This window comes from Microvirga sp. KLBC 81 (genome assembly GCF_003075415.1).
Lineage (GTDB): Bacteria > Pseudomonadota > Alphaproteobacteria > Rhizobiales > Beijerinckiaceae > Microvirga.
The window spans coordinates 1-115,343 of the sequence record NZ_QDAH01000003.1; the positions used below are offsets into that span (position 1 = coordinate 1).

The 115,343-nt window shown below is 58.3% G+C and carries 100 protein-coding genes, 1 tRNA gene and 1 pseudogene (1 of these 102 running past the window's edge); 58 read left to right on the forward strand and 44 right to left on the reverse strand.

What is annotated here, in order from left to right; genetic code table 11:
- The first annotated feature begins 441 nt into the window (after positions 1-441).
- On the forward strand, positions 442-1,218 hold the full coding sequence (locus tag DC522_RS02800; protein ID WP_116527191.1) for a hypothetical protein: 777 nt from the start codon (positions 442-444) through the stop codon (positions 1,216-1,218).
- 52 nt (positions 1,219-1,270) lie between these two features.
- Here DC522_RS02800 and DC522_RS02805 read toward each other — a convergent pair whose 3' ends face one another.
- The 3 genes from DC522_RS02805 to DC522_RS02815 are packed head-to-tail and all read right to left on the reverse strand — an operon-like array spanning position 1,271 to position 2,991.
- Complete coding sequence (locus DC522_RS02805; protein ID WP_116527192.1) at positions 1,271-2,122, reverse strand: lytic transglycosylase domain-containing protein; 852 nt, start codon at positions 2,120-2,122, stop codon at positions 1,271-1,273.
- Positions 2,123-2,170: 48 nt separating this feature from the next.
- Positions 2,171-2,638, reverse strand: coding sequence for a DUF6644 family protein (locus DC522_RS02810; protein ID WP_116527193.1), 468 nt, complete (start codon positions 2,636-2,638; stop codon positions 2,171-2,173).
- Entirely contained in the window at positions 2,638-2,991 is a 354-nt protein-coding gene (locus DC522_RS02815) for a DUF6152 family protein (RefSeq protein ID WP_116527194.1), read from the reverse strand. Before DC522_RS02815 ends, DC522_RS02810 begins: the two co-directional genes overlap by 1 nt.
- Before the next feature lie 203 nt (positions 2,992-3,194).
- Between DC522_RS02815 and DC522_RS02820 the strand changes: the two genes are divergently transcribed.
- Entirely contained in the window at positions 3,195-3,491 is a 297-nt protein-coding gene (locus DC522_RS02820) for an HlyU family transcriptional regulator (RefSeq protein WP_116527195.1), read from the forward strand.
- Between the two features lie 312 nt (positions 3,492-3,803).
- Here the strand turns inward: DC522_RS02820 and DC522_RS02830 are convergent, their stop codons facing one another.
- From DC522_RS02830 to DC522_RS02840, 3 genes are read right to left on the reverse strand one after another with little or no spacing between them, the layout of a single operon-like run.
- The gene (locus DC522_RS02830; RefSeq protein ID WP_116527196.1) at positions 3,804-4,685 is read right to left on the reverse strand and encodes a YihY/virulence factor BrkB family protein; all 882 of its coding nucleotides are present in this window, start codon (positions 4,683-4,685) and stop codon (positions 3,804-3,806) included.
- Between the two features lie 60 nt (positions 4,686-4,745).
- Positions 4,746-6,539 carry a hypothetical protein gene (locus DC522_RS02835; RefSeq protein ID WP_116527197.1) on the reverse strand — a complete coding sequence of 598 codons (1,794 nt, stop codon included), beginning with the start codon at positions 6,537-6,539 and terminating at the stop codon, positions 4,746-4,748.
- Between the two features lie 10 nt (positions 6,540-6,549).
- Complete coding sequence (locus DC522_RS02840) at positions 6,550-7,614, reverse strand: NAD(P)-dependent alcohol dehydrogenase (RefSeq protein WP_116527198.1); 1,065 nt, start codon at positions 7,612-7,614, stop codon at positions 6,550-6,552.
- A 541-nt stretch (positions 7,615-8,155) separates the two neighbouring features.
- On the opposite strand from DC522_RS02840, the gene DC522_RS02845 reads away from it, so the two are divergent.
- The 7 genes from DC522_RS02845 (at position 8,156) to DC522_RS02875 (ending at position 16,082) form a co-directional block, all read left to right on the forward strand.
- The gene (locus DC522_RS02845; RefSeq protein WP_116527199.1) at positions 8,156-10,102 is read left to right on the forward strand and encodes a PrkA family serine protein kinase; all 1,947 of its coding nucleotides are present in this window, start codon (positions 8,156-8,158) and stop codon (positions 10,100-10,102) included.
- Between the two features lie 29 nt (positions 10,103-10,131).
- Positions 10,132-11,430 carry a YeaH/YhbH family protein gene (locus DC522_RS02850; protein WP_116527200.1) on the forward strand — a complete coding sequence of 433 codons (1,299 nt, stop codon included), beginning with the start codon at positions 10,132-10,134 and terminating at the stop codon, positions 11,428-11,430.
- Positions 11,427-12,971, forward strand: a complete 1,545-nt coding sequence (locus tag DC522_RS02855) for a SpoVR family protein (protein WP_116527201.1) — start codon at positions 11,427-11,429, stop codon at positions 12,969-12,971. Before DC522_RS02850 ends, DC522_RS02855 begins: the two co-directional genes overlap by 4 nt.
- Before the next feature lie 97 nt (positions 12,972-13,068).
- Positions 13,069-13,530, forward strand: a complete 462-nt coding sequence (locus tag DC522_RS02860) for a hypothetical protein (RefSeq protein ID WP_205769478.1) — start codon at positions 13,069-13,071, stop codon at positions 13,528-13,530.
- 80 nt (positions 13,531-13,610) lie between these two features.
- Positions 13,611-13,904: a hypothetical protein gene (locus tag DC522_RS02865; RefSeq protein ID WP_116527396.1), complete on the forward strand. Its 294-nt coding sequence runs from the start codon at positions 13,611-13,613 to the stop codon at positions 13,902-13,904.
- A 196-nt stretch (positions 13,905-14,100) separates the two neighbouring features.
- Entirely contained in the window at positions 14,101-15,054 is a 954-nt protein-coding gene (locus tag DC522_RS02870; protein WP_116527397.1) for a zinc-binding dehydrogenase, read from the forward strand.
- Positions 15,054-16,082 (forward strand): Gfo/Idh/MocA family protein, encoded by a 1,029-nt coding sequence (locus DC522_RS02875; protein WP_116527202.1) that lies wholly within the window; start codon positions 15,054-15,056, stop codon positions 16,080-16,082. Before DC522_RS02870 ends, DC522_RS02875 begins: the two co-directional genes overlap by 1 nt.
- A gap of 102 nt (positions 16,083-16,184) precedes the next feature.
- Here DC522_RS02875 and DC522_RS02880 read toward each other — a convergent pair whose 3' ends face one another.
- The 6 genes from DC522_RS02880 to DC522_RS02905 are packed head-to-tail and all read right to left on the reverse strand — an operon-like array spanning position 16,185 to position 21,524.
- Positions 16,185-17,114, reverse strand: coding sequence for a beta-xylosidase (locus tag DC522_RS02880; RefSeq protein WP_116527203.1), 930 nt, complete (start codon positions 17,112-17,114; stop codon positions 16,185-16,187).
- A complete protein-coding gene (locus tag DC522_RS02885; protein WP_116527204.1) occupies positions 17,111-17,884 on the reverse strand; it encodes a TIGR04290 family methyltransferase in 774 nt (257 codons plus the stop codon). Before DC522_RS02885 ends, DC522_RS02880 begins: the two co-directional genes overlap by 4 nt.
- Before the next feature lie 8 nt (positions 17,885-17,892).
- A complete protein-coding gene (locus DC522_RS02890; RefSeq protein WP_116527205.1) occupies positions 17,893-18,705 on the reverse strand; it encodes a nucleotidyltransferase family protein in 813 nt (270 codons plus the stop codon).
- Between the two features lie 2 nt (positions 18,706-18,707).
- Positions 18,708-19,817 carry a glycosyltransferase gene (locus tag DC522_RS02895; protein WP_116527206.1) on the reverse strand — a complete coding sequence of 370 codons (1,110 nt, stop codon included), beginning with the start codon at positions 19,815-19,817 and terminating at the stop codon, positions 18,708-18,710.
- On the reverse strand, positions 19,814-20,422 hold the full coding sequence (locus DC522_RS02900; RefSeq protein ID WP_116527207.1) for a histidine phosphatase family protein: 609 nt from the start codon (positions 20,420-20,422) through the stop codon (positions 19,814-19,816). Before DC522_RS02900 ends, DC522_RS02895 begins: the two co-directional genes overlap by 4 nt.
- A gap of 13 nt (positions 20,423-20,435) precedes the next feature.
- Complete coding sequence (locus tag DC522_RS02905) at positions 20,436-21,524, reverse strand: inositol-3-phosphate synthase (protein ID WP_116527208.1); 1,089 nt, start codon at positions 21,522-21,524, stop codon at positions 20,436-20,438.
- Between the two features lie 425 nt (positions 21,525-21,949).
- Between DC522_RS02905 and DC522_RS02910 the strand changes: the two genes are divergently transcribed.
- The 7 genes from DC522_RS02910 to DC522_RS02940 all read left to right on the forward strand — a co-directional run bounded on the left by DC522_RS02910 (position 21,950) and on the right by DC522_RS02940 (position 29,839).
- Positions 21,950-23,062, forward strand: a complete 1,113-nt coding sequence (locus DC522_RS02910; RefSeq protein WP_116527209.1) for an NAD(P)-dependent oxidoreductase — start codon at positions 21,950-21,952, stop codon at positions 23,060-23,062.
- Positions 23,059-24,177 carry an SDR family NAD(P)-dependent oxidoreductase gene (locus DC522_RS02915; protein WP_116527210.1) on the forward strand — a complete coding sequence of 373 codons (1,119 nt, stop codon included), beginning with the start codon at positions 23,059-23,061 and terminating at the stop codon, positions 24,175-24,177. Before DC522_RS02910 ends, DC522_RS02915 begins: the two co-directional genes overlap by 4 nt.
- Before the next feature lie 69 nt (positions 24,178-24,246).
- Positions 24,247-25,383: a glycosyltransferase family 4 protein gene (locus DC522_RS02920; protein WP_205769480.1), complete on the forward strand. Its 1,137-nt coding sequence runs from the start codon at positions 24,247-24,249 to the stop codon at positions 25,381-25,383.
- On the forward strand, positions 25,380-26,492 hold the full coding sequence (locus tag DC522_RS02925) for a glycosyltransferase (protein WP_116527211.1): 1,113 nt from the start codon (positions 25,380-25,382) through the stop codon (positions 26,490-26,492). The genes DC522_RS02920 and DC522_RS02925 overlap by 4 nt, the downstream gene beginning before the upstream one ends.
- Positions 26,489-27,583 carry a glycosyltransferase gene (locus DC522_RS02930; RefSeq protein WP_116527212.1) on the forward strand — a complete coding sequence of 365 codons (1,095 nt, stop codon included), beginning with the start codon at positions 26,489-26,491 and terminating at the stop codon, positions 27,581-27,583. The genes DC522_RS02925 and DC522_RS02930 overlap by 4 nt, the downstream gene beginning before the upstream one ends.
- Entirely contained in the window at positions 27,580-28,689 is a 1,110-nt protein-coding gene (locus DC522_RS02935) for a glycosyltransferase (RefSeq protein ID WP_205769482.1), read from the forward strand. Before DC522_RS02930 ends, DC522_RS02935 begins: the two co-directional genes overlap by 4 nt.
- A gap of 115 nt (positions 28,690-28,804) precedes the next feature.
- On the forward strand, positions 28,805-29,839 hold the full coding sequence (locus DC522_RS02940) for a UDP-glucuronic acid decarboxylase family protein (protein WP_116527213.1): 1,035 nt from the start codon (positions 28,805-28,807) through the stop codon (positions 29,837-29,839).
- A gap of 160 nt (positions 29,840-29,999) precedes the next feature.
- Here the strand turns inward: DC522_RS02940 and DC522_RS02945 are convergent, their stop codons facing one another.
- Positions 30,000-31,181, reverse strand: coding sequence for a YihY/virulence factor BrkB family protein (locus DC522_RS02945; protein WP_116527214.1), 1,182 nt, complete (start codon positions 31,179-31,181; stop codon positions 30,000-30,002).
- Positions 31,182-31,357: 176 nt separating this feature from the next.
- Here DC522_RS02945 and DC522_RS02950 point away from each other — a divergent pair, with 176 nt between their 5' ends.
- The gene (locus DC522_RS02950) at positions 31,358-32,524 is read left to right on the forward strand and encodes a glycosyltransferase family 87 protein (RefSeq protein WP_165820031.1); all 1,167 of its coding nucleotides are present in this window, start codon (positions 31,358-31,360) and stop codon (positions 32,522-32,524) included.
- A gap of 5 nt (positions 32,525-32,529) precedes the next feature.
- On the opposite strand, the gene DC522_RS02955 is transcribed toward DC522_RS02950, so the two are convergent.
- From DC522_RS02955 to DC522_RS03010, 12 genes are all read right to left on the reverse strand, one after another.
- Complete coding sequence (locus DC522_RS02955; RefSeq protein ID WP_116527215.1) at positions 32,530-34,158, reverse strand: hypothetical protein; 1,629 nt, start codon at positions 34,156-34,158, stop codon at positions 32,530-32,532.
- Between the two features lie 50 nt (positions 34,159-34,208).
- On the reverse strand, positions 34,209-35,780 hold the full coding sequence (locus DC522_RS02960; protein ID WP_116527216.1) for a hypothetical protein: 1,572 nt from the start codon (positions 35,778-35,780) through the stop codon (positions 34,209-34,211).
- Positions 35,777-37,393, reverse strand: coding sequence for a hypothetical protein (locus DC522_RS02965; RefSeq protein WP_116527217.1), 1,617 nt, complete (start codon positions 37,391-37,393; stop codon positions 35,777-35,779). Before DC522_RS02965 ends, DC522_RS02960 begins: the two co-directional genes overlap by 4 nt.
- A gap of 222 nt (positions 37,394-37,615) precedes the next feature.
- On the reverse strand, positions 37,616-38,359 hold the full coding sequence (locus DC522_RS02970) for an SDR family oxidoreductase (RefSeq protein ID WP_116527218.1): 744 nt from the start codon (positions 38,357-38,359) through the stop codon (positions 37,616-37,618).
- A complete protein-coding gene (locus tag DC522_RS02975) occupies positions 38,359-39,690 on the reverse strand; it encodes an FAD-dependent oxidoreductase (RefSeq protein ID WP_371678819.1) in 1,332 nt (443 codons plus the stop codon). The genes DC522_RS02970 and DC522_RS02975 overlap by 1 nt, the downstream gene beginning before the upstream one ends.
- Positions 39,690-40,082, reverse strand: coding sequence for a GtrA family protein (locus tag DC522_RS02980; RefSeq protein ID WP_245443929.1), 393 nt, complete (start codon positions 40,080-40,082; stop codon positions 39,690-39,692). Before DC522_RS02980 ends, DC522_RS02975 begins: the two co-directional genes overlap by 1 nt.
- A 78-nt stretch (positions 40,083-40,160) precedes the next feature.
- Positions 40,161-41,603 carry a UbiA family prenyltransferase gene (locus tag DC522_RS02985; protein ID WP_116527220.1) on the reverse strand — a complete coding sequence of 481 codons (1,443 nt, stop codon included), beginning with the start codon at positions 41,601-41,603 and terminating at the stop codon, positions 40,161-40,163.
- Between the two features lie 570 nt (positions 41,604-42,173).
- The gene (locus DC522_RS02990) at positions 42,174-42,560 is read right to left on the reverse strand and encodes an acyl-CoA thioesterase (protein ID WP_245443931.1); all 387 of its coding nucleotides are present in this window, start codon (positions 42,558-42,560) and stop codon (positions 42,174-42,176) included.
- A gap of 108 nt (positions 42,561-42,668) precedes the next feature.
- Positions 42,669-43,538 carry an amidohydrolase family protein gene (locus DC522_RS02995; RefSeq protein ID WP_371678750.1) on the reverse strand — a complete coding sequence of 290 codons (870 nt, stop codon included), beginning with the start codon at positions 43,536-43,538 and terminating at the stop codon, positions 42,669-42,671.
- The gene (locus tag DC522_RS03000; RefSeq protein WP_116527222.1) at positions 43,535-44,671 is read right to left on the reverse strand and encodes a mandelate racemase/muconate lactonizing enzyme family protein; all 1,137 of its coding nucleotides are present in this window, start codon (positions 44,669-44,671) and stop codon (positions 43,535-43,537) included. Before DC522_RS03000 ends, DC522_RS02995 begins: the two co-directional genes overlap by 4 nt.
- Entirely contained in the window at positions 44,668-45,573 is a 906-nt protein-coding gene (gene kdgD, locus DC522_RS03005; protein ID WP_116527223.1) for a 5-dehydro-4-deoxyglucarate dehydratase, read from the reverse strand. Before kdgD ends, DC522_RS03000 begins: the two co-directional genes overlap by 4 nt.
- 88 nt (positions 45,574-45,661) lie before the next feature.
- Positions 45,662-46,384 (reverse strand): FadR/GntR family transcriptional regulator, encoded by a 723-nt coding sequence (locus DC522_RS03010; RefSeq protein WP_116527224.1) that lies wholly within the window; start codon positions 46,382-46,384, stop codon positions 45,662-45,664.
- Between the two features lie 285 nt (positions 46,385-46,669).
- Here DC522_RS03010 and DC522_RS03015 point away from each other — a divergent pair, with 285 nt between their 5' ends.
- The 4 genes from DC522_RS03015 to DC522_RS03030 all read left to right on the forward strand — a co-directional run bounded on the left by DC522_RS03015 (position 46,670) and on the right by DC522_RS03030 (position 50,509).
- Entirely contained in the window at positions 46,670-47,473 is an 804-nt protein-coding gene (locus DC522_RS03015) for an NAD(P)-dependent oxidoreductase (RefSeq protein WP_116527403.1), read from the forward strand.
- Positions 47,474-47,631: 158 nt separating this feature from the next.
- Positions 47,632-48,612, forward strand: coding sequence for a TRAP transporter substrate-binding protein (locus DC522_RS03020; RefSeq protein WP_116527225.1), 981 nt, complete (start codon positions 47,632-47,634; stop codon positions 48,610-48,612).
- A 72-nt stretch (positions 48,613-48,684) separates the two neighbouring features.
- Positions 48,685-49,224 carry a TRAP transporter small permease gene (locus tag DC522_RS03025; RefSeq protein ID WP_116527226.1) on the forward strand — a complete coding sequence of 180 codons (540 nt, stop codon included), beginning with the start codon at positions 48,685-48,687 and terminating at the stop codon, positions 49,222-49,224.
- 4 nt (positions 49,225-49,228) lie between these two features.
- Positions 49,229-50,509, forward strand: a complete 1,281-nt coding sequence (locus tag DC522_RS03030) for a TRAP transporter large permease (RefSeq protein ID WP_116527227.1) — start codon at positions 49,229-49,231, stop codon at positions 50,507-50,509.
- Between the two features lie 159 nt (positions 50,510-50,668).
- Here DC522_RS03030 and DC522_RS03035 read toward each other — a convergent pair whose 3' ends face one another.
- From DC522_RS03035 to DC522_RS03060, 6 genes are all read right to left on the reverse strand, one after another.
- Entirely contained in the window at positions 50,669-50,986 is a 318-nt protein-coding gene (locus DC522_RS03035) for an NAD(P)-binding domain-containing protein (protein ID WP_116527228.1), read from the reverse strand.
- 34 nt (positions 50,987-51,020) lie between these two features.
- On the reverse strand, positions 51,021-51,713 hold the full coding sequence (locus DC522_RS03040) for a 4-carboxy-4-hydroxy-2-oxoadipate aldolase/oxaloacetate decarboxylase (protein ID WP_116527229.1): 693 nt from the start codon (positions 51,711-51,713) through the stop codon (positions 51,021-51,023).
- The gene (locus DC522_RS03045) at positions 51,710-52,432 is read right to left on the reverse strand and encodes a PIG-L deacetylase family protein (RefSeq protein WP_116527230.1); all 723 of its coding nucleotides are present in this window, start codon (positions 52,430-52,432) and stop codon (positions 51,710-51,712) included. The genes DC522_RS03040 and DC522_RS03045 overlap by 4 nt, the downstream gene beginning before the upstream one ends.
- Before the next feature lie 47 nt (positions 52,433-52,479).
- Complete coding sequence (locus DC522_RS03050; RefSeq protein WP_116527231.1) at positions 52,480-53,568, reverse strand: 4-oxalomesaconate tautomerase; 1,089 nt, start codon at positions 53,566-53,568, stop codon at positions 52,480-52,482.
- Between the two features lie 167 nt (positions 53,569-53,735).
- A complete protein-coding gene (locus DC522_RS03055) occupies positions 53,736-53,900 on the reverse strand; it encodes a hypothetical protein (RefSeq protein WP_165820032.1) in 165 nt (54 codons plus the stop codon).
- Positions 53,901-53,905: 5 nt separating this feature from the next.
- Positions 53,906-54,622: a LysR family transcriptional regulator gene (locus DC522_RS03060; RefSeq protein ID WP_116527233.1), complete on the reverse strand. Its 717-nt coding sequence runs from the start codon at positions 54,620-54,622 to the stop codon at positions 53,906-53,908.
- Positions 54,623-54,799: 177 nt separating this feature from the next.
- On the opposite strand from DC522_RS03060, the gene DC522_RS03065 reads away from it, so the two are divergent.
- From DC522_RS03065 to DC522_RS03140, 16 genes and pseudogenes are all read left to right on the forward strand, one after another.
- A complete protein-coding gene (locus tag DC522_RS03065) occupies positions 54,800-55,816 on the forward strand; it encodes a tripartite tricarboxylate transporter substrate binding protein (RefSeq protein WP_116527234.1) in 1,017 nt (338 codons plus the stop codon).
- Between the two features lie 166 nt (positions 55,817-55,982).
- On the forward strand, positions 55,983-57,146 hold the full coding sequence (locus tag DC522_RS03070; protein WP_116527235.1) for an ABC transporter substrate-binding protein: 1,164 nt from the start codon (positions 55,983-55,985) through the stop codon (positions 57,144-57,146).
- A 66-nt stretch (positions 57,147-57,212) separates the two neighbouring features.
- Entirely contained in the window at positions 57,213-58,067 is an 855-nt protein-coding gene (locus DC522_RS03075) for a branched-chain amino acid ABC transporter permease (protein WP_116527404.1), read from the forward strand.
- A 19-nt stretch (positions 58,068-58,086) separates the two neighbouring features.
- Complete coding sequence (locus DC522_RS03080; RefSeq protein WP_116527236.1) at positions 58,087-59,121, forward strand: branched-chain amino acid ABC transporter permease; 1,035 nt, start codon at positions 58,087-58,089, stop codon at positions 59,119-59,121.
- 1 nt (position 59,122) lies between these two features.
- The gene (locus tag DC522_RS03085) at positions 59,123-59,875 is read left to right on the forward strand and encodes an ABC transporter ATP-binding protein (RefSeq protein WP_116527237.1); all 753 of its coding nucleotides are present in this window, start codon (positions 59,123-59,125) and stop codon (positions 59,873-59,875) included.
- Positions 59,868-60,602: an ABC transporter ATP-binding protein gene (locus DC522_RS03090; RefSeq protein ID WP_116527238.1), complete on the forward strand. Its 735-nt coding sequence runs from the start codon at positions 59,868-59,870 to the stop codon at positions 60,600-60,602. Before DC522_RS03085 ends, DC522_RS03090 begins: the two co-directional genes overlap by 8 nt.
- Positions 60,603-60,627: 25 nt before the next feature.
- Entirely contained in the window at positions 60,628-61,728 is a 1,101-nt protein-coding gene (locus tag DC522_RS03095; RefSeq protein ID WP_116527239.1) for a 5-methyltetrahydropteroyltriglutamate--homocysteine S-methyltransferase, read from the forward strand.
- 410 nt (positions 61,729-62,138) lie between these two features.
- Positions 62,139-64,046, forward strand: coding sequence for a heavy metal translocating P-type ATPase (locus tag DC522_RS03100; RefSeq protein WP_116527240.1), 1,908 nt, complete (start codon positions 62,139-62,141; stop codon positions 64,044-64,046).
- A 58-nt stretch (positions 64,047-64,104) separates the two neighbouring features.
- Positions 64,105-64,704: an ABC transporter substrate-binding protein gene (locus DC522_RS03105; RefSeq protein WP_245443933.1), complete on the forward strand. Its 600-nt coding sequence runs from the start codon at positions 64,105-64,107 to the stop codon at positions 64,702-64,704.
- A gap of 63 nt (positions 64,705-64,767) precedes the next feature.
- A complete protein-coding gene (locus tag DC522_RS03110) occupies positions 64,768-64,992 on the forward strand; it encodes a hypothetical protein (protein ID WP_116527242.1) in 225 nt (74 codons plus the stop codon).
- Positions 64,993-65,574: 582 nt separating this feature from the next.
- Positions 65,575-66,777, forward strand: a complete 1,203-nt coding sequence (locus tag DC522_RS03120) for a hypothetical protein (RefSeq protein ID WP_116527244.1) — start codon at positions 65,575-65,577, stop codon at positions 66,775-66,777.
- Between the two features lie 332 nt (positions 66,778-67,109).
- Positions 67,110-67,322 carry a hypothetical protein gene (locus DC522_RS34585; protein ID WP_165820033.1) on the forward strand — a complete coding sequence of 71 codons (213 nt, stop codon included), beginning with the start codon at positions 67,110-67,112 and terminating at the stop codon, positions 67,320-67,322.
- Positions 67,323-70,467: 3,145 nt separating this feature from the next.
- Positions 70,468-70,998: pseudogene (locus tag DC522_RS35745) on the forward strand (transposase); the annotation flags it as partial.
- Positions 70,999-71,597: 599 nt separating this feature from the next.
- Positions 71,598-72,539, forward strand: coding sequence for a hypothetical protein (locus DC522_RS03130; RefSeq protein WP_116527245.1), 942 nt, complete (start codon positions 71,598-71,600; stop codon positions 72,537-72,539).
- Positions 72,520-73,818 (forward strand): phospholipase D family protein, encoded by a 1,299-nt coding sequence (locus DC522_RS03135; protein ID WP_116527246.1) that lies wholly within the window; start codon positions 72,520-72,522, stop codon positions 73,816-73,818. Before DC522_RS03130 ends, DC522_RS03135 begins: the two co-directional genes overlap by 20 nt.
- Positions 73,806-75,317 (forward strand): phospholipase D-like domain-containing protein, encoded by a 1,512-nt coding sequence (locus DC522_RS03140; protein WP_116527247.1) that lies wholly within the window; start codon positions 73,806-73,808, stop codon positions 75,315-75,317. The genes DC522_RS03135 and DC522_RS03140 overlap by 13 nt, the downstream gene beginning before the upstream one ends.
- 331 nt (positions 75,318-75,648) lie before the next feature.
- Here DC522_RS03140 and DC522_RS03145 read toward each other — a convergent pair whose 3' ends face one another.
- Positions 75,649-76,677: a DUF1906 domain-containing protein gene (locus DC522_RS03145; RefSeq protein WP_116527248.1), complete on the reverse strand. Its 1,029-nt coding sequence runs from the start codon at positions 76,675-76,677 to the stop codon at positions 75,649-75,651.
- Positions 76,678-77,807: 1,130 nt separating this feature from the next.
- Between DC522_RS03145 and DC522_RS03150 the strand changes: the two genes are divergently transcribed.
- Entirely contained in the window at positions 77,808-78,227 is a 420-nt protein-coding gene (locus tag DC522_RS03150) for a transposase (RefSeq protein ID WP_116527249.1), read from the forward strand.
- Between the two features lie 293 nt (positions 78,228-78,520).
- On the opposite strand, the gene DC522_RS34225 is transcribed toward DC522_RS03150, so the two are convergent.
- Positions 78,521-79,048, reverse strand: a complete 528-nt coding sequence (locus DC522_RS34225; RefSeq protein ID WP_133239218.1) for a hypothetical protein — start codon at positions 79,046-79,048, stop codon at positions 78,521-78,523.
- Between the two features lie 1,063 nt (positions 79,049-80,111).
- Positions 80,112-81,017, reverse strand: coding sequence for a hypothetical protein (locus DC522_RS34230; protein WP_133239219.1), 906 nt, complete (start codon positions 81,015-81,017; stop codon positions 80,112-80,114).
- Positions 81,018-83,570: 2,553 nt separating this feature from the next.
- Here DC522_RS34230 and DC522_RS03165 point away from each other — a divergent pair.
- From DC522_RS03165 to DC522_RS03200, 5 genes are all read left to right on the forward strand, one after another.
- Positions 83,571-83,999: a hypothetical protein gene (locus DC522_RS03165; protein WP_116527252.1), complete on the forward strand. Its 429-nt coding sequence runs from the start codon at positions 83,571-83,573 to the stop codon at positions 83,997-83,999.
- Between the two features lie 530 nt (positions 84,000-84,529).
- Positions 84,530-85,492, forward strand: a complete 963-nt coding sequence (locus DC522_RS03175; RefSeq protein WP_116527254.1) for a hypothetical protein — start codon at positions 84,530-84,532, stop codon at positions 85,490-85,492.
- A gap of 129 nt (positions 85,493-85,621) precedes the next feature.
- Complete coding sequence (locus tag DC522_RS03180) at positions 85,622-86,911, forward strand: DUF429 domain-containing protein (protein ID WP_116527255.1); 1,290 nt, start codon at positions 85,622-85,624, stop codon at positions 86,909-86,911.
- 698 nt (positions 86,912-87,609) lie between these two features.
- A complete protein-coding gene (locus tag DC522_RS03190; RefSeq protein ID WP_116527257.1) occupies positions 87,610-87,861 on the forward strand; it encodes a hypothetical protein in 252 nt (83 codons plus the stop codon).
- A 1,608-nt stretch (positions 87,862-89,469) separates the two neighbouring features.
- A complete protein-coding gene (locus DC522_RS03200; RefSeq protein WP_133239220.1) occupies positions 89,470-89,727 on the forward strand; it encodes a hypothetical protein in 258 nt (85 codons plus the stop codon).
- A 25-nt stretch (positions 89,728-89,752) separates the two neighbouring features.
- Here DC522_RS03200 and DC522_RS03205 read toward each other — a convergent pair whose 3' ends face one another.
- Positions 89,753-90,076 (reverse strand): phage terminase small subunit P27 family, encoded by a 324-nt coding sequence (locus tag DC522_RS03205; RefSeq protein ID WP_256369831.1) that lies wholly within the window; start codon positions 90,074-90,076, stop codon positions 89,753-89,755.
- Positions 90,077-90,380: 304 nt separating this feature from the next.
- On the opposite strand from DC522_RS03205, the gene DC522_RS03210 reads away from it, so the two are divergent.
- The 3 genes from DC522_RS03210 to DC522_RS03220 all read left to right on the forward strand — a co-directional run bounded on the left by DC522_RS03210 (position 90,381) and on the right by DC522_RS03220 (position 93,135).
- A complete protein-coding gene (locus DC522_RS03210; RefSeq protein WP_165820034.1) occupies positions 90,381-91,043 on the forward strand; it encodes a GntR family transcriptional regulator in 663 nt (220 codons plus the stop codon).
- Positions 91,044-91,095: 52 nt separating this feature from the next.
- Positions 91,096-91,956 carry an oxaloacetate decarboxylase gene (locus DC522_RS03215; protein ID WP_116527262.1) on the forward strand — a complete coding sequence of 287 codons (861 nt, stop codon included), beginning with the start codon at positions 91,096-91,098 and terminating at the stop codon, positions 91,954-91,956.
- A 90-nt stretch (positions 91,957-92,046) separates the two neighbouring features.
- Positions 92,047-93,135 carry a TRAP transporter substrate-binding protein gene (locus DC522_RS03220; protein ID WP_116527263.1) on the forward strand — a complete coding sequence of 363 codons (1,089 nt, stop codon included), beginning with the start codon at positions 92,047-92,049 and terminating at the stop codon, positions 93,133-93,135.
- Positions 93,136-93,435: 300 nt separating this feature from the next.
- On the opposite strand, the gene DC522_RS03225 is transcribed toward DC522_RS03220, so the two are convergent.
- From DC522_RS03225 to DC522_RS03245, 5 genes are all read right to left on the reverse strand, one after another.
- Entirely contained in the window at positions 93,436-93,930 is a 495-nt protein-coding gene (locus tag DC522_RS03225; protein ID WP_116527264.1) for a phage terminase small subunit P27 family, read from the reverse strand.
- Between the two features lie 10 nt (positions 93,931-93,940).
- Positions 93,941-94,165, reverse strand: coding sequence for a hypothetical protein (locus DC522_RS03230; RefSeq protein WP_116527265.1), 225 nt, complete (start codon positions 94,163-94,165; stop codon positions 93,941-93,943).
- Positions 94,165-95,532, reverse strand: a complete 1,368-nt coding sequence (locus DC522_RS03235) for a site-specific DNA-methyltransferase (protein ID WP_116527266.1) — start codon at positions 95,530-95,532, stop codon at positions 94,165-94,167. Before DC522_RS03235 ends, DC522_RS03230 begins: the two co-directional genes overlap by 1 nt.
- 431 nt (positions 95,533-95,963) lie before the next feature.
- Positions 95,964-97,136, reverse strand: coding sequence for a virulence-associated E family protein (locus tag DC522_RS03240; RefSeq protein WP_245443934.1), 1,173 nt, complete (start codon positions 97,134-97,136; stop codon positions 95,964-95,966).
- Between the two features lie 139 nt (positions 97,137-97,275).
- Complete coding sequence (locus DC522_RS03245) at positions 97,276-97,497, reverse strand: AlpA family transcriptional regulator (protein WP_116527268.1); 222 nt, start codon at positions 97,495-97,497, stop codon at positions 97,276-97,278.
- A 1,275-nt stretch (positions 97,498-98,772) separates the two neighbouring features.
- Here DC522_RS03245 and DC522_RS03255 point away from each other — a divergent pair.
- The 8 genes from DC522_RS03255 (at position 98,773) to DC522_RS03295 (ending at position 109,475) form a co-directional block, all read left to right on the forward strand.
- Positions 98,773-99,216 (forward strand): DUF2924 domain-containing protein, encoded by a 444-nt coding sequence (locus DC522_RS03255; RefSeq protein ID WP_116527270.1) that lies wholly within the window; start codon positions 98,773-98,775, stop codon positions 99,214-99,216.
- Positions 99,216-100,532 (forward strand): recombinase family protein, encoded by a 1,317-nt coding sequence (locus DC522_RS03260; RefSeq protein ID WP_116527271.1) that lies wholly within the window; start codon positions 99,216-99,218, stop codon positions 100,530-100,532. Before DC522_RS03255 ends, DC522_RS03260 begins: the two co-directional genes overlap by 1 nt.
- Positions 100,529-100,939, forward strand: coding sequence for a hypothetical protein (locus tag DC522_RS03265; RefSeq protein WP_116527272.1), 411 nt, complete (start codon positions 100,529-100,531; stop codon positions 100,937-100,939). The genes DC522_RS03260 and DC522_RS03265 overlap by 4 nt, the downstream gene beginning before the upstream one ends.
- A gap of 944 nt (positions 100,940-101,883) precedes the next feature.
- Positions 101,884-103,911, forward strand: a complete 2,028-nt coding sequence (locus DC522_RS03270) for a DUF2075 domain-containing protein (protein ID WP_165820035.1) — start codon at positions 101,884-101,886, stop codon at positions 103,909-103,911.
- A 267-nt stretch (positions 103,912-104,178) separates the two neighbouring features.
- A complete protein-coding gene (locus DC522_RS34590; protein WP_165820036.1) occupies positions 104,179-106,476 on the forward strand; it encodes an AAA family ATPase in 2,298 nt (765 codons plus the stop codon).
- Positions 106,473-107,594, forward strand: coding sequence for a hypothetical protein (locus tag DC522_RS03280; protein ID WP_116527274.1), 1,122 nt, complete (start codon positions 106,473-106,475; stop codon positions 107,592-107,594). Before DC522_RS34590 ends, DC522_RS03280 begins: the two co-directional genes overlap by 4 nt.
- 467 nt (positions 107,595-108,061) lie before the next feature.
- A complete protein-coding gene (locus DC522_RS03285) occupies positions 108,062-108,538 on the forward strand; it encodes a thermonuclease family protein (RefSeq protein ID WP_116527406.1) in 477 nt (158 codons plus the stop codon).
- A 487-nt stretch (positions 108,539-109,025) separates the two neighbouring features.
- Positions 109,026-109,475: a hypothetical protein gene (locus DC522_RS03295; RefSeq protein ID WP_116527276.1), complete on the forward strand. Its 450-nt coding sequence runs from the start codon at positions 109,026-109,028 to the stop codon at positions 109,473-109,475.
- A gap of 75 nt (positions 109,476-109,550) precedes the next feature.
- On the opposite strand, the gene DC522_RS03300 is transcribed toward DC522_RS03295, so the two are convergent.
- Both DC522_RS03300 and DC522_RS03305 read right to left on the reverse strand, forming a co-directional pair.
- Entirely contained in the window at positions 109,551-110,099 is a 549-nt protein-coding gene (locus DC522_RS03300) for a DNA-3-methyladenine glycosylase (protein WP_116527277.1), read from the reverse strand.
- Positions 110,100-110,445: 346 nt separating this feature from the next.
- A tRNA-Ser gene (locus tag DC522_RS03305) sits at positions 110,446-110,535 on the reverse strand.
- A gap of 202 nt (positions 110,536-110,737) precedes the next feature.
- On the opposite strand from DC522_RS03305, the gene DC522_RS03310 reads away from it, so the two are divergent.
- Positions 110,738-111,058, forward strand: coding sequence for a PetM family of cytochrome b6f complex subunit 7 (locus DC522_RS03310; protein WP_133239221.1), 321 nt, complete (start codon positions 110,738-110,740; stop codon positions 111,056-111,058).
- Positions 111,059-111,142: 84 nt separating this feature from the next.
- Complete coding sequence (msrA, locus tag DC522_RS03315) at positions 111,143-111,802, forward strand: peptide-methionine (S)-S-oxide reductase MsrA (RefSeq protein WP_116527279.1); 660 nt, start codon at positions 111,143-111,145, stop codon at positions 111,800-111,802.
- A 40-nt stretch (positions 111,803-111,842) separates the two neighbouring features.
- Here the strand turns inward: msrA and mepA are convergent, their stop codons facing one another.
- Positions 111,843-112,754: a penicillin-insensitive murein endopeptidase gene (gene mepA / locus DC522_RS03320; RefSeq protein WP_116527280.1), complete on the reverse strand. Its 912-nt coding sequence runs from the start codon at positions 112,752-112,754 to the stop codon at positions 111,843-111,845.
- Between the two features lie 116 nt (positions 112,755-112,870).
- Positions 112,871-114,034, reverse strand: a complete 1,164-nt coding sequence (locus DC522_RS03325; protein ID WP_116527281.1) for an SDR family oxidoreductase — start codon at positions 114,032-114,034, stop codon at positions 112,871-112,873.
- 192 nt (positions 114,035-114,226) lie between these two features.
- Here DC522_RS03325 and DC522_RS03330 point away from each other — a divergent pair, with 192 nt between their 5' ends.
- Both DC522_RS03330 and DC522_RS35355 read left to right on the forward strand, forming a co-directional pair.
- Entirely contained in the window at positions 114,227-114,637 is a 411-nt protein-coding gene (locus DC522_RS03330) for a PRC-barrel domain-containing protein (RefSeq protein ID WP_116527407.1), read from the forward strand.
- A gap of 142 nt (positions 114,638-114,779) precedes the next feature.
- A protein-coding gene (locus DC522_RS35355) for a hypothetical protein (protein WP_205769485.1) crosses the window boundary here: on the forward strand, positions 114,780-115,343 show its 5' portion. It continues 132 nt past the right edge of the window; only the first 564 of its 696 coding nucleotides appear in the window; it begins with the start codon at positions 114,780-114,782; the stop codon falls past the right edge of the window.

Here is a 115,343-nt window from a genome sequence, read left to right on the forward strand (position 1 = left end):
CGCATGAAGCCGAGTTCGGAGTGCGAGCCGTGGACCTTCGGCCTCCGCGCTCTCATGAGCAATTTGGCATCGCGTGGGCTGCTGAAGGCTCACTAATCTCCTTGTTGAGGGACGCATGTTGAGAGACACATGGGCTCGGCAGCCCATGTGTCTCTCAGCAATGAATATCGTTTCGGTGCTGATACGAATTAACTCCGTTTGCAAATCACTAAGAGCTTCCTGGTTATTCCATTGAAGTTTGCCTTGGGAACGCCATCATAAGCACTCACTGAGTATTGCTGGCTCAGAAGAACCAAGCTGCCTAGCGCCGGAATGTTGTTGTGTGTCGAGCCATGCTTGCTCAGCATGGTTGACATAAACCGCAACTCTATTCCGTTGAGTGTAGGCGCAGCGAGTTTTAAAGCCAGCAAGTATTCTGCGCATTGTATCAGAGAGCTTAAAATGGTCGCTTACAGACGTTATCTCATTGCCTCGTCTCTTGCTCGCTTGATAAGAAAAGAGAGAGGTGGCAACCGCGTCACGGAAGGCCATTTCCCCAATCAGGCTGACCGAAGCTCTTTCGTGATCGTGGATGGCGATAAAGGAAGCCTCGTCCTGGTGCATGCAGGCGCCAACGGACCTGTCGAGGAACGCACGGATGTGCCGCGCGCCCATGCGGAGGCGCTGCTCGATGTGACGCCGGGCAAGCTCGATTACCTGCTCACGCATCTGACGGTCGGTACCCGTGACATTCAGATCGCCCGCTTCGTTACGCCAGGTCCTCTCGACATGATCTCAGTGTCGTTCGAGAGCGAGGAAGAGGCTCGGGATTTCCGTCCCCTGTCCTGGTTCGGCCCCGACGTCACGGCGGAGGAGACCTATCAGAACCGTGCGATTGCGCTCAACGGCCCACCACAGGTGCCGGAAGTTCCGCTCTCGAACGCTGCGCTCAACAGCCTGCTCGACACGCTTGAGAACCGCTACAGCACGGGCCGTTCCTATGCGCCCCAGCAGCAGATGAGAAACCCTGCCGAGGTCGAGCTCGTGCAAAGTGGCGCAGCCTCGGGTGCCTCCGAGAGAGCCGCTCCCGCTGCACAAGGCAGATCGCAAGCGCAGCCGACTCCGGCGGTGTCGACCGATGTCGAAGTTGCTGAGGACGAGAACAATGATCTCAATCTCAGCATCGAAGACAATGTCATTCGCGAGCTGGCACGCTCTCTGCGGCCTCAGCGGCGATGAGATTTCCAAAAAGCCTGGATTGCACGATCCAGGCTTTTTCTTTAGCTCGTCTTTAGCTCGGCAAGACGATGCAATTGCCGCCGAGAGAGCGAATTTTTTGACAGAGACCTTCTGCGCTCTTGCGCGATTCCGCAGGAGCACGCACCCGATAGAAAGTTCTCGTGCCGCGATAGCGCAAGCGTGTTCCAATGATCATGGGGCGTAAATCCTTCAGCACGGAAGCGTAGGTCTGACTCGCGCGCTTGTATGAAGACAGCGCCAAGGCTTTCGAGAAATTGCCGGCCAGCTGAACGCCCCAGGGTGCGAACGGGGCTTCGATATCGCTGCCGCGTCCGGGCTGACGCAGAGCCGCGACGATCTGCCGGCAGCTTTCCGGCTCAGGCTTTATCTGATCGTGTTCGTTTGCCCTCTCGGCGCTCTTCAAGTCATCTGCCCAGTCTTCTGCCGCACGTCCTGTGATGGCGGCGACATAGTTTCTCGTCTCCTCGGGCAAGTCCCCGCGCCCTGCAAGCCACGACGATACCCGGGCCGGCCCACCGTTATAGGCTGCAGCCGCCAAACCGAGATTGCCGAATTGATTCGACAGATCGGCAATCAGTTCTGCGGCTTTAGGAATCGCCTGCTCAGGATCGAACGGATCCATCAGACCGCGCTCCTTTGCGGTTCCCGGCATGAACTGCGCCACCCCCTGTGCGCCTGCGGGGCTTACCACGCTCGTGCGGAATGAACTTTCCTGCCAGATGAGCTTCGTCAGGAAGTCACGTGGAATATCCTGCCTCTGCGCCGCTCCTTCGATAAGACGACACAATGCTTGCTCGACTGTTTCTCCGGATGCTCCTTGAGAAGCTGAAGCCGGAGCGCAAAGCAGGAAGAATCCGCAAAACAGTGCCGGCCAGATGCGCATGGGGACCTGAAATGAAGGGACGTTACAAACAGCGAGGGAAGAGTAGGGCTAAAGATAGGCGATCATTCGTCCAGCCAAGAGGACGACGATCCATGCGATCAGGGAGACGAGAGCATAGACGCGAGCCTCCGGAGGCAGAGCATCTGCGCGTAGGGTGGCGTTGAAACGGGTATGAAAGAGAATGACGTTGGCAAACCCTACGGCGATGAAGACGAGTTTGGTGTAGAAAGCCGGGTTCACTCCAAGGGCTCGTGCTTCGACGGCCAGGAGAAGAATTCCCGAAGGAATCTGTATTGCGAGCCCTGCCGCCGCGAGAGGAATGGCATAACGGCCGACCTGCCGCGCGTTCTTTCCGTGCTCGGCCAGGACCTTCAGGTCGAAGACGGCAATGCCTCCCACGAGGAAGGCCGCTCCGAGGACATGGAATAGGTTCGCCAACGTGTAAAGCCAAGCCGAATGACGTCCGGCATGGCCCAGCCAGGACGATTCCAGAGCGGCGAGCATGTCGAGATACATTAGCGGAGTTCGAATGTCTTGCCGCCGACGGTGATCCTCTCCGCCCTCATTTCGTTCTGGATCCGTGTTGAAGGATACCCTTCAACGGTTACCTGCGTGCCCGGTTTGATCATGTCTGGTTCCAGGCCGCGGGCGCCCATGCGGAAGGGAGGAGCGAGAACGGCTTCCCAATTCCTAGTGGCATGGGTCACGACGATCATCACATGAGGATTCTGCCAATCCGCTCGCTGGACAGCGCTGGTAATGAAGAACGGCTTGGATGCGTCGTAGCTGCCCCAGCCGTGGTGAGCAAAGGCAATGCCACCGGTCAGCAATGTGCCGGACAAAGATAGGACGAACAGAGGATGCTTCATGGTGAGATCCCTGTACCTGATCCAGGCTCCTTTGAGCCTTTCTGCACATCAAGGTTCACGCGAAGAGCGTCCTCGTCAAGGCGCACAGCCTGATTTCCCGCTTGGATCAGTGACTTGTGATCAAATGCAACAGGGTTGACCCTCCGGGCATCTCCAAGGATATGCTGACCCCTGACGAATCATAATTCTAATCCGGTGACGCCATGGCCTCATTCTTCAACGACCTTTGGAACCGCTTCACGGGAGGCGAAGCCCGCGGCGTCACTGAACCTGCGGCGGAGGCCGTGGAGTACAAGGGCTTTCGGATCAGGCCTGCGCCTTACCAGTCCAAAGGGCAGTATCAAACGGCAGGTATCATCGAGAAAGACTCCGACACGGGCCTGAAGGAGCATCGCTTCGTGCGCGCCGAGACGCATGCGAGCAAACCGGATGCAGAAGCCTTCGCCATTGTTAAGGGCAAACAGATTATCGACGAGCAGGGCGAGCGCATCTTTGACTGATTGCGAAGAGCCTTTCGGAATTCGCCTTTTCCCTTTCTTGCCCCCTGCATCAGGTAAGCTCTTTCGCCGTATCCGAACGAGGCTGCGAAGCCGAAGCAGGTGCTGACGGATGATGGAAGCGCCGGCTGCAGAATTTGGGTAAGAACGGCGACAAGATCGACGAGACCGTCTGGGGCAGTGGACGAGTTCCGTGAAGAACTACAAAGCCTCGGCCGAGGAGGTTTTGGACGGAATGCGCAACGCCCCGACGACCTTAGCAACGCGTCAGGCGGCCGAATAGAACGGATGAGTTCGGGCAAAGGCGGGCCGGGTTCACCGCCCCGCTTCTGCTTCACGGGCTTTTTCGCTCACGCCACTTCGGCTCCCTCGGCTTTCGGCATAGGCCTTCGTGAACTCCGCGCCGAACAGCAGGATCAGGGCGGAATAATAGATCCAGAGCAGAATCGTGATGATGGAGGCGGCGGCGCCGTAGCTTGAGGCGACGTTGCTCTTGCCGAGATAATACCCGATCAGGAACTTGCCGATCGTGAACAGGAGGCCCGTAACCAGCGAGCCGGTCCAGACATCGCCCCAGTTGATATCCACATTCGGCAGCACCTTGAAGATCATGGCAAACAGAAGAACAGCAATCGCAAAAGCGACGAGGCTGTTGAGGAAGCGCAGGATCGCCGTCGCACCGGAGAAGTTGGGTTCGATGTAAGCACCTACGGCAGACAGCCCGGCATCGATGATGAGCGAGACAAGCAGAAGGAATCCTATCCCCAGCACAAGGGCGAGACTGATAATCCGTGTCCGCAGGAAGTTGAGGAGGCCCGAACCTTCCGGCGGCTCGGCTTTCCAGACGATATTGAGACTGTCCTGCAACTCGACGACGGCGCCGGTGACCAGCAGCAGGAAAGTGGTGATGCCGATTGTCGTGCCGATGATACCCGAGCCCACATTGCTGGCGCTGGCGATCATGGTCTCAAGGGCGGAGGCCTCGTCCGTGCCGATCAGGCTGCCGAGTTCGGAGACAATGGCACCCTGCGCCGCCTCCCGACCGAAAGCCAGCCCTGCGACAGCGATGGCTGCAAGCAGCATGGGCGCCAGGGAGAAGACGGTGAAGAAGGCGATCGAGGCGCCGAGGCTCATGGCGCGATCGTTCCACCATCCTTCGAACGCGGCCCTGAGAAGTCGCCCTGTTTCGGAAAACATGCCTGCGCCGTTCCTCTCCGCCGATAGGGCAGGCGAGGTATCAATGAACTGCCTTGGCCGTTAACTGGCAGGAACTCTGTCTTGTTCCTCGTTGAAGCCAAGCCGGTCCGGATGCTCAAGCTGGTTTCGCAGCAAGAGGCCATATCGCTCGACAGCAAGGCGCAGGCGGTTCTCTTCTTCATTGCCTTTGAGGGCATCAGCCGCCATCGCGTGAGCGCCGATCTGAAAGGCGAGATAGCAGGGCACAAGGAAAGAGTGAAGGGCAGGGGAAACGGGATGGCCGCTCTCTTCCTCAACGATGGTGCAAAGGAGATCAATGTCTTGAGCCGACAGGCTGAACTCGACAGCGGCTCCGGCAATATCCCATGTGATGTCCTGACAGCCGACAAGGTCATGGGTCGCACAATGATCCAGGGCATCGGTCTTGATCAGCTGATCGCCGATCACGAGCCACTCCCAAGGTTGCATGCGGTTATCGGTGAAGACACGACGGACATGTCGGCTGAGACCATCGACCCTCGGTAAGGCCTGATCAAGGGTGGATGCCGTCTGCTCCCCTAGGGCCTGTCTCGTGTTGTAGTGAGCCATCTCGCGAAGCTCGGCCAGAGATGAACCCTGATGCGGCTCGGCTGGAAAGTGGCGCGCCCGGAAGCCGAGATAGGCGCCGATCTGCCTCACCAGCTTATCTCGTTCGACAGGCTGCTGGTCGAGTGAGAGTGCATCGCCATGCCAGCGTTCCACGAGAAATCCATGGCGGTAGCCTGCGACCTCCGGCGTGAAGCCTGCATGATGGAGCTGCTGGGCGATCCTGTATTTCCGAGATCCGCTCTCACCGAGACCGGCAAATTTGACCAGCCATGTCGCGTCCTCCGTCCGCGCCAGAAACTTTCGCCGCTCCTGCTGAATATTCGCGGCGGGCCACCAGTCGCGCTCTCCGTACCGCAAGGCACGCCATGAACCGCCAGAAATGTCCTCGAGCCCATTTTGCAGAGCTCCGGTAAGGCTTTCCACCCAGCGGGGGAGGGCGCGGCTTTCATCACTGAGAAGAAGCTCGTCCATACTGACGAAGTGGCGCGAAACGCTGCTCCATCGCTCGCGATGGTGTGGACTGGCCTGCGGTCCCGGAGGCCCGGCATGACTTGGGAAGAAGTGGATGCGCTCGCGAGCGACGCCGGCGCCTTCCAGCCAATCTGCAACCGCACCAAAGGAGCTGCCGGACAGGCCAGGGCCCTCATCGACGATGGCAAATGCAGCAGCCGCATCTCGGGTCAGCATCGCGGTCACTGCAGGATCGACCTTCACCTCGCGGCGGAACGGGTGACCCATGGGGCGAACCGTGAAAGCGGGAGAAGCGGTGATGGCCGCGGCGACAATGGCACTCAAGCCTGCGCCGATGCTGCGGATGCCGATCACCCTAGTGTTCGAGCCGAGGCCCGAACGGCGGGCGGCTTCCACGTAGCTCTCAGGATAAAGCGCATAGAAAGCGTAGCCTTCCGCCCTCTTGGTGCGAATCGTCTGGTCAGGATCGAAGCTCAGTAGCTTGTTCCGGAAAGACACAGGCAAAGAGGCTCGGGAAAAGCCGCTCTGCCAGGATCGTAAGATGGCCTGTGCCAGAAGCGACAGGCATTCCATTCCGCTGACGTGAACGGGGGAGAGGGCATCGAGCCCGCGCATCCGGGAGTCAGTATCAATGAGCCCCTGAACAAGTTCGCTCGTGCCGATGAAGGCCGAGACGAGGGCTGCATGCCGTTCGCTTCCCGGCGGCAATGCGTCCATCTCCCTGAGATGGTTCGCGATTGCCGTCTGCCTCTCGCCAACCGTCTCGACGCACTCCACGTCACCATAAACCAGCATGAGAAGCCCGTTATGCCGCCGCCTCCTGCTTCAACGAGGCCATATCGATCACGAAGCGGTATTTGACATCGCTCTTGAGCATCCGCTCGTAGGCTTGGTTGATGTTCTGGATCGGGATCATCTCGATCTCGGCGGTGATGCCGTGCTGTGCACAGAAATCGAGCATCTCCTGAGTCTCGGCGATGCCACCGATGAGGGAGCCTGCGATCTGCCGCCGCTTCATGATGAGGTTGAAGACCGTTGTTGCGGGGTGCGGCTCGGCGGGAGCGCCGACCAGCACCATGGCACCATCGCGGCCCAGCAGCACGAGATAGGAATCGAGATCGTGGGGGGCTGCGACCGTGTCGAGAATGAAGTTGAAGCTGTTGCGGTGGGCTGCCATGGCTTCTTTGTCTTTTGAGATCACGACTTCGTGCGCACCCAGCGCCAGAGCATCTTCTCTCTTGTTGGGCGACGTGGTGAAGAGCACCACATGTGCACCCATGGCGCGGGCGAGCTTGACGGCCATATGGCCAAGACCGCCCAAGCCTACGACGCCGACCTTCTGGCCAGGCTGAACCCGCCAGCGGCGGAGCGGAGAATAGGTGGTGATGCCGGCGCAGAGAAGCGGAGCGGCGGCGGCAGGATCGAGACCGTCCGGAATGCGCAGGACGAAGCTCTCGTCCACCACGATCACATCGGAATAGCCGCCATAGGTGTTGGCGCCTGTGCCCTGCTCGGGCCCGTTATATGTGCCGGTGAAGCCAACTTCGCAGTATTGCTCCAGGCCCTCGCGGCAGCTGCTGCAGGCCCGGCAGGAATCCACCATGCAGCCGACACCGACCAGGTCGCCGACCTTGAATTTTTGCACGCCGTCTCCGACTCGTGTGACGCGACCCACGATTTCGTGACCTGGAAGGCTGGGAAAAAGCGTGCCGCCCCATTCCTCACGGACGGTGTGCAGATCGGAGTGGCAGACCCCACAGTAGAGAATCTCGATCTGAACGTCGCTTTCCCGCGGCTCGCGACGTTCGAAGCTGAAGGGAGCGAGCGGGGTCGTGGCGTCCTGGGCGGCGTAGCCAAAAGCTTTGATCACGGGACTCTCCGTTGCAGGGATAATAGGTGTGGCACGACTGCGGATATCAGCCTTCTGCTGGAGCAAACGATAGGTTAGGCGGGGTCGGCGTCAATGCATGTTGACTCCACCATGACATGTCTCCTTCCAAGCGTATCACAGGGCAGCAATATAACAATATATCATCAAAAAATATTCGCCTGCTTCTGGTTTTCGCTGCCTGACGAACTAACTGACAAAGAGAAGATTTGATGCGCTGTGAAAGAGCCGCAGCCTGAATTGGGATGCCGGCGAAGTGGTCCATCAGAATTCGGTGGTTGAGAGAAACTTTAACTTGCCGATCCAGCAGCAATCCGCGAGGCTAGTCGGGAAAGACGGCTCGCTATCTCGATACAGACGCTCCGCTGCAGATCCAGGCTTCATGATCGCATCGCGAAGGCCGCAATGGAAAAGGGGAAAGCTGCCATAGGCACGTTCTGACGCATCATCGCACGGCATGGTCTGGGCAACCTTAGCGGTGCAAAGTCGTTATCTCTGAGAGGGATCTGATTTCGGTGGCACCATGCATCATTCCGACGACCTGTTCTCGAGTTTCCTGAAGTCCTACGAAACCCGCCGTGAGGCGGAGATGTCCCTTGCGGAATACCTGGAAGGGTGCCGCGACAATCCCATGATGTATGCCAGCGCTCCCGAGCGCATCCTGGCAGCGATCGGTGAACCGCAGCTTGTCGATACCTCCAAGGACGCACGTCTCGGCCGCATCTTCATGAACCGAACGATCCGCGTCTATCCAGCCTTCTCCGAATTCTACGGTATGGAAGAGACGATCGAGATGATCGTGAGCTTCTTCCGGCATGCGGCTCAAGGGCTGGAGGAGCGCAAGCAGATCCTCTACCTCCTCGGCCCCGTCGGTGGCGGCAAATCCTCCCTCGCCGAGCGTCTCAAGGCGCTCATGGAGGTGCATCCTATCTACGTGCTGAAAGCCGGTGACGAGATCAGCCCCGTCTTCGAGAGTCCGCTTGGCCTGTTCGACTCGGAGCAGATGGGTCCGGTGCTCGAGGAGCGCTACGGGATTCCGAGGCGGCGCTTGACCAATCTGCTCAGCCCCTGGGCGATCAAGCGGCTCGACGAGTTCCGCGGCGATATCACAAAATTCCGTGTGGCGAAGATCAACCCCTCACGGTTGCGCCAGATCGCAATTGCCAAGACGGAGCCTGGCGACGAGAACAACCAGGACATTTCTTCCCTCGTCGGCAAGGTGGATATCCGTAAGCTGGAGACGCTCTCGCAGGCCGATCCGGACGCCTACAGCTATTCCGGCGGTCTCAATCGCGCCAACCAGGGCATTCTCGAATTCGTCGAGATGTTCAAGGCGCCGATCAAGATGCTCCATCCTCTCCTGACGGCGACGCAGGAAGGAAATTATGTCGGCACCGAGAATATCGGCTCCATTCCGTTCAGCGGCATCATTCTCGCCCACTCCAACGAAGCCGAGTGGCAGAGCTTCAAGTCGAACAAGAACAACGAGGCCTTCATTGATCGCATTTATGTGATCAAGGTGCCGTACTGCCTGCGGGTGACCGAGGAGCAGAAGATCTACGAGAAGCTGATCCGAGGCTCCGAGCTGGCGACTGCGCCCTGTGCTCCGGCCACGCTCGAGATGCTGGCCCGATTCTCGGTGCTTTCGCGGCTGCGCCCGCACGAAAATTCGAACTTCTACTCGAAGATGCGGGTCTATGACGGCGAGAGCTTGCGAGAGGTCGATCCCAGGGCACGCAGCCTGCAGGAATACAGGGATGCTGCCGGCGTCGACGAGGGCATGGACGGGATCTCCACCCGCTTTGCCTTCAAGGTGCTGTCCGCGACCTTCAATCACGACACCATCGAGGTGGGGGCCGACCCGGTGCACCTCATGTATGTGCTCGAACAATCGCTGCGTCGCGAGCAACTGCCGCAGGATGTGGAGCGCCGATATCTCGAGTTCATCAAGGGCGAGCTCGCGCCCCGCTACGCCGATTTCATCGGTCACGAGATCCAGAAGGCCTATCTCGAATCCTACCACGACTACGGCCAGAACCTCTTCGACCGTTACGTGGCCTATGCGGATGCCTGGATCGAAGATCAGGACTTCAAGGATCCGGATACCGGCCAGCTCCTCAACCGTGAACTCCTCAACCAGGAGCTCACGAAGATCGAGAAGCCGGCGGGCATCGCGAACCCGAAGGACTTCCGCAACGAGGTCGTGAAGTTCTCGCTGCGAGCCCGAGCCAGCAATCACGGGCGCAATCCCTCGTGGACAAGTTATGAGAAGATCCGCGACGTCATCGAGCGCCGCATGTTCTCTCAGGTCGAGGAACTGCTGCCCGTCATCAGCTTCGGCTCCAAGAAGGACAGCGAAACCGAGAAGAAGCACGGCGAGTTCGTGCAGCGGATGATGGAGCGGGGTTATACCGAGCGGCAGGTGCGGCGCTTGGTGGAATGGTACATGCGCGTGAAGCAGGCGGGCTGACAGAAAGCGGAGGCGGAGCAGGCGTTCCAATGTACATCATCGACAGACGCCTCAATCCAGGCGGCAAGAGTCTTGCCAATCGCCAACGCTTTCTTCGCCGTGCCAAAGCACAGATCCAGCGAGCCGTGCGCCAGACGGCCGGTGACCGTGACATCACCGATCTCGAGAGGGGCGGAGAGGTCTCTATTCCGGCCGATGGCGTGCGCGAGCCCAGCTTCCGTCGGTCCGGTGAGGGGGGCGTGCATGACCACATCCTTCCCGGCAACAAGCGCTTCATCGAGGGTGACACGATCGACAGGCCTCCGGGTGGAGGCGGCGGAGGATCCTCTGCCGGGACAAGCGGCGAAGGAGAGGATGACTTCCGCTTTGCCTTGAGCCGCGAAGAGTTCCTCGACCTCTTCCTGGAGGATTTGGAACTGCCCGATCTCGCCAAGCGTCGCCTTGCGACGGTAGAGGTGCAGGGCATGCGCCGCGCAGGCTATTCTGTCACCGGGTCGCCGATCAATCTTGCGCTCCTGCGCTCCATGCGCAATGCCATGTCCCGCCGCATTGCCATGCGCCGACCAAAATCCAGCGAGTTGTCGAAACTCGAAGAGGAAATCGAACTTCTTGAAAAGGAGGGCGAGAGCGAGAAGCTCGTGGAGCTCCGGCAGAAGCTTGAGAAACTGAGACTTCGGACGCGGAAGTTTCCGTATATCGATCCGTTCGATCTACGGTATCGCCGCTTCGAGCCGGTCTCGCGGCCGGTGGCTCAGGCTGTCATGTTCTGTCTCATGGACGTGTCCGGCTCCATGACCGAGCACATGAAGGACCTCGCCAAGCGCTTCTACATGCTGCTCTACATCTTCCTGACCCGGCGCTACAAGCATGTGGAGATCGTCTTCATCCGCCATACCCACGAGGCGAAGGAGGTGGACGAGGACACCTTCTTCCACAGCCCGGAAACAGGCGGCACAGTGGTCTCGTCGGCGCTGCGCGAGATGCAGCGGATCGTGGCCGAGCGCTACCCGCCGGAGAACTGGAACATCTATGCAGCGCAGGCCTCCGACGGCGACAACTCGCCCAATGACGGGGCAACGAGTGCATCCCTGCTGCGGGATGTGATCCTGCCGGCCTGCCAGTACTACGCCTATCTCGAGGTCGGCAGCGACCATGACCGGATGCAGGCGGGGTTCATCAACCACAAGACGGCCCTGTGGCAGACCTACGAGACGCTGCAGGAGGATGGCGCCAACATCGCCATGCGCAAGGTCAACCACCGGCGCGAAATCTATCCCGTCTTCCGTGAGCTGTTCCGGCGTCGCGATGCTGAGGCAAGGGTGCCATGAGCCTGATCGACGAAGACACCCTGCTGTTCCATGGCGCCGATTGGGACTTTGGCGCTATCCAGCGTGTCTACGATGCCATCGAGCAGATCGCCGTCGGTGAGATGGGGCTCGATGTCTATCCCAACCAGATCGAGGTGATCACGGCCGAGCAGATGCTCGATGCCTATGCCTCCATCGGGATGCCGCTGTTTTACAAGCACTGGTCCTTCGGCAAGCGCTTTGCCACCCATGAGGCTGGCTACAGGCAGGGGCTCATGGGTCTCGCCTATGAGATCGTGATCAACTCGAACCCGTGCATCTCCTACATCATGGAGGAGAACACGGCGACGATGCAGACGCTGGTGATCGCCCACGCGGCCTTCGGCCATAACCACTTCTTCAAGAACAACTATCTCTTCAAGGAATGGACGGACGCGGACGGCATCCTCGATTACCTGGAGTTCGCCAAGAGTTACATTGCCCGCTGTGAGGAGCGCTACGGCCAGAGTGCCGTTGAGAAGGTGCTCGACGCGGCCCACGCGCTCATGTCGCACGGCGTTCACCGATATCCGCGCAAGAAGCGGCCGGATCTGCGCTCCGAGGAACGGCGCGAGCGGGAGCGCCAGATCCACCAGGAACAGACCTTCAATGATCTATGGCGCACCGTCCCGTCCAAGGGAGGCGCTGCCAAGCCCGCTCTCAGCGACGACCGCCGGCGCGCTCTGCTGGAGCTGCCGCAGGAGAACATCCTGTACTTTCTGGAGAAATCCGCGCCGCGCCTCCAGCCGTGGCAGCGCGAGATCCTGCGCATCGTCCGCCAGATCGCGCAATATTTCTATCCCCAGCGCCAAACCAAGGTGATGAACGAGGGATGCGCCACTTACTGTCACTATCGTATTATGACCCGGCTGCACGAGACGCGGCAGATCAGTGACGGCGCCTTCCTGGAATTTCTGCAGTCGCATACCAATGTCACGCGGCAGCCGGAATATGATGACCCGCATTATGGGGGTATCAATCCTTATGCCCTCGGCTTCGGGATGATGCAGGATATCGAGCGCATCTGCACACAGCCGACAGCCGAGGACCGGCAGTGGTTTCCAGATATCGCAGGATGCGACGACACGATGGGCGTCCTGCGCGACGTCTGGGCGAACTACCGGGACGAGAGCTTCATCTCACAGTTCTTGAGCCCGCACCTGATGCGGCAATGGCGCATGTTCCATTTGGTGGACGATCCGGACAGGCCGGAACTGGTGATCGAAGCGATCCACGACGAGCGCGGTTATCGGCGTCTGCGCCGCTCGCTCTCGCACCAATACGATGTGGGTTGGAGCGACCCGGACATCCAAGTGGTCGATGTCGATCTCACGGGCGATCGCCGCCTCATTCTCCATCACAATGTCCTCAACCGCACTCTGCTTCACAAGGACGATGCGCAGCGCGTCCTACAGATGATCGCGAACCTTTGGGGCTACGACGTGGTGCTCAAGGAGGTCGAGGCAACGACGGGAGCCATCTTCCAGGAGCATGTGGCTCATCCTCATGAGACGCTTTTTTGACCGGTGTTGACGTAAAAAAGCCTATGACTCATTTCATCATCACTCTTCCAGGGCTAGGCCTTGGCTTCAGGGCCGGCTCCCATTGCGGAGAACACCGATGGAACACAAGCCTGTAGAGACACTGCGTGGCGTTGCTGAGGTACATGAGTTCAAGCAAGGTTTCCTGTCCCGGCGCGAGCGTCTTGAGCGTTGGGCCGAATTGTTGGAGCGTCAGCCAAAACGGCGGCTGCGCTCATTGGGCGAGATCGAGTTTACGCCCGAGGAAAAACGACCCGAACTGAGATCGGACGAATCCCCCATCACGGTTGCATACGAAGACCCTATCCTCCGTGCGGATGGTCTCAAGGGTGACAGGCTGGGCGACGCCATGGAGTATTTCGACCTCTCCGAGCGCTCGGCTCATCGGCTCCTCTGCTCCTGCATGAATGGCTGGAGCATGGAAGCGGGCGTGACCGCAAGGAAAGTCCGCCGCATTGCCAATCCCGATCATCGCCTGATGTTCGTCACCTCCGTCAGCCTTCTGGCCGCGGCTCCTGCGGTGCTCTACCTTTTGAGCTGATGATGCAAGACTGCATCGAACCCTTGCGCCTTAGCAGGACGCGAGGGCTCGATGCCTGCTGTTTCACGGAAAAAACTTGCGTGCAGGAAGAGAAACGGAAAATCGGTCTGCCGTGGTATAGCCGCCAGGATTATCCTGATATTCGTGAGATGATGGCAGACCGCCACAACCTGGCTCCGACTTACGAGCAATGGCTCGTGGCAGCCGAGAACAACGAGAATGTTGGTCGGCAGGCCGGCCTGGAGATCGTCCGCATCCTGATTGAGCCATCATCCTTTGCGCGTTGGTGTGCTGCGCAGGGCCTGGTGCCTGATAGCGAGGCACGCATGCGCTATGTCGCTGAAAAGCAGAGGCAGGAAAACTCTGACGCCTGAGCTCTCATCGACGCTCGAAACCCGCACCCAAACAGCCAAGCCTTGAAGTCTCGCACCCTGTCTCTAGTTGCTCGGACATAGAGGTGGAGATGAAGACTTGTTGAACGATAAGCCATTGAACAACGACGCATTTGCCGCTTCCGTTGACCCCGGCGGGAGCGTTGCGGGCCGCCGGTCCCGCACAACTGCGCTCACCATGCGGGCGGCCATTCTCACCGGCCCCGGCCAAATGGAAATCAAGGAGGTGGCGCTGCCTGAGCCCGGTCCAGGGCAGGTGCGCCTTCGCCTTGAAGGATGTGGCGTCTGCGCTTCGAACCTCACACCTTGGGCAGGGCCGGACTGGATGCAGTTTCCCACCGAGCCAGGTGGGCTCGGGCATGAGGCCTGGGGTATCGTCGATGCTATCGGGGAGGGAGTCGGAGCGTTGTCTGTCGGCGACAGGGTCGCCGCTCTCACCTACAAATCCTATGCGGAATACGACATCGCCGATGTCGATTCCGTTGCGCCTTTGCCGGCCGCTCTCTCCGGCCAGCCTTTCCCAGGCGAACCTCTCGGCTGCGCCATGAACATCTTCCGCCGCAGCGAGATTGAGGCCGGACAGACAATCGCGATCATCGGGATCGGCTTTCTCGGCGCGATCCTCACCAGGCTGGCCAAGGATGCCGGGGCGCGGGTGATCGCCATCTCGCGCCGGCCTTACTCGCTTGATCTCGCTCGCCGGATGGGTGCGGATGAGATGATCCCGATGGAGGACCACTCCACCATCCTTGAGAGGGTGAAGGAACTCACCGGTGGCGCATTTTGTGATCGCGTGATCGAGGCGGTGGGCAAGCAATGGCCGCTCGACCTCGCTGCTGAGCTGACGCGAGAGCGCGGCAAGCTGATCGTGGCCGGCTATCATCAGGATGGTCCACGGCAGGTCAATATGTGGCTGTGGAACTGGCGTGGGCTCGACGTGATCAATGCTCACGAGCGAGATCCCCAGATCTATATGCAGGGCTTACGCGAAGCGATTCACGCCATCGCGTCGGGACGGCTCGATCCGAGTTCGCTCTATACGCATACCTACCCCCTGGAGCGTCTCGACGAAGCGCTCAACGCGACCCGCGATCGGCCGGATGGATTCCTCAAAGCGCTGGTGACCTTCTGATGACACAGCAGGCTCTCTTCAAGTCATCTCCAGAGACGGCCTTGGCTCGTCCGCGCCTTGGCTTCCTCGGTGTCGGCTGGATCGGCCGGCATCGTATGCAGGCCATCCTCGGCACGGGATCTGTCGATGTCGCCGCCATTGCCGACCCTTCAGCTGATATGGCGGCAGAGGCCGGGAAGCTTGCGCCGGAGGCGAAGCTCGTCTCATCCCTCGATGACATTCTTGATCTTGGTGTCGATGGCGTGGTCATCGCCACACCCAGCGCCATGCACGCCGAGCAATCGATCCAGGCTCTCGAACGTGGTGTTGCCGTCTTCTGCCAAAAGCCGCTGGGGCGCAACGTGGCAGAGGTTCAGGCAGTGGTCGATGCGGCGCGCAAGGCCGACCGCCTGCTCTGCGTCGATCTCTCCTACCGCTTGACCGAAGGCATGCGCCGCATCCGCGAGATGATCAACTCCGGTGAAGTGGGCCGGATCTATGCGGTTGATCTCGTGTTCCACAACGCTTATGGCCCGGACAAGCCATGGTTCTATGATCCCGCGCTCTCCGGCGGCGGCTGTGTGATGGATCTCGGAGTTCACCTGGTCGATCTTGCCCTGTGGGCGTTGAACAATCCAGGCGTGGGCTCTGTCTCGGGAAAACTCTTTTCGGGTGGCGCGCCGCTCAAGGACGTCACATCCCAAGTTGAGGACTACGCGGTTGCAACCATAGAGCTGGAGACTGGGGCCGTGGTTCAGCTCGCTTGCTCCTGGAAGCTGCAGGCTGGGTGCGACGCCGTCATCTCCGCAACGTTCTACGGGACGAAAGGCGGTGTCTCGATGCGCAACGTGAACGGCTCGTTCTATGACTTCACGGCGGAGCGGTACCGGGGCACGTCGCGCGAGACGCTCACGATGCCGCCGGATGAGTGGGGTGGACGCGCTGCAGCTGATTGGGCATCCCGATTAGCGGCCGGTGAGCGTTTCGATCCTGCTGCAGAGGAGCTCGTTGCCGTGTCCCGTGTGCTGGATCGCATCTATGGCCGGTAAGGGACTTTGAAGAAGCGCAAGTAAAGCAAAGGCGGCTGAACTTTCAGCCGCCTTTCTCTTTGGCCCGCATTCCCGTTGTGATCAGCCGTGAAAGAGAAAAATTTAGAGCGCCTCAAGGACTTGCTGCGTGGAGGAGGTCCCCGTATGAGGCGCATAGCGCCGGATCATGCTTGCGCAGAATTCCGCGAATTCCTCTTTGACCTGCGGCGGACTGGTGTGATGCGGCGCGATCCCGCGATGCTCCGGCGTGAAGCAGAAGGTGACCGTCACATCGAAATCCGCGAGCGCTTCCATCTGGCGGTCGAACCACTCGAGGGCATTGGGGCGGAAGCTGTCAGCCCAGGAGAGACCCGTGCGCAGATACTTCACGCCAAGGCGCTTCATCCAAGCGACGGCATCGTCGAGGCGATGATCCTCGAAGTGAAACCACTGGCAAAGACCCATCTGCGATGCCGTTTTCGCATATTCCTCAAGCGCTGGTTTCGGCGTTCCGTCTTCACGCAGAAGACCCATGTAGAAGTGCCGGTAATAGGAGGAGCCTTCAGCCTCGCGATGGCGCGTCGTCGCTTCCCAGGCGCGGGGGAGATCGTAAAGGCTGTACCAGTGAATCTTGGGCACCTGGCCAACGAGCAATTCCGCCGTCCGCTTCAAGCCCCAGACCTGCACTTCCTCGGCACCGAAGGTGGAAATGCCAACCTCCGTCACCCAGATCGGCTTGTCGGTAACAGAGCGGATTTCATCGATCTTTGCCGGCCATTCATGGATCTGCCAGAGATTCCAATCGAGTGGGAAGCCGTGGACAGCCACCACATCGACGTGATCGAGAACGCCGCGCTTCTTCAAATTGTCAATGAAGCCGGGATCGATGGGAGAGATACCGCCGAGCACGCGCGGCAGGTTGGGGTTTGCCTCCCTGATTGCTCGGCCAGCGGCAATTGCCATCTCGGCAAAGAGCCGCCAATCCGGATCGATTTCCGGGTCCCAATGGGACTTGTTGTTCGGCTCATTCCAGATCATTGCAGCTTCAATCATGCGGTTCTCCCTTGGGCCGGGTAGACTGCTCCCGCTCCGGGCGGTGCGTCGATACGGCGACAAATGTAAACTTCAGCTTCCGGATGCTGGACAATCTCGAACCCCGCGCTGCGGAGCATGGCTTCAACGCAGGCCGCATTCGGCGCCCACCAATTCGTGGGATCTTCCGCATAGCGATGCTCGATGAAATGCATTTTCGGATAGCGCGGATCATCGAAATGATCGGTCTGCCAGAAGGTGTAGTTTTCATCCACGGTCATCGTCTCACTCGAGCCGCGTTGCATCGATTGAAACACCAGCATGTCCTTGGCCACATGCTCATGGATCAGATCCAGCGCGAGGAGGGGATGGCGCAGGTGATAGAAGACGCCCATGAAGATCACGACGTCGAACTTCTCGCCGAGCTGGCCAAGGTCGTAGACCGAGAGCTTGCGGAATTCAATGTCGTGCCCTGTCACCTCGGCCGCGAAGCGCGCCTGGGCAAGATAGGTGTCGTCGAAATCAACGCCGAGAACGCGTTCGGCACCGCGCTTCTTCATCTCGATCGAATAGAAACCGCCATTGCAGCCAATGTCGAGGACACTCTTCCCCGCCAGATCCTGAGGGATCGCTTCGGAAAAGTTCCTCCACTTGATGGCAGGGTAGTTGCCAAGGAAGTGGTTGGGCGCTGTCCATATGCCTTCTCTGATTTCCATGTTGTGGAACCACGGTCCGAGCGCTTCGGCCTTTTTACGGATCTCGTCGGGAGATAAGGGGTCCATGGCATTCATTCCAAAAACTACTCCCTGCTCAAATCATGAAGGCCGCGAGGCATGCGCCCCGCCGGCCAACCAAGGGCGACGCGTGCACCGGTGATGGTGTCGTGCTGGGCGGCTTCGCTCAGGAGGCCGATGGCGGAGCGATAGCCGTGCAAGGTTCCCACATCGACATAGGATTCTCCCGCCTTGATGCCGAGAGCCTTGCCACCTTGGGCCAGATAAGCGTTGACGAGCGTACCGAAATACTCGTCCCGGCAATCGCGAGAGAGCCAGAGCTGACGCAGCGCTTCAAGGATGTGCCCAGGCATCTTGAAGGCACCCCAGATCCATTGGGACGAAGCATCCTCCCGCTTCACCTGGATTTCCTGAACCTGCATGGCCTCGTCCAGAACGACGGCATCGAAGACTTGCGGATTATCGACAGGAAAGAGGAGGAATGAGAGTTGGCCTTCGGGCAGCTCCGCCAGGGCTTTTTCAGGGAACCAGACGGTATCAGGCAACCCGACGATCACGCTCTCATTCGGCGGGATGAGCGGCGCTGCCTGGAAGATTGCATCGCACAAGCCGCTGGCTTGGGGTTGAACGACATAGGCAATGGAGGCGCTACCATAACTCGCGCCGTAATATTCCATGATGTCGGATTTGCCGGGGGAGATGACGAAGCAGATCCTGTCCGCTCCCCCATAGATCATGCGCTCCACGAGATATTCGCTGACCGCGCAGGGGCGCTCCACGCCGTTGTCGAGGCGGCTTCCGACAGGCAGAAGCTCCTTGGAGAAGGCCAAAGGCTGAATGCGGCTGCCGAGTCCGGCTGCGGGTATGATGCCCCACATGTTCAAGCCTCCATCATAGCTGTGGATCTTCCGGTCGATGGCGGGGGAGAGCTGGCGCTCGCCAGCAGGGCCTCAAGCTCCCGGGCGCGATGTTCGGACGTGTGCTCCGCCATCGTGCGTTCTCGGCTCGCGCGTGCGATGCGCTTCAGCTCGGCATCGGACAGATCGAGCGCAGCGACTGCATCCTCGGTCGTGCGTGCGATGAGAATCTCGCTGCCAGGTTCGAAGAAGCTGTCGAGACCCTCCCAATCGTCGGAGAGGACAGGAACACCACAGGCCGAGGCCTCGAAGAGGCGTCCCGAAGGGCACCACCCCATCTCGGCCATGGCCTGGCGCGTGATATTAAGGGTCAGTCGTGACGACGAGAAGAAGGCTGGGTGTTCCGATGGGGGCAAGTGCCGTACGAAATGGATGTTCGACTGCCAAGGGAAATCGTCCGGATACTGAGCGCCGCCGATCAAGAAGCGCCTTTGCGGGCGCATGCCAGCCGGGTCGATGAAGAGCCGTTGCAGAGCAGTCTGCCGGTCGGCCGCATAGGTGCCGAGATAGGAGAGATCGGAGATGTAATGAGAGATTGGAGAGATGGGGTGATGAACATCCGGGTCCACATGCCCATACAAAGGCGCCACGCGCTGCGCCCCAAGCTCCGATTGCAGCTTGTCCAGGGCACCTCCACCTGTGTAGCTGAGGACCAAATCGAACGCGCCCAGGCCACGCGAGCCGATATAGGTGAGCGGCTCCTTGGCTTGAAGCTTTGAGAAGGTGACTGGCGTATCGAGATCGTAAAACGTTCGCACCACGCGCGGCGTATCCAGGACAAGATCCGTAGCCTCGATCCCATCAGGACAGTAAGAGGTCACCATCGCCGCGTCGGCATCGGCCAGCTCGGCCCTCGCACGGTCTCTGATCGCGTCCCAGCTATCGTAGAGAATGAGTTCGCCGTTCGGGATCACGAAAAGGTCTCGGCTCGAGGCGTAGTAGGGCACATCCTTCTCGAAGAAAACGACTCGGTGCCCCTGACGTGCGAGCGATCGGCACAAGCCGCGCCAAAGGGTGGCATGGCCGTTGCCCCAGGAGGAGGAAATGGTGAGCCCGAACACGACCAGCTTCATGCGGCGATCACCTCGTTCATGCGAAGAACTTTTGAGCCCCAGTCGCCGACGACGAGCGTGCTGATGGAAGCGGGCGAAATTTCGAAACGGGAATAGGCGTCAATCGGCATGCCAAGATGGTACAGAAGAGCTGCCTTGATCACGTCGCCATGGCTCACAAGGATGACGGAGCGCTCGGCATAAAGATTTCGCAGCTGCTCCATAGCATGGATGACGCGTGCCTGCGCCTCCAGCATCGTCTCGCCCTCGGGTGGGCGGCTCGTGCTGCGACTGCTGTTCCATGCATGCCAACGCGGGTCGTCGGAGAGATCGTCGAAGCTCTTGCCTGACCAGCCACCGAAGTCGATCTCAGCGATGCCTTCAGACTGCTTGAGAGGTCTGCCGAGACGGGCCGCTATGGGTTCTGCCGTCTCGACGGCTCTTTCGAGTGGGCTTGTGCAGATGCACGCCACCTTCTCGTTCTTCTCATTCGCAAAACGTTCCGCAAGGCTGCGCGCCTGCGTCTTGCCCAGATCGCCGAGCGTCACACCAGGTATCCGGCCGCACAATACCGTTCCCACTCTGTCATGGGCAGCATGGCGCACGAGGAAAAAGGTGGTGGTCACGCTGGGCGTCTCCTCAGGCCTCTTCGTCAACGCCTTCAATGAAGCGCAGCGTTCTCTCACGCGCCTCGCTGTCCGTGAACTGTCGCGGAGGAGACTTCATGAAGTAGCTTGACGGTCCGGTGAGCGCTCCCCCGATTTTGCGGTCCATGGCGAGCTTGGCGCAGCGCACGGCGTCGATGACGATGCCGGCGGAATTGGGCGAGTCCCAGACTTCGAGCTTCAGTTCCACATTCAGCGGAACGCCGCCGAAGGATGTGCCCTCCATGCGGATATAGGCCCACTTGCGGTCCATGAGCCACGGCACGTGATCGCTGGGTCCTACATGCACATCTTCTGGAGGAAGAGGGATATCGAGCTGACTCGTCACAGCTTGCGTCTTGGAGATCTTCTTCGATTCCAGACGCTCGCGCTCGAGCATGTTCTGGAAGTCCGTGTTGCCGCCGAAATTGAGCTGGTAGGTCCGGTCAAGACGCACGCCACGTTCCCGGAACAGGTTAGCGAGGACGCGATGCACGATGGTGGCCCCGACCTGACTCTTGATATCGTCACCCACGATCGGAAGGCCGCGATCCTCGAAGCGCTTTCGCCATTCGGGGTTCGATGCGATGAAGACAGGGATGCAGTTCACAAAAGCGCATCCTGCCTCCAGAGCGCGCTCGGCATACCATTCGGTTGCCTTCTGTGATCCGACCGGAAGGTAGGAGACGAGCACATCCGTTTTGGACTGGCGCAGAACTTCAGTGACGTCCGCTTCGTCTTCTGGTGATTCCTCGATCTCGTCGCGCAGATACTTGCCGAGGCCGTCAAGGGTTTTGCCGCGATTGACGACGATGCCGCTTTTAGGGACCGCGGCGAAGCGCTGCGTGTTGTTGGGTTCGGCAAAGATTGCCTCGGAGACATCCCGCCCCACCTTCGAGGCATTCACGTCGAAGGCTGCGGAGATCTCCACATCGCTGACATGATAACCGCCAAGCTCGGCATTCATCAGGCCGGGGATGGGTTCATTGCTCTTGGCATCCTGATAATAGGAGAGACCCTGCACGAAGGATGAGGCGCAATTGCCGACGCCGACAATTCCGACGCGGACCTTTCGTGAGCTCATAACGGATCTCCTTGATGAGGCCTTCGCCGGCTCCATTTCCGGTCGTATTCCGGTACAGGCGGCAGGCAGGGGGCCCGGTCACTTTCCCGAAGCTTGGCCGTCAACGCAGCAAAAGTGTTTGTTGTTCCCTGAACGATTCTTGGCTTGAGACTCTTGTCCTCGGGAATATGCGCCCGAACTAGAGGTGGGCCTGAACGGCCAAGGCCCAGGCTTAAGGAACAAAGATGATGATGGAGCGTTTGCTCCGTGAAATGCCAAGCTATGAGAGGGATGATTAGGGCGGCCGCCACGCGCCGTGCTCTGCCCTGAAGCCCTGCGTCCGCCTGGAAAATGCGCATGTCCCGCGTCGCTTCTCCAGCCGGAGGAGCAGGATTCTCCATCTCCAAGTTCTGGCACCGTGCCCTCAACCGATCCGGAGACCTCTCGTGACGGATACGATCCTCATTACTGGCGGCGCTGGCTTCATCGGCCGTTATGTTGCGCGAGCCTGCTTGGAGCGTGGACATCGTGTTCGCGTGCTCGACAGCCTCATCGAGCAGGTTCACGGCGACAAGACGCAGGCCGATAGCCTCGACCCGGAAGTGGAGGTCATCGTCGGCGATGTGCGTGACGAGACCGCGATCCTGAGGGCGCTCAAGGGAGCCACGAAGGTGGTTCACCTCGCGGCCGAAGTCGGTGTTGGTCAGAGCATGTATGCGGTCGACCGCTACGTCTCTGTCAACGATTACGGAACGGCGGTTCTTTTCCAGCAGCTCATCGACAACCCCGTAAAGCGCGTTGTCGTCGCTTCGTCCATGAGCATCTATGGGGAGGGGCTCTACCGTGATGCCGACGGGAACATCATGGAAGATGTGGTGCGTGTCCCGCGCACCAGTGAGAGCGATCCTTGGGACCCGTTGGATGCGCAAGGACGTCCGCTCGTTCCGGTGCCGACGCCTGAGTGGAAGAAGCCGGCGCTCGCATCCGTCTATGCGCTTTCCAAATATGTGCAGGAGCGCCTGACGCTCACCCTCTGTCCCGCCTATGGCATGGAAGGTGTGGCGCTTCGACTCTGGAATGCCTATGGCCCGGGCCAAGCCTTATCCAATCCCTATACCGGCGTCCTCGCCATCTTCGCATCGCGACTCCACAACGGTCAGCCGCCGATGATCTTCGAGGATGGTCAGCAACGCCGCGACTTCGTGCATGTGGAGGACGTGGCGCAGGCTTTCGTGCTGGCGCTCGAGCATGAAAAGGCTCCGGGGGGTGTCTTCAACGTGGGAAGCGGCGTGGACCGCACGGTCTCGCAAGTGGCCGAGTTTCTGGCTCAAGCAATGAACAAGCCGATTGCTCCCGAAATTGCCGGCAAGGCACGCATTGGCGACATCCGTCACTGCATTGCGGATATCACGAAGATCAGCCAAGAACTCGGCTATAAGCCAAAGAAGGATTTTTCGGAAGGGTTGTCCGAGCTCGCCGAATGGGTTGCTCATCAGGAAGCCAAGGACCTTGTTCAGGAGGCCCGCAAGGAGCTCGAAGCACGGGGTCTCGTCGCATGAAGGACGCGGATTCAAAGATTGGCGCACCGGCCATTCTTCGCCGCCACCCCGTTCTGGTGACAGGCGGCGCGGGATTTATCGGCTCGAATCTGGCAGATCGCTTCGCCAGCGAGGGCCATGACGTTCTCGTCTATGACGCCCTGGCGCGTCCTGGGGTTGATCGCAATCTGGATTGGCTGAAGAAGCGGCACCCGGCGAAGATATCAGCCGTCACCGGCGATATTCGCGATGAGACGGCTGTGGCCGATGCGGCGTCTGATGCGCAGGCAGTGTTTCACATGGCCGCTCAAGTAGCGGTCACAACCAGCCTTGCCGATCCTCGCGAAGATTTTGACATCAACGTTCGTGGCACGCTGAACCTGCTCGATGCTCTGCGCAGGCGCAACGGGATGGTGCCTCTCGTCTTCGCGTCCACCAACAAGGTCTATGGCGACCTTGCTGATGTGGAGCTCGACATGACAAACGATTCTTACGTGCCGCGTGATCCTGCCATTCGCGACACCGGAATCGGTGAAACACGTCCTCTCGACTTCCATACGCCGTATGGCTGCTCCAAGGGTGCGGCTGACCAATACGTGCTGGATTATGCACGCTCCTACGGCATTCCCACCTGCGTTCTGCGCATGAGCTGCATCTATGGCCAGCGCCAGATGGGAACGGAAGATCAGGGGTGGGTGGCCCATTTCCTGATTCGTGCCCTGGAGGGGCAGCCGATAACCATTTACGGAGATGGCTGTCAGGTTCGTGATATTCTTAACATCTCCGATGCAGTCGATGCCTATGTGGCGGCTTGGAAGCACATCGACGCTGTTCAAGGGCGCGCCTTCAATCTCGGTGGCGGCCCGTCGAACGCAATCAGCCTGCGGCAGCTTCTCGTTTATATCGAGGAGGTCATCGGCCGTCCCGTGGAGACACATTACTCCGATTGGCGCGCGGGCGACCAGCGCTATTACGTGTCCGACACGCGCCAGATCGCGCGTGTGCTTGGGTTGAAACCGCCGACGCCGTGGCGCAAGGGCGTGGCTGCTCTGGCGCAATGGCTGCAGGAGGAGAGGGGGCTTGCCGGCGCGATTCGCCCAAGCTCACGCCTTCAGGAGGCAGCCGCTCTGTCATGAGAGGCGCATCGAGCGTCTCACTGATCGATCTTAATCAGGCCTGCTCGTTCTGAGGGAGCTGGAAGAGACATGTCTGTATCGACACAGGGCGCATCCTCTCTTCGCGTGCTCATGACAGCGGACGCGGTCGGGGGCGTCTGGCAGTATGCCCTGGACGTTGCCGAGGGCTTGCGCGCGTACGGCGTCGAAACAACTCTCGCGGTGCTTGGTCCTGCGCCTACTGACGATCAAATAAGGAGGGCTGAGGCTGCGAGCATTGATCTGATTACGACAGACCTCCCTCTCGACTGGACGGCGGACAGGCCGCAAGAGGTGGAGGAGGCCGGGCGGGCGATTGCGCGTCTCTCTGCACGGATCAAGCCAGACATTGTCCACCTCAACAGCCCGGCACTTGCCGCGAGCGGCCATCATGACTGCCCGGTCGTTGCCGTCTGCCATTCCTGTGTCGTGACATGGTGGGAGGCCGTGCATGGCGGTTCTCTGCCGGACGAGTTCGTGTGGCGGGCGGACTTAGTGCGCAAGGGATATCATGTTGCCGACAGGCTTCTGGCTCCAACGGCAGCTTTCGCGAATGCGACAGCTCGTACCTATAACCTCGCAGTGGCACCTACGGTCGTACCGAATGGGCGTCGAGCCATGCCGGCAGGTGAGTGTCTACCACGCGATGTCTTCGCATTCACGGCCGGGCGATTATGGGACGACGGCAAGAATTTTGCAGTAATCGACCGTGCCGCGGAGCACCTTTCACTTCCCTTCCTTGCAGCAGGTCCGCTCAAAGGCCCAAACGGAGCGAAGATTGAAGCTCATCACGCTGTTTCGCTTGGGCGATTGAGCGACGATGAGATTGCCCGATATTTGAGTTCGCAGCCGATCTTTGTTTCAGCTGCCAAATATGAGCCTTTTGGGCTCGCTGTGCTTGAGGCCGCACAGGCCGGCTGCGCCCTCGTGCTTTCCGATATCCCGACCTTCCGAGAATTGTGGGATGGTGAAGCTGCCTTCGTGGTGCCTGACGACGATCAGGCTCTAGCGCAAGTCCTTGATCGTCTTGCATCTGACGAATCTACTCGCCGCCAACTGGGAGAAGCCGCCAAGAAGCGAGCGGCTTCCTATAGTGTGGAAGCCATGAGCGCGGGCATTCTGGAGGCCTACCGGTCGCTGCTTCCGTCCCGACCCGAACTGATCTCCCCGGAGGGGGCTGCTGCATGAAGTTTGCCTATTTTACGCATTCTCTCGCGTCCTGCTGGAACCACGGCAATGCTCACTTCTTGAGAGGCGTTCTGCGTGATCTCATCCATCGTGGGCATGAGGTCGTAGCCTATGAGCCTCAGGGGGCCTGGAGCCTTGAGAATCTCCTGAAGGACCACGGAGAAGCGGGGCTGGACGCCTACCGTAATCTTTATCCCGAACTGTCCTCAACAACGTTCGGTGCAGATGCTGATCTCGAAGAGATGATATCTGATGCCGATGTGGTGATCGTGCACGAGTGGAACGATCCGTGGTTCGTCGCCGCCATCGGCAAGTTACGACGCCAGGGTGCACGTTTCACGCTTCTCTTTCACGATACGCATCACCGGGCCGTCAGTGATCCAAATGCAATCCGACAGTTCGACCTCAGTGGCTATGACGGCGTGCTCGCTTTCGGCGAGACGCTCGCAGAGGTCTATCGGCGATGGGGCTGGGGAGACCGCGTTCACGTCTGGCATGAGGCCGCTGACACCCGGCTTTTTCATCCACCTGCTGTCGAGACAGAGCGCGAGGGGCTGGTCTGGATCGGCAACTGGGGCGATGACGAGCGCAGTACGGAGCTGGAAACGTTCCTGTTCCGCCCCGCTCAAACCCTTGGCCTGCCGCTTGAGATTTACGGCGTACGGTATCCCGAGCACGCCCTTGAAACTCTTTCCCGCTACGGCGTGACCTATCGCGGATGGCTGGCGAATGCCCGAGCGCCGGAGGTATTCGCCAAGCACCTGGCTACCGTGCATGTGCCGCGCCGCTTCTATGTCGATATGCTTCCTGGCATTCCCACGATCCGTGTTTTCGAGGCGTTGGCCTGCGGCATTCCTCTCGTCTCTGCGCCGTGGAATGACTCGGAGAGGCTCTTCAATCCCGGTACTGATTTTCTCGTCGCACGTAATGAGGGCGAGATGGTGCGCCATCTCACGGCAATCCGTCAGGATGCCGACCTTCGACGCTCGCTCGTGACCAATGGGCTCGCTGCCATTCACGACCGTCATTCCTGTGCGCATCGCGCAGAACAACTCCTCACCATTCTCGAAACCTACGGCGCTACGGCGCCGATGGAGATGTCCGCATGAAGATCGCCTTTTACGGCTCCAGCCTTCTCTCCTCCTATTGGAACGGCGCGGCAACCTATTACCGCGGCATGCTGAGCGAGCTCGCCCGGCGTGGCTACAGCATCACCTTCTACGAGCCTGATGCCTTCGATCGCCAGAAGCATCGCGACATCGAGCCGCCGGAATGGGCGGAGGTAAAGGTCTATCCTGCGACCGAAGAGGCCATGCGCGCTGTCGTGGCCGAAGCGGCAAAAGCCGACGTCGTTGTGAAGGCCTCCGGTGTCGGCGTCTTCGACAACGAGTTGCTCGAAGGTGTTGTCGCGGCCTCCAGGCCGGATGCCATCCGCATTTTCTGGGATGTGGATGCGCCGGCAACGCTCGCGGAACTGCGGGAGAGCCCGGATCATCCCTTGCGGCGCACGCTGCCCGCTCTCGACTTCGTGCTGACCTATGGCGGCGGCCCGCCGGTCATCGAGGCGTATGAAGGTTTCGGTGCCCGTCGGTGCATACCGATCTACAACGCGCTCGATCCCTCGACACATCATCCGGTTCCAGCCGATGAACGCTTCAAGGCGGATCTTTCATTCCTCGGAAATCGCTTGCCGGATCGAGAGGCACGCGTCGAGCAGTTCTTCCTGGAGCCGGCTGCGCGCCTGCCGGGGCGCAGCTTCCTGATCGGCGGCAATGGCTGGGAAACGAAAGGCATGCCGGCGAACGTGCGCCATATCGGACATGTCTATACGCGCGACCACAATGCCTTCAATACGAGTCCGCTGGCGGTGCTCAACATCGCACGCGACTCCATGGCGACCACGGGATACTCCCCCGCAACCCGCGTGTTCGAGGCCGCCGGTGCGGGCGCGTGCTTGATCACGGATGCCTGGGTTGGTCTGGAGCTCTTCCTGAAAGCGGGGGAAGAGGTTCTCGTCGCCCGCGACGGCAAGGACGTGGCCGATCATGTGGAGACCCTGACGCCCGAGCGCGCCAGGGCCATCGGCGCTGCCGCCCGCCGGCGCATCATGGCTGAGCACACCTATGCCCGCAGAGGAGCCGAAGTCGATACCATTCTGCGCGAAGCCGCCTCGCAGAGGCGGGAGAGGAGCGTCGCGTGAGCGGGCTGCGTGTCATCGTTCTGGGCTTGAGCCTCTCATCCTCCTGGGGCAACGGGCATGCCACGACATTCCGAGCCCTGCTGAAGGCCTTCGCGGCGCGTGGGCACGATGTGCTTTTTCTGGAGCGCGACGTGCCTTGGTATGCGGCGCATCGGGATCTCATGGATCCGGAGTTCTGCGATCTTGAGTTCTACGCGAGCCTTGAAGACCTTGAGCGCTACCGGGAAACGATTGCTGCTGCCGACGCGGTGATCGTCGGATCCTACGTGCCCGAGGGTGTGGCCGTCGGGCGCTGGGTGCAGAAGACGGCAAGAAGTGTCGTCGCCTTCTACGATATCGATACGCCGGTGACCCTGGCGAAGCTCGAGAGAGGCGATTACGAATATCTCTCACCCCAGCTGATCCCGAACTACGACGTTTATTTCTCCTTCACCGGTGGTCCGACGCTCAGCCTGTTGATGGACCGGTACGGCTCACCTGCGGCGCGGGCACTCTATTGCTCCGTTGATCCGGAGCTTTATCCCGTTCTCGATCAGAAGAAGCGATGGGACCTGAGCTATCTCGGCACGTATAGCCCGGATCGGCAGCCGACCCTCGAGCGGCTTCTGATCGAGCCGGCCAGGCGGGCGCCGCATCTGCGCTTCGTCGTGGCGGGACCTCAATATCCTGCCGATATCGTGTGGCCGGAGAACGTCGAGCGCATTGATCACGTGCCTCCCAGCGAACACCCTGCCTTCTATGCCGCGAGCCGCTACACCCTGAATGTCACGCGCGCCGACATGATTCGCGCGGGGTACAGCCCTAGTGTGCGCCTGTTCGAGGCAGCAGCCTGTGGAACGCCGATCATTTCCGACAGTTGGGACGGGATCGAGACCCTCCTGGAGCCTGGATGTGAGATCGTCCTCGCTCAACAAGCGGCCGAGGTTGTTCAGGTGCTTGAGGGTTGGGATGAGGCGCGGCGCTCCACCATGGGGCAGGCGGCGCGGGAAAGAATTCTTGCTGAGCATGCGGCTTTCCATCGGGCTGCTTCCATGGAGCGGGATCTGATCGAGGCTCTGGGACGCCGGCAGCAGGAACTTCGTCTCGCGATGGAAGTGGGGGCCTGAAGGTCGTGAATAGATTCTGAGCCTGGCAGTGAACCAAGCCAAGCTTCGGACGTTGGACCGATAAAGGTTTGTACCTCCGGACCGTTGTTGGTGGTCCGATAAGGAGATCGTCTTCATGAAGAATGGCAAGAGCAAGCTCGTCCTTGTCGCGGGTGGAGCCGGGTTCCTCGGATCGCATTTGTGCGACGCCCTTCTGAGCGAAGGCGCTCATGTGGTAGCTCTCGACAATTTTCAAACGGGTCAAAAGCAGAACCTGAGGCACCTTGAGCGTGAGCCTCGTTTCGATCTGGTGGACAGCGATATCATCAAGCCCGTGCCGTCCCGCTTGCGCTCCAAGAAGATGAAGTTCGATGAGATCTTCAATCTCGCATGCGCTGCATCGCCGCCTCATTATCAGGCGGATCCTGAGCACACAATGTTGACCAGCGTTGTGGGAACTCACAATCTCCTCACGCTCGCTGAGGATATCGGAGCGCGCTTTTTCCTGGCCTCTACCAGTGAAATTTATGGTGATCCCGAAGTTCATCCGCAGACAGAAAGCTATTGGGGGAACGTGAACCCCACAGGCCCGCGCGCCTGCTATGATGAAGGAAAGCGTGCAGCGGAAACCCTAACGTTCGACTTTGCCCGGGCTGAGCGTGCCGATGTTCGCGTAGCGCGGATTTTCAACACCTATGGACCTCGCATGCGCGCGGATGACGGCCGCGTCGTCTCCAATGTCATCTGTCAGGCGCTGGCCGGTGACGACATCACGATTTATGGCGATGGAAGCCAGACACGCTCCTTCTGCTACGTCTCGGATCTCGTGGATGGATTCATGCGTCTCATGGCTTACAAGGGACCTTTCCCGGGTGCCGTCAATCTCGGCAATCCGGTGGAACTCACGGTAGGCGATCTGGCGCAGAAGGTTTTGACAATGACGGGCTCATCTTCGCAGATCGTCACACGTCCCTTGCCGGTAGACGATCCCCGGCGGCGGCGGCCTGATATCGCTCTCGCCAAGCAGCTTCTGGGATGGTCCCCGAAGACTTCTCTCGATGTGGGATTGAGGGAAACCATTGCCTGGTTCGCGGATGAACGCTCCGGCAGCACCAAGGCGGCTCGCGCTCCAACGATGCTTCAGGGAGCCGTCGCGGCGGGGCAGGCTTAGAGTAAAGCACCTCTCTTATGAAAGCATTAGGCGCCGGTATGAACCGGCGCCTCTTTTATTACTCCAGACATTGCTGCTCTTTTGAAGAGATCGACCTTACGTGCGAATGCAGAAAGGCGCCCCTTAGAGGGGCGCCTGTCCTAAATTGTTCGAGGACGGTTCAGGCCTTTGCGACGCCAACCGTGTCGGCCATCTTCGCGCCGCGCGTGCCCATGGGTTGTTGGGCGCCCTCGGTTGTGTCCTTCACAGTCTGATGTTCCATCTCGGCATTGATCTCGGCTCCTAGCAGCACGACGATGCTCGACAGCCAGATCCAGGTCATGAAGCCGATAACTGCACCCAGCGAGCCGTAAGTTTCGTTGTAGCTGCCGAAGTTCGAGACATACCACGAGAAAAGCATCGACACGGCGATCCATAGAACGGCGGCGATAAGGCCGCCGGGGGTGACCCAGCGCCATTCGGCTTTGTCGCGGCTCGGCCCGAAGCGATAGATCAGAGACAGGCCCAGCGTGACGCCGATGAGGAGAACCGGCCAACGAATGATGGCAAGGAGCCACTCCGTTCCGCTACCAAGACCGATGAAATCGAGAATGATCGGGAGGACGACGATGCCGCCGAGGGCAAAGAGAATGAAGAGGATCGCACCAAGAGTGAAAGAAAGTGAAACCAGATTGAGGCGGATAAAGCTGCGCTTTTCTTCTTCGTCATTGACGATGTTGAGCGCATCGAAGACGGCTTTCATGCCGGCATTCGCGCTCCAGAGAGAGAGAACAAGGCCGAAGATGAAGCCAAAGCCAAGCGCGCCTCCACCTTGAGAGGAGATGCGCTTGACCTGATCGCTGATGATCTCGAGTGCCCCACCCGGAAGAACACCGGACATCGCATTCAGATGGTCCTGGATCGTAGCCGGATCGGCAAAGAGGCCGTAGATGGAAACCAAGGCTGCAATGGCTGGGAAGATGGCCAACAGCGCATAATAGGTGACGCCTGCCGCAACAGAGGTGACGCGGTCCTTGCCGAACTCCTCATAGGTGCGCCAGAGAATGTCCTTCCAGCCTTTCGCAGGAATTTCCGTCGGCCTGTCGGCCTCACGTCCGCGGCCTTTCTCCGCTGCCGCTGCGTGGGGATTGGCGTGCTGCTTTTCGGAAAAGCCGGTATCAGGCTGTTGCCGAGCTTGGCCCGTCTGCCGATCCATAGGCCTGCCCGAGACAGGCGCGGGATGGCGCTCGCCACCGGCGACCAGCCTGACGAGAGCCCAGCCGACAACGACCGCGGCCATGGTCGCCATTGCAGAGGGGGGGTGGGATGAACCTGGTTGCTGAACGGCTGGATTATTCGCCATCGTCGGACTGGACCTCACTTATCACTCGCCAACCGGACAAGGCTTGGCTCACCCGTAAACCTCGTCGCGAAGTCACGAGTTCCACAACCCGAGGATGGGTGTCCTCGCGGGGGCTGGGCGCAGCAAGGCACGGCGCTAGATCCAGCGGCTCAGGTTCTCTTAGTCGGGATAGGCTGATGACGGCATTCGCACGTTGGGCTGCTAATGGACTTGTTCTGCTTCTCGCCTTACTTGCGATCCGGTCCGAATTCCCTCGTATCGCCTATGGAGATGGCCTGTGGGATTTCGGTTCCTTCGTGGCCTCCGGCCGGGCTGCGGCTGAGGGATTGGATCCTTACGGAATCTACCCGCTGACCCTGAGAGTCGAACTGCCAGGCTTCGAATCCTGGAATCCCAATCTCAACCCTCCCATCTCGGCACTGCTCTTTCAGCTATTCGACGTGGCAGATCCCGAAACAGCGTTCGAAGTTTGGCGGTGGATCTCGATCGCTTTCTATGCAGCAGCCGTACTCCTCCTCATCCGGCGTTTCTGGAATCTGCAGGCTCCTATCCTCGCCGTGTGGGCCTTCGCCCTCGCAGGCTTTTGGGACACGCTCTTTCTCGGGCAGATCTATTTGCCTTTAGTGTTTGCAGGCGTCGCAGCTTGGCTGTTGCTGGAACGGAGCCGTGCTGTTGCTGCTGGGATCCTCATAGGAGTTATCGTCTCCCTGAAGCCGAACTTTCTGGTCTGGCCTGCTTTGCTGTTTCTGTCCGGCTACCGCGTATCAGCGCTCGTATCCGTTGGAACCGCGACGGTAATCAGCGCCATACCCCTCGTGCTGTACGGTCCGGAAGTCTATCAGCAATGGTTTGCTTTGATCGCATCTGACAGCGCGCGGGCCTTCTTCCTGACCAATGCGTCCTTCTTGGGCCTTGCCACCCGTGCGGGTGTGCCGATGCTCGGTATGCTTGCAGGATTAGCCCTCTTGAGCGCCCTGGCGGTGTGGGCTTACTGGCTGCGTCCTGGCGTGATGGCAGCTAGCGCTCTTGGCTTGGTGGCATCGCTCCTGGCCTCGCCTCTCGGCTGGATCCACTACACGCTGTTTTTGCTGCCGGTGATTTGGAGCTACTGGCATAAGCCGGTGATGCACATCGTTGCCCTGCTGCTCCTTGTGCCGGTGCCGTTCGTCATCGATCAGCTCACGGAGCCGAGATGGATCCAACTCACCACCGGATCCGTCTACGGCTGGGCCATGGTGCTCTGCCTTGTCATCCTTGTAGCCAATGAATGGCGGGGACGGCGTATGGGCTCGCAGGGGAAATTGGCTCTGCCTCGCTTGTGCGGTGTTGCTGCTCCTTCGTAAGATGGTCAGCCCCCATCGGGCAGAAGCCTGACGTTCGGATCGTCGGGTGAAAAGCCCCGGTATCGACTGACCGTCTCGGCAGGTGGCGCGCGCAGGACATAGACCTTCCAATCCGCCGTTTCCCGCGCAAGCTCATAGCGATCTTCGAGATATTCGGCGTAGATAGCCTTGAGGCCTTCTGCCGTGGCGCTGTCGACAGGCCACTTGGGCTCCATGACGATCCGAACATCGCGGAAGAGCGCTTTTGCGGGCGGGTGGCTGTCCTCATTCAGCGTGCGCCCCCAATGATGCCAGGTGCTGTCTCCTTCAGGCGCGGCGAGGCCAAGGCCGGCAGAGAAGGGGCCCACGAAGTCGAGAACCATCACGTGATCCCTCTCGTGCTTCAAGTTCGACAAGGCGTTCGCGCCATCCGCAATGCTGGCGAGATAACGGGCGAAGGCGCCATAATCTCCCTCATTCCAAAGGTGGGCCAGCTTGATCTCGCGGAAGTGCGGAAGAGGTACGGCCTCTCCCTGATCCAGGCTCGATAATCCGGTATGGAGACCAAGGGCAGCCGCATTGTGGAGGCTCCCCGGAAGGACGAACCCAAAGAGGAGGAGCTGAGCGCCGACAGTCAAGGACGATCGCCACTTGTCCGCAGCCGGACCGCCGGCGCGAGCCAACAGCTCCACCGCAACGGCAGCGCCAGCTGCAAGAGTCATCACACCCCAGTTCTGATAGTTCTGCATGATCAGCAGATAGCCGGATCCTGCACAAAAGCCGAAGAACAACAGATCGCGGATGCTTCTCGTGCGCCAAAGGACAAGGCCCGCGAAGAGAGCGAAGATTACGAAATCAGCCAGGTTTCGAAACAGAACCTGGGCTATTGCATCAAGGGTCTTCAAGCTGCCGCTCACCTCTCCGGCGAGAAGGAGATCGGCGATATGAGCTCTCGTCCCCTGCCAGAAGACTTCAACGGCGAGGCAGGTCGCCATCACAAGGCCGAGCGCGGCAAGCGCCCACAGGCGCTCGCGTGTACCGAGAAGGAGAAGGATGAGAAAGCCTATTCCGACGATCCCGTAGCTGATCTTGATGTACAGCATCAGGACCACGAGGAAGGCCGCGCTTAAAGCATCGAGGCTGCGCTGATAGCGGTAGGGGCGCTCAGGACGGAGATACATAACGAGCAGAAAACCAAGTGCTGCCCATCCAATGCGATTATAGAACATGGCGAAGGAGAGGGCGCCGATGCTCTCGCCAAGATTGATCGGCGCTGCGGCAACCAGAATAAGGCAGAAGGCCAGCGGAAAGGCGATGGCTGGTCTCAGGCGCGAGCTGAGAATATGAGCCGCCGGTAGCGCGAGGGCTATGACGAGGAGTGCCATGCCTACCGGCATGGCGCCTCCGAAGCTTCCCGAAAGCCAATAGCCGGCAGCGGGCGCATAATAAACGAGTGGGCCAAGAGCCGTGTGAAAGTCACGGTTGGGAACTTGGCCAAGCTGGATACGGTGAACGCCGTCAAGGAAGATGAAGAGATCGTTCACATACTTGGTTGTGACCGTTTGCCCAGGCCAGGCGAGCATGAAGGAGCAAACTGCAGCTATGGCAATCACAAGCAGCGCGACAGAGACTGAGCGTTGCGTCCAAGCTGTCATGGTCAAGGTCCACCCCCAAGCCACAACCAGGAACGCGCGGTCATGTTCCCCTAGAAAGGAGCCTTGGTCGCGACTTCCTGGGTCTTACGGCGGTAGATAATCCAGCCTTCTGTATCGTGAAGAGGCTCGAAATTTGCATCAATGTAGGCTTGGTATAGCTCACGCAGCGGAGCATGGTTGATGCCCCATTTCGGCAACATCAGGATGTTCACATCGGAGAAATATTGTTCCGGTGGAATGAAATGACTTGCGTTGACATTCCTGTTCCAGTGCAGCCACGCACTGTCACCACGGGGTGGCGGTAGTCCAAGCCCGACAGAGAAAGGGTTCGCAAAATCGAGGACAGATACTTTTGTCAGCGCTTCTGGAAGGCTCTCCAGAGCGCGGGCGCCACTCTCGATGCTTTCGAGATAGACATGCATCAAGGTTCTCTTCTCGGATAGCCAAGGAGCAATCAGCCTGACCTCTGCGAACTTTGGAAGATCGAATGCCTTGCCGGAACGCGCCACCGCCATCGCAGTGTGCAGTCCAAGAGCCATGAAGCAATGGAGAAGGGTTGGCAGGATCATCGCCATCAGAGGCAACGGAGCTCCTGTGGCAAATGACGAGGGCGGAAACTCTTGAGAAGAGTGCTGCGCTCGCAAGCGTAAGATCATTTCCGCGGCTACTGCCGCACCGGCGTGAATGGTCAGAATTCCCCAAGGCTGGGAGTTCTGGTTCTGGATCAGGAGGCCAGGGACAGTGCAGAAGCCAAAGAACAGGAGATCCCGCAGGCTGCGAGTCCGCGGAAGAACCAAAGCAGCGAAGATGCCGAGCAGAGTGTAATCGGCAAGGTGTCGGATGAACGTGCCGGTGAGATCGGCTGGGCTTCGCGAGCCGCTCACCTGGGCGCTCATGACGAGGTCGGCGATGTAAGCGGGCGTGGATCGCCAGAATGCTTCAATCCCGATGCCAGAGATCAGAATGAGAGCAATGGCAGCTGCTACCCACCGGCGCTGGCGAGAATCGGAGAGGAGGAAGGTCAAGAAGGTGAGAGCGACGAGACCATAGGTGATTTTCGTATAAAGCATCACCAGTGTGAGCACAGCAGCCGAGACAGCATCGATGCCTTCCTGCCATGGACGGCATCGCTCCGGGCGCAGATACATGATGAGAAGCGCCCCTAGGGCGGCCCAGCCAATCCGGTTATAGAACATGGCGAAGGACAGCGCCGTGATGCTCTCGCCAAGGTTCAAGGGAGCAGCCAGCACGAGAAGCAGGAACAAGCCATAAGGAAGCGCAAGAATAGGGTGCAGGCGGGAGCTCAGGACATGGGCGATCGGCATGGCGAGGACGAGGGTGGCCAAGGCCATGCCTGACGGCATGGCTCCACCCATGGTTCCAGACAGCCAATAACCCCATGCCGGGATATAAAATGAAAGAGGCCCCAAGGCTGTATGGAAGTCTCTGTTCGGGATCTGCCCCGAAGCGATACGGTGTGCACCATCGAGAAAGATGAAGAGATCGTTCACATAGGATGCGGTGATGGTCACGCCCGGAGCGGCGAGAAGGACAGCAAAGACGATTGCCCCAAGCAGAATGGCTCCTGCCGACCAAGATGATCCATTCTGCGCCAGTCTCATGAGGGCCCCGTATGGTTCAAAACGGCGTCGGAGCCGGGCTGAGGGCGGCGGCGGTAGACCTTCCAATGATCCGTCTGCCGTGCAATCTCGAAATGCTCGGCGATATAGCGGCCGTAGAGGGTTTTGAGCCCTTCTCTGTCGGGCTCAGGTTGAGCTGCATCTCCGACAGGTTTGGGCTCCATCACGACAGTGACGTCGGTCATAAGGGTTTCGGCAGGGATGAATGTCGACGTGTTGAGAGTGCGCTCCCACTGCAGCCAGGGCATGTCTCCCTTTGGAGGCGGGGTGTTGAGGATCATGGGGAATGGATTGGCGAGATCGAGAACAAAGATCTTCTCACCGCTCGGGTTCATTTCTGAGAGCAGCCTGGTGCCGTCGCGTAGCGCCGTCAGGTACAGGTCAGCCTTATCGTATTCGCCCCACGTCCATAGGTTTGCTAGTCGAACTCGCTCGAGATGGGGAAGCGCAATGGACTGCCCGGCGCGGGTGCTCGCTGAAATCATGTGAACTCCAAGGGCCGCCACACAATGCACGATCGTAGGCAGGACAAGAGCCAGAAAGAGGAGTTTTGCGCCTCCACGAGTAGACCAGTGACGCTCGATAGGACTGTCGACGTCTTTGTCCTCGAAACGCAGGATGGTTTCTGCCGCGACCGCGGAAGCAGCATGCAGAATGATGATTCCCCAGGCCTGAAAGTTCTGATTGATGATGAGGAAGCCTGTGACGGCGCAGAAGAGATAAAACAGGCCGTCACGCAAGCTGCGGCTGCGCCCGAGAGCGAGTCCGGCGAATATGGTGAGAAGCACGTAATCGGTCAGGTTGCCCAGGATGTGATCCGCAATCTGTCCCCATGTGCCGCGCAAGCGCCCGCCGACATTGAGAGCCAGACGAACATCGTCGAGATAGGTCCGGGACGACTGCCAGATTATCTCGACCGCAATACATGTGATGACAAGCAGTCCTAGGGTTGCCAAGACCCAGCGCCTTTGGTGCCGCTCCGTGAGCATGAAAATGAGAAAGGCGATGGCAGCGACGCCATAGGTCAGTTTTGTATAGAGCATCACCAGGGTTAGACCTGTGGCGCAGAGCGCATCCACCAGGTCCTGCTGCTCATGCATGCGTATGGGACGTAAGTACATGATGAGCAGAATGCTCAATGCTACCCATCCGATCCGGTTATAGAACTTCGCGAAGGACAGAGCGGTGATACCCTCGCCAAGATTGATCGGCACAGCGAGGATGAGCAGAAGAAAAACACCAAAGGCAACCGCAAGGATGGGATGCAGCCGCGAGCCGAGGATATGGAGTAACGGCACGGAGAATGCGGAAATCGCGAGTGCCATGGCAGCCGGCATGGTGCCGCCCAGCGTACCGGAGAGGGCATACCCCGCGGCCGGAAGATAATAGGCCAGAGGCCCCAGGGGCGTATGAAAATCGCGGCTTGGAACCTGGCCCGAGACAACGCGGTAGGCGCCGTCGAGAATGACGAACAGATCATCCAGGTAGCGTGTGGTGACGGTCTGTCCCGGAAGAACGAGCAGGAGCGCGCATGAGGCGGCTATAACGAGCAGGAGAGCCCTTACTGGTATGCGTCGATCCGAAGGGGCTTCCATCGGCTCCACTGTCCTCCTGTGGCTAGAGCTGTTTCCATTGGCATGGAATCAGCTCTCTCGTTTGCCGGGCCGCATTTTTGACGGTGAACCGGAGCCACTTCACCGGAAAATGCTCTAGAGCATCGGAGCCAAAAGTAGACGCCACTTTTGGGCCGGTGCTCCCTTGTTCAGGCGGTGCATCGTTCGGCGCGGGAAACCGGGTCCGCTTTTCCGCACGATCCGCTAGAGGCGCAGACGTTTGAAGATGCGCTCCGGGATACTACCTATAATCATCATGACCGGCCGCCAGATGCGGCGAACATAAATTATATCACCGCCCCCTTTTTCGGCTGCCGTGAAGATGGCGCGTCCAACTTCTTCGGCCTCTGCCGTGAGAATGGGCGGCAGTTTCATGCCTGCCGTCATCTGCGTGCGTACGAAACCGGGTTTGACGGTGATCACCCGCAGTCCTGCAGGAGCGAGACGGTTGCGCAGGCCCGACAGGAAAGCCGAGAAGCCCGCCTTGGCAGCCCCGTAGAGATAGTTGGAACCGCGCCCGCGATCGCCGGCCACCGAGCTCACGCCGACGATGGTGCCGGATCCGCGTTCCAGGAAGCGCTCGGCGAAAAGACCGAGGAGCAGGGCTGGGCCTTCGAAATTGGTGCGCAGGACCTGCGTGGCGTGGGCGAGATCCTTCTGCCCCCGTGCCTGATCGCCCAATTCGCCGACCACGCACACCATTGTATCGGGAAGCTGGGGCAGGCCATCGATGAAGGCATCGAAGCTGTTGGTCTCCAGAATGTCGAGCCGATGAGTCGTGACCTCGGTACCGGTGCGAGCGGCGATATCGTCCGCATTGCGGCGCGCCTCATCTTCCCTACGGGCTGCCAGCAGCACATGCCATCCGGCTTTCGCGTAGCAGAGTGCGGTTGCACGCCCAATGTCGGACGTGCCGCCGACGAGCAGAAGAGTTCTGGAGGAAGTCATCAGATGCCAAGCCTGGTCGAGAGACGAGAAGAGATCCGGCCGGTCGCCCCGATTGCCCGCCGCAGATCGCGGAAACGGGTCAACCCGGGATAGCCGGCCTCAAACGTGGAAGCGGATTGGCGCGCGTCCTTGGCGAGATACAGCCGGCCGCCGGCGTCAACCACAGTCTTGTCGAGTTCGTCGAGCAGCGGAAACGCCGCGTCGCTGACGGGCATGTCGAGAGCAAGCGTGAAGCCTTCCATGGGAAAGGCGATATCCCCGTGACTCGGGCCCATCTGCTTGAGAACGGCAAGGAATGAGGCGATGCCCCGGTGCGAGATGCGATCGAGGATGCTGCTCAGCGCAGAGCGAGCGTGAGCCGTGGGGACGACGCATTGATATTGCAGAAGCCCGCGCCGGCCGTAGATGCGATTCCAATCTCCAACCCCGTCGAGGGGGAAGAAGTAAGGATTCCAGTGCACGAGGAACGGGTATCCCGCCTTCATGGCACCTGCGCGAAAATACATCTCGTTGAAAGCCGCAACCGAGAGCCGGTTGAGGGTGAACGACGGAAAGTCGACAGGCACGGACAGCCGACCTGTCTGCGAAGACGGAAAGTGCTCTCCTCCGGGGCGCAGCGCCTCGACATCCTTCCGCGTGGCGTGCTCGGCGGCGAAAACGAGGGAGCGGCCCATGGATTTACCCCGGGCCAGGCAATCGATCCACGCGACCGAATAGGTTGCGTCATGACTCGCCTGCAAGGCCTCGAGTGCGCTCTCGAGATTGGGAGCAACAATCGTCTGCTGGCGCATCCATCCGGTTTCGATGGGGCGGAGCTGGAATGTCGCCTCGATAATCGTGCCCGTCAGGCCCATGCCGCCAATGGTGGCGGAGAGAAGTTCGGCATGCTCCGTTCGTGAGCATGTGAGAATGCTGCCGTCGGGCAAGGCAAGGGTCAGCGACTCCACGTGATCGCCGAAGCCGCCATCGCGGTGATGATTCTTGCCGTGCACATCCGAGGCGATCATGCCGCCGATGGTCACGAATTTCGTGCCGGGCACGACGGGCGGAAAGAACCCTCTTGGCACCATCACGTCCAGGAGATCGGCGAGAAGAAGGCCCGCCTCTACGCGAACGCGGCCTGTCGTGGGATCGAAGGCGCGGATACGATTGAGCCCACGGGTAACGAGAGTCGTCCGCTCGCCGATTGCCGCATCCCCATAGGCGCGCGCGTTCCCGCGAGCGACGATTCCTGAATGCGAGGCCATGAGGGGCGGCAGCGCCGTCGGAGAGGCGGGATTGAGAACCTCTGACGGATGGCGGGGATAGCGCCCCCAGCCGAACAGTTCCATCATGCCCGTCGCTCCTTGAACACAAAGCTCCGATCGAGCATGAACTTTGCCGCATAGCCGACGGCAAGACCCAACACGGCACCACTGTATTTGGCAAAATCTGTCTGCCAGATAGCCCAGAAAGCAATCTCGAAACCCCAGAAGACCAGCGTCGTCAGAACGCTGAAGGCCCCATAAAGGGTGATCTTCTGCAGTTCCTGCCTATGCCCGTCGTACCCGTCGTCGAAGACCCATTTCTTGTCCAGCAGGTACTTGAGAATAAAGCCTGCCGCCGTGCCCATCAGGATCGAAAGCGTCAAAGGAGCCACCGGGGCCAAGCGTATTGTCACCTCCTGCGTCAGCAGATTGGCGAGCGTCGCGAGGACTGCAAACAGCACGTAGCGAGTGAACATCCCAGCGGTATTGCCGGTGGAGCGAGAGGAGAGGCTTACACGAGCCGTATCATGTTTATTGTGTTGCGACGACATGGATCAGATCGCCGCGATAATGAGAAGAGCCGTGAGACCAACGATCGCCAGACTCACCTTATCCCTGATGGCAAAGACCACGGGATCGTCGTCCATCAGGCGGCGGCTGGCCAGCATCAGGGCACGAGCGATCCAGTACATGAGCAGCGGTACGACGAACCATAAGATCCTCGGATGCGTGTAGAGCTTGTCCACGGCGTCGCTCGAAATATAGAGCGTAAAGATCGTGATGGCATTAAAGCCGGCTCCGGCGGCGAGAGCCGCGACGATATCAAGGTCGCTGTTCTTGTAATCCCGGCTGGTCGGGTCGGGCAGATTGGCATCGCGCCGGCCTGCAAGCTCCACATAACGCTTGATGAGGGCCAGCGACATGAAGATCATCATGCAGAAAGCCAGAAGCCATTCAGAGATCACGACGCTCGTGGCGACAGCTCCTCCGAAGACCCGGACGGAATAGAGTCCGGCCAAGGTGATCACGTCGACGATCATCATGCGTTTGAGAGCAAACGAATACGCCGTCGTGAGAGCGAAATAACCGAGCAGCACTCCGAGGAAAGGAAGGGACACGGTGGCCGCAAGGGCGATGGCGCTCAGGAACAAGAGCGGGATCGCAATAACCCCATGCATAAGGGGAATGGCGCCGCAGGCCAAGGGACGGTTGCACTTCGTCCGATGCCGCCGGTCATCCTGCAAGTCCACCAGGTCGTTGAGGATATAGACGCTCGATGCGCAGAGCGAGAACGCGACGAAGGCCGTCAGGGCATGAGCAATCGCGCCGGCAGTCAACAGATGGGAGGTCAGCAGGGGCACGAAAATCAGAGCATTCTTTGCATATTGGTGCACGCGGAGCATCCTTGCCCAGGTGCGCCACGTCGGGCGTGTATGGGGCAGATGCTCGATTTCACCGTCCCTGCCAACGAGCTTCTTTCGTACGCCCGCGGGTGCACGAATAGCAAAGGCCTTGGCTGCTTTCTGCCAGACCGGCAGGTCGGCCGCGTCATTGCCGACGTAGTCGAAGCCTTTTTCCCCAAAGACCTCGACCAGCTGCTCGGCCTTCTTCTCGCCCGCCAAATTGGTGGTCTCGTTCGTCGCGAACCAGCCGTCGAATTCCCCGAGATGGTCGGCGACACGGCCAACGAGTTTCTCGTGGCTGGCAGAGGCTAGATAGACCTGGCGGCCCTCCGCCTTGGCCTGCCGGATGAGGGCGAGAACCTCAGGATCGTAGGGTAGGGTGCTCGGGTCGAAATCGACAGGTTCGGACAGCCGATGCTTGAGCGCAGCCTTGCCGCGCTTGAGGGCCGCCAGTATCTCGACCAGCGAATGGGGGCGCCGGCCCAGCTCAGAAAAAGCGGTTTCGATCAGGAGATCGGATGCGACGAGCGTGCCGTCGAGGTCGACAACCAATGGCCGGCTCTTGCCTTCCAGTGCGGCCTTGCCAGCGTACATCTCTATCGGAAGGCTGGAAGGCTGGTGTGCTTCTGCCAGTTGCCGTGAGTCACTGTCATCGAAAGTCGTGCCGTTCTGGAGCTGAGAATGGGTTTCAAATCGAGCCAAGACTCCATGCTCCTTCAAACGAACGTGAGCGTTTTTCCGAAAAGCCTACCGCTAAACTAACCATGAGACATGAATGCAATCCGAACGTTCAGTTAGCGCTCAGGGGGGCATCAAATCTGCTACATAATCCTGCTGACTGAGATGAATGGGCCGGCACAAGAACATGTGGGCCATGAAACGATGCCTCCACTCACCACACAGGCACCGTAATATTGCTTCTGTAAAGCTCGGGCTCAAGTCTCGTGAGTGCTACCGATACGTTGATACCAATAAGTCTTGGCGCGGGCAACGTTAATTGATAGTTTATTACGTTTGATTGCATGAGGGTGGCCGCTGTAAATCTGGAGCTGCGACGCTTCAGGCGAAAGCTGACACAGGTGTTGATGCCGATTGTTCCAGCTCACTCTGCAGAGTGGGAGGAATGCCGCTAATGGTTTGGGCCTTACTGCCCTGCCGTAATGGCTATCCTGGCGGCAGTGGGCGGGGACGGGAGCCGCTATCGATAGCGACGAACGTGAACACGGCCTCGGTGACCTTGATCTGCTCATCCCCATCACGGGAGCGGCGCCAGGCTTCGACCTGGAATTTCATGGATGTCCGTCCTGTCGAGATCAGGTCAGCATAGACTGAGACCTCGTCACCCACATGGACCGGGCTGTGAAAAGTCATGGCGTCAACGGCAACCGTCACGCAGCGTCCCCGGGCGCGTCGGGCCGCCGCATTGCCGGCTGCCAAGTCCATCTGGGACATCAGCCAGCCACCGAAGATATCCCCTGCGGGGTTCGTGTCGGAAGGCATGGCGATCGTTCGAATCACAGCCTCGCGCTCTTCAGGCCGATCAGCACTCATGGACATCCTCAATTTTTGAGCAGATCTCAGGATCCATGCCTAGTGGGCCTGAGTTTCGTGTGGTTTTCAATAGACTTGAGGATCGTCGCAGTTGAGAAGCCCGAGCGCTCAGAAGCCGTAAAGGCGTGCCGGGTTGTCGACCAGGATCTTCTGGCGGTGATCGGGCGTGGCCCAGTCCAAGAGAATGTCCAGAAGAACGGCGTCATCTGGGTAGCGATCGCGCGGAACGCCCACATGCGGCCAATTCGACCCCCAGATGATACGGTCCGGCGCATGATTGATGACACGCTGGGCGATGGCCGCAACATCCGCGAAGTCCGGCGCTCCCGTGAGGCTCGTCTCATAGCAGCCACAGATCTTGAACCACGCATTGCCTCGGTCAATCAGGCGGAGGATCCCGTCCACGCGTGGGTCATCGGCAGGAACCGGGTCGATGAATTTGCCGATATGGTCGATCACATAGTCTGTCTCAATCGCGCGAAGCGCATCGATGTGCTGGTCGATCTCCCGGCCGTTGAACTGCACGATCATGCTCCAGCCAACGGATCGGCAGAGCCGCTCGACAGGCCTCATATCGGCGATCTTCACCGCTCCACCGGGCAGGTTCATGATACGTGCGCCACGAACGCCGCGTGCATGAAGGCGTTCCAGCTCCGACACCGTCATGTCGGGCGAGACGGCAATGACCGCTCTTGCTCGCTCCGGCCCGATCTGTTCGAGTGCCGCCAAGGTCGACCCATTGTCGAACTGGTATGCGTTCGACTGGGTGAGGACGACACGCTCCAGCCCCAGCCGTTTCTGGACCACGGCGTAATCCTCCACCGCGGCCAGCTCTGCGATCGGAGGGCCTCCAGGCTGCGGCTCGAAGCCTGGGAGGTAGAGATGAATATGGCAATCCGTTGCTCCGGCTGGAGCTTTCAGGGCGGGGGGCGGCCCGGTAAGAGGTCTTGTATTGGGTGGGATCGATCCCATGATCATGCGTCCTTCAACGCGAATTCCTCGAGGGCTGAACGGTTGATCTCAATGCCGAGACCAGGCCCATCTGGGATGCGAACCACGCCGGATTCAGGCTCGATGGCTTGAGTCAGCACTGCCTGCCGGAAGGGATTGTGTGTGCGGTCGAATTCGAGGATGGGTTCAATCGGGTTGACCCGCTGAGGGTTGGGGGGGAGGGCTGCTATGAATTGCAGACCTGCCGCAATCGCAACGCCGGTTCCCCAGACATGCGGCACGCACCGCACCCCATAGAGAGCGGCGAGATCGGCGATGCGCCGCACCTCCGTAAAGCCGCCGGTGCCGCAGATATCCGGCTGAATGATATCGACAGCGCGCGTGGCCAGCGGCTCCAGCATGCCATAGCGACCATGCCAGGTTTCACCACCAGCGACGGGAATTGGTTGGCCTTCGCGCACGGCCCTGTAGGCGCCGAGCTGCTCCGGAACGACGGGCTCCTCGAACCAATCGACCTTGCAGGCTGCAGCGCGCTTGCCGAGCTCGACCGCCTCCAGGACATCGTAGCCATGGTTGGCATCGATCATCAGGCGAATCTCCGGGCAGAGGGCTTCGCGCAGCGCCTCGATGGCCTTCAGGTCTTCCTCGACGTTGAAACCGATTTTGATCTTGACCGCGTGAAAGCCTTCTTTCACGTAGCGAGCTGCCTCCTGCGCGACATCAGTGGCGCGGTCAACGCCGTCTTTTCGGAAAAAGCCTGTCGCATAGGCTCGCACCGACTCGCGAAAGCGTCCGCCGAGAAGAAGCGAGACGGGAACGCCCAGATGCTTGCCCCTGATGTCCCAAAGCGCGATGTCGATGCCGCTCAGCGCGGTCACCGTCAATCCTCGCTGCCCCTGATCCCGCAGAAGATTGTAGAGCTCGCTCCAGATGACCTCCGTTTCCAGCGGATTGCGTCCGATGAGCGCGGAGGCATAGGCCTTCACGACAGCGGCATTGGGCAGCGCCGGGCCGAGACACTCGCCCCAGCCGACCGTGCCGTTCTCGCAAATGATCTCGACGAGGCAATGCTGCCTGCGGTCGAAGCGCATGGATGCGCTCTCGAAAGCCTGATCGAGACGATGATCAAGGATATGGGTTCTGACAGCTTCGATCTTCATGCGCGGTAGGGTGCAATGAGATTGGCCAGCATTTCAACTTCAACTTCGGTGAGATCCGTCAGCGGCGCGCGGACGGGACCGGCATCGAAGCCGACAAGGCGAACGCCGGCTTTGATGGCGGAGACGGCATAGCCCTTGCCGCGGTTCCGGATCTTCATGAAGGGATAGAAGAACTCCTTCAGAATGGCCTCAGTGCGCTCGCGGTTGTTGGCTCTCAGAGCCGTGTAGAACTCCTGAGCGAGTTTCGGCACGAAGTTGAACACGGCGGACGAGTAGGTGGAAAAGCCCGCGCCGAGATAAGCCTCTGCGAACAGCTCTGCCGTCGGCATGCCGCCGACATAAGTGAGGCGCTCGCCCATGGTGGCCGTGATCTGGCGGACAAGCGCGATATCGCCGGAGCCGTCCTTGAATCCGACGAGGTTGGGGCAGGCCTCGCAAAGGCGAGCCAGCGTCTCGGCCGAGAGAATGGAGTTGTCGCGATTATAGACGATGACGCCGATCTTCACCGCATCGCAGACCGCCCTCACATGGGCATAGAGCCCTTCCTGTCCTGCGTCGATGAGGTAATGGGGCAGAAGCAGAATGCCGTCCGCGCCCGCTTCCTCGACGGCCTTCGCAAGGGGCACGGCAATGCGGGTGCCATACCCGCAGCCGGACACGATCGGCGTCTTGCCGGCAGAAGCTTTCGCGGTCCGGATGATGGCGGGGATCTCCTCGGGCGCGAGCGAGAAGAACTCTCCCGTGCCCCCGGCGGCAAAGAGAACGCTCGCGTCAAATCCCGACAACCAGCCGACATGCTCGGAATAGGCCTTCTCATTGAAGGCCCCGTCCTTGCCGAATGGAGTCACGGGAAAGGACAGGAGGCCGGCTCCAAGAGCCGCCTTGAGAGCATTCGGTTCCATGAGCGGTGGGTCCTTCGCTGGTGGGAATATGCAAAGGATCATAGACAACATCATATCTCTGTCAACAAGAGATATGATGAGCTGGATGTCAGCTGCCCCTGATGAGCCGGCGATAGCGCTCCTGGCCGTGCTTGAGGTGGGTGCGGATGGCTTGGCGCGCGCCTTCCTCGTCGCCGACCGAAATCGCCTCGGCGATCTGCTTGTGCTCGGCCTGGAGCTGCTTGAGGTAGTCGGCGGGCGTGGGCTCCGGGTTGCTGTCCTCCAGCTGAGCCCGTGGGATCATTGGGCGACCCATCATCTCCAGGAACTCTCGGAAGCGCGGGTTATTGGCGGCATCCGCGATGGCAAGATGGAACGCAAAATCCGCCGCCGTCGTCGGTTGTCCGCTGGCGATCAGGCGGCTCAGGTCGTCATACCGCTCCCAGATCGCCTCCTCCTGGGCCGGAGAGCGCCGTGTCGCGGCCAGGCCTGCAGCCTCCGTCTCGACCCCCATGCGCAGCTCGAGCATCTCGATGATGGAGGAAATCTTAGAAGGTTCAATACTTTGGAAGGGTAGGGCCGGCTGGGCCGGTGGCGTGCGGACGAAGACGCCGACGCCGTGGCGCGCTTCGACGAGCCCATCGGCGCGCAGGGACGCAATCGCCTCCCGGACCACCGTGCGACTCACGTCATATTGCTGGGTCAGGCCCGCCTCGCTCGGCAGCTTGTCTCCCGGCCGGAGATCTCCGCTCAGGATGGACCGCCGAAGCTGATCGCTCACTGTCTCGACGAGGTTCTTGCGGCCGCGCGCAAGGGGTTCACCGCTTTGCATGGGTTGGCTCTGGTCCTGGCTGGATGGGCTCCGCATAGAAAACTCCGGGCGTCCCAACGGCTGATGCTCCTTGCTCTATCCGAGCGCCTTGAGGCTGCGCAATGCTGGTTCGACAAAAGTTGTTGACGGGTTGTCTTGCCATTATATGATGACATTGTATAAACATAATACAAGTCTTGGACAACGACAATCGGGAGGAGGCTCATGGCTCGCCAAAAGCTCGTGCGCAGCTGTTTCTTTCTCTTCAAGCGGCCCGATTAGGCCGAATGGGTCGGGTGGATGCGCATGCTAGGAAAGCTTCTTTTGACCGGCGCGGCCGGTGGTGTTGGCAAGGCTCTTCGGCCGCTGCTGCCGCGGATCGCGCAAACCGTCCTGCTTTCGGATGTCAACGACATCCAGGATATGGCGGCTCACGAGAGCTTCCGGCGCTGCGATCTCGGTGACCGGCGCGCCGTGGACGAGCTTGTGAACGGAGTGGACGGCATCATCCATCTCGGCGGGATCTCGGTCGAGAAGCCGTTCGACCTGATTCTCAACGGCAATATCGTCGGCGTGTACAATCTGTTCGAGGCGGCTCGCCACCACGGCAAGCCGCGCATCATCTTCGCCAGCTCCAATCACGTGGTCGGATACTACCGGCGCGATCAGTATCTCGACAACGGAGTCGTGCCCCGGCCGGATTCCCTCTACGGCGTTTCCAAGGCCTTCGGCGAGAACATGGCGAGCTTCTATTTCGACAAGTTCGGGCAGGAATGTCTGTCAGTTCGTATCGGCTCCTGTTTACCGAAGCCTGTGAACCCGCGCATGCTCGCAACGTGGCTTCATGTCGAGGACTTTCTCGATCTCTGCGCCCGCGCCTTCGAGGCTCCGCGTCTGGGTCACACGGTCGTCTATGGTGCATCCGACAACGATGAAACCTGGTGGGACAACCGCCATGCGGCCTTCCTTGGGTGGAAGCCTAAGCACAGTTCAGCGCAGTGGCGGGCCGAGGTGCTTGCCGAGGCAGGTTCGGAAGATCCGTCTAACCCAGCTGTGATCTACCAGGGTGGTGCCTTCGTGACGATCGGCCATCCGGCGGACGAGGCATAAGGATTGACGACGAATTGCACCAGAGCGACGCAACAAGAAGCGCCTGGTTGCCAAACCGGCGAGACGGCAGCGATCCAAGCCGTGCTCTCGCCTTCGAAGCCTAAGTCGGACCAACACGACACGGCAAAAGACACTCTGAGGAAACCAAGGAGAGCTCTATGGTCACGAGACGAACTCTGGCGGCTGCCGCTTTAGGCTTGCTGACCGCCTTCGCAGCCGGTGCTGCGAGCGCGCAGACGGTTCTGAAATCAGCCGACGTCCATCCCGATGGATATCCGACCGTTGAGGCGGTCAAGTATTTCGGCTCCCTTCTCGAGAAGAGAACCAATGGCCGCTACAAGGTGCAGGTTTTCCACTCGTCCCAGTTGGGAGGGGAGAAGGACACGATCGAGCAGACACGATTCGGTGTGATCGAGCTCAACCGGATCAACATGGGACCGTTCAACAATCTCATCCCTGAAACGGTCGTTCCATCGTTGCCCTTCATCTTCCGGTCGGTCGATCATATGCGCAAGACCATGGATGGGCCGGTCGGCGACGAGATCCTGAAGGCCTTCGAGCCGCACGGCCTCGTGGCTCTCGCCTTCTATGATTCCGGTGCGCGCTCCTTCTACAATTCCAAGCGCCCCATCAACACGCCTGCGGATCTCAAGGGCATGAAGGTTCGCGTGATCCAGTCGGATCTCTTCCTCGACATGGTGAATGCGCTTGGCGCCAACGCAACACCGATGCCGCCCGGTGAAGTCTACTCCGCCATTCAGACAGGTGTCGTGGATGGTGCCGAGAACAACTGGCCGAGCTACGATTCCTTCCGCCACTTCGAGGTCGCGAAATACTACTCGTTGACCGAGCACTCGATGTCCCCGGAAGTGCTGGTGATGTCGAAGAAGACTTTCGACAAGCTCTCGCCCGAGGATCAGAAGGCCGTGCGGGAATCGGCCAAAGAGTCGGTCGCGAAGATGCGCGAACTCTGGGAGGCGCGCGAGAAGGAAGCCGAGAAGAAGATCCGGGCGAGCGGCAGCCAGATCAACACGGTCGACAAGCAGCCCTTCATCGACGCGATGAAGCCCGTCTATGACAAATACGTGAAGGGCGAGAAGGTGAAGGATCTCGTCTCGCGGATCCAGGCGACGAACTGATCTCGATTGTGAACGCAAGGTCGGGCTGGTGAAAGACCAGCCCACCTCTTTTCTTGAGGGAGATTGCCACCGATGCGCGCCCAGCTTGCCGCTTTGTCTCACATCCTCTCCATCGTCAACAGGGTGGCTCTGTGGTTGTCAGGGGCCGGTCTTGTCCTGATGACCATCTTTATCGGCTGGCAGGTATTCGGCCGTTATGTCCTGAATCAGTCGCCAAGCTGGACGGAGCCGGCCTCGCTTCTGCTCATGAGCTGGTTCATTCTTCTGGGATCGGCAGTTGGCGTTCGTGAAGCCAATCACCTCGGCTTCGAAAGCGCGCTTCACCATGCGCCACCGTTCTTGCGTCAGGCGATGCTCATTACGACAGAAGTGCTGGTTGCAGGATTTGGCCTGGCCATGACGTGGTACGGCGCGGAGCTGGCGATGGAAACATGGTCTGCGGCCATGCCGGGCCTGCCGATCCCGCAAGGCATGGATTATGTGCCGCTCGCGGTTGGTGGACTCCTCATCGCGCTGTTCTCGCTGGAGAAGCTCGTCAGGCTCCTGCTCGCCGGAGAAAGCGTTCCCCTGGTTCGAATCGACGAGCCTCACCTCGTTGTCGTGAAGGAATGATGCCATGACGATCTGGGTTCTCTTCGGCGTCTTCACGCTGCTGCTGCTGATCGGAACGCCGGTTGCGTTCTGCCTGGGCATTGCTTCTCTCGCGACGGTACTCTACATGGGGTTGCCGCCCGTCGTGGTGTTCCAGCAGCTCAATTCCGGCATGAACGCCTTCGCCATGATGGCGATTCCCTTCTTCATCTATGCCGGAGACCTGATGATGCGCGGCGGCATTGCCGACAGGCTCATTCGCCTTGCGGCTGGCTTCGTCGGCCATCTTCGCGGTGGTCTTGGACAAGTGAATGTCGTCGCTTCGACTCTGTTCGGTGGTATTTCCGGCTCCGCAATTGCGGACGCATCGGCCATCGGCGGCATCATGATCCCGCAGATGGAAAAGCGCGGCTACGCCAAGGATTACAGCGTCAACGTCACGGTGAATGCTGCGATCATCGCGCTGCTGATCCCGCCGTCCCACAACATGATCATCTATTCAATTGCGGCCGGTGGGACGATCTCCGTAGCGGATCTGTTCACGGCGGGTGTGGTGCCGGGGCTGCTCCTCGCGGCAGCCCTCATGATCACGGCCTATTGGGTCGCGGTGCGACGCGGCTATCCCGCCGATCCGTTCCCCGGATTCCGGATGCTGGCCTATTTCTTCGTCTCGGCCGTTCCTGGTATCCTGCTCATCTTCATCATCTTCGGCGGCGTTCGCTCCGGCGTTTTCACCGCCACGGAGAGCTCCTGCATCGCCGTCTTCTATGCGCTCCTCGTGACGCTCCTTGTCTACCGCGAGCTGAACTGGAAAGGCTTCGTCGAAGCAACGCTGGGTGCAGTTCGCACGACCGCCATGGTGCTTCTCGTGATTGGTACAGCGAGCGCCTTCGGATGGCTCATGGCGTTCCTGCAGGTGCCGCAGGCGACGATCGACTTGATGAAGTCAATCTCGGACAATCCCATCGTCGTCCTGCTGCTGATCAACGTGATCCTGTTGGTGCTGGGCACCTTCATGGATATGGCACCGATGATCATCATCTGTACGCCCATCTTCCTGCCGGTGATCAAGGCCTTCGGAATCGATCCGGTGCATTTCGGCGTCATCCTGATCCTCAATGCGGGCATCGGCCTCAATACGCCCCCGGTCGGATCGGTTCTGTTCGTCGGCTGTGCCGTCGGCAAGATTTCGATCGGTGAGGCCATGCAGACGATCTGGCCCTTCCTGGGCGCGAGCATCCTGGTGCTGCTGCTCGTCACCTATATTCCGGGTCTGTCACTCTGGCTTCCGGCTTTGTTCCGCTGAGAGGGAACTGAATGACGTCCGCAGAATAATCCTATGCAGTTTGAAGCCTGCATTCATGACCTCCATGAATGCAGGCTTGGCACAGTCTTTCGAAGTTCTTGTATCATTCGCTTTCCTCCACAGGAGGCGTTCCATAGGTGTGGAAGGATTCGACGGTCTTCAAGCCGGTGAGATCGAGTTGAGATCGATATAGATCTGGCCGGGTTCGAGAGAAAGCGCCGCCTGCTCGGCAGCCGTGACGGCGGCATCGGCCGTGACCGCTGAGATGATGATATCAGCTCCCGCGCAGGCCTCGCCAATGCGCGCGGCAGCATGAACGTTGCTGTCTTGCGCGCGCTGCCGTAGCTCTGGTCCTCGCTGCGCATCATCGAATAAAATGTCATATATTGAAACACGCACATCTGGCTTTGCGGCGAGGGAGCGCGAGAAGAGTTGCCCCACCTCGCCATAGCCGATGAATGCAATCTGAAGGCTCATGGATCCCTGCTGTCTGTCACGGACTGACGAGTCGTCAGTCCTCGTCCTTGTACCCGACGTAAGTGAGACCTGCTCTCGCAAGCGGCTCGCGCATCTTGTAGAGGTCGAGGCCGAGAACGCCGGAGGCGAGAGCCTCGCGCTTCGCACCTTCGTTCGCCACGCGCGCCTCACCGGCAACAGCGACAGTTTCCGTCTCGCGGCGGGGCACAACCACGACGCCGTCGTCATCCGCGACAATCACGTCGCCCGGCTGCACCAATGCGCCCGCACACACGACCGGAACGTTGACCGAGCCGAGAGTCGCCTTCACCGTTCCCTTGGCCGAGATGGCGCGCGACCAGACGGGGAAGCCCATCTCCGTCAGAGTCTTCACATCGCGCACGCCGGCATCGATCACGAGGCCGACCACACCCCGTGCCTTGAGGGATGTGGCCAGGAGATCGCCGAACATGCCATCGGTGTTGTCGGTGGTTACGCCCACGACCAGGATGTCGCCGGGACGGCATTGCTCGACGGCGACATGGATCATCCAGTTGTCGCCCGGCTGCGCCAGCACCGTCACGGCGCTGCCGGCGACTTGGGCACCCGCCCAGATGGGGCGCATGTACGGCTTCATCAGGCCGACACGCCCCATCGCCTCGTGGGTGGTAGCGGTGCCGAGTTCGGCCAGCCTGTCGACAATGCTCTGATCGACGCGCGGCGTGTTGGTGACGACGACGGGTTTCATGCCAGTTCCTCGACAATCTGAGGGAAGATGCGCTGATAGGCTTCGCCGTAGGTCATGGCGCGACCTGAGTTACGGCCGCCCTGCATGCCGCGGTTCAAGGCCACCCGGGTGTAATATTCCCAGAGATGCTTCTGGGCAGCGAGGATCTCGAACGCCTTTCGCTTGGTGTCCCAGACCTCGTCGATGTTGAGGATCACATTCGGCCTGTAATTGCACTGCTCGGGTTGATGCGGCTCGAACAGGAAGACCGGGGGCGCGCTATAGGTGAGATCCGGATTCGGTTTATGTCCGGCGGCCTGCGAGATGATGCGGGCCTCTTGTGCGAAGCGCGCCGCCTCCGGGTGGTCCACGTTATAGGGGTCTTCCAGGGAGTGCGTAAGCACGAAGGAGGGTTTCAGCTCTCGATAGATATCGACGAGCCGGTCAAGCATCTCGGGGGCCGTATGCAACGGGTAGTCGCCTGCATCGAAAAACTCGATCTCCGCACCCAGCGTCTCGGCGGCGTGCTCTGCTTCCTCGCGCCGCTGCGCCTTCACGTCGGATAGCAGCACATCGCCTTTCTTCCAGGCCCACTGGCTTTCGCCGCGCTCGCCGAAGGACAGGCAAACGATCTTCATGCGGTATCCCTTGCGGGCATGGAGCGCGACGGCGCCGCCTGCGCGCCACACGAAGTCGCCAGGATGCGCGGTGACGACAAGTCCGGATTTTCCACTACTCATATCGGCCTCGAAAGAAAGAACATGTGAGAGATGATGTTGGTAGAACGTCAGGCAGCATCGCGGCTATCTTCCGGAGCATGCGCCAGGGCCTCGTGCGCGAAGGCGTGGCCCTCGAAGAGAAGGCGGGCCGTTCTCAAAAGGCCTGCGCGTTCCACGACGGGGGCCGCCTCGGTTCCGCCGACCTCGATCATCACGCTGAACTCACCGGTCGGATGCTCTACGGACAGCGTTTTCTCGCGTCCCGGCGGAATGCTGGCGACGCGGGCGGCGGGCGATCCGGGCAGCACACAGGCGGTGGCGACGGTGACGGCGGCAAAGACTCCGATAGAGGCGTGGCACTCATGCGGAATGAAGCTGCGCGTGCACACATGACCGCCTGCAACGGGAGGAGCCACCAGGGCCATCTTGGGCACGACCTTGCCCGAGACATCGCCGAGGCCCATGAGCCTTCCTGCCTCAAGGCGGATCTGTTCCAGCCGAGCCTTCAGCTCCATATCCTTGTCGAGCACGTCGCGCAGCTCGTATCCGGTCCGGCCGACCGCAGCAGCCTCCAACACAACAACCGGCATGCCGTTATCGATCAAAGTCACGTCGACGCCTGCTACGCGATCGACATTGTTGCCCGTCGGCAGAAGCGAGCCGCAGACGGAGCCGGCTGCATCGACAAAGTCGATGGCGATAGGTGCCGAAGTGCCCGGCACGCCGTCGATGCGGGCATCGCCACCATAGGCGACATGGCCATCGGGTGTCTGAACATTCAGTTTTGCAATTGTGCCTGTGTTGACGGTGTGCACGCGGACGCGTGTGATCGGATGATTGACCTTCACCAGCCCGCGCTCGATAGCGAAAGGCCCGACACTGGCGAGAATGTTCCCGCAATTGGGCGTGACATCCACCTTCGGCTCGTCGACGACGACTTGGCCGAAGAGAAAATCCACGTCGCAGTCGGATCGTTGCGACTTCGACACGATTGCGACCTTGCTCGTGAGCGGATGAGCGCCGCCGATGCCATCGATCTGGCGTGGATCCGGAGATCCCATGATCGATAGGAGCAGCGCATCGCGCCGCATCGGGTCTGTCGGGAGGTCATCAGCGAGGAAGTAAGCGCCCTTGGAGGTGCCGCCTCGCAGAATCATGCAGGGAATGCGCGGTTGAATAGTCCTTCTCCCACCCAACGGTGAACAGGTGCCATCAACGTGCCTCAGCCAGTAGGGTGCAACAAATGGTTTGTTTGTGACTTTCCGTGAATTTAGTTCATGAGAGACCGCGCCCGCCAATCACTTTCAGATCCGGCTATCGTCCCTCACGCGAAGGTTCGAACGATGATCTTGCGCAGTTCTTCGGCGAGAGGCGACAGGGGTACACCCCGCTTGGACACGATTCCGAGTTGGCGCGTGACACTCGGGTTCTTCAAGGAGATGAGCTTGAGCCCCCGCTCGTCAAATGTATCGAGAGAGAGGCGGGGCACGACGGTCAGCGCCACGCCGGACGGACCAGGGCGATCGCTGTTTGAATATGCTGGGCTTCGAAGCGCCAGCACAGGGATTCACGTCGGCTTCCCAATGCGTCGTCGATGATGATCCTGTTGCCGGCGCGGGAGCTGATCCTGATCAGGGGTTCTTCGGCAAGATCGGACCAGCTTAGAGACGATTGCGAGGCCAACGGGTGATCTTCCGGGCACACGAGGACGAAAGAATCTCTGATCAGCATCTCGATGTCGAAATCCCAGCGATGGGCTGCCACCATGGTAATGCCGAACTCCACCGTGCCGGCCTGGACCAGATCGGCAATCTCGGTGGCGGAGTTGTCGTAGATCCGGACGAACACATCCGGGTGCTGTTCCTGGAAACGCTGCAGAGCGCGCGGCAATCGGCCTGATGCGATAGTAGGCAGGCAGCCGATGGCGAGCGTCTCCTGACGGCTGCGACCCTCCCGTCGAAGTTCATCTAGGGAGACCGAGAGGTTCTCGATCGTGTCCTTGACCTTAGGCAGCAGATTGAGGCCCGCCTGAGTCAGGGAGACCTCCCGTGTGGTCCGCGACAGCAGTTTGACCCCGAGGTCTTCTTCCAGCTTGCGAATGCGGTGGCTGAGCGCTGTTTGCGACAGGTTCAGGTGCGCGGCAGCGTGCTGGAAGCTACCGCGTTCCGCGATCGCGACGAAGGCGTGCAGGCCGAGAAAATCGATGCGCATTCAAAGCTCCAGCAGGGATTCTGCCCCTTGCATGGGGTTGGTCCAGCCTCTCTTGCATATGAGATATATTCATTAGTCGCGCAAAACAAACCATTTGCTTCAGGTCTCATTTGCTGGCGTCCTAAAGCCGATACCGCTCAGCTGCGAATTGGGCGGATGCTGGGGAGGAGATTGGGAATGCCTGAGTACTTGTCCAAAGGCTCGATACGCTCGGACGTCACACGCCGTAACGTCTTTTTCGGAGCGGCAGCAATGACCGTTGCGGCTGCATGTCCAGGACGGGCAGGGGCTCAAACCTATCCGAGCAGAAACATCACTCTGGTCGTGCCTTTTACGCCGGGCGGGTCGACCGACATCCTGGCGCGCCTTCTGGGGCAGAGGCTTGAGACCGCCCTGAAACATCCTGTGATCCTTGAATCCAGGCCAGGTGCCGGCGGTTCTGTCGGCGTGGGATCGGTGGCTCGTGCTCCCGCGGACGGCTATACTTTGGTGATGGGACATATCGGCACCTTCGCGGTCAGCCCCGCTCTTTATCCGAAGCTGCCCTACGATCCTCAAACGAGCTTCGAGCCCGTCAGCGGGATCGCGAATGTGCATAACATGCTCGTTGTTCATCCGGAGGTTCCAGCGAAGACGCTCCAGGAGTTGATCGACTACGCCAAGAAAAATCCTGGCAAGCTGAATTATGCGTCCGGTGGCATTGGCAGTGCGGCTCATATTGCGATGGTGGCGCTCGCTGACCGGGCGGGCATCACGATGACCCATGTACCCTATCGCGGAACTGCTCCTGCCGTGACGGATCTGCTCGGAGGACGCGTGCAACTGACCTTCACGGGTGCGCCGAATCTGGTTCAGCATGTGGAAGCTGGAACGATGCGGGCTCTTGCCGTTTCCGGATCGTCCCGCCTCAAGGCTGCCCCCACTGTCCCGACGGTCGCAGAATCCGGCTTTCCTGGGTTCGAGGCGTCCCAGTGGTATGGAATCATGGTCCCGGCCGGCACTCCGAAGCCGGTCGTCGATCAGCTCAACACCGAGATCAGAACCGCCATGGCGGCTCCCGAGATCTCCGAGCGCTTGTCTCAGGAAGGGGCCGAAGTCTGGACGAATACCCCAGGAGAGTTCCGTGAACACATCTCCAAGGAGATGGCGCGGTGGGGAGACCTCGTGAAGCGAACCGGGATTAAGCCTGAATAATCCGCGGCAGAACGGCTTGGGCCTGCAGACTCCATGGAAAAGCCAGCGGAACACGCAATCTTATCAATGGATGGGCCTGATACCAGATCGCCCATCGCCAGTGTATCGCGAGATGCATCAGAGCTGAATCAAAAGGCATGAAATGCCGAAAAGGGAAGGAAGAACCATGCGACGTAGGACTGTTCTCACTGCAGCCGGCGCTGCAGTGGCCATGCTGGCCCTCAGAGGGGCAGCATCGGCTCAGGAGACGATGAAGATCGGCCTGATCCTGCCGATGACGGGCTCCTTCGCTTCAACGGGCCGTCAGATCGAGGCGGCGGCGAAGCTCTACATGCAGCAGAGCGGCGATACGGTTGCGGGCAAGAAGATCCAGCTGATCGTCAAGGACGATACGGGCGTTGCCGACGTCACCAAGCGCCTGGCGCAGGAGTTGATCGTCAATGACAAGGTGGGCGTCATTGCGGGCTTCGGCCTCACACCGCTCGCGCTCGCGCCCGCGCCGCTTGCCACCCAGGCGAAAGTGCCGGCCGTCGTCATGGCGGCCGCCACCGCCACGATCACGGAGGCCTCGCCCTATATCGTCCGCACCAGCTTCACGCTCCCGCAGGCCACCGTGCCGATGGCGGATTGGGCGTCTCAGAACGGTATCAAGAAAGTCGTTACTCTCGTATCTGATTACGGCCCCGGCATCGATGCGGAGAAGGCGTTCTCCGGTGCCTTTGGTGCCAAGGGTGGACAGGTGGAGAGCCTACGCGTTCCGCTCGCCAATCCCGACTTCTCGCCGTTCCTGCAGAAGGTTGCCGATGCAAAGCCCGATGCGCTCTTCGTATTCGTTCCTTCGGGCGTCGGAGCGCAGTTCGTGGAGCGTGGTCTCGACAAGAGCGGCATCAAGCTCATCGGCCCCGGTGACGTGACCGACGACGATATTCTCAACGGCATGGGTGATGTGGCTCTGGGCGCCATCACGACGCAGCATTATTCGGCAGCCCATGACAGCCCGGAGAACAAGGCCTTCGTCGAGGCGTTCAAGAAGGCCAACAACGGAATGCGCCCGAACTTCATGGCGGTGGGCGGCTATGACGGCATGCACTTGATCTACGAAGGTCTGAAGAAGACGAACGGGGCAGGGGGCGAGGCGCTGATCAATGCCATGAAGGGCATGAGCTGGATGAGCCCGCGCGGGCCGGTTTCCATCGATCCGCAGACCCGGGACATCATCCAGAATATCTATGTGCGCAAGGTCGAGCGCGTGAACGGCGAGCTCTACAATGTCGAGTTTGCCACGATCGCAAACGTCAAGGACCCGGTGAAAGCCGCCAAGTCCAACTGATCGAACCAAAGCTCCGGAAGCGCTGTCCGCATGGCAGCGCTTCCTCATGCATTTCTGGAGAGAACGGTGCTGACTATCCTCTTCGATGGCGTCGCTTATGGCATGTTGCTGTTCGTCCTGGCCTGCGGATTGGCCGTGACGCTCGGGCTGATGAACTTCGTCAATCTGGCGCATGGCGCCTTTGCTATGGCCGGCGGCTATGTGACAGCCGTCTTGATGAACCGCTACGGCGTGCCGTTCCTCGCAACGCTTCCGCTCGCCTTTGTCCTCCCCGCGTTGGCGGGCCTCGTGCTTGAGCGGACACTCTACAAGCAGCTCTATTCGCGCAGTCATCTCGATCAGGTTCTTTTCTCGATCGGGATGGTCTTCATGGCCGTTGCCGCTGTGGATTACAGCATGGGCTCGCAGCAGCAGCTGATCCAGCTTCCGAGCTGGCTTCAGGGGCGTGTCGCGGTGCTCGGCATCCAGGTTGGCCTCTACCGCAGCTTCATCATCGCGATTTGCGGCGTGCTCGTCGTGGCCCTGCAGCTCATCCTGACCAGGACCCGTTTCGGCAGTCGCCTGCGCGCCGCCGTCGATGATCCGCGCGTTGCCCGCGGGCTCGGGATCAATGTGAGCGTGATCTTCGCCACGACCTTTGCGGTCGGCTCAGGCCTTGCCGGGCTGGGCGGCGCGCTCGGCGCGGAAATCCTGGGGCTCGATCCCACCTTCCCGCTGAAGTTCATGATCTATTTCCTGATCGTCGTGACGGTGGGTGGAACGACGAGCATCACCGGTCCCTTCCTGGCTTCCCTGCTTCTCGGCATCGCCGATGTGGCGGGCAAATATTACGTCCCGAGTCTTGGCGCCTTTGTCATCTACACCCTCATGATTGCCGTTCTCATTCTTCGACCGCAAGGACTCTTCGCTCGTGCGCGCTGACCTGATTGGAAAAATCTCGATGCCATCGAACACGGCAGATCTCGTCCGCAAGAGCTTGATCCGGAAGGCTCGATGGGGCATTGCCGAGATTGCTTTCTGGCTTGTGGCGGCAGCAACGCTGTTCTTCCTGCCCGGACGCCATCTGATCCTCAACGAGATTGCGATCATTGCGCTGTTCGCTCTCTCCCTGGATCTCATCCTCGGCTATGCAGGCATTGTATCACTGGGCCATGCGGCCTTCTTCGGGTTTGGCGCATACGTTGCCGGTATCTTGGCAAAATATGGCTTTGCCGATCCTCTGCTCGGATTGGGAGGAGCAGCGATTGCTGCCGCACTTCTCGGTTTCGCTACCAGTTTTCTCGTCCTTCGGGGAACGGACCTGACGAAGCTGATGGTGACATTGGGCGTTGCCCTCGTTCTCGGCGAGATCGCCAATCAGGCCTCCTGGCTGACAGGCGGCGCCGACGGTCTTCAGGGTGTCACGATGGGGCCGGTCCTCGGGTTGTTCGAATTCGATATCTTCGGAACGACAGCCTACGCCTATAGCCTCACGGTGACTTTCGTGCTCTTCATTCTCGCGCGCAGGATCGTTGTCTCGCCCTTTGGCCTTTCGCTGCGCTCAATCCGCGACAATCCGCTGAGAGCCCGCGCGGTCGGTATTCCGGTCAACCGCCGTCTCGTGGCGATCTATACGCTCGCGGCGGCCTACGCGGGCGTGGCCGGTGCTCTGCTGGCGCAGACGACACAGTTCGTCTCGCTCGACGTGCTCGCCTTTCATCGCTCCGCCGATATCATGCTGATCCTGGTGATCGGAGGCGCAGGCTATCTGTACGGCGGACTCATCGGCGCCGTCGGCTTCAAGGTCTTACAGGACATTCTCTCGGCCTGGACGCCACAATACTGGCAGTTCTGGATCGGGTTGATCCTGGTGGTGCTCGTGCTCGTGGGTCGTGAGCGGTTGACGGATAGGGTCAAAGCCTTGTGGCCGCGATCCAGAGGTCGTGCAGCCGACCACGCGCAAACCCTGCCGGCCACGAAGGCGCAGGAGGTCTGACATGGTAGCAGCTCTTGAAACCAGGGGCCTCGTGAAGCGCTTCGGCGGACTCACCGCGACCGACAATGTCACATTCCGGCTGGAGCAGGGTGCGCGTCATGCCCTCATCGGTCCGAACGGCGCGGGCAAGACGACCTTCATCAATCTTCTCACCGGCGTGCTGGCGCCAACCTCTGGACAGATCCTGCTGGAGGGAGCCGACATCACGAAGATGCGACCTGAACATCGGGTTCAGCGCGGTCTTGCCCGGACGTTCCAGATCAACCAGCTCTTTCCGGCCATGACGCCGCTCGAGACCATCGGTCTTGCGGTGTCGGAGCGCATGGGGGGAGGGCGTGACTGGTGGCGTGTCACCGGCAGCAAGCGTGCTATCGTGGACGAGATCGTCGAGATCGCCCAGCGCTTCCGCCTCACGGATGTGCTCGATGAACGCACCGCGAACCTTGCCTATGGCAAGCAGCGGCTTCTCGAAATCGCCGTGGCTTTCGCATGCCGCCCGCGAGTTCTGCTGCTCGACGAGCCCGCCGCCGGCGTGCCGGAGGCGGAGCGTCAGGAACTGCTCGCGACCGTGGCGGCTCTGCCGCGCGATGTCTCGGTGCTCCTGATCGAGCACGACATGGATCTCGTCTTCAGCTTCGCGGACCGGATCTCCGTCCTCGTCAACGGTGCTCTCTTTGCGGAGGGCAGTGTCGAGGATGTTTCATCCGATCCCAAAGTGCGGGCGGTCTACCTCGGGGAAAGCGTCGATGAGTGAGCTTCTCAATCTGCAGCAGGTCTCCGCAGGTTATGGCGACGCCATCGTCATCTCCAAGGTCGACCTGCGTCTGCAAACGGGCGAGTCGCTCGCGGTTCTGGGGCGGAACGGAACCGGAAAGACCACGCTGCTCAACACCATCATCGGGGTCACGCGCCACAGAGGCGGCACGATTGCTCTGACGGGAAAAGATCTGACCGGCGCGCGCCCTGATAAACGAGCGCTTGCCGGTATCGGCTGGGTGCCGCAGGAGCGCAATATCTTCAAGTCGCTGACGGTCGAGGAGAACCTGACGGCTGTCGCCCGCCCTGGACCCTGGACGCCAGCACGAGCCTACGAGATGTTCCCGCGCCTGAAAGAGCGCCGCTCCAACATGGGCAATCAGCTCTCGGGTGGCGAGCAGCAGATGCTGGCGATTGCACGCGCGCTCGTGCTCAATCCGAAGCTCATGTTGCTGGATGAGCCGACAGAAGGCTTGGCGCCCATCATCATTGAGGAATTGCTGGCTGCCCTGAAGCGCATTATCCGCGATGAAGGCATGTCCGCGATCGTCGTAGAGCAGCATGCCCAAAAGATCCTGGGCGTCACGGATAGCGCCATCATCCTCGATCGCGGTACGATCGTCCACGCGGGATCGAGTCGATCCCTTATCGAGAACCCAGCCCCCCTCGAGCAGCACTTGGGAGTGACGGCCAAGAAGAAGCCACGCCAAGCTGCCAGTCGTTAAAACAAAACAGTCGGAGGAACAGCCCATGCAACGCACCAGACCACCTTTCCGGGCCGATATGGTCGGCAGCCTTCTGCGGACGGAGAGGCTGAAGGAAGCGCGGCACAGGCATCACCAGGGCGCACTCTCTGACGCAACCTTGAAGGAGATCGAGGATGAGGAGATCCGCAAGGTCATCCAACGTCAGGAAGACGTCGGCCTTCAAGCGGTTACGGACGGGGAATTTCGCCGCGCTTATTGGCATTTCGACTTCCTGGAGCACCTGGATGGGGTGACCTCGATCGAGGCTGATTCCGGCATGAATTTCAAAGGAGGGATCGGGATCACCAAGGCGCTGAGGATCACGGGAAAGATCGGTTTTTCCGGGCACCCGATGATCGAGCACTTCCGCTTCGTAAAAGATAATACGAGCCGTGTTGCGAAGATGACGATTCCAGGCCCGAGCATGCTCCATTATCGCGGCGGCCGGAAGATGATGAACGCGGGCGTTTACCCGGACATGGATCGGTTCTATGCCGATGTCGGCGCAGCCTATAACAAGGCCGTTCACGCCTTCTACGATGCCGGCTGTCGTTATCTCCAGCTGGATGACATATCCTTCGCCTATCTGTGCGATCCCGAACAGCGCGAGATGCTTCGCCAGCGAGGCGACGATCCGGAGAAACAGCCCGCCATCTACGCCGGCATGGTACGCGAGGCGCTGAAAGACAAGCCTGAAGACCTGACGATCACGATGCATCTGTGCCGGGGCAATTTCCGCTCCACTTTCATTGCATCGGGCGGTTACGAGCCTGTCGCCGAGACGCTGTTCAACGCCATGCCGGTCGACGGGTACTTCATGGAGTGGGACACGGACAGGGCAGGTGGCTTCGAACCCTTGCGCTACCTACCCAAGGGCAAGACCGTCGTCCTGGGCCTCGTCACTTCCAAGACAGGCACACTCGAGAGCAAGGACGACATCAAGCGCCGGATCGACGAGGTGACCAAGTATGCCGATCTCGACCAGCTTTGCCTCTCCCCTCAATGCGGGTTCGCCTCGACCGAGGAGGGCAATATTCTCGCAGAGGAAGAACAGTGGGCGAAGCTGCGGATGATCGTCGAGGTCGCCAAGGAGGTCTGGGGCTGATCTGCCGCGAGAGCCGAGTGTGCTGCCACTAAAGCATCGGACGTGAAAAGTGGACTTGCACTTTTCGATTGATCCGATGCTTTCTCCTTCAATGAGAGCATCGTTGGGCGCGGAAAACCGGATCCACTTTTCGCTGACGCGGACCTTCGGTTCCGCACGATGGACTAGAGAGAGCGCATCGCTTTGGGCGGAAAACCGGGTCCACTTTTTAAGCACGATGCGCTAACGGTCCCGGATCATGCCAGGTTTGAGATCGCGCGTTGATGGGCTTCAAGCCGCGAAGGGGAGAAGCTTTATCGGCCCATGCTCTTCTTTGATCGAAATCATTGACGTCATCTGCTCAAGACGGCCTTACTTGATACACACTATCAGTCAATCATCTCTGGCCTGCTCTTCGTGCGGATCTCTTGATGCCCGGCTCCGAGAAAACCCAATCTCCCGCCTCGCCAGGGTCTCTGCTTCTGACTGGCTTGGCGGGAGCATCCTTGCAGAGGCTCCATGGGGTTGTTCGCCCGGTCCTGGTGATTGTGCCTACCCTCGGGCTGCTCGCCGGGTTCGCAGCGCGTCTTGCCGGCACCGGGCAGTGGTCCGGAACGATCTGGGCCGTGGCGACAATCCCGGTCCTGGGTGCCCTGCTGATCGAGATTGTAGCGAGCCTCAGGCGGGGAGACGTCGGTCTGGATATCGTCGCGGCTCTGTCGATGACAGGCGCTCTCGTCTTCGGAGAGCATCTCGCCGCTGTCGTCGTGGCACTCATGTACGCTGGCGGTCAGTATCTGGAGAGTTTTGCGGAGCGCCATGCCAATCGCGAGATGACCGCCCTCCTGTCCCGTGTACCACGCACTGCCATCCGCCATCGCAACGGCAGGCTCGAGGAGGTCGGGCTCGATGCGGTCGTTCCGCAGGATCGCCTGCTCGTGCGCCAGGGCGATGTGGTGCCGGTGGACGGCGTGGTGACGGAGGGGATGGCTGTTCTCGACCAGTCGGCGCTGACGGGCGAGTCGGTTCCTGTGCAGAAGGGAGTCGGAGAGCCTGTGATGAGCGGTGTGACGAATGTCGGCGGTGCGTTCGATCTGTCCGCCACCCATCGCGCTGCCGAGAGTACCTATGCGGGTATCATCCGCCTGATCGAGGCGGCGCAGCGCTCAAAGGCGCCCATGGCCCGCATGGCCGATCGGTTCGCGATATGGTTCCTGCTGTTGACGATCGTTCTCGCCGGCGGAGCTTGGCTTTGGACCGAAGATCCGATCCGGGCCCTGGCCGTGCTCGTGATCGCGACGCCGTGCCCGCTCATCCTCGCTGTGCCGGTTGCCATTGTGTCGGGCGTGTCGCGCGCCGCCAAGGCCGGTGTGTTGGTAAAGGGCGGGAAGGCATTGGAGACGCTTGCCCGTGTGCGCGCTCTCGTCATCGACAAGACAGGCACCCTCACGCATGGGCGGGCCGAGCTCGTCGAGATCCGCCCGCTCGCCGATGTGCACCCTGCGGAGATCCTTCGACTCGCAGCATCACTGGATCAGGCCTCCAAGCACGTCATCGCTCGTGCTCTCGTGCAGGAGGCGCGGGCCCGGGGACTCGATCTCTCCGTTCCCGCGAATGTCGAGGAGATCCCCGGAGAGGGAGTGGAAGGAAATCTCGATGGCCGTCACGTCGCAGTCGGTGGCGTTCACTATGTGGCCCAGCGGACCCTCGGCGCCGGGCAAGCTCTGGCGAATGGTGATCATCCTGTGGGGGCGGTGCTGGTCGCCGTTGCCGTCGATGGCCGCATCTTGGGCCTTCTTGTGCTGGCCGATCGGTTGCGGTTGGGGGCGGCGGAACTGATCGAGGACCTGCGTCGACTTGGGATCAGGCGAATCGTTCTGGCTTCCGGCGACCGTCAGGAGGTTGCCGAGGCGGTGACGTCCGGGCTTAACCTTGACGCTGTTCATGCCGATCTGACTCCCGACAGCAAGATCGGGATCGTGCAGGCGGAACGGCGACGCGGGCCCGTGATGATGGTCGGTGACGGAGTCAACGATGCCCCGGCGCTCGCAGCTGCGGATCTCGGAGTTGCCATGGGCACCAAAGGTGCCGCGGCCTCCGTGGAAGCGGCCGATGTCGTTCTGCTCGTTGATCAGTTGGACAGGATCCTGGGTGCGATCCATACGGCGCGTCGATCCAGACGCATTGCCCTCCAAAGCGTGTATGCCGGGATTGGCCTTTCCGCTGTCGGGATGGTCGTGGCCGCATTCGGCTACCTGACACCTGTACAAGGCGCCCTGATACAGGAGGCAATTGATGTCGCTGTCATCCTCAACGCCTTGAGGGCGTTGCGCGGGTAGAGCTTTAAAGCAGGTCGAGGATGAGGGCTATGCGATCTACGCGCCCTCCACACGCGGTGTGAACAACAGCGTTGTCTTCCATCCCGACAACCTGCTGGTGACGGATGTCCGCGTGCGTCGCGTATTGCTGCATGCCACCAATACCGATGAAATCGTCTCGACCTTGTTCACGACCCATTACTCGAAGGCCACGTCGGTCATTGCCAAGACCGCACTCGGCTATGTGGATCTCTTCTCGAAACTCACTTGCGACCTTGAGGAGGCGAAGGCGCCCCTCGACGAGGCCGGCTGGAAGGTGGGAGCAGAACGGTCTGCGCCGGAAGGACGGGCGCCCTGCTACGGGATCGGTACCGTCGGGCCTAGAGCCCACACCATTGAAGCCGCAGAGAAGATCCCTGTCAGGAGCAGAGTGCTCAGCAGAATTGTACCGACAGGGACGTGCATGCACTTCCTGGCAAGCCGCATGGCTTCCCGGTGGTCGGACGCGCATGTATCGGGATTAACGGCCATGGTTTGTCCCCTCTGCTTTTGTCCATCGGAGCAGGGCCAAGATCGGTCGATCATCTTCTACATGGTCGGAGAACCGCGTGCGTTCATCCAGGTTAAACGTAGCTGCAGTTTTCAGCACCTAACCACATGTCCGGAGTCCACAAGTTAACCTACTTGATGGCGCAGCCTCCGGAACAGCCGCAGAGAAGGCCCGGCACGAGGAGCAGAAACCATGCCGCGCTACGTCTTCAACGCATACAGTGGAATATGCTATGCGCAGGACTTCGAGGTTCACGATCTCCCTGACCTGGAGGCCGCCCGCGGCAAGGCCCGGACGATAGCGAAGCATTTCTGGGCTTACCTGCCAAGCAGCCTACGGCGGGAGGCTCTGACGATCGAGATTGTGGAGGAGAAGGGTCAAGAGTTTATGGCCCTTCGTTTCGCATCACCGCATTAGCCTCCTTCTAGCGCATCGTGCGGAACCGCAGGTCCGCGTCAGCGAAAAGTGGATCCGGTTTTCCGCCTCAAACGATGCGCTCTTCAAGAAAAGGAGCCTCGGGCCCGCTCGAGGAAGTCTGCCTCGAATGGTTGGGCTGCCGTCGTGGATTGACTGCGCCGGCGAGATGTCATTGGCCTTCAGGCGAATGCCTGCTCACCGACATTGCCCAAGCTTGGCCATGCGCGATGACCTATTCCGTACCGCACAGCGCCGTGACCTTGTCTACGGCAATCAAGAGCCTATGCTCGTCATTTCCCCCATTGGTCTCTGAACGGGCTCAAAAGTATCATCCTCCGCAATTGCCAGTAGAAATGCACGGCAGGGCCACAATGCGATTCCGTAATGGATCGCCGTCAATGTGAGGCACCGAAGCGGCACATTGCAGCTGCGTTCAGGCTATGCGTCGTGAGCCATAGCCATCGCTGTAAAGCATGAAGCGACCAGGGATTTCCTATGGTTTGGCAAAGGAAGCAGCACTCTCGTGCGACACATCGCGAGAGGATTACCCCAGCTACCTCCGGAGGTACGAGGTGGTGGGGCATGGTTGGCGCTCTGGTTGCAGGGGGCGTCATGGTGTCTCTATTGCCCGATTTTGCAGAGGGCAGGCGGAAAACGGAAGAGCGCTCCTCGAGTTCGACAGATGCGTACTCCAACACCGACGGAGCCCATATTGGGATCTCGGATCCGCCCATTTCGATTCCCTCGCTTGCTGGCAGGTGGCAAAATCTGCCTCTGCTCGCGTCACAGGAACCTGATGATATCGCCGTGGGTGGCGAGGTTGAGGCTCTTGTACTTCAAGTAGCGTTTGACCGGGAGAGAAATCGTGCCGACGCTGCACAGTTGCAGGTAGCATCCCTTCAGGGACAGATCGCCAGCCTGAAAGAAAAACACGAGGTGTTACGGGAGCAGGCGGAGAATGCATTGCTCAAGGCAGCCGAGTCGCATGAGAAATTGGAAAACTTGCGAGCGAGTGTCGTTGAAGCCCAGAAAGCAGAAGAGAGCGAGAGGGAAAAGGCTAGTGCCGCGCGTGAACAACTAGAGGCCGTAAAAGGTCAGCTGGCTGCCACTAGGCAGCAGGAGGACGAAAGAACTCTCCGGGAGCAGCTTGCCCGCCGAGCAGCAAACGAAGAGTTGATAGCTGAGTATCGAAGAGCAGCTCTGAAGGAGAGGGAGGAGGCTGTTTCCGCGCGTGAAGAACTAGAGTCCGTAAAGGTTCAACTCGCTGCACTCACAGCGCAAGTCAGTGATGGGATGAAGACCAAGGGCCAATTGGAGATGAGGCAGGATCAAGATTCTGCTGATCCTCTTTTCAAAAATCGCGAAGAGCTGCCTTTAACAACTCCGAATCTCCAACTGCCTTTGGAGACAAATACACCTCCAAAGGCGCGGGGGGAGGATGCACAGCATGGTACTCGTCAGGATATCGATAAAAGCGGAACAAACGGCAGGGCCCGGCAAGTCTCTCTGCAGCCTGGAGCAAGATTACGGGCGAGACCGGACAGTCCAGACAGTAATGCAGCGACTGCGCGAGTTCTCAGCCGCAAGTACCGGACGGAGCCTGAGGCAGCAAACGTGGCCAAGTGGAGGCGGGAGTCTCCAGGCCAGCGCTTACAGTCAACCGAGAAAGCTTCGCCCAAAGCAAGCCAGCGACCTCGTTTGCTCACCCAGGATGTTCTTGTTGTACGCAGTCCTGGCGCCCTTAGTCTGCCGAGTGCCCTGCTGCCCGACGATGGACTTTGGTGAAGCCCGATCAACTCCCGGTCAAGGTGGCGGCACCAATGATCCAAGACATGCAAGAAGTATATGAATTCCGGAAATTACTAGAACGCGACCCAGTCCGAAGCGGATCCCTTGAGGCATTCCAACCGGCACCTTCCAAACGTCATCTTCGCGGCCTGTGCGCGAGCAGGGCGTCTCCGGGAGAAACGTCAAATCAGAATTAGGCGATCGAGACCTGCGCGGGCGTGTGTGTCTCGGGTAATTACCAGGAGGAGCCATGCATCGCGTATCAATCGTTTCACTCATCGCGATCGCGATGCTGGCAGCTCAGCCTGTCTTCGCCAAGGGCGGAGGAGGTGGAGGCGGCGGTAAAGGCGATCGCGGAAGTCAGGGCAATGGCGGGGATGGAGGAAAAGGAGGTGGAGGCCAAGGTAATGGAAACAGCGGACGCAACGGAAGCAACGGCAACAGCGAAAGAAATACTGGAGGAACTGGCAATCAAGCCGGCGCGAATAGCGATAGCAGAACAGGCGGCCGTAGCGCTGGTGGTGAGGGAAGTCAGGGTATAGGAAAAGGCAACAGCGGAAATAGAGCTGGCGGCTTGAACAGCCTCAGCACCGGCGGGGCAGTTATCACCAACAGTGCCAGGACATCCGGGGGAGTGCCCGCCGCAGCAACCAATCATATGACAGGCGCATCTGGTGTGCAGGCAGCTCCGCGTGCGACGACGCTAACAAGCGCAATACCTGCATCGGCATTGCCGACAGCGCCGGCGGGCAGTGCCAACTTGAGTTTGCCATCTCCTCTTATCCCGCGCTTCGAGCCATCCGGTGCCGAGAGGACCGGCTTTGTTGACCCGCTTGCTCCGCGAGCTGGCACCCCAAGCCGAATGGTCCAAGCCTGTCGCGCCTCCATCGTGACGGCAGCGCTTCCTTATGGAGCGATAAGGGTGGAGGCGGCGAGCGCCGGGCGAGCCATCCGTATGCCAGACGGAGGATTTACAGCACCAATCGAAGTGCGTGTCATGTACGCGCGGGCGAATGCACGTCAGATCCGCCAGTCTCAGGTCGCATGTCGGCTGAATGCCATCGGAACGGTCGTGGCTCTTAGCTAAACTTCGTTGGCAGGCTCCTCGTTATGCGCAGTAGAGTGTTTGTGTTGGGCGGCCTGAAGAACTCGGGGCTAGAACCTCGGACGTGAAAAATGGAATCCACTTTTGGGATCGAGCCGGTGCTCCCTGCATAGAGCAGCGCATCGTGCATTCTGTTTTCAGCGGGGGCGCGCTGCAATCTCTCGCTTTCAACACTTGCGCGAAGCATCAATGCCTGTCCGTTGGCACGATGCCCAAGGAGAACGGTTCATCACTTTTTGGCGCAAATCGCCCTAGCGCGCATGCCGCCTTCGTTCTCACTCACGGAGAAACAAAACACACTGTTCTCATCCATGGCTAACTGGTCGCCACGGTTGCATGTACCGCCAACGGGATATTCGTCATCATCGCATCGGACTGTGCATCGTCCTCCTGGCGCGCATTGCTGAACGAGAACCCGAAGGATGGTGCCTGTCATCCCGGACTTGCCCTCAGGTCCCATAGGACCGGGAGGTCCAGGTGGACCCGCCACCCCGGTGGGACCCGCTGGGCCCAGAGGGCCGGGCGGACCTGCCTGTCCCTCAGGCCCCTGTGGTCCATCTGGGCCGGGCGGACCGGCTGGTCCAGGAGCCCCCGTCGCGCCAGTTTCTCCTCGGGGGCCAGGAACACCCTGCGGCCCCTGAGGTCCCTGGTGACCTGCAAGCCCTTGGGGCCCCTGCGGTCCTGGCGGTCCAGGAGGTCCTTCCGGTCCAGGAGGTCCCGGAGGACCAGCGGGTCCAGGTTGTCCGTTGGAGGTCACCTGCCCTGGCGGGCCTGGTGGCCCATCGGCCCCGGCCGGACCTGCGGGCCCCTGAGGCCCGGGCGGACCTTGCGGGCCAGGAACACCGGGAGGCCCTGGGGGACCAACTGCAGCAGGCTGCTCGATGGATGCCTGTCGAGGCATGGCCTCGCCTCGCTGCCCTTCAGGTCCTCTCTGGCCGCAGAACCCAATCACGGCCTCGCGCTGCTCATCGTCCGCCCGAAGTGTGATAATGCAATCGGCAGGATGGTAAATGACACGGAAGGCAAAGCGCCCGCTCGCATCGCTTCTCGTCTGATGTTCGCTGTCGAGGGTTAGCGCAGTCTGACGTGGCCTGCTCAACCGGCCAGTAACACGCAGTTCGCCCGCCGTAATCATTGCTTGATCCACAATGATATCCGCCATTGCCGGACCAGTGCTTAGGGCAATTGCGACTCCAACGAGCAGGCGCTCGAGCATGGTCACCTCCTCCGCCTTCCTGGAGCCTCGGACCCAAAAGTGGATTCCACTTTGGGGATCGATCCGATGCATCCTCTTTCAAGCCGAGCATCGTTGAAAGCGACCCGAAGGGCCGCGCTCGCGAATAACCGGGGCCGCTTTTTAAGCACGATGCTCTAGGTGAGCTTTGCTTGGGAGTGACCCGTAGTCAATTCTCGAACCAGGGTGCAACAGCAGTATGCCCATAGCTCAAAAGACCTATTGGCGGCGGTCATCTCTTGGCTCAACGAAGGCAAGCACAAGGTCTCTGGAGAGTTTGAGGAACACGAGAGTGCAGGGACGATGAGCGCAAGCAGCTTCGGACTGCCATTGCTCTCTGCAAGAAACGAAGGGCCACACTCGTCATCGCAAGGATGGATAGCTTTCTCGCAATCTTGCGTTCATTGCGAACTTCATGAAGAGCGGCGTGGAGTTCGTGGCCTGTGCAACCCACAGGCCACTAAGCTCACCATCCATATCCTTGCTGCTGTGGCCGAACACGAATGCGACATGATCGCTAGAGCATCGTGCGGACCTCCGGTTCCGCTCTCAACGATGCTCTCATTGAAGGAGAAAGCATCGGATCGGTCCCAAAAGTGCAAATCCACTTGTGGGTCCGAGGCTGTAGACTACCCACCCCCAACCTTCAAAAGGGCTCAAGCCCCACGAGGTTGGTGGGGGCGATGCTGTGCAGTGTAAGCGGTTTCTGAGGGCCCCTCGATGCCGCAGACATGCCTGGGTCCCATCTGCGACCTGTGATCCAGTGGGTTCCCGTAAGGACCGGATTCCTCAGGACTTCCAATCGGCCGCACGAACATCGTCTCTGCGACTGACTTGGGGCGACGAGCCAGCTCGTCTCAAGAAAGGGCCGATCTCCTGGCAGAGAAGCCGGATTCCTTTACTGCTTCTCGGGCGAAGTAGCGCAAAGAGGCCTCCACCTCCAGATTTGGGAAGTTGACGTGCGGCCCGTATTCGGCGCGGAGCCCACGAAGCATCATCGCCCAACTATACTTGGTGCTCCCGCGAATATTCCGGTGAAACGTGTCGGGTCGCTCCGGTCGTGAGGACAGAGCTGTTCGGTTGTGCCCCGAGAAAGGGCGCGATCTCAGTTCGCCGTTCAGAAAGGGGCGAAGCACGAAGCAGAAGTGCCGCTCTTCGGCTGCGTGTGGGATAGGATGTGAGACAGGCGGGCCGCGACATTGCCTTAAGCATCTGTAATACTCACGGATTTTGTCGCAAAATTAGGTGGCGGAGGGAGAGAAACGGGGCTCGAACATTCTCCTGAAAGGAGCCAAATCGCTGGCAGGCTCTGGAGAATACTGCAAGCTCCAACTTCTGCTGGGGGAGGGTGAGCGGACCTTATAGCCGCGACGGGTTGCGTTACGAATCCGAATGGGCGCTAATTGAGCTGCTCCTGCCTGAGCCGCACGCCCGCGGACGCACACGGCGTTGTCCGCCCGAGAGATCCTGAACGCCATCGTCTACGTGCTGCTTTGCCTTCTGATTTGCCGCCCAGGAGCACTGTCTTCCGCTGATTTAGCAGGTGGCGTGACCCCGGTCTATTCGAGGCCATCAATCATCTTCTTGTTATGGCGTATCGCGAGCGAGACGGGCGGGAGGCCTCGCCCACAGCCGCTGTGCTTGACTGCCAAAGTGTAGAGACCACTGAGAGCGGCAGCCCAAGAGGCAATGAACTGCTAAGAAGATCAAAGGCCGTAAGTGTCAGGTGACGATCGACACCAACAGACGCAGACCGGTTCTGTAGACGCAGCCCGCCGATATTCAGGGTCGGGATGGCGTACCTATGATCTTTCGCGTGTCGTGGCGTTCATTTCCGTTCACTGCCAGAGCGTTCAATGAAGGCGGCTATGCTGGCGAGGCCCTCGCCCAGCTCTGCCGGATACGACTCCGATGAACGTATTGCTGGAGAAGCGTTCCAACATGCACAACCGCCTTCAAATTTCGGCAGATCACGAAGCAAGATCTTGAGGGACGTCTTACCGTCATCTGCTAGAGAAAGCCCAGCCGTTAGATTGTTGTTCCCTATTCACGCGACCGGAAGCCAAACATCGTCGCGACCTCATGCTCAATAGATAAAATTATCATGGACATTCTAAGCTCAAAAATGGGACAGCGCCCTGGCTGGTAAGCTGACGAGGTCGTACTTTCGTAGCAAACCCGGTCTGCGGTGAATCTTACATCGACTTGGATGAAGCCACATCCCAAAATAGCTGTGATGTTATCCTCATTTCCAGTTCAAAAGGGTGAAAGGTTGTCGAAATCTACGCAGACCAATTTGTGCTAATGAGATCGGTTGAGCTTGATTGCGTATTAAGCACAGGTCAAACGAGAGAATGAGAGAGTGTTGCCTCTGAGATCAAAGACTGACTGCCCGCTTGGTTGCGGCCTAGTTGGAAGCTGCTCGCCACCGAGGCCCATAAGATTTCTTTATATTGTCAATATAGTCGGAGGTAACCAATGGAGACTATCCGCGCTTTTGCCGACTATCTTGAGAAGCGGATCGGGTCAGTCCCGACTAATCGCTGGGTTATCGAGTATTACTCACGTAATCGAACGCCAAATTTTAGCGAAGTTGTCGGGTTGTGGACGACTTTCTATCTTTTTGTTCAGCCAATTGCAGATTTGTACACCGCAAGAGGCTCAGCCTTGCAGTATACAATTGCACATAACTTCTACGTATTCTTCAATAATAACGGAAACAGATTCGAGACCACAGTGCGCCGACTTCAGGAAGCGTACAAGACTGGTGGAGATCTGATCGCATATGAGGAGTATCGGGAAGAGCACCTTAGAATTCTAGCACTTATTGTAGAGGCAAATCGGTCATATGTCGTAGTGAAAGCAGCTCTAAGGAATTTGCTTCTCTATGTGAGGAGGCACGGTGGCGACTTAAATACGATCCTAGAGAAGCCAATTGATACGAAGGTTTTTGCTTCCCTTTCCGCCTCCTACTCCCTTATTGGCAAGCCGGATGGCGACCCTAAGATACAAGCTCGGCTGATCCAGTCGATCGGAAATACGCGACGCGCGCGCTTATCCGACGAAGCGCCTGTATATAAAGTGTTGGGTGTACTGACCAAGATGGCGCAGCTTGGCGCTGAGCCGGGCGGCTTGGATCGATCTGTGATTTTCACTGAATACAGACCAGCCACAAACCGCACGTCTGAGCAGGACAAAGATGATGATGGCTTGGATCTTCCTTGGGATATGGAGATCGATCCAGAGCGTGGGGGAATCAAAATCCCTATTGATGAGGATTGGGGCCTCATTATCGGAGGAGATCTCGAAACTCTTGAGCTGAACATAAGTGCAGTATTTGACGTTGATTGGGACGTAGCGATTGAGGCTGCAATCGAAGCAATCCTACAGGCGGTCAACGATGCTTTCGATTGCTACTAGAGGCCTTGTTCTTGCCTTCACCCTAGCTCTGTCCACCAATGGCGCTATTGGGCAGAATAAGCCCACAGAAAACAAACAGCTCTCGATTTTCACGATGCCCGATTGCGAGCCGAGCGGCAGTACGCCCGCCGGGGTTTATTGCAATAGTCTTCAGGACTGGCAGAAAACCTTTGAAGCGAATCTACCTCTAGCTAGGACCATTGAGGAGGTCTTGGTGCGGTCAGACGTGACGTCTATTGACGGCGCCTCATACTTTGTGCGCGAGGCTCTCCTTCAAGCACTTACGAAAGCTTACGACCTTTCTGCTGCTCCGATCCGGTTTACGACCGATGCGGGCAGTGCAACTGCAATGCATACACGTTTCGTGGCAAGATTTGGTTTGGCCGATACAAATACAGACTTGGCCGTCTTTCCCACTGGACAGCCCAACAATCCCGAGGACGAGTCGGCGCCAGACTACGTTTTTCATCCCAAGATTCTATTTGTCGAATATGCCGGTGGAGTTAGTTATGGAATCATATTTACCAGCGACAACTTCAAAATCTCAACAGAGTTTATTTCGGATCCAAGTAACAACCAAAACACAGCGAACTTCGAGAATTACAACTTCGTTGTGGCCAGTCCGAAGGCGGCTCTCGTCCAACGGCATCGGTGCTTTTTCGATGCCCTACATGGGCGATCGACCGGTGAAGCCTTCGACCTCAGAAGTGTCGGTGCTACATATTCCCTATGCCTTTTTCATCGCAACGCGACCCACAACGTAGCCGATCCAGTTCGCTTCTATACATTGCCGTTCGAAATAGACACAATAATTGCCGAACTTGCCTATGAGGCTGGGTCAGCTACACAAATCGACGTTGCTGGGTACAACGCGGGAAGCCCTTGCATCAGTACAATTCTCCGAAAAGCGCTCTCAAACGGGAAGCGGGTCCGCATAATCACTGATGATGATGTTTGTGGCACAAATCTCTCGCGAAAAGATAAGCATTGGTATGCAGAGTTAGAGAATGCCGGAGCCGAAATTCGCTACATGCAGACGAATGCAGCAGGTGCCCTTTCACACCGATTTCACCATAAATTTATGGTATTCTTAGGCTCTGGCACACCTAGCGTTTTGACCGGATCAGCTAACTTTACGTGTGGTGGTTTCGGTGGCAATGTTGAAGCTGTTTACTTATTGAATCAGCCGAAGATGACTTCGACCTACCGCTCTTCCTTCGAACATTATTGGTCTGATCTTGCTAAACCTGCCGGTGAGATACCCTTATGCGGAAACTAGAACTCGCGGGACGGACCCGTCTTTTGCTCTTCCTGCTTCTCAGCCCTCTGCTGAACGCTAGAGAGGCTAGAGCTGAAAATTTGGTCCGAACCGGTCAATGTAGCATTGATTTCGTTGAGAATAGCGGACTTTCTGCCGCCGCATTACAGCCGAACGCTCTCGTGCAAGCGATTGCGGACTTTATAGCGAACACAAAAGCCAACTTGGCCGTGGCGGCCCATGACCTAGACCATCCGGTCATCGTCACTGCGCTTCTGGACGCGGCGGCAAGAGGAGTTCTAGTAAGAGTATTCACCGATTCGAAGGATAGCCTCTCGGATGTCCTAAATGGCAGTCGAGGCGAAGAATATTATCGAGCGCTATCGAGGCGTATCGTCTTAGAACAGTTACGACGGGGTCTAGACGGTGCAATTGGTACTGCAGACGATGTTTTCTTGCAGGCCGACGCGCCGATTGAAGCGCTCGAAGGGCCGACGAAGATCCGCCTCCGGAATCAACTGCCAAGCACTGCTAGAGATGTTCCTAGGCATACATACTATTCGGGGCGCCGTCTTTTCAATGACACGGCAGTGCTGGCCAGAGGAATGTTAAAAGAACCGCTTCAGGCGAATAACATTCCAGAATATTATGCGCCTGGCTCAAGCCGAATGCACCATAAATTCATGGTGGCTGACGGAAGGTCCGTACTGACGGGTTCGTATAATTTCACAGTGTCGGGTGCGGAGGGGTCGACGTTCGATAGGGCAGTTGGGGCCGAACTGGGACACAGACAGCATCTTCTCACAATCGAGAACGTCGAAATTGCTGGCGGGTATTTGCGCGCGTTCGACTCACTCTGGGGCGGAAGCGGTAGTGCTTCGGACGACGCAGCTCGGCTTCGGGAACCCGTCGCAGGCCATTTTGACTTTATGAGCTTGAGTTGCGGATTCCCTATTAGTGTGGCGTTCCTGCCCAATCCTACAGCTATCCACTACGTCTCCGAACGTTTGAGTCACGCGAGACGCAGCATCTATTTCGAGTTTTTTTCGTTTACCCATGTAGAGCTGATAAAGAAAATTTATGAGCGCGGGGTTGGAAGTGGTGTCGGTGTTCACGGTCTTATTGATGCCAGATTCTATCCCCTGTTTCGTGCGCAGGCAGAAAGCCTTGGCGGGGACGTCTTAGACTTCTTTGAGGGCTCTTCGACAGACGATGCGCGGATCGAGAAGTCACGGTTATATCGATTGCTACACACGAAAACCTTGATCGTTGATGGCCTAGAAGCAGAGGCGGTCGTCATTACTGGGAGCGCAAACTTCTCCGAGACGGCGTTCGAGAGCAACCGAGAAAACATTCTTTTTCTTAATAGCCAAGTTGTTGCGCTTGCATTTACGAAGTCTGTGCTACGTTTCGCGGCAGCAAACCGCGTAAATCGCGAGACATATTGCCCGGCTGTATGGGATCGTGGTGTGGAGGAGAGTGAGCATGCATCTGCAATCGGCGTGTCTGAGGAGGATTGAGGAAGGCCCTATCGGAGAAACTGACCAGTGGTCGAGCGACAGTGCGAAACACCGCGGTTTTGTGGCAGCACTAGCACCGAAGTGAATGCCCCAATCACTAACAGCTGATATCGGCGACGGGTGCACGAGGCTAATCTGCCCTAAGTGGGCGATCCAGTTACGCCGTTAATTCAGCGTTGGTGTCCATTCAGACGCCAGCTTCAGAGCCGCAGTTATGGCAGCATACTAGGTACGCTGAGCAGAACCACTCGAATATGCAATCCGACGGCCCGCCCTGGAACAGCCCAATCTTCACGCGAATGGGGAAATACCGGACTTTGTATTGGGATCGTTATGCTGTCGGCATAAGGAACGCACGATGGACGGCACCATCGATAAGCCCATCACCAACAAGATCGACAAGCGCCCAATCGCCGTAGATGCGAACCATTCGAACTATCGTTCCGGCAATCAACAGCTGCTTAACTTGGAACTCCAATCCGGGTCCCTCGTGCAATCCAACGCCACCGCGCTTCACAACAGATGATTGTATGGCGACTTCGTCGAAGCTCTCAGGACCTAATTCATGGAAAGCACCTCTTCTGAACGCAGTCCAGACGGGAGAAAGAGGATTTTCGAGTCTGTCGAATGATCCAAACTCCGACAGCCTGGGGTTGAGGTCGTCTATGTCGACATCAAGCCCGCAGAGCTCCGAAGGCATATTCTGAAAGAGAGACCAGCGGCCCGACGCTTTGAATTCCCTATGGCCATGATGTCCGGTTGACTGCGACAGCCACGTATGTGCCACGAGTCCGAGGTCAAGCAATGTCTGGCACACTAGTCCGTTTCCGTAGACACCAACTCGATGGTTAGTCATACCCGCAGCAAATTCGAACGCTTCCTTCACTCCTATAAAATATTCGACAATAAGATCTCCGACGTCGTCTGCCCCGGCATCATAGTCGACGGCGAAGTAAATCACTGATCCTTCCGGTTGCCCGATAACATCAACTGCATACTGCCGGGCATATGCACCGTCGAGCCTGCCGAGTGGCTTTGAAAACGAACTCGGCTTATTGCCCTTGCCCTGATGAACAACAGCGATGCTTATTCCAGCTTCAATGAGGCGCTCTGCCTCTCGGCGTGTGAGGCGCTTCGACGGCCACGAGGTATCACGTGCATAGTATCGGATGACTGTTTTGACATCACGGGCAGAGAGACATGGAAGTTTTGCTGTGGTCTGTTCTGGAGTGTCAATGATCACCGCATGCCTCTCCTCAAGCCAAACAATCCGGCTAGTTAGCTCCACTCTGGTCTCGCGATCGCCACATGTATCGCCAAATACTCTGGTAAGTACTATGCTATTCCATAGGTAAGCCAATGGGCTATCATTTGTGAATTATCCGACCACTTTCCGGTTGACGAGTGACAGAATTATCTCGCCGAATTTGGTTGCGGGTTCACCGAGATCAAATGGCCACTAGGTCGGAACCTTGTAGGAAGCGGTTCATCAGCAAGCGTCGGACATGCCCCAAGTGTTTACCAAATGCATCGCCTCTCGGTGGACCAGCTTATCCCATTGTACGTAGCAGTTGCCGAGACGCAGCTCTGGCGGCAGCCTGCGTTAAACTCTTCCTCAGTTCGAGCGCACCATTCCGTGTTCTCGCAGGCCTTGTCTTGATGGTTTCCACCAATAGACGAATGCAAAACTATCCGGTTCACCGGTATACGAGAACCTTCTGGAGACCCTTGTGTGACGTAGGCTTCGTGCTCATGCTTTGCATAGTAGTAAGCACACGTACCTTTTACCCGAGAGTGAAGATATAGGACTGGAGTTTCTAGAGGCTTTCCAGAGAGCATATCTAATATTTGTTGAGAAGATTGCGGCAACAGTGGCACGACGGTCCTCTGCTCTTCCACTGTCGGCGGCAGTCGCTTTTTTATCTCAGATATTATTTCTTCTGTTGAGCCTTGCCCAAGTGCAGGTGAGGTAACGAGCACTAGCGTAGCGAGAGCTATAGAAGCAGCTATTCTCATGAGAATCAGCCTCTTAAAAAAGTTCATATATCTGCGATTTTATTCCACGACTTAGCAATTATGCAAAAGGGTCTGCTGGACAAAGCAGTATTAGTTCTAAACCTCGTAAGTATTAGAGCGAATCAGCAACATTTCTTCGCTAATCGCATTCTAATCGTCAGGGGTGGGTACTGCGTCAAAGAATGGAGCTATTTATAGTAATTCTTCCATGGCTTCGGAGGTAACGCGGCCCTGCTCAGAATGGATTCGAGATCCTCAAGTACTCACCTGAGGAGGGGAGCGTTATTCATCTGAACCGTAGCGAGCCCACTTGTCGCTAACTACAAGAGAAATTTGCATTCGTCGGCACATTCTCCTGCCTGAGCGCCGCGTGTAGATGAGAATGCTAGAGCCTTTTCCGGCTATTCCGAGTCAGAGGGATTCCGCTCTGAGATCTGATGTAGCTTGCTTGTCTCCGGACATTGGGGGCACGGCATGGCACGCGCTTACAGGCGGGACCTGCGGGAGCGGGTCATTGGGACAGCCCTGGGCGGCACCTCGGTGCGGCAGGCAGCTGCCCACTATGGCACTGGTGTCTCAACCACTATCCTCTGGGTGCGCCGCGCCCGATCCGGTGAAGTGACGGCGCGCCGGCAGGGTCAGCCCAAGGGCTCCAAGCTCGATGCGCATGCAGCCTTTCTCCTGGAACTGATCGATGCCCGTTCTCACATCAGCCTTCACGAGATGCAGGCGAGGCTACGGCAGGAGCGTGGCGTCTCGGCTGGCATCGGCACGCTCTGGCGCTTCTCCACGCGCGGGCGATCACGGTCAAAAAACCGCCCACGCATGCGAGCCCGGCAGGAATGGCCCGCCTCCACGAAGGCTGCAACCCGCACCCGAAGATCGAGAGAATAGCAGTGACCCATGATCCATCTCCCGTCCGACGAAGTGCATCACAGGTCACATCAGCCCAAAAGCCCAGGAGTCTAGTTTCCAGTCCGATGCTCTAGCCATGGAGTGGCTGTGACGTACCGCACTGTCGCGCCTTGGAAGCCTTCCGACGCCGTCGCCGGGTCGGCCTCCAGCGCGTCGAGAAGGTCGAACCACGCGAACAGATCCTGACGCCTTTGGCGCCCCGCGGACGTATTCGTAGTGGAGAAGGTTGCGCTCGGGCGTGTTGTCTCGGGAGCGCTGAAGGTCACGCCCGCTTACTTAACCGTTAGGCGTCCAGCAGCACATTGGTAGCGAGTCCAGTCTTTTGGTCCCCTTATCAATTGTACACTAATCCGGCTTCCGGTCACATCAGTTGGAGGATCACCAACATTGATTTGCATGCTGAAGTTATTCCCATCTTCTGTGTTGCCGGAAACGAGCACGCTGGGCCGGCTAGCCGGCCCGGCGCAATCGTCTCTCATGATCGACAGATGCAAATCAACGGGTCCGTCGTAAACGACCGCATTCGCAGTCGGCTCGTTCTGCGGGGCCTCCACGAACCATACACCTCCAAGCAGCATCACTTTCGAAAGGGCCGCTTTCACAAAACCTGGTATTCGTTTTTCGATATCAGTGCACGCTAGCAGATTTATTGCAATTGGCGATAAGGTTTTCAGTAAATCATTGACATCGGCAGTGTGGCGCACGGCAATTGCCCCAAATGCTACCGGATCATTGATGTTAAGCTTCGCCACGTCGTCCTGTATGGTCGTTTTGTTGCTAATCGGATATGTGATGTCCATCAGACTTGCATTGAGATGCTCCCAAACATGAACTAAATTTGGCGCGACATTGAAGTCCCCGTTGTTGTACGACTTCCTAAATAGGTCAGACGTCACGTCATGCGCGCGTATGAAGTCAAGCCCGATTGGACTCTGTTTACACGCCTTGATGACATAGGCGCTAGAGGGCCAACATTGTTTTGCCTGGGGCGGAAAAGCGCAATTGTACCACTGGGTTATATTCGTATGGTCCCAATAATCCTGGAACCGGTCACAGCCTCCAGGTGCTGAGGCCGAGCAGGTCAACGGAAATTTCGTAGAAGGAGCTTGTGCAAAAGCGGGCAGGAGCAAACAAGCGAGTATGGATGCCCCGAACACAAATGACCAAGCGAACCGCTTCATGCGAGTGATCCCTCAGCGCCACCCTAAGAGCCTACTACGACCGAGCGTAGTCTGGTGTCCCGTGCCCCGACGAAGTGTTCGGGGACCCTGCTCAGGTGGAGAGTTCCTCTGATCGAGTCTGACCTATTTGACTTCGAGCCCTTTCACTTTCGGGTAGGGCGACTTGCGTTTCACCGCTGCGGCACTCGCAGCACAACTTGAAGTCGATAACCCGAGCAGATCGACGTTACCGCATTTGTCGGCACATTTGCGGTAGGCTTCTTCAGGAGTCCTACCACACGCCTCGGCATAGCACAGACCCGTAGGGCTCTGGCATCTTGCTAACCAGTTTGCTGATGCCCCGGACGGTGCCAGGCAAAGCAGAGCGAGCCCCACTGAAAAACCAAAAGCTTGCATCGCGACCTCCGTCAGAGCGGGCTCGCGCGATTTTCGTCATCCGCCGCGGCCGACTAGTGACAAAGGCCAGAGTAGTTGTTCGGCTGAAAGCGTGGCAATAGCCAAATAGGCTAGAGCCTCGGACGCAAAAGTGGCAATCGGTTTTGCGTGGAAAGAGGCTCACAATCAAAAGCCTAAAGCATCCGGCGTGAGTTCGAATTCACGTCCGATGCTTTAGCTATTGCAATTTGAGTTAGGGATTTCGTCTTCGGCATCCCACTTTGTGTCAGTCTAATGAAACTCCTAGTCAGTATGCAACTGAGCCATCTGAATGGCTGACAACCACGTCGAACCGCGCCTCAAAGCCTTCATCGATATTAGAGACCTGTCTCGTGGTAACGTTGAGTTTGTACTTTACTGGCTTTTGACCTGGTATCGAGATGGAGCCCGTCTCGCTAAAGAGTGGGGATAACTTTGCTAAGAAAAGAGGCTCGGCGAAGTGAGGGGCATCAACAACAATTGGAACGAACGGGATCGGTAAGCCTCTTACAGCAAGCAATAACAGAATGCTACGAGGTCCCGTAAGCTTCAGTGACAATGAATACTGACCTTGCGTCACTTCAGTAAGGCTCATTACGCCATTCAAAGTGATTGTGGATGAGACTGCTGCCGCCTCCCCATCCCAGCCGAAACCTCCTCCGATGCATGGATCCACATGATAGTGCAGATTGCTACGGGCTGAAGCCCAAACCGGAAGATTGATCGCAAAACCTTGATTATCCTGCCACGCATAGGAAGCCTTGCCGATATTTAGTGTAAAATCGTGCCCGCTGCCTCCTCGTGGTGCAACATACCAACTTGCTCTCCCGAAGATACCGCAGTCTCCTTCGTCTCCAGCGTACCGTCCCGACGCCGCATAAGACGTAAACTTTACACGCCTATGGGAACTAGGAATCGCATTGAAGTCATCAAGAAGACGGGCAACAACCCGCGACGAAACCCAAGCTTGAAGGTCAACTCCCGGGCGACGAATGTCTAGGGTCTTAGAATCCAAGTTCGTAGCGAGCCTTGCATTCTGTGCTTGAATTTCGCGGATCTGAGTAGCATAGGGCTCAGGATAACTGATCGGTAGATTTGTTGTTGAACATCCAGATATCAAGATGCCAAACCCGCACATGATAAGGGCGCGCCCAGAAGTTTTTTTCGGAATCATCTTACGCTCCGATTTGGCCATATACGTGGATACCATCTGGGAGAACTAACCACTTAATTATGCGAACTTGATATTTCTTTCGTAACTGAGGAGTACTCAACCAACCGTCAATCGATCCTTGTTCAATCGGAATTCGAACTATTGTGGGCGCGCTGCCAAGATTCATGTCCAAGGGGATGAATAACGGGACGCGAATTTCCGGTAGCTTCTCTACATACTCCTGCGCGTTCACTCTCAGAAGTTGAGCCACGAATATTCCCAACGGCACATCGATGCCCCACGTACGAAGTTCAGGCTTAATTTCGGCTACGTAGAGTTTTATTTTGGCTTCATTGACGTTGCGATCAAAAGAAATGTCAAAATTCGCTCTGGCTCGGAGTTCAACTTCAATTTTCCAGCGTGTGTGCGAGGCAATTATTTGTAGATCTATCTCTGGGAGCCCATATTGAAATCTCGATCTTATGGATCTTACCTGGATCTGAACATCGGGGAGAGTATTGATAGCGAACTTGTACCCGTCAAAGCGACTGAGTACCTTATTGAAAGCTGTGGATCCTATGAAGAGCTCGATGTGACTATCTGATCGAGGTAGAGGGCTTGATTGTAGAAATGCTAATGTTTGCTGTAGTGCTAAATTCTCTGCTTCCAGGCGATTTCGCTCTAAGATTGCGATGCTCCTAGACGTGTCGCAACCGCCCAGTGTGCAAACAAGAACCCCCAACACAGCTTTGGCCGATCGAGACGTGAAAAAGTAGCTCATTGTCCCCTCGGCGTACTATTTTTACATTCGGCCGTTACGGAACGAAGCATCGCTTCGCTCATCCTGTTGCCCCGAAACCCGCGCACCTCTACTCGCGTTCTTGTCACGCTTGAAGATCTTGAGAGAGCTGAAACTACCAAGGACTGCGTTCGGGGGCCGCTAACTAATCCAGCGTCGGCCTCTATGAAACTACTATCAGTCGTAGCCACAGGGTTGGCCAATACTGTACCTGGGGGCACTTCAAAGACACGGAAGCTGCCTCCCATCCTTCTCTTGCAAGTCTGAAAGCGTCTTGCGGCAAGATCACTTGGGACTGACGATACCGCGGTTGCGCTGCACTGATCGACATCAGACCTACTGATGTTTTCTGGGTAAATCGATAGGTCATAGGCCTCTGCGAAAGGCTGAATATTCTGATAAGTCTCAATCTTGTTTCGAATGCATGACGAGAATTCGCGTAATCCGCCGTCACTCGTGGTCACGATCCGGCCTTGGTTATCGCTCGTACAGGCCGAGAGCAGGAGCAACGTAAGACACGAAATCTGCCGTGCCGCAGGAACAAATTCTCGCATTGAGACCACCCGCCAGTTAACGCTAAGGTGCACTCTCCCTTAGAGACGTGCAAGGTTCTAAAAGTAGTAATTGTAAATATAAGTTGGAAATGTCTCACACCGACGAACTATTAGCTCAACCGAGGTGGACAGCAGGGCAGTACACGGCGTGCCGGTCGGAGCTAGAGCGTTTTTGAGTTTGGTGAGCTCAGTAGGATTAAAACAATACCGACCAACGCTTCGCCCAAAACTGCCGTTTACAGGTCTTGCATCGCCGTAGATCCAAGTAACTCGAAAATGCTCTAGTGGTAACGCTATTATGATTGAGGCGTAAGAATAATTGGCTCGGCGGTTTATTGCAAAGCTGTTGACCAATTGCGTTCTCTAGATCAAGATTTCCCGCGAACTTGACGGGAGCATAGAATGCAATCTGTGGAGGAACGGCTTACAGAAAGTTCCCTAGTATGCGATGTTCATTTCATCAACAAAATGACTGATGGAACAGTTATAATCGGAGCGGCGTCTGACTTCGGTTATATTGATCAATCTAGCTCTCAATCTGATGCACGCAGAATATACGTGCGGTATAATGAAGAATATCACCTCTATAGCCAAAACAATCGCGCCAAGAGATCATCTGTTGCACTGAGCACTAGACGGCCGGATGGAACTATTGAAATTGTGCGAGAGCAAGACCCGACTCCCTCGCAAAGCAAGTGCCGGATCAGATCCGTTTGGGTCCTCCGGCCTGCATCATTTGTGGAAGAGGGGAAGATGCTGTCGGGATCAGTACCAATGGAACTGGTCCTCAGCGATTAGTACTGTCCCTACCAAGTTAGAGCCGTAACAAACTGAGAATATTCTGCACAGTATTTTGGAGGAAACGTATGCCTGTCGTTAATAGAGATCCTTGTTTTAGGTCTTTGAAGATAAGTAATTACTCTCCAGGTAAAGTCAGCAATATTATAGTCAGATACAGAACGCTTGAAGAGCCGAATATTTGGAGGGCGTTCGGGCTTGTTCCAGAAATACCCCAGGCGGATTTCTTATTGATCCCACTACGAAAATTTAATCTTAAAATCAAAGATATCAATTTGATTTATAAAATAGGTGGAAATGATATCGGATCAAAAACCTATTCTGCACTCGACGGAAAGTATTTTCGATACATTAACTTTGTTTTGATCTCTAGTGGCGAGATCGTCGGGGGAAGTCGTACGCAGTCAATCTAGAGGGGATGAGATGATGGCTCAGGAAGAAGCAGAACTTGTCGTGGATGCATTTGGTCGAGCGGAAACTGCAACTGATCTAATCGTGGATATGACAGAGGGTCTGATCGACCAAGATGATGTTATTCGGAAAATTACTTGGTGGATTGAGGTCTATAACCAATCTTACGATGAATTGGCTGACGTCAAATTAAAGGCTAAAACAGTAGACGGGGCCTCTATCACTCTGTTTCGAAACGAGAAGCTAAGCACAGACCGTTTTATAGATGTGGATCTTGAACAAGATAATTTAGTCATAAGGAAATTTAAGCTGCAATGGACCTTCCAAGGGAAAGGGTATTACAGTGAGACGGTCGTCGGGCCGAATTCCTACTTCATTCATGGAGATGTACGCGTATTGGGAGAGAAAGCATTGTGGGGCGGGTCTAGTGTTCAAAGTTGAACGGAATCGCGGGATCTGACTCGATGGCGGTCAGGAGTGTGAGAAAAGAGACTTGCCGTGACCACACCGTTGTCCCAGGACTTGCGCCAGCGCATTGTCTGGGCTGTCGAGAAGGGCAGCTCAATCCGCCAGGCTACCGCTCGTTATGAGGTCAGTCCCTCGGCCTCCGTTAAGCTCATGCGGCGGCTGCGCGAGACCAGCCCTCCGTGCTTTTCTTCGCAGACATGGCTTTGCCCCAGACGTGCGGATCGAGAGCACGGGACGTGAGATCGCCGAGGAGCTAAAGCCCAAGGCAACCTCGATCCGCCGCAGGATTTCCGAGGAATGCCTCATCGATGGCCTCACGGTTAGGGAGGTCAGTCGGTGGGCAAAGGGTATTGGGGGAACCAGTGTTCGGAGGGGCGCCGACCTCCTAATCGCTTTGCTCGTAGGCCATGTGCGCCTGTCGAAACAGCACCACGATTACATTTCCGGGCTCAAGCAACGTCGGGCAGCCGATTCAGCTGAGTCAAAATGCCGAGGGTAGTCCCATGAGTGCAGGATCCCCACACCTGCTGAACAGTTCGAGCAACCCTGGGGAAATCTTTCAGTACCCAGAGGGGGACATTCGGATCACGACCGACGCAAAGGGCCTCTTTGTCTCGCAGCACGGCCGCTCCTATCTCGCTCGGGAATGGCGCCTGACCTCCGAAGTTCTGGAGGTCTTACAGACCGCTCTTGAGTTCGGGCTGACGCACCTGTGGCAAGAAGGTCATCCGAGTAAGAGCGAGAGCCATCACATCAGCTTCTCATTTTCTCATGCCCCACAAACGTGGGTCTTTGTCATTGGGAAGGAAGCGAAGCCCCCGAACGTGCGTTGGGTAACCTTTCACCAGAAGTTCAAAGGCTACCTGAGAGAGGGCGGGTTCCTCGATGAGGGTAGCCGGAAGGCGGAATGGGAGAATTCAGGGGGAAAGAACATTCTCGTACGACCGGAATACCTACATCCGGTTCTATCCTACCTGCCTTTGGATGACATCAAAGCCGGCCAGCTTCCGCAGATTGACAAATCTGGCGTCCTTGACCCCCACCGCACATACATCAAAAGGGAGAAGGACCTAGAGGACGAGCTAGAAGCAATGCTGAGGGCCCACCCAAAGGTCAGAAGTGTAGCTCGTCAGAGACAGTACCTGCCCAACGTGACCGGAGATCCACGTTGCATCCCAGACTTGATCGTAGACATCGGCAGTGAGGTTCTTGTCCTCGAGCTCAAGCCTGGAAACACCTCCGAGGCTGATGTCGCGCAACCTTGCCGCTATCGAGTGAACAAAGCTCTGGTTGCAGAGTATCAAGGCAGGTCCGTAAGAGCCGTTTTAGCCGCTGCGAATTTCCAGCAGAGCGCAGTAGAGACAGCGATCTTGAGAGATGTGAGCTTGTACGCTTACGAGCAGAGAGGGCGCGTCACTTTGGAGTTGGTGCGGGGCCAACCAGTCCTAGACTTCCTGCTAGACTGAAGAAGTTTGGCGCAAACTGTTCGATAGGCTGTTGCTAACTTCATCATTCGCACGTTTCGCAAGACGAACCATGCGAGCGGTCCAAGGTAGTTCGGCAGACCCGTTTTCAACGTAGTCCGAGGCATTGCAATGGGTGTTATGAAAGAGGTCCTTATCGGGTTTGATTCCGCTTGGACCGACAACACGAAAAATCCGGGTGCGATTGCAGCATACGTGGTTGAGGATGGCGTTCCCACGGAGTTTCACGCACCGCGACTTGCTTCATTTCGTGAAGCTGAGGAGCTCGTCAAGGAACTAACACAGAACCATACGTACGCTTTGGTCGTCATAGACCAGCCAACGATTGTGCCGAACGTTGAGGGTTGTAGACCCGTTGAGCGAGTCGCGATGAGTTTGGTTAACGCGCTTGGCGGCGGGGTGCAGCCGGCTCGGCGTGGCGGCGGCGGCGCGGGTATGTTTGGGGACCAAGCCCCAATCTGGCGCTTCCTTCGGAATATCAACGGCACGCAAAACCCGTTTGAGGCGCGAACAGCGGCATCGGGCTTTTACGTTATGGAGGTATTTCCCGCACTTGCACTCCCCGCGCTTGTTCCCGAACTTTGGGAACGCGGGAGGGGCGCGAAGTATAATCCAGCCGCGCGGACATTCAGGATAGAGGACTGGCGGCTCGTTGCATCCGGCGTTGCGCGTTATGCGTCGCAACTCGGTGTCCTATCCCTTAGTTCTTGGGCAGATGCGGAGGTTACCCGTGCCAAGCCCAAGAAGGAGGATCAAGACCGGATGGACGCGGCCATCTGCCTCCTCGTTGCTTACGGATGGCGGCATGGCCCCCGCGAGCGAGGAATGGTGGTCGGTGATCCCGCTACTGGCTACGTCGCTACCATTGCCTCAACAGCCACTCGGGAGGTGTTGCTCAAGTCAGCAAGTGACCGGGGTGTTCCGGTTGATGTTCCATGGTCAGGCAACGGCCTTCCCATAATGACGGAGCCGCCTGAACCATTCGTGCCCGCCTCGGTGATCGAAACGTTTGTACGGGAAGAAAAGAACCAAGCTAATCCATCGAGACCAACTCGTAAGAAGCCGACACGCCTTAACCCGGACGACTTGCGGGCTTTCTTGATTAGCCGAGCTCAAAAAGCACAAATCGTAACTTATGGTGAGGTTGCGGATGCATTTGGACACGCATGGTCACAGGGCTTCGGTTCTTCGTTGAAGAGCGCCTTACGAGTCGTTAGTGAGACGAACGCAAGGAACGGTGAACCTCAGTTGATGTGCCTCATCGTGAACAAGGAATCCCGTTTGCCGGGCGATGGGTTCTTCGAAAGTGCAGGCTTCACAAGCCACGATAAGGATCACAAAGAAGAGTTCTTACGTGGTGAGCTCGCCCGATGCTGTAAATGGAATTGGGATTCGGACTGAAGCTCCCGGAGCACTTTCTGGCTGTCTATTCGTAGCGGCAGGGGAGGGCAGGCAATTTCTGAGAGTACTCATCTTAGTTCAAGGCCTAGGGCTGCTGATTGCTGATAGTTCCGAGGCGCTGGTTCTCTGCTTGCACGAGCTCTGTCAATTTCATCTCGCCCCTTTGCCAGCTTTTTGCCCGCTCACTCTCGATAAGGTCATGGCACCGCCGACAGATAGGCACGAGAGGCGAAAGGTCCTCCCCGGCAAGAACTCGGGGCCGGTAGTCGCGATGGTGGACTTCGGTCGCCCTGCTTGGGCAGCAAGCGCATTTGTAGCCTGCTTTCTTGAGGACCTTGCCGCTGGCGTCCTTCCAGACGGGTGTTCTGCGGTATGCGTCGTAGTCGAAAGAGGGCCGAATCGAGCTCACAAACGGTACCAAAAAAGTGTTCTTGTCCCGCTCGACGAGAGCATCTCGCCACTTTACTTGGGCAAGAAATCGATCAAGCTCCGGCACACCAGAACCACCAGTCAGATAAGGCTTTAGCTCGTCATCCGTGGGTAAGGGTAGGCGGGATCGCATCTAGAATGAAGGGCGCTGATGATCTCGGGTTCGACCTATTTGAGATCGGTGAGGCAACCTGCACAGGTAGAACTGGCTGATTGCGCTTTCTCTCCCACTCCTCCCACCTAGTGTTCCATCTGAGGACGGCCGCTTCATGGGCACGATCACGATCCTCAGCCGTCCTGAAGTGGGGGACACCGTTGAGATTTACATGGCCGATCTCAAGCTCCGCTATCGCGGCGTAAAGCACCCCCTTCCAGAATGGGTCCTGCTTCCCACGACCTATAGTGCGCTTTGGCTGTTTTGGGCGCTCGCGAGCCCGGACAGTGAACTGCTCAATGGTGGCCTGCATCGATCGGGCAATTTCCGCCCTGATCTGGTCGTCTTCTGGCAAATTGCCGAATAATATACGCTTGCTTAAGCTCATGCCTTCCGACTTCCCCACGTTTGGTAGAAACCATTATGGTTACCGATATGTAGGCCCGCAATCGGTACTCTGGAAAGTAGGCCGCGAGCTTCCAGGTTGAACCGTGGCTCCGCAAGCCTACCCTTCAGCAGTCACCGACTTGCTTATATACTAGTGGCACCGGAAAGCGCTCATTCAGTCGTCGCAGATACTCACGACCGTCGTTATCAAGAGGTGGCTCTCCGACGACAATTAGGCGAGACGCTTTCTGCGCTCCGGGCCAAAATGCATACTCGAGCAACTGCCCTATCGCTTCACGGATGCATGCGCGGGGAGACCCCGCTGTTTTGATTTCGTAGAAAGAGTATCCATCAGCACTGCGCAGAACTACATCGATTCTGGCGCCGTTCCCACTGACTAGCTCAGTGCCAACGCTATCTGCTCCATGCTTCGTAACTAGGTGCTCGTAAAGGGCAGTCTGCAACTCATTGTGGCGTAAGCTTACATCGAGCTGTCGCTGCACTTGGGTCGCAGCCGTCGTAGATGCCTTCGGAGAACAGCCAGCTTTGAATTTGAATACAGTACCTGTAGGCTCGATGGTCGGTTGCGCTCCCTGCCCACCCTCTACGTACTCATAAAGCGGCAGTAGTCGGTCGAAAGTCCGCAAAACACTATCATAGTCCAGCGAATCAGCCTCCTCACGACGGCCAAGGAATATGAAAATACCGGGTTGGACCAGCTCCGGTAGTATTATCGTTGGCGGGTAATCTGAGCTTCGATGGCTCCGCAGGTAGTGCCACATGCGCATGTCATCGTAGAGGTCGGGATATAATCGGAGGAATTCATTAAACCGAGCCGCCTTCGGGACGAGTAGGTCAATAGATGGCAGGCTTCGGCTCGGCTCGAAAGAGAATGCGACGCCATACCTGATCGTAGCCTGCCCGTGAACACCCTCTATTCCAATGTTGAATTGAAGCTCTGAGCGTCCTCCGACGTGGAAAGCCCACTCGTCAAAGATCGTTTGGTGACTAAAGATCGTATTACCGGGTCGCCTCTTTAGACTCTTTAATCTTGTCCGGAGCTCCTGAAGCTTTCCGATGCGAAAGCTTGGAGCTCTTCGGTTGAGTTCGAGGGCGGCAATTTCTACTTTGCTTGGTGAGGGCATCGGCTTTGAGATGTGCGATAGACGGGGCGTTCAGTTTCCAACAATACGGGATAGGGGAATCATACATACTGTAGTTTTTATAGTCTCTACCTCATTGCAGCCTTAAGCCAATCCTCGCGCCCGCTTCTCATCGAGCTGCTTCGCCAAGTCTGCCCATCTGTGCATTTGCGCATCGGAGACAACTGGCGCACGGCACATGTCCTCCCAGGACAACGGAGCTCCTCCTTCAACTTTTATTGGGTAATCTGCTGACCGAAGTACGACGATCTCATCCTCACCCCTGAATGGTACCCGGCCGTAGACCGCGCCTCCGGGCACCCTGAGGCCCGTCTCCAGCTCAGGTGCCAGGACAGGGCGCGCATCGGCCAGGAGGGCTGGACAACATAGGCTTAGTATGAGCGTGGGGGCGCCCGCGTGGCGTGGTCGATCAGCGCTTCGAAAGCTTGTATCTGTTCGCCGCCTGCCGGCCCGGCACGGACGAGACCTTCGCGCTGGCTCTGCCGCCGGCGTCACCCGCGCTGAATCCAGTGGAGCGGGTCTGGCTGTACCTGCGCGAACGCTACCGCTCGCATCGGATGCTGGATGGCTACGAGGCAGTGCTGGAGCCGGTCTGTCGGCACTGGAACAGACTTCTCGACGAGACGGGTCGTCTCACAAGCCTAACTGCCTACCCGTATCTCACTGCGTCAGGAATTCTCTGAACAGGTATAAAGTGGCTATCTGCTGTTAGACATTCAGTTCTAACCAGTCGGCTGCGTAATCTCGCCCCATAAGGCCGGCAAACTTGCTCGTCTTCTGTAGCGCGCGAGCTTCGACTCGCGTGCGGGATGTAGGGGATAGACCAAATTCAGCCAGGTACTTATGCATGAGTTCCAGCTGCTTATTGGCAACGGCCAGCCACGGGCTCTGCTGGATGTAGCCGGATGGCAACTTGATCAGCAGCGGTGTTTCTTTCAGCTTGCGCTCGGCTTCGACCCAGCGGCCATAAGCCTGGCAGTAAGCCGCAAGGGCAGCCCGGTCCATTTCCGTCAGGAGGCCGAGCCGGTGCAGGTCTGTGGGTAACTGTCGTTTTCACGCGTCATGTTATTAAGTATTTCTCTCCTGTGCGGGATTCTCCGCTCACTCAGAGGTTGAGTTTAGTTTCTGATTACCGGCAGCCATTGAGCCCTCAAGCAGTGTCTGCTGAAGCATCGTCAGTCACTCGGCAACCATTATTACGTCCGCTTTGAGTAAGGGTCCTGGTCCGCCGAACGATATCGTTGACAATAATGTCAACATCAATAGCATCCTAAATGTAGACAATATGGTTGCCACTCTCGAGCTATCGCGGCGACCAATGAGTAGGAGCGCGACCGTGGCAGCCGCGAGACAGAGCAAGAAGGAGAGCGTGAACCTCGAGGAGATTCTGCGGCAAAGGATCAGTGAAGGCGAAATCTCGCCTGGGACCAAGCTGCGTGAGACTGCTCTCGCGGGAGAGTTCGGCGTGAACAGAGCTCGGGTCAGGCAGGCGCTCGGCGCCCTTGAACAGCGCGGCCTGATCGAGCGAACACCCAACCAAGGTGCCGTTGTTTCCTCCCTCGATGCCGCAAAACTCTTCCAAATCTACGACATCTTCGAACTGCTAGAGGGGCTGTGCGCACGCCTCGCGACGCAAAATGCGGAGCCCGAAAGTTGGGACGATCTCGTCGAACTATTCGATAAGCCTCTCGGTGAGGCAGTGGCGAGCGGCAATTACGAGACTCTGTTTAACGGAATCGAGACCTACCGCTGTCGGGTGATTGAGGTAGCCAATAACCCAATGCTGGCCGACTTTCTCGCTGGTATCTACGACAAGACGCAAGTCATTATTCGTCGAACATTGATACTGCCCGGAAGAGCAGAGCAGAGCTTGCGCGAGCATCGCGCCATTATCTCCGCAATGCGAGCTGGCGACCCGTATGAAGCCGAAAGGCTTAAGCGCGAGAACATGAGGACAGCACGCATGTTTCTGGAAAAATACCAGAAGTTTGTCCTTTGAGCTGGCCACTCCGGCTGCACCGAATGAGTACTCTCACACCTAAAGGATCCATATGACCCTTTCACGCCGCCCGCCGCTGCTCGAACTGCTCAACCAGCAGGGGACTCTATTCATTCCCGGTTGCTACGACGCATTAAGTGCAAGACTCGTCGAACTTGCCGGGTTCAAGCTCGCCTATGTTGGAAGTTATGCGACCGCCGCTTCCGGCTTTGCTTTGCCTGACGTTGGCGCACTGACGCTCGATGATTTGGCGCGACACGCGAAGACGGTTACCGATGCCGTTAATGTTCCCGTGGTCGCTGATGCGGAGGGTGGTTTTTTCGCCCCAGCCAACATTTGGCGCACCATCCATGCGTTTGAGGATGCTGGCGTCTCGGCCATTCACATCGAGGACCATGCCGGTGGGAAGCACACCAACCTCCCTCAGGAACTCATTCCACTCGAAGATATGCTTCAGCGGCTCAGAGCCGCTTTGGAAGCACGCCGCGATCCAAACTTCCAGATCATCGCCCGCACCGATGCGATCTGGGCGAAAGGCGATGTCGGCGAAGCGATCCGGCGGCTTCGTGCCTTCTCCGAACTCGGCATTGAACTCGTGTTTCCGACGGGTGCAACCCCAGAAATGTTGCGTGCTGTTCGCACCGAGGTCCCTGACAGCCGGATCGTTGTCATTGATTTGCCGGAGGTCCAACAGGTTGGCGAATGGAATGGTCTTGCCGATCTCGTGATCAACTACGGTTTCTGTCTCTACGCGGCTTCCAAAGGTGTCAGGGACGCCCTTGCAGAGCTCGGAAAACATCAGTCCGTTCCCAAGCTCACCAACCTTCTCGAAGATCCGGTCCAATTTGAGCAAAGGCTGGGCTACGACACCTTCACGGCCCGCAGCATTCAGTATCAGGCACACTCCAAGTAGGCATGAGGCTCTGGAATAAGTGCTGCACCCTCGGTGCCGGAAGGCCTTAGCCGCACCGAGAATACTAACGAGGCACAAAAGGAGGAAACAATGAAAAGACGAGATTTCTTGACATCGGCGGGTGTAGGAGCTGCTGCTAGCGCAATAGCGATGCCAGCGATTGCCCAAGCTGCCCCGGAGATTCGGTGGCGGCTGCAGTCAGCCTTTCCTAAGACACTGGATACCGTCTATGCCGCCGGTGAAGCATTCTCGAAATATGTTGCTGAAGCCACGGACGGCAAATTCCAGATCCAAGTGTTTGCTGCGGGTGAAATCGTTGGATCCTTTCAGACGCTGGACGCGGTAACGAACGGGACGGTTGAAATGTCCCATACCGTGTCGTCCTATTTTGTCGGCAAGGATCCCACTTTTGCGCTTGGCGCTATTATCCCGTTTGGGATGAACACCCGGCAAATGAACGCATGGCTCTACGAGGGCGGCGGCAACGACCTGCTGAACGAATTCTACAGCAAATACAATGTTTTTGCCCTCCCGGCGAGTAGCACTGGCACGCAGATGGGCGGTTGGTTCCGAAAGGAAGTCAAAACAGTCGCGGATCTCCAGGGTCTGAAGATGCGGATCGCCGGACTGGCGGGCGATGTGATGGCAAAGCTCGGTGTCGTGCCGCAGCAGATCCCGGCCGGTGAGATCTATCCTGCGCTCGAGCGCGGCACGATCGATGCGGCAGAGTGGGTTGGGCCCTACGATGACGAGAAGCTCGGCCTCCAGAAGGTGGCGCCGTACTACTATTATCCTGGTTGGTGGGAAGGCGGTACAACACACCACTATTTCATCAATAAAGCAAAATGGGACGAGCTTCCGAAGGCTTACAAGACGATCATCCAATCAGCGGCTGAATCCACGAACCTAAAAACGCAAGCGAAATACGACGCCAAAAACCCTGGTGCATTGCGGCGGCTGGTGGGAATCGGTGCGCAGTTGCGGCCGTATAGCCCAGAGATCATGGATGCGGCGTTTAAGGCTTCCAATGAGCTCTACGACAGCATCTCGGCAAACAATGCCGAATTCAAGAAGGTCTATGACTCCTACCGCGCGTTCCGAAATGAGGAGTACTTGTGGTTCCAGGTAGCAGAATATGCGTTCGATAGCTTCATGATCCGCGCCCGAAGCAAAACCTAAGTCTTGTCAAACTCTGATCGGCGGACAGGGCTCAAGCGTAAAAGTAGAGGGTACCAATCGCTCGTCCCGGGCCGCAGGTGACTGGGCCATCGTCGTTCGCAGGGCAGGGAACGCACGAGCGTCCGGGCGCATTACGGAACCCGCTCGTTACAGACTTCATGCCGGCGCAATCGTAACCGAACCTCGGATTCTGCGATTGCGCCGAGCGGTCTCTCCAACGGTGCAGGTATCCTTGACTAGGCCTGTGCAGTCGACCTGGTACGAGCGCTACCGTGGATCGTGTCCGTACCAGATAGATCACTATCTTTCGTTTCGCATTTCCATCCACTCCGACTCGCTGTCTCGCCCTAGCAGGCCCGCAAACTTGCTCGTCTTTTGTGGCATGCGAACTTCGACTCGTGTGCGGGATGCCGGTGACAGGCCAAACTCCGCCAGGTACTTGTGCATCAGCTCTAGCTGCTTATTAGCAATAGCCAGCCACGGGCTCTGCTGAATGTAGCCGGACGGCAGCTTGATCAAGAGTGGTGTTTCTTTCAGTTTGCGCTCGGCTTCCACCCACCGGCCATAGGCCTGGCAGTAAGCCGCAAGGACAGCCCGGTCCATCTCCGTGAGAATGCCAAGCCGGTGCAGGTCGGACGCTAACCGCTTCCACTCCGCTTTCGCAGTGGGGTTGAGGTGAGACGGACAGGTGGGAGCCTTTGTTGGGACCTGTGGCTCGTGCGGATTGAGGGGCCGCTTGCCAGGATTTCCCTCGATCAGCTTGAGACGGGTAGGTTTTGGTTTGCGCCCGCGCATTATTGCTATCCTAGATCTGGCCTAGCCACTCGAAGGCTCGCCGCAGTAGGTAAGAGCGAACAAACGAGGCAAGTGTGAACACCGTCGAAATCATGGAATCGGTGGCAAACGTGGTTACGATGCCAAACATTGGATAGATCACGGCCTGGATCACGAGAGCCACGAAAAAGCCGGTCGAAACATTGAGGCTTGCTTCCAGAAACGAGATGCTGGGTGGCTGGGTGGGACGCATCATCAGATCACCTCTTCTGTGTCAGCTGCAACGACTGGTGAGGCGAGGAGCTGGCTGTAGCTCAATCCATCCTTGCGCAGAGCCTCCTGGCCGGTTGCCTCCTGCCAACGTTGGATGATCACATCGCAATAGCGGGGATCCAGTTCCATGAGCACAGCTCGTCGGCCCGTTGCCTCAGCAGCCATCAGGGTGGCGCCCGAGCCGCCAAACGGGTCCAGCACGGTATCTTTTGTTTTGGACGAGTTGCGGATCGCCCGCTCCACCAATCCGACCGGTTTCATGGTTGGGTGAAGGTCATTGCGAGTGGGCCGGTCATGCTGCCAGACGTCGCTCTGGTCGCGATCCCCGCACCAGTAGTGGTCGGTGCCCGCAGGCCAGCCATAGAGGATCGGCTCATACTGGCGCTGGTAATCCGAGCGTCCCAACGTGAAGGCATTCTTCGCCCAGACAATGAAAGTTGACCAGTGCCCGCCGGCTCGTTCGAAGGCAGCCTTGAGGGTGCCGATCTCGGACGAGGACATGCAGATATAGACAGCCCCTTTACACACCGTAAGCATGGCCCGGCAGGCGGCCTCGAGGAAGCCGGCAAACTCTGCTCCGAGGGCATCGTTCTGGATGCGCAGCCGCTGAGCGGTCTTGCCCTCGTAAGCCACATTGTAGGGTGGGTCCGTGAAGACCATGTCAGCCAAGCCGCCGGCGAGAGCACGCTGGAGATCCTCAAGGCGCGTGGCGTCGCCACACAACAGCCGGTGCTCACCAAGCCGCCACAGATCACCAGGGCGAGTGACAGGCTCGTCGGGTGGGGTAGGGGCCTCGTCAGGGAAGCTAGGACCTTCACCCTGGCCGGTCAGCAGCTTCTCGACCTCCATAGCCTCAAACCCGGCCAGCTCCAGGTCCACGCCCAACGCCTGCAGGTCCGCGATCTCAGCGGCCAGCAGAGCCTCATCCCAACCCGCATTGAGGGCTAGTTTATTGTCTGCCAGGATGTACGCTCGTCTCTCCGTGTCTGAGAGGCCGGCGAGCTCGATGACCGGTACTGTCTCGAGCTTCAGCTTGCGAGCTGCGAGGACCCGCCCATGGCCCGCAATGATGCCATTGTCACCGTCGATCAGGACTGGATTGGTCCAGCCAAACTCCCGGATAGAGGCTGCGATCTGTGCGACCTGTGCCTCCGAGTGAGTGCGAGCATTGCGGGCGTAAGGGATCAGATCGCTAAGCGCACGATGCTGAATGGCGAGGTCCAGGCCAGCAGCTGCACGGCTCGTGTCGGACTTGCGACCATCTCCGGAGTTAGTCGACTGTTGCGACGTCTGCAGCGGAGGGATATCGCTGCCATTGTCTTGTGTTTCCGGGAAACTTGAGCTGTCCATTGTGCTGGATACCCCCTCGGTAATTTCGCGGAATTTCACGCGAAAGGACCCGCGCCGGTCCTAATTTGAAGGTTGTCAACTTTTGACCCGCCCCCTCCCTCCATCGATGTAGCGTAGGAGGAGAAGTGTCATTGCTAACGAGTGTGACAGATCTCATCAGATCAACAATGACACTTGTTTTCGCTCTGTTACGAATGCTTGCGATCAGTACGAGTTGGCTAGATAGGGGGAGCTTGAAAAACTGCGGTATGCCACCAAACAGCGGCATGATCCTTACTCAGCAGCCACGGATCACGGACCACACGGAGCACTTTCTGTAGAGGTTCCATAATGGCTGTGGAGCGTGCTGTGTGGCTAGTGCAACCAGAAGCCTTTTATACACCTCGTTAGAGAATGATCCGTAGTGATCCGTGCTCCGTTGCCAAGGGTATTTACTGCTCCCGGCGCCAGGCAATCCGGCCCTGAGAGTTCTTCCCGCAACTTCTCCACCCCAATCTCTCCATGATAGAGGTGATGCGACGATTCTCCCTAGTTCCAATACGATGAGGTTCTAATCCAAGCGCCCAGATAGCGACGTCTCGAACCGTTGTCTGTCGCTTGTCGTCGAGGTATTTGACAATGTCCTCCTCCCAAACATCCGCTTCAAACCGGCTCTCTTGCTGAGGCTTGATGTAATCACGCTCAAAAACTTCATCAGGCCACCATGGCACACGTGCTCGGTATAGCTCTACAGCTTCAGCGAAAAGTTGATCCCTATTGCGGGCCAGCGCTTCGGTATCGATCGTTCCGACCGTCACAGGCCAGAAACGACGACCTCCGGTTTCGTCTTTTAGGTAGACCGATTTATTCGTCGTTCCAATGAACACGCACTGACGTGGCTGTATGACCTCTTTGCGCCCATAGCTCGGCCTGTAACGCTCGACAGGTCTGCTAATGAAGGCCTTGAGGGCAGCATTCTCTGCTTTGCTCATCGCGGACATCTCTGCAATCTCGATGAGCCATTTACCGGCTAGATGCTGTGAGACATCCTTACCAACCGCTATGTCCGGCAGATTATCCGAGAAGTATTCTCCGCCAAGGATGCGGCAGGCAGACGATTTGCGAGCACCCTGAGGACCCTCAAGAACCATCATGTAATCGGCTTTACATCCAGGGTCGAAGATGCGTGCGACCATCGCTACCAAGAACATCCGGCCGATGCCTTCCGCGTAAGGACTTGGCTCAACCCCCAGGTAGTTGCTCAGCCAACTCTTAACCCGCTCACACTTGTCCCATTTAAGGGAGTTCAGGTAATCACGCACGGGATGGTAGGCGCGCTCCTGTGCCCACATATCGATCGCCTGATGCGTGAGGTCCTTCCCAATCCTGTAAAGTCCTGCAACTTGAAGCCACTCCTGCAGTATTCCTACGTCCGTGTCTGTGACCGGCCGCGAGGTGAACGCATCAGACTCTTCTAAGGATGGTCGACAGGACGGAACAGGGTGGAGGAGCATCGGAGCGCTGAGCATCTCATCGAACGCGACCATTGAAACCAAAGCAGGGTCGTTGCTAAGGGCGACCATAGCATTGTGGAGGATGGGGAGAGGCTTACCCTCTTTGTTCATTACGCACTTTCCAAGCCACCTAGGTTGGGTCCGCCCGTTATCACTTTTGTCTCCATTTATGCTGTGTTGAGACTTTTGCTTGTTGTCCCTACGGGGGCTGGCGCAGGTGGTTCCTTGCTTTTCGCTCATGGGAACCCCCTTAATTTGCTGACGTCTTGCCCTGAAGCGGGGTACGTGAGGCCGTGCTCGCTTGCATACGTTCAGCCTCGAACGTCTCGATATCGTCCAGACGATAGACCACCCGCTTGCCTACCTTTAGGAAGCGCGGGCCTTCACCTGTCCAACGCCAGCGCTCTAGAGTGCGAGGGCTCATGCTCCAGCGGCGGGCGAGATCCAGTTGGTTCAGATGCTTCGTCATCATCGCCTTTCCTTTCGTTTCAGTCCGAAGTGATGCGATGCTGCCGCTCTCGGAACCGATGGGCAAAACTGGCAAACTGGCCGCCAGATTAATTCGGCCAGTTTCTTATCCCATTATTTCGGAGGCGTGACTCTCGTCGGTAGATCATCGTATTAGAGCGTAAGCTCAGGTATCTTAGCGAGGAGGGATCTTGGGACACTCAAGAGGCTCAAAGAGAGCTAACAGGCCATCAAAGTTCGGCGGTCTACTTGGAGGCCAGGATGATCCGCGGCCGGTCTGGAAAAGGGTTGATCCTAAGAAGGGTCTGACGCTTCATCAGGCGATGCTCTTTTACGCCCAGCGAGACATGGCTGATCTCGCCTACACATTGGAGCTCGCAGGGTATGATGGAGATCCTCCGGCACCGATTGATGAAGAGGGGTGGCCCGCTCCCGAGGAGGAGCTGGCAGATTTTAGAATCAATTCCCGCCGGCTGAGGGACACACGCGGTGATCTACAGCGGCACCTCCTGGAGGATCTGCAGTCCGGCAAATTGCGAGCTTCGGGTTTCACTGTTACAGGGAATATCGATGCTGGTGCACTTTCCATAGCGCCAGAACTCTGGCGGACGCTTCAGGCTGACTTCGCCAAATCAGAAGCGACTGGGCCAGGTGGCTTGGTTATTTTCGGGATTCGCGTCTTCCAAAGTGGCGCCGAGCAGGAGGACCCAACGGCACCTCGAGCTTTTTCTCGGGCAAGGGCTAAGCAATGGTACAAAGACTGGATCACGCGATGCGAACAGAGCGGCGACACTCCCAGCCGAGACAAGGATTGGGAGGCTGCCAAGAAAGAAGTAGGGGAGATAACACGCGAGGAAGTGCGGGCTCTCAGGCGCGAATTAGCTCCTCCTCATTGGACAAGCTTTGGTCGCCGAAAGAAAGCACTTTGAGAGCGGGTTAGCATCAAAAGGGACAGCTGCGGGTGTTGTCCCAACGCGCCAATTGCGCATTATTACGATGATCTGCTTTTTTAGCCGCCCTGTTGCGGTAATAGATTGTTTTTGCTGTTCAATTTGGTTGGGCGAGATCACCATGGACAGGTGATGAATGCTCTCCAACCTAACCTTATGACCTCAGATGAGCGCCTGTCCGAGCTCTCGGATTTACTCACCCTGGGGCTTATCCGCCTCCAGAAGCGCTCTTCCAGTGCATTACCTGCCGATACCAGAGAAAGTTCGCTCGACTTCTCGCCCAACCAGAGCGGTGCTGGGTCTGTCCGCAACTCACGCCGGAGACAGGCATGACAGACCCCATTCTGACCCAGGTGGCCGCGCTTAAAGCAACACCAACACCTGACCTCAAGCGGCGTTGGCGTGAGCTATTCGCTAGTGAGCCGCCGCTCTACAACCGCCGCTTCCTCGAGAGCCGGTTGGCCTATCGGATCCAGGAACTCGCCTATGGCGGTCTCAAATCGGAGGCGCTGAAGCGCATCGAGGCATTGGGAGAGAAGCTGGATGACGGCAATCCCATCACCCGCCGAACCCGAGTGGATGACAAGCCCATTACAGGGACACGCCTGATCCGGGAGTGGCAGGGGATTGAGCACTGCGTTACTGCCCTCGATGATGGTTACGAGTATCGGGGCCGGCCTTACAAAAGCCTGTCGGCCATTGCCCGAGCGATTACCGGCACCCGCTGGAACGGCTGGATCTTCTTCGGTCTCAAAAACCAGAGGAGCTGCTGATGATCAAGCCGGTTGTGCGCAAGGTCCGCTGTGCGGTCTATACCCGCAAGTCCTCCGAGGAGGGGCTAGAGCAGGAGTTCAACTCACTCGATGCTCAGCGCGAGGCCTGTGAGGCCTTCATCCAGAGCCAGAGGTCAGAAGGTTGGGTGTTGGTCCCAGATCGTTACGATGATGGTGGAGTATCAGGTGGCACGCTGGACCGGCCAGCCCTCAAACGCCTGCTGAGCGATATCGAGCGTGGGCTCGTCGATGTGGTGGTGGTCTACAAGATCGATCGCCTATCTCGCGCGCTGATGGACTTCTCCAAGCTGGTCGAGGTGTTCGATCAGCACGACGTGACCTTCGTCTCGGTCACGCAGGCCTTCAACACCACCACCAGCATGGGCCGGCTCACCCTCAACATCCTGCTCTCGTTTGCGCAGTTCGAGCGGGAGGTGATCGGTGAACGCATCCGGGACAAATTTGCCGCCTCGCGCCGCAAGGGTCTGTGGATGGGCGGCTGGGCGCCACTCGGCTATGACGTTCAGAACCGCAAGCTCATCGTGAACCAGGCCGAGGCCGCAACCGTGCGGATGATCTTCGAGCGGTTTGTCCGAACGGGCTCCGCCACTATCCTAGCACAGGCTCTGATCAGAGAAGGGATCACCAACAAACGCGGTAAGCCGATCGACAAAGGAGTTCTCTACAAGCTCTTGAACAACAGGGTCTATCTGGGCGAGGCGGTGCATAAGGGCACCGCCTATCCGGGCGAGCACGAGGCAATCATCCCGCAGGCTCTCTGGGATAAGGTGCACACCATTCTTCAGGAGAGCCCGAGAACACGCGCCAGCCGAACACGGGCTCAAACGCCAGCGCTCTTGAAGGGGCTGATCTTCGGCCCCACAGGAGTCGCTATGACCCCGAGCCATACAAGACGGCGTGGACGGCTCTACCGCTACTACGTCTCCCAGGATGTGCTGAGGAGAGGAGCGGGTGCTTGTCCGGTTGGGCGGGTGCCAGCCGGTGAGATCGAGCGAGCGGTGGTTGATCAGATCCGGGTTCTCCTGCGGGCCCCAGAGATCATTGTGTGCACCTGGAAGGCTGCGCGAGAGGCCCAAGGCGACGTTACAGAGCATGAGGTTAGAGAGGCGCTAAACGCCTTTGATCCTATGTGGGAAGAACTCTTTCCAGCCGAGCAGGCGCGGATCGTCCAGCTTTTGGTGGAGCGGGTGGATGTCCAGTCTGAGGGTGTCAGTCTCAGTCTCAGAACAGAGGGGCTGGCGAGCCTGGTGGCGGATCTGAAGGCGGCTCAGCCGAAGGAGAGGAGAGCCGCATGAGAGAGCAGGCCAGCGTCAGCCTGGATGGCAGCAGGCTTCAGGTTCACCTGCCACTTAGGTTCCGGAGGAGGGGAGGGCGCAAGCTCGTTGTCGCGCCACCGGGCGAGGGCGCTTGGATAGCTCCGCGAGCGCGCATCGACAACAGCATGGTCAAAGCGCTGGCACGGGCTTTCCGCTGGCGCCGGATGCTCGAGAGCGGCGCCTACAGTACCATCGAGGAACTCGCTCGCGCTGAGAGGATCAACCCGTCCTACGTCTGCCGAATTTTGCGTTTGACGCTGCTCGCACCTGACATCGTTGAGGCGATCCTGGATGGCCGACAGCCGGAGGAGTTGCAGCTGGAGCGGCTGCTAAGACCATTCCCTGTGGATTGGCCAGCTCAAAGAGACCTTCTGTTGGCGGTATAAAGAGCGGCAGAGTTAGCTGCCACTTGAAGCTTAACCTTACCTATGCCCAGAATAGTGCGGGAATAGCATAGATCGGCGGTTTCGGGGGGCAGGTGAGCAACGATGTATACGCGTGTCGGCGGCATTGCACTTGGTGCTATGAGCCTTATAGGTTGTGCTCACCAAGCAGTTCCGGCGCATACAGATCAGCTAGTTGAAGTGCCGGTTGTGATTGGCGCATTGAAGTGCGCCTTCGCCCAGGCTTTGGTCCGAGAAGCCGAGCCCGGCCAAATCCAGCGGCTGCATGGAAGAGTGGCATCGGGTGTTTTAACCCTGAAGATAGTACACGATACAAGGGCAGGGGCTGAGGTGGCGGGGAAGCCAGCTGGTCCCTTTCTCCTCTCGTTCCAAGGAACCAGCGGGAGCATCCTACCGTCCCTTTCGGGATCTGTAACCCGCACAGATACGGTTTCGACCGACATTTATTTCCGGTACTTGCTAGACGGGCGAGATACCCGCGCATGTGAGATTATCCCTGAGGCTCAGCGGGCAAAGTACGGCTTCTCGTCATGGCTCGCGCAACTTGTATCAGGTCTCGACGTGCATGCTGGGGTCACGCCTCTGGGGCAGGTTGACAAGATCAGCTATAGCTCTGACTTCGCCGTAGTAAACGCCGGCAAAGCGGGGCTTGATTTTGATGTTGTCTTTCTTTCGGCGAGTGCATCCGCTGCATGGACGCGGAACGACGTGCAATCAATCAAATTCACAATTGCCCCAAAGAGCAAAGAGAATCCTCCTCCGGTCGTTGGCGGCGCAGGCGGAGTTGGGCCGGCATTCGTTCCGCGCGCTCGATTGCCTGATCCACCGCCAAATGTAGGCCCGCTGCATCGAAGCCCAGATGAGGAATGATGCCCACATCATGCTCATGTTTGAAGCCTAAGCTCCGAGTACTCTGAATGGCAGTGATGCGGTCTTATTACGATGCGTCTGCGAGCATATTTGCTGTTTCTGACCCACTTGCCATTCTTGGAGCCCTCTCGGCCCAACTTCCCTTCGCCGTGGAAGCGAGCCAGCGCGAAGCGTGGACTTACCAGATTCGGCATCTACAGCAGATCGCGCCTGCCATACCAGATGCCCATATCTTCCTAGAGTTCAGGATCCCACGTATGGGGAGACGTGCAGACGTTGTCCTCCTTCACCAGGGCATCATCTTTGTCATCGAGTACAAGGTCGGTGAGACTTCCTTTTCAAGCCATGCCATCGACCAGACCCTGGGCTATGCGCTTGATCTCAAGAACTTTCACGAGACGAGTCACAGTCGGCGCATTACTCCAATCCTTGTTGCGACTGAGGGATCTCATGCCCAGCCTGTCGCTCCTCTCTCCCAGGATGACGTCTCAGCACCCGTCCTGACCAATAGCAGCCACCTTGTCGAGGTCATCACGAGCTTCGGAAAGCGTTTTGCCGACACCCCTGTCGATGCAACGAGTTGGGCATCCGGCCGCTATAAGCCGACGCCCACAATCGTGGAGGCTGCTCAAGCTCTGTATCGAGGGCACGATGTTCAGGAAATCTCACGCAGCGAAGCTGGAGCTGAAAACCTATCTGCGACCGCAGCTTATATCAGCCAGGTCATCGACCGCTCGAAGGCGGAGCATAAAAAGTCGATCTGTTTCGTGACCGGCGTTCCAGGATCCGGCAAAACTCTTGCGGGCCTCAACATCGCAAATGAACGAATGAAGGCTCATGAGGATGAGCATGCGGTGTTTTTATCCGGGAACGGTCCGCTCGTGGATGTCCTCAGAGAAGCTCTGACGGATGATGCCCTGCGGCAAGCCCGAGAGAAGGGGCTACCGCGACCGTCTCGAGCATCTGAATACCAGAGAGCCTGCGCCTTTATTCAGAACATTCACCACTTCCGCGACGACAATCTCCAGACTGCTCGGCCTCCAATCGAAAAAGTGGTCGTCTTTGACGAGGCCCAGCGGGCTTGGAATATGGAACAGACCAGCCAGTTCATGCGTCAGAAGCGTGGACAGGTCGGATTTTCGATGTCTGAACCCGAGTTTTTGCTCTCAGTCATGGATAGACATCCCGATTGGTGCACGGTCGTGTGTCTTGTTGGAGGAGGGCAGGAGATCAACACAGGAGAGGCTGGCATTAAAGAATGGCTCTCTGCGCTTACAAGCAAGTTCCAAGGCTGGGACGTTCATATCTCCGACCAAGTACTTGGACGGCAATATCTCGCAGAAGAGGAGGATCAAGCTCTCCTTAAGCAGCTTCCGCTTCATACAACATCCCATCTTCATTTGGCTGTTTCCGTGCGCTCGTTTCGAGCTGAGCACGTCTCGAATTTCGTCGGAGCGCTAATCGATGGCGATGTTTCGCGGGCACGGGAAATTGCAACGACCCTCACCGATTATCCAATCTATGTGACCCGAAATCTCGACCGAGCGCGTGCCTGGTTGCGCAGTCGCCGACGTGGAATGGAGCGCGCAGGCTTGCTCGCGTCCTCGAACGCTCTCCGCCTCAAGCCTGAAGGGATCTATGTCAAAGCGAAGATTGATCCTCCTCTCTGGTTTCTAGCACCACGCGGTGATGTACGATCATCAGATGCATTGGAGGATGTAGCCACAGAGTTTGACGTTCAGGGCCTCGAGCTTGATTGGACCTGTGTGTGTTGGGATGCGAATTTCCGTTGGGTCGAGCATAAATGGGAGGCTGCAAGCTTCAAGGGCACAAAGTGGCAGAGGGTGGGAGATCCAAGCCGAAAAGCCTACCTGGCTAATGCATATCGGGTTCTTTTGACCCGGGCGCGGCAGGGGATGGTCATCTTCGTGCCTCTAGGCGACCAGACCGATCCGACCCGGCCTCTTTCCTTTTATGACGACATATATGAGGTTCTGCTCAAGGCCGGCATTCGGGATCTTTCGGATTTTGCGATCGGTCCGGCAAGACAGCGAATGTTCGGCACGAAAGATGCTAATTCATAGGCCGTTTTGGCGCGATCCTTAGATAGTCGATCGCGTTAAGGGCATCATAATTGTGCTCTGCTGAGTTCGGTTTGCGTCAAAGAGTGCTGGTGCTCAATGTATTTCCGTTCGCAGCGATAGTGAGGTACGACGCACCCTGCACGGACAACTGTGCATTATTGCCTATGCTCGACAGCAAGGGCATTGCGCAAGAACACAGAATGCTACTCAATTGATACCAAAGTTGGGCAGCGCAGGATGGCGACTGCCCTTGCCGGGGGTTATTGAATGTCGCTTAGTCTACTTACCTCTCCCGAGGCCGTCCACCTCGCACTGGACGAGTTCGACAGTCTTGGCGAAGAAGAATTCTTGCGCCGTTACGGCTATGGGCGATCGCGTAGTTATTTTATCATTCGCGACGGAAAAAGATACGACTCGAAAGCGATTGTGGGAGTAGCTGTAGGCAAGCAGTACCCTCAACGAGGTCCTCTTCGCGCGGATGAATTTTCGGGAGGCGAGCAAACCGTCCAAACAAAGCTGAAGCAACTCGGCTTCGAGGTGGTCAGCCCTGGTGCCGCCGATAGCTCGCCTAGGGCGGAATTCAGTTCCAACGAAGCTCTGCTCGTTATCACCGAGATCTGGGGGGAGCCTGTTGTCCCCCCTACAAAATACCTGGCGGTGTGGCGCACCAAAAGCGGGCGTGAACTAGCGCTGCAGCTCGACCAACGCAGCGCCCGGGTCTGGATCGAGGCTCCTCCCCCATCCTTGCCCGGTGTTTCAGTCCAAAGAGAGTATGGACCGAAGGACTCGCGCAACTCTAACTTGAAGGCCAACGCACCGTGTCTCGCCCAGCCAAACTTTGCTTGGTATACCGCATTATCCAACGCGGAAGCTTTAAGCTTACTCTTGGACTGGTATGGCAATCTTCCCTCTCTTGTCCTGAACCAAGAGGAGCTTGAGCGCCTGAGGGTAGCCTTCCTGCGCGAAATGCCCGACTTCCAATCGTTCGCAGATTCGGGCCACACGTACCTCGAGCATGAGCGGGACTACAAGGACGAACTCCGCATGCTGTTCCTGGCGGATGTCTTACCGTTGGCTGAGAAGGCGAGGCAAAGTTCAGATGCTGCGCATGCACTCACGGCTGCGCTCCATTCCATTTTAACGCGGAAACTTAAGTCAACCGGCCGCCCCCAGAATCTTATCCGTTGGCAAGTTGTCGATCGGCTCAAGCCTGGCGATAAATCCATGACCGAACGTCTCGGTCGCGCGCTAGCCGACCTCCTTATTGAAAATGACAATCAAATCTCGCGGCTTGAGCGGTTCATCACTGTTGTCGGGCTTGAACTCCAAAAGGCCGGTGTAAGTGGGCCCAATGGCATCGCCCGGCTCTTAGGCTCCTGTGCGCTTATGCTTATGGATCCGGAGACTTTCGTTGCCATTCGTACAGAGCTGTTTGAGAAATCAGTCAATAGTCTCACAGGAACGCGTTTCCCAACCTACTCAGATGAACCGGGGCGGGTTCGGGTAAGTATGGATCTCGCTGAGCGCCTCCGTAGCTACCTGGCCGATGTCTGGCACTGGAGGCCTAAAGATCTCATTGATATTCAGAGCTTCCTGTGGGTCTCCCAGATGTATGATGCTCCCAATCAAGAAATTGATGATACCTCCGCCGAGCCGCCGGAGCTCATTGCTACGGAGGTACAGATCCCAGCCTACTCTATCGATGATGCGATGAATGGTCTTTTTATGGATCGCTCAAAATTCGAGCGAATTCTTGCGGTCTGGGGCGCAAAAAAGAACTTAGTCTTGCAAGGGGCGCCGGGAGTCGGCAAATCGTTTGTTGCTCGGCGCCTGGCTTACACCCTATTGGGTGAAAAAGACCCTTCACGGTTGGAAACCGTCCAGTTCCACCAGTCCTACGGGTACGAGGATTTTGTGCAGGGATACCGTCCGACCGAGAGCGGGAGCTTCGCTCTCCGAGACGGCGTCTTCTTTCGCTTTTGCCGAAGAGCCCTGAGCGACCCTAATCGACGGTACGTGTTCATCATCGACGAGATCAACCGCGGGAATCTGTCCAAAGTGTTCGGTGAGCTGATGTTGCTCATTGAGCCCGACAAACGGGGGCCCGAATGGGCAGCCCGGCTTGCCTACAGCAGCGAGGACGATGCTCCTTTTTATGTGCCCGATAATCTCTTTATCATCGGGATGATGAATACCGCGGACCGGTCGCTCTCCCTTGTCGATTATGCGCTACGCCGGCGATTTGCGTTTGTCACGCTTGAGCCGGCATTCTCCGATCCAAAGTTCCCCGAGCATCTCGCTGCCGCTGGTGTTACCGGATCTTTAATCGGCCAGATTGTTGATGGAATGATGCAGGTAAATGCCGCGATTGCTGAAGACAGGCTGAACCTCGGGCCAGGGTTCTGTATCGGGCACAGTTTCTTCGTGCCCACAAGCAATAGCCCGACGGTCGAGTGGTACCAACGCGTGATCGATACGGAGATCAGGCCGCTTATTGAGGAGTACTGGTTCGACGATCAGTCAAAGGCAGCAGCCTGGTGTGAACGGCTCCTGCGAGCGCAATGACAATCCCGATCCGTAATCTCTACTATCTCTTCACGTACGCTTGGGCGCAGTTTCCGGGAGGGGTAAGCGTAGCCGCCGGTGTCGATGAGGCTCCTGACCTCCCGAATCTGTTGGCTCAACTGCTGATCAGCGGAGCGAACCGATTACTGCGTCGTGGATTGGATTGCGGCTATCATGGCTTTACCGAGGATACGCGGGCACCACGCGGGCGGCTCCAGCTGGATCGCATCATCAAGGAGCAGACTCTCCGTAGAGGCTCGGTTATCTGCAGCTATGATGAGCTCACCGCTGATGTTCTGCATAACCAAATCATAAAGGCCACTGCCAGAGCCTTGGCACGGGCAAACAACATAATGCCTGAATACGCACATGAGTTGCGGATCCTCACCAGGCAGATGGCAGCGGTCAGCGATATACGCGTGAGTCCAGACCAATTCAGGCGCGTGCAGCTGTCCCGCAATACCAGCCAGTACCTGCCCCTCCTAAAACTCTGTGAATTAGTATCTCGATCGCTGTTGCCTGATCGTCAGGGATCAGAGACGCGCTTCGTTGACATCCTTGAGGATGAGGCGACGATGTCTGCCGTTTTCGAGGAGTTTCTTCGAAACTTCTACTCATTTGAGCAACGTGCCTTCAGGGTCGCCAAGAAGATTATGAGCTGGGACGCAAATGCTCTGACCAGCAATAGCGCCGGCTTTCTCCCTGTTATGGAAACTGATATCACACTGAGCTCGCCCGCGCGGACAATTGTGATCGACGCTAAGTTCTACAGAGAGGCTCTGATTGCGCGGCACGGCTCCAAGAAGGTCCGGTCGGGTCACCTTTACCAGCTTTTTGCCTATCTGGAACACGCGGGGCTACACGGGTCGGCCATGCAAGTCGACGGAGCCTTAATTTATCCTGCTGTTGGGGAGCCAATCGACCTGCGTTACCAGATCCGCGGGCATGAGGTAATCGTGCGGGCCGTGGATTTGAGCCGGCCATGGCGTGAGATTCACGATGAGCTGCTTGAGATCCTTTCCCAATTTGGAATGAGTGGAAGTCCCTCTCAGACACAAGTGGCCCAGGCGACCAACCGTGTGGCGTCTGACAAAGATGTTCTAGGCCAAATAGCCTAGCTTGGCAGTCGTCGGCTTGCGCCGTACCCTTCATCCTTGTCTTCAAGTCGCCCAGTCTTCCAATTTCTAACGCACCGTTTATGCGTAGGCATCAGCAATCCTATCACTACCCTAAAGGTCCCTGGCGGGTTCCGGCGCCCAGACAGGCACGAAAGATGTTTGGGGTCGCAGTGGTCGGCTGGATCTTTGCAGGGGCGATGCTTGCTTACGAGTTCTTGGAAAGAGGCACATTCGATCCAATACGGTTTTTTGCGGCCGGAGGCTTCTTCACCTTCGCCGCTGCATTGAGTTGGGTCTTTTCCGCTCTCATGGCCGTCAGCCTTCGCAGACTACGACCTGAGTTTCCAAAGCTCAAAAGGATGCCTGCAGAACCCCTTCGCTCGGGTCTTTGGGGCTCGCGGAGCGGATCTCAGTCGGGCCAGGTGCGCTCTTTGAGGGCACGCGTTGGAGAGTCGATTAAACTCCAAATGAAGCGGGACAAGCTCCCAAGCGCTGGGTTGATTGGATTAGCCCTCGCCATCGGCGCTTCGATTGGGGGCTTGGCTTTCGTAGTCTATCCCCGTCTCACACCGGGCGCCAACACCGTCGCTGCCTCTGCAAACTTCCACCTCTGCGGCTCGTTGAATGGCCGGAACTGCATCATTGACGGCGACACGATCTACCACAACGGGGTGAAGATCAGGCTTGCCGATATCGATACTCCTGAGATCTCTCGTCCAAAATGCACCTCCGAGTTGGAGCTCGGTCAAAAAGCCAAGCACCGGCTACTCGAGCTGATGAACGCCGGGCCATTTGAGGTCATCTATAATGGTGGCCGTGACGAGGACGTCTATGGACGCAAGCTCCGCATCATTAAACGTGACGGGAGATCTGTTGGGGATGCACTCATTGTTGAAGGTTTAGCCCGGCGCTGGGATGGGGCACGACGCAGTTGGTGTGGATGAGCTCCATATGCATCTTAGCCCGGGAATTGGCGCCTGATGAAGGAGAAGCTCGCTATAAGGCCACTCAGGGGGCCTGAGATACGGGGTGGCGGCCTTGCAAGCCGAGCGTGCCATTCTCATCTGCGGGCCAACTCCACCCTCTGACAACACGAGCCTGCCAATGCCGGATCAATGCAGTTCCTATCCGTCTGTTCGCGATGACGCTGCCGCTATGGATGACGCAGCCCTGGAGGAAGCGTGCCTTGCCGATGAACTCGCGGTCTTAGCCGGTATCCTCGAAGGGCAAGGGTGTCCCTGTGCCGCGTACGCCTTTTGGCAGGCGTCCCGCAGACACCAGGTGCAGAGCCTTCTCCACACAGCCCAAGCCGCTGCTGCCCGGGTGGTCTAGGCTCCGGAGCTGTCATGCATTCGGCCCAACTCACCACAAAAGGGCCATCGATCCCATCCATTGCCTCCCGCTTGCATTGGCATATCAAAGAGGGGCAACTTGAGTACTGGCATTATCACCACGGCAATCATCCTAATCATCTGCTATGCGATCATCTCCAGGATCGTGGGCTTTGCGTTCCGTCTTGTCGTGCCGCTGGTGCTGATCGTGCTCCTGGGTGGTGCGGGTGTTGTCTCGGAGCTGATGCCGGGGCGTGCTCCGAATCCCTATGCTGTCGATCAAGACATCTCTTATGGGCCTGCTCAGCGCCGTACCGGAGGTGACATCGGCGACCTGCGGTTGCGCGATGTTGCGGATATGGCTGTTCGTGCAGTCCGATCCCTCCTCGAGGGTAGCCTTGGACTGCTCAACCGCGTCTCAGAGCCTGAGCCGACCTCAGATCTTTACCGGCCCATCGAGCCTCGGCATTCCCGCCATGGCGAGTACCGGGAGGGGCTGCCTGATGAGGATCGTGGCTGGAGGCAAGTGGACCCGCAAGAACGCTGGTAGCCTCTCGCGGCGAGGCTCCGCTCTGCATTGGTTTTACAGCCGCGAACGCGGGGACCACGGAAGGACAGGCTACAGCTATATTTTCCGGCTGAGAAAGCGTGAGCCTGTCAGGCCGAAGCGCCAGGGTAGCTCAGCCGCGCGAGTGATGCCGATGCGCACTCCCACAGAGACTTCCACCTCCTTCGCCCGCCTCATGAGCCCGAAGGGCGGCCGATCCAAAGGCAATCTGTTGTGGGCAATGCTCACGCTCATGGCTTGGCACAGGCGTCCAGGTCCGGAGCAGAACATGCGCGGATCGTGGACACCCCGTCGTTCCTTCATGATCTCCAATCCGACGATGGGCTCTAACGCCCTGATCAAAACGGCACTTCCGGGCAGGCAGACGAAGTTGAGACACCAATGAATCCCGTACGAGGGGTAGACATAAGCATGGCCCGCAGGACCAAACATCGGGGCATTGCGAGGAGAGGGTCCGCAGAAGCTGTGGGAGGCGGGATCGTCGCTGGTATAGGCCTCGGTCTCGACGATCAGGCCACCGATGCCGTCGATCAGGACGGTAGCGCCAATCAGGTCGCGAGCGACGGTGACGGCATCCCGGGCAAAGAAGGACTGACGGAGCGGCATTGCGGTCAAGGCGGGCAATCTTCTCGCGCAGGGGGCTATACTGGGACAGCCTAGAAGGGGAGAGCTTCGCTCAGGTGTGTTGTTCGTGCCCAGAACTGCTCGGTGAGGCAAGCGAGACTTCGAACTTTGGAGGCACTGAAGCTCCGAGAACTCCTTGCATCGCAAGCCTTTCAGGGGCGCGTACCAAACCGGCGCAGTCCAGAGCTTTGGAGAAAGTTGGCCCCGGAGAGAACAAATCGGGAGAAACGGGACTTCCTGCAGTCCAGAGCTCTACGCCCAAAACGGCGAAAAACCTGGGCTTTTCAGCGTCTCAGGAGAGGCCAGAGAGCAGTTTGTCAGGAACAGATGGCGGAGGGAGCGGGATTCGAACCCGCGATACGGTTTCCCGTATACACACTTTCCAGGCGTGCGCCTTCAACCACTCGGCCACCCCTCCAGCACGGAATCTTTCTGCTTTTGCAATCTTGTTCGCATCTGCGCGGACGAGATCAGATTCCCCGCATCAACGCGGAGCGCTCCTGTAGCTCCAAAATGGTGCAAAAGGCAAGACCGATCTTCAGAAAGTTTGAGCAGGGTGACTTTGCGGCAGCGTCAAAACGCTCTAAATAGTTCCCCTCCATATGGAGAGGTATCTTCCCTTGAAATTCCTGGCGCGTAGTTTGGGGCTTCTGCTGGTTGCGGCCGGCTTCATCGGTCTCGTGATCGATGGAACGCGTTCGATCGTCAACCATGCCATCTCGTTCGTTTCGCTCTCAAGCGCGGCCGGCGCCTTGTTCCCGGGCGGCGCGACGGGGTTCGAGGGACAGATCGCCGCGCGGACCTATCCTTGGCTGTGGGATCCCTTCGTCAGCCATCTCCTCCAGCTCCCAGCCTCGGTAACCGGCTTCCTGGTCGGTGCGCTGCTCCTATGGGTCGGGCAGAAACCGCTTGAGCCGATCGGCTACCTCGCGGGGCGCTAAAGCCTTCACGGCAAGGTGAGGGCTCGGCCTCTCCCTTCGGCGGCATGGAATACCCACATTGGGCCGGTCGCCAGAGATGCCTTCATGTTCAGCTTCCGCAAACCCCTGACCCTTCCCGCTCCCGACCAGGCTTTGCCTGGCCGTGCGGCTCCGCTTCCCACGGCCGAGCATCACTTCGTCAACGGCCGTTCCCTCCAGCCGCCTTACCCCGAAGGCATGGAGAAAGCTCTGTTCGGACTTGGCTGTTTTTGGGGCGCCGAGCGCAAGTTCTGGCAGATGGGCGACGGCATCTGGGTGACGGCCGTGGGCTATTCCGCTGGCATGACCCCCAACCCGACCTACGAGGAAGTGTGCTCAGGCATGACCGGGCACAACGAAGTCGTGCTTGTCGTCTTTGACCCGAAGAAGACGTCCTATGAAGCGTTGTTGAAGACCTTCTGGGAGAACCACGATCCCACCCAGGGCATGCGCCAGGGCAACGACGTGGGCACACAGTACCGCTCAGGGATTTACGTGTTCGGCGAGGCTCAGCGCGAAGCGGCGGAAGCGTCGAAGGCGGCCTACGCCCACGCGCTCGCGGAGCGCGGCTATGGCCCCGTTACGACAGAGATCCTGGACGCTGGTCCGTTCTACTTTGCCGAGGATTACCACCAGCAATACCTGGCCAAGAATCCGAACGGCTATTGCGGCCTGGGCGGCACGGGCGTGTCTTGCCGGGTCGGCACCGGTGTCGCGGCCGAGTAAAGAAAAGCGCCGACAGAGAGTGCTGTCTGCGCCTGTATTCTCATGGTGAAACGAGAACCCGTCCGCATTCCTCAGGCAGGTGCGCCATGGTGAGGGGCGGGCGCGGCTTGCCGGGTTTCGGATGGAGCATCTCCGGTGTGAACCAACCCGCGAGTTCCTCGCCGCATCCGTCGCCGCGCGGCGGCGGATCCTGATCGGAGCAGGTGGCATCCCCCGCAGGGCAAGCGATGCGGATGTGGAAATGGTAGTTATGGCCGAACATCGGCCGCACCTTGCTCAGCCAGCCGCGATCCTGGCCGGCCTCGCGGCAGAGCGCCTTCTTGATCGCCGGATTCACGAAGATGCGCGCGACGCTTTTCTCGGACGCGGCGGCGCGGATGAGAGCCGTGTGCTGCGGCGTCCAGACGGCGGGATCGACATCGAGCCAATCGCTGCGCACCATATTGGTCGCAGACATCTCCTCGCGCTCGAGCCGTGACAGGCGGCGATCGGGCATGGGAGTAAGCCACACATCCGCATCGAGGCCGATCTGGTGGGAGGCGTGACCCGTGATCATGGGGCCGCCGCGCGGCTGCGAGATGTCGCCGATGAGAAGGCCCGGCCATCCGTTGATGCTGGGCACGCGCGCCGAGAGGCGCTGCAGCAACGCGATCAGCTGCGGGTGTCCCCAGTTGCGGTTGCGGGACAGCCGCATGACCTGCCACGTCTCTCCATCGACCGGGATCGCGGCGGCGCCTGCCACGCAGCCACGGGCATAGCTGCCGATGGAGCGCGCCTGAAGAGAGGCAGGCGTCGTGCGGCGGCCGAACAGTTCCTTTGCGGCGAGCTTAGGATCGTTTGGATTGGCCAGGGACGGCAGAGGCTTCGGATCGAGCGTCCCCTTGTCCTGGGCGAGGGCGGGGCCGCCGATGACGAGCGCAGCGATCAAAGCAAGAGAGCGAATCGGATTCATGAAGCAAGGCTAGCGTGTGTGGGCAAAGTCTGGAACGCCCTGCATGCTGTCATTGTGTCGCTCAAGGAAAAGGGCCGGACCTTCACAAGGTCCGGCCCCTTCTATTTCTACGCAGGTCAATGCCGCGGCTGCGGGCGGCCTTCGCTCGCTCCGCGCTGGCTGATATGGCCGGGGCCCATCGTGCGCTTGTCGTGGCCATTGCCGGTGCGGCGCATGGCGGGTTGATAGCGCGGCATGGGGCGCTTCGCGCGACTTGGGCGGCGTCCGCTGGTGGTGAAGGGGGCCAAGAGCAGACTCGCGATTGCCGCACCAACTCCGGCGAGGGCGGCCGCCGTCGCGAAGGGATGGAGTTGTGCTTCCAGCAGCAGGCTCGTCTTGCGCGGCTCGCCGGGAAGCGACGAATACATGTCGCCATCCTCGCGGGCGCGATAAAGGTTGTCGCGCATCTGCGGGCGCTCCGGGTGGTTCGTCGTCTGGGTGCTGTAACCGGTCAGCTCCATCGCCTTGTCCGTGAGGCGGGGGGCAATCTTGCCCATCGCTCCGATAACCCATCCGCCGAAGCCGATGGTGAGCTCGCGCCGTTGATGCTCGGCGGCGAAAACGATGGCTTTGGCTACCAGGTGCGGATCATAGGTCGGAGGCGGAACGGCTGTCTCCTTGTCGAGGTAATTGCGGGCGTGCTCGGCATAGGGTGTGTCGATGGCCGATGGCTTGATGAGGGTCACCGCGATTGGTGCTCCTTGAGTTTCCAGCTCCATGCGCAGGCCATCGGTGAAGGCTTTCACCGCATGTTTCGAGGCCGAGTATTGGGTCTGGAGGATCATCGCGCGCTCGGACAGGACGCTGCCGACATTGATGATGGTGCCGCCGCGATGGCGCAGATGTTCGGCCGCGATAAGCGAGCCGTTCACCACGCCCCAGTAATTCACTTCGAAGAGCTGCCGCTGATCTTCGATCGGGATCTTGTCGAGCGTCCCGTAGAGAGCCACGGCGGCATCGTTCACCCAGGTGTCGAAGCCGCCGAAAGTATCGATGGCTGTTCGGGCGATCCGCTCCAGATCCTCGCGCTTGCTCACGTCTGCCGGTACCGCGATGGCGCGGGTGCCGCCCCGGCTGAGTTCGTCCGCGACCTTGCGCAGAGCCTCTTCATTCCTGGCGGCCAGAACAAGGCCCTTGGCCCCGCGCGAAGCAAACAGATGCGCTGTCGCGAGGCCGATGCCGCTGGAAGCGCCCGTGATGACGACCACTTGCTCCTCGACCGGCTTCTGGCGAACGGGCATGGCAATCTCCTTCGTTGTCCTGGCGTGAAAATCGAGGGTCAACGTGAGGGTAATCGCGGGGTTCCTATGGCAGCGCTTGATGCGACAGCGGCCGCAAAACCTTGGAATGCTTGGGAAGTAGGGGCTCAGCAACCGGAACGGCTTCTTGACCGGAGCGTTGCCTTAGACCTTGCAGATGAAGGGAGCGAGATGATGGAGACGACGGTACAAAGCAGCGATATCCGTGAAACCCACAGCCTGATTGCCAGCGACAAGGTGGAAGGGACTCCGGTTCGCCGCTCTGATGGTGAGAAGATCGGTACGATCGAGCGTGTCATGATCGAGAAGCGGTCCGGCAGGGTCGCCTATGCGGTCATGAGCTTCGGCGGTTTCATGGGGCTGGGCGAGGAATACTACACGCTTCCCTGGAGCGTCCTGAAGTACAACACCGAACTTGACGCCTACGAACTGAATCTTTCGGAAGACCAGCTGCGCGGGGCACCCCGTCGTACGGCCGAGGGGCACGACGCCTCTTACGACCGCGAATGGGAAGAGCACGTCCACCGCTACTACAATGCCACCCCCTATTGGGGCGAGAGCGACCCGATGAGCACTGGGCGCTAGAGCGCGGATAACAGCCTCTCAAAAAGAAAATCGCCCGGCTCTCACCGGGCGATTTTTTTATGCCCATGCGCCAGCCGACAGGGCTAGGCCCTCTCCTGGCGCATGGGCATGCTTGGCTTAGCGCTTCGACTTCGAGGGGCTCTTGCGAGCGCCCGACGAACGCTTGGCGACCTTGCCGGACTTCTTCGTAGCGGAAGTACGGCTGGACGCAGCAGCAGCGCGCTTCGTCGTCTTCTTGGCAGCCGTCTTACGGGCCGAAGCCTTCACCGCGGTGCGGCTGGAGCTGCGGGCCGCGGACTTGCGGGCCGTCGAACGAGCGGAAGACTTGCGGGCCGCGGACTTCGCAGCCGACTTGGCGGAGGTCTTCCTCGCAGTGGTCTTCTTAGCAGCAGTCTTCTTGGCAGAGGACTTCGCAGCCGACCTCGCCGAGGTCTTCTTGGCGGTAGTCTTCTTCGCCGTGGTCTTCCTGGCAGAGGACTTCGCCGAGGACTTCGCGGCCGACCTGGCCGTCGTCTTCTTAGCAGCAGTCTTCTTGGCAGCGGTCTTCGTGCCGGCCTTCTTCGTGCTCTTGCGAGCCGAGGAAGTGCTGGCCTTCTTGGCGCTGGTCTTGGAGCCCCTCTTGGCTCCGCTTTTTCTGGTGCTGGTCGCACCGGTATCACCCGTGAACAATGCTGTCAGCGGGTTCTTGTTGTCTGTCGGCATAGCC

Excerpts from the sequence above, each read along its gene's own strand:
- DC522_RS02800 (WP_116527191.1), top strand. The coding sequence starts at position 442 with ATGGTCGCTTACAGACGTTATCTCATTGCCTCGTCTCTTGCTCGCTTG.
- DC522_RS02805 (WP_116527192.1), bottom strand. The coding sequence starts at position 2,122 with ATGCGCATCTGGCCGGCACTGTTTTGCGGATTCTTCCTGCTTTGCGCT.
- DC522_RS02810 (WP_116527193.1), bottom strand. The coding sequence starts at position 2,638 with ATGTATCTCGACATGCTCGCCGCTCTGGAATCGTCCTGGCTGGGCCAT.
- DC522_RS02815 (WP_116527194.1), bottom strand. The coding sequence starts at position 2,991 with ATGAAGCATCCTCTGTTCGTCCTATCTTTGTCCGGCACATTGCTGACC.
- DC522_RS02820 (WP_116527195.1), top strand. The coding sequence starts at position 3,195 with ATGGCCTCATTCTTCAACGACCTTTGGAACCGCTTCACGGGAGGCGAA.
- DC522_RS02830 (WP_116527196.1), bottom strand. The coding sequence starts at position 4,685 with ATGTTTTCCGAAACAGGGCGACTTCTCAGGGCCGCGTTCGAAGGATGG.
- DC522_RS02835 (WP_116527197.1), bottom strand. The coding sequence starts at position 6,539 with ATGCTGGTTTATGGTGACGTGGAGTGCGTCGAGACGGTTGGCGAGAGG.
- DC522_RS02845 (WP_116527199.1), top strand. The coding sequence starts at position 8,156 with ATGCATCATTCCGACGACCTGTTCTCGAGTTTCCTGAAGTCCTACGAA.
- DC522_RS02850 (WP_116527200.1), top strand. The coding sequence starts at position 10,132 with ATGTACATCATCGACAGACGCCTCAATCCAGGCGGCAAGAGTCTTGCC.
- DC522_RS02855 (WP_116527201.1), top strand. The coding sequence starts at position 11,427 with ATGAGCCTGATCGACGAAGACACCCTGCTGTTCCATGGCGCCGATTGG.
- DC522_RS02860 (WP_205769478.1), top strand. The coding sequence starts at position 13,069 with ATGGAACACAAGCCTGTAGAGACACTGCGTGGCGTTGCTGAGGTACAT.
- DC522_RS02870 (WP_116527397.1), top strand. The coding sequence starts at position 14,101 with ATGCGGGCGGCCATTCTCACCGGCCCCGGCCAAATGGAAATCAAGGAG.
- DC522_RS02875 (WP_116527202.1), top strand. The coding sequence starts at position 15,054 with ATGACACAGCAGGCTCTCTTCAAGTCATCTCCAGAGACGGCCTTGGCT.
- DC522_RS02880 (WP_116527203.1), bottom strand. The coding sequence starts at position 17,114 with ATGATTGAAGCTGCAATGATCTGGAATGAGCCGAACAACAAGTCCCAT.
- DC522_RS02885 (WP_116527204.1), bottom strand. The coding sequence starts at position 17,884 with ATGAATGCCATGGACCCCTTATCTCCCGACGAGATCCGTAAAAAGGCC.
- DC522_RS02890 (WP_116527205.1), bottom strand. The coding sequence starts at position 18,705 with ATGTGGGGCATCATACCCGCAGCCGGACTCGGCAGCCGCATTCAGCCT.
- DC522_RS02895 (WP_116527206.1), bottom strand. The coding sequence starts at position 19,817 with ATGAAGCTGGTCGTGTTCGGGCTCACCATTTCCTCCTCCTGGGGCAAC.
- DC522_RS02905 (WP_116527208.1), bottom strand. The coding sequence starts at position 21,524 with ATGAGCTCACGAAAGGTCCGCGTCGGAATTGTCGGCGTCGGCAATTGC.
- DC522_RS02915 (WP_116527210.1), top strand. The coding sequence starts at position 23,059 with ATGAAGGACGCGGATTCAAAGATTGGCGCACCGGCCATTCTTCGCCGC.
- DC522_RS02920 (WP_205769480.1), top strand. The coding sequence starts at position 24,247 with ATGTCTGTATCGACACAGGGCGCATCCTCTCTTCGCGTGCTCATGACA.
- DC522_RS02925 (WP_116527211.1), top strand. The coding sequence starts at position 25,380 with ATGAAGTTTGCCTATTTTACGCATTCTCTCGCGTCCTGCTGGAACCAC.
- DC522_RS02930 (WP_116527212.1), top strand. The coding sequence starts at position 26,489 with ATGAAGATCGCCTTTTACGGCTCCAGCCTTCTCTCCTCCTATTGGAAC.
- DC522_RS02940 (WP_116527213.1), top strand. The coding sequence starts at position 28,805 with ATGAAGAATGGCAAGAGCAAGCTCGTCCTTGTCGCGGGTGGAGCCGGG.
- DC522_RS02945 (WP_116527214.1), bottom strand. The coding sequence starts at position 31,181 with ATGGCGAATAATCCAGCCGTTCAGCAACCAGGTTCATCCCACCCCCCC.
- DC522_RS02950 (WP_165820031.1), top strand. The coding sequence starts at position 31,358 with ATGACGGCATTCGCACGTTGGGCTGCTAATGGACTTGTTCTGCTTCTC.
- DC522_RS02955 (WP_116527215.1), bottom strand. The coding sequence starts at position 34,158 with ATGACAGCTTGGACGCAACGCTCAGTCTCTGTCGCGCTGCTTGTGATT.
- DC522_RS02960 (WP_116527216.1), bottom strand. The coding sequence starts at position 35,780 with ATGAGACTGGCGCAGAATGGATCATCTTGGTCGGCAGGAGCCATTCTG.
- DC522_RS02965 (WP_116527217.1), bottom strand. The coding sequence starts at position 37,393 with ATGGAAGCCCCTTCGGATCGACGCATACCAGTAAGGGCTCTCCTGCTC.
- DC522_RS02970 (WP_116527218.1), bottom strand. The coding sequence starts at position 38,359 with ATGACTTCCTCCAGAACTCTTCTGCTCGTCGGCGGCACGTCCGACATT.
- DC522_RS02975 (WP_371678819.1), bottom strand. The coding sequence starts at position 39,690 with ATGGAACTGTTCGGCTGGGGGCGCTATCCCCGCCATCCGTCAGAGGTT.
- DC522_RS02980 (WP_245443929.1), bottom strand. The coding sequence starts at position 40,082 with ATGTTCACTCGCTACGTGCTGTTTGCAGTCCTCGCGACGCTCGCCAAT.
- DC522_RS02985 (WP_116527220.1), bottom strand. The coding sequence starts at position 41,603 with ATGTACGCTGGCAAGGCCGCACTGGAAGGCAAGAGCCGGCCATTGGTT.
- DC522_RS02990 (WP_245443931.1), bottom strand. The coding sequence starts at position 42,560 with ATGAGTGCTGATCGGCCTGAAGAGCGCGAGGCTGTGATTCGAACGATC.
- DC522_RS02995 (WP_371678750.1), bottom strand. The coding sequence starts at position 43,538 with ATGATCATGGGATCGATCCCACCCAATACAAGACCTCTTACCGGGCCG.
- DC522_RS03000 (WP_116527222.1), bottom strand. The coding sequence starts at position 44,671 with ATGAAGATCGAAGCTGTCAGAACCCATATCCTTGATCATCGTCTCGAT.
- kdgD (WP_116527223.1), bottom strand. The coding sequence starts at position 45,573 with ATGGAACCGAATGCTCTCAAGGCGGCTCTTGGAGCCGGCCTCCTGTCC.
- DC522_RS03010 (WP_116527224.1), bottom strand. The coding sequence starts at position 46,384 with ATGCAAAGCGGTGAACCCCTTGCGCGCGGCCGCAAGAACCTCGTCGAG.
- DC522_RS03015 (WP_116527403.1), top strand. The coding sequence starts at position 46,670 with ATGCTAGGAAAGCTTCTTTTGACCGGCGCGGCCGGTGGTGTTGGCAAG.
- DC522_RS03020 (WP_116527225.1), top strand. The coding sequence starts at position 47,632 with ATGGTCACGAGACGAACTCTGGCGGCTGCCGCTTTAGGCTTGCTGACC.
- DC522_RS03025 (WP_116527226.1), top strand. The coding sequence starts at position 48,685 with ATGCGCGCCCAGCTTGCCGCTTTGTCTCACATCCTCTCCATCGTCAAC.
- DC522_RS03030 (WP_116527227.1), top strand. The coding sequence starts at position 49,229 with ATGACGATCTGGGTTCTCTTCGGCGTCTTCACGCTGCTGCTGCTGATC.
- DC522_RS03035 (WP_116527228.1), bottom strand. The coding sequence starts at position 50,986 with ATGAGCCTTCAGATTGCATTCATCGGCTATGGCGAGGTGGGGCAACTC.
- DC522_RS03040 (WP_116527229.1), bottom strand. The coding sequence starts at position 51,713 with ATGAAACCCGTCGTCGTCACCAACACGCCGCGCGTCGATCAGAGCATT.
- DC522_RS03045 (WP_116527230.1), bottom strand. The coding sequence starts at position 52,432 with ATGAGTAGTGGAAAATCCGGACTTGTCGTCACCGCGCATCCTGGCGAC.
- DC522_RS03050 (WP_116527231.1), bottom strand. The coding sequence starts at position 53,568 with ATGATTCTGCGAGGCGGCACCTCCAAGGGCGCTTACTTCCTCGCTGAT.
- DC522_RS03060 (WP_116527233.1), bottom strand. The coding sequence starts at position 54,622 with ATGCGCATCGATTTTCTCGGCCTGCACGCCTTCGTCGCGATCGCGGAA.
- DC522_RS03065 (WP_116527234.1), top strand. The coding sequence starts at position 54,800 with ATGCCTGAGTACTTGTCCAAAGGCTCGATACGCTCGGACGTCACACGC.
- DC522_RS03070 (WP_116527235.1), top strand. The coding sequence starts at position 55,983 with ATGCGACGTAGGACTGTTCTCACTGCAGCCGGCGCTGCAGTGGCCATG.
- DC522_RS03080 (WP_116527236.1), top strand. The coding sequence starts at position 58,087 with ATGCCATCGAACACGGCAGATCTCGTCCGCAAGAGCTTGATCCGGAAG.
- DC522_RS03085 (WP_116527237.1), top strand. The coding sequence starts at position 59,123 with ATGGTAGCAGCTCTTGAAACCAGGGGCCTCGTGAAGCGCTTCGGCGGA.
- DC522_RS03090 (WP_116527238.1), top strand. The coding sequence starts at position 59,868 with ATGAGTGAGCTTCTCAATCTGCAGCAGGTCTCCGCAGGTTATGGCGAC.
- DC522_RS03095 (WP_116527239.1), top strand. The coding sequence starts at position 60,628 with ATGCAACGCACCAGACCACCTTTCCGGGCCGATATGGTCGGCAGCCTT.
- DC522_RS03100 (WP_116527240.1), top strand. The coding sequence starts at position 62,139 with ATGCCCGGCTCCGAGAAAACCCAATCTCCCGCCTCGCCAGGGTCTCTG.
- DC522_RS03110 (WP_116527242.1), top strand. The coding sequence starts at position 64,768 with ATGCCGCGCTACGTCTTCAACGCATACAGTGGAATATGCTATGCGCAG.
- DC522_RS03120 (WP_116527244.1), top strand. The coding sequence starts at position 65,575 with ATGGTTGGCGCTCTGGTTGCAGGGGGCGTCATGGTGTCTCTATTGCCC.
- DC522_RS03130 (WP_116527245.1), top strand. The coding sequence starts at position 71,598 with ATGGAGACTATCCGCGCTTTTGCCGACTATCTTGAGAAGCGGATCGGG.
- DC522_RS03135 (WP_116527246.1), top strand. The coding sequence starts at position 72,520 with ATGCTTTCGATTGCTACTAGAGGCCTTGTTCTTGCCTTCACCCTAGCT.
- DC522_RS03140 (WP_116527247.1), top strand. The coding sequence starts at position 73,806 with ATGCGGAAACTAGAACTCGCGGGACGGACCCGTCTTTTGCTCTTCCTG.
- DC522_RS03150 (WP_116527249.1), top strand. The coding sequence starts at position 77,808 with ATGGCACGCGCTTACAGGCGGGACCTGCGGGAGCGGGTCATTGGGACA.
- DC522_RS34225 (WP_133239218.1), bottom strand. The coding sequence starts at position 79,048 with ATGGACATCACATATCCGATTAGCAACAAAACGACCATACAGGACGAC.
- DC522_RS34230 (WP_133239219.1), bottom strand. The coding sequence starts at position 81,017 with ATGATTCCGAAAAAAACTTCTGGGCGCGCCCTTATCATGTGCGGGTTT.
- DC522_RS03165 (WP_116527252.1), top strand. The coding sequence starts at position 83,571 with ATGATGGCTCAGGAAGAAGCAGAACTTGTCGTGGATGCATTTGGTCGA.
- DC522_RS03175 (WP_116527254.1), top strand. The coding sequence starts at position 84,530 with ATGAGTGCAGGATCCCCACACCTGCTGAACAGTTCGAGCAACCCTGGG.
- DC522_RS03180 (WP_116527255.1), top strand. The coding sequence starts at position 85,622 with ATGGGTGTTATGAAAGAGGTCCTTATCGGGTTTGATTCCGCTTGGACC.
- DC522_RS03190 (WP_116527257.1), top strand. The coding sequence starts at position 87,610 with ATGGGCACGATCACGATCCTCAGCCGTCCTGAAGTGGGGGACACCGTT.
- DC522_RS03215 (WP_116527262.1), top strand. The coding sequence starts at position 91,096 with ATGACCCTTTCACGCCGCCCGCCGCTGCTCGAACTGCTCAACCAGCAG.
- DC522_RS03220 (WP_116527263.1), top strand. The coding sequence starts at position 92,047 with ATGAAAAGACGAGATTTCTTGACATCGGCGGGTGTAGGAGCTGCTGCT.
- DC522_RS03225 (WP_116527264.1), bottom strand. The coding sequence starts at position 93,930 with ATGCGCGGGCGCAAACCAAAACCTACCCGTCTCAAGCTGATCGAGGGA.
- DC522_RS03230 (WP_116527265.1), bottom strand. The coding sequence starts at position 94,165 with ATGATGCGTCCCACCCAGCCACCCAGCATCTCGTTTCTGGAAGCAAGC.
- DC522_RS03235 (WP_116527266.1), bottom strand. The coding sequence starts at position 95,532 with ATGGACAGCTCAAGTTTCCCGGAAACACAAGACAATGGCAGCGATATC.
- DC522_RS03240 (WP_245443934.1), bottom strand. The coding sequence starts at position 97,136 with ATGAACAAAGAGGGTAAGCCTCTCCCCATCCTCCACAATGCTATGGTC.
- DC522_RS03245 (WP_116527268.1), bottom strand. The coding sequence starts at position 97,497 with ATGATGACGAAGCATCTGAACCAACTGGATCTCGCCCGCCGCTGGAGC.
- DC522_RS03255 (WP_116527270.1), top strand. The coding sequence starts at position 98,773 with ATGACAGACCCCATTCTGACCCAGGTGGCCGCGCTTAAAGCAACACCA.
- DC522_RS03260 (WP_116527271.1), top strand. The coding sequence starts at position 99,216 with ATGATCAAGCCGGTTGTGCGCAAGGTCCGCTGTGCGGTCTATACCCGC.
- DC522_RS03265 (WP_116527272.1), top strand. The coding sequence starts at position 100,529 with ATGAGAGAGCAGGCCAGCGTCAGCCTGGATGGCAGCAGGCTTCAGGTT.
- DC522_RS03270 (WP_165820035.1), top strand. The coding sequence starts at position 101,884 with ATGCGGTCTTATTACGATGCGTCTGCGAGCATATTTGCTGTTTCTGAC.
- DC522_RS34590 (WP_165820036.1), top strand. The coding sequence starts at position 104,179 with ATGTCGCTTAGTCTACTTACCTCTCCCGAGGCCGTCCACCTCGCACTG.
- DC522_RS03280 (WP_116527274.1), top strand. The coding sequence starts at position 106,473 with ATGACAATCCCGATCCGTAATCTCTACTATCTCTTCACGTACGCTTGG.
- DC522_RS03285 (WP_116527406.1), top strand. The coding sequence starts at position 108,062 with ATGAAGCGGGACAAGCTCCCAAGCGCTGGGTTGATTGGATTAGCCCTC.
- DC522_RS03300 (WP_116527277.1), bottom strand. The coding sequence starts at position 110,099 with ATGCCGCTCCGTCAGTCCTTCTTTGCCCGGGATGCCGTCACCGTCGCT.
- msrA (WP_116527279.1), top strand. The coding sequence starts at position 111,143 with ATGTTCAGCTTCCGCAAACCCCTGACCCTTCCCGCTCCCGACCAGGCT.
- mepA (WP_116527280.1), bottom strand. The coding sequence starts at position 112,754 with ATGAATCCGATTCGCTCTCTTGCTTTGATCGCTGCGCTCGTCATCGGC.
- DC522_RS03325 (WP_116527281.1), bottom strand. The coding sequence starts at position 114,034 with ATGCCCGTTCGCCAGAAGCCGGTCGAGGAGCAAGTGGTCGTCATCACG.
- DC522_RS03330 (WP_116527407.1), top strand. The coding sequence starts at position 114,227 with ATGGAGACGACGGTACAAAGCAGCGATATCCGTGAAACCCACAGCCTG.